Annotated in this window: 80 protein-coding genes, 1 tRNA gene, 2 pseudogenes, 1 CRISPR repeat array and 2 riboswitches (2 of these 86 cut by a window edge); of the genes and pseudogenes, 48 read left to right on the forward strand and 35 right to left on the reverse strand. The window is 40.7% G+C overall.

Features of this window, described 5'->3' with window-relative positions; genetic code table 11:
- The 8 genes from IQ274_RS08605 to IQ274_RS08640 form a co-directional block, all read left to right on the forward strand.
- Positions 1 to 767, forward strand: partial view of a serine/threonine protein kinase gene (locus IQ274_RS08605; RefSeq protein ID WP_228058106.1) — the 3' portion only. 856 nt of this gene lie to the left of the window's left edge; only the last 767 of its 1,623 coding nucleotides appear in the window; the start codon falls outside the window, past its left edge; the stop codon is at positions 765 to 767.
- 95 nt (positions 768 to 862) lie between these two features.
- The gene (locus IQ274_RS08610) at positions 863 to 2,389 is read left to right on the forward strand and encodes a protein kinase domain-containing protein (RefSeq protein WP_163932580.1); all 1,527 of its coding nucleotides are present in this window, start codon (positions 863 to 865) and stop codon (positions 2,387 to 2,389) included.
- A 111-nt stretch (positions 2,390 to 2,500) separates the two neighbouring features.
- A tRNA-Asp gene (locus IQ274_RS08615) sits at positions 2,501 to 2,574 on the forward strand.
- A gap of 133 nt (positions 2,575 to 2,707) precedes the next feature.
- Positions 2,708 to 4,153, forward strand: coding sequence for a glutamate--tRNA ligase (gltX, locus tag IQ274_RS08620; RefSeq protein WP_194141993.1), 1,446 nt, complete (start codon positions 2,708 to 2,710; stop codon positions 4,151 to 4,153).
- Positions 4,154 to 4,376: 223 nt separating this feature from the next.
- The gene (locus IQ274_RS08625) at positions 4,377 to 4,871 is read left to right on the forward strand and encodes a hypothetical protein (protein ID WP_163932584.1); all 495 of its coding nucleotides are present in this window, start codon (positions 4,377 to 4,379) and stop codon (positions 4,869 to 4,871) included.
- 344 nt (positions 4,872 to 5,215) lie between these two features.
- Positions 5,216 to 7,102, forward strand: a complete 1,887-nt coding sequence (gene ftsH2, locus IQ274_RS08630) for an ATP-dependent zinc metalloprotease FtsH2 (RefSeq protein WP_163937849.1) — start codon at positions 5,216 to 5,218, stop codon at positions 7,100 to 7,102.
- Between the two features lie 132 nt (positions 7,103 to 7,234).
- Complete coding sequence (locus tag IQ274_RS08635) at positions 7,235 to 8,065, forward strand: hypothetical protein (protein ID WP_194141994.1); 831 nt, start codon at positions 7,235 to 7,237, stop codon at positions 8,063 to 8,065.
- Between the two features lie 63 nt (positions 8,066 to 8,128).
- Entirely contained in the window at positions 8,129 to 8,674 is a 546-nt protein-coding gene (locus tag IQ274_RS08640) for a hypothetical protein (RefSeq protein ID WP_194141995.1), read from the forward strand.
- Between the two features lie 171 nt (positions 8,675 to 8,845).
- Here the strand turns inward: IQ274_RS08640 and IQ274_RS08645 are convergent, their stop codons facing one another.
- Positions 8,846 to 10,156, reverse strand: a complete 1,311-nt coding sequence (locus IQ274_RS08645; protein ID WP_163937838.1) for an aminopeptidase P N-terminal domain-containing protein — start codon at positions 10,154 to 10,156, stop codon at positions 8,846 to 8,848.
- 1,189 nt (positions 10,157 to 11,345) lie between these two features.
- Between IQ274_RS08645 and IQ274_RS08650 the strand changes: the two genes are divergently transcribed.
- On the forward strand, positions 11,346 to 12,569 hold the full coding sequence (locus tag IQ274_RS08650) for an FG-GAP repeat domain-containing protein (RefSeq protein WP_163937835.1): 1,224 nt from the start codon (positions 11,346 to 11,348) through the stop codon (positions 12,567 to 12,569).
- Positions 12,570 to 12,706: 137 nt separating this feature from the next.
- Here the strand turns inward: IQ274_RS08650 and IQ274_RS08655 are convergent, their stop codons facing one another.
- The 12 genes from IQ274_RS08655 to IQ274_RS36395 all read right to left on the reverse strand — a co-directional run bounded on the left by IQ274_RS08655 (position 12,707) and on the right by IQ274_RS36395 (position 26,830).
- A complete protein-coding gene (locus IQ274_RS08655) occupies positions 12,707 to 13,474 on the reverse strand; it encodes an MBL fold metallo-hydrolase (protein WP_194141996.1) in 768 nt (255 codons plus the stop codon).
- Between the two features lie 3 nt (positions 13,475 to 13,477).
- Positions 13,478 to 14,077 (reverse strand): anthranilate synthase component II, encoded by a 600-nt coding sequence (locus IQ274_RS08660; protein ID WP_114084118.1) that lies wholly within the window; start codon positions 14,075 to 14,077, stop codon positions 13,478 to 13,480.
- Between the two features lie 236 nt (positions 14,078 to 14,313).
- Positions 14,314 to 14,769, reverse strand: coding sequence for a diacylglycerol kinase family protein (locus tag IQ274_RS08665; RefSeq protein ID WP_163929678.1), 456 nt, complete (start codon positions 14,767 to 14,769; stop codon positions 14,314 to 14,316).
- 151 nt (positions 14,770 to 14,920) lie between these two features.
- Positions 14,921 to 15,448: an rRNA maturation RNase YbeY gene (gene ybeY / locus IQ274_RS08670; protein ID WP_163929684.1), complete on the reverse strand. Its 528-nt coding sequence runs from the start codon at positions 15,446 to 15,448 to the stop codon at positions 14,921 to 14,923.
- A 164-nt stretch (positions 15,449 to 15,612) separates the two neighbouring features.
- The gene (locus tag IQ274_RS08675) at positions 15,613 to 15,768 is read right to left on the reverse strand and encodes a DUF3285 domain-containing protein (RefSeq protein ID WP_012408076.1); all 156 of its coding nucleotides are present in this window, start codon (positions 15,766 to 15,768) and stop codon (positions 15,613 to 15,615) included.
- Positions 15,769 to 15,944: 176 nt separating this feature from the next.
- Positions 15,945 to 17,067, reverse strand: a protein-coding gene (gene prfB, locus IQ274_RS08680; protein ID WP_163929677.1) for a peptide chain release factor 2 whose coding sequence is annotated in 2 segments (ribosomal slippage) — positions 15,945 to 16,994 and positions 16,996 to 17,067 — 1,122 coding nt in all. Because the reading frame shifts where the segments join, the coding sequence is not laid out codon by codon here.
- A gap of 127 nt (positions 17,068 to 17,194) precedes the next feature.
- Positions 17,195 to 18,326, reverse strand: a protein-coding gene (locus IQ274_RS08685) for a PCRF domain-containing protein (RefSeq protein WP_194141997.1) whose coding sequence is annotated in 2 segments (ribosomal slippage) — positions 17,195 to 18,250 and positions 18,252 to 18,326 — 1,131 coding nt in all. Because the reading frame shifts where the segments join, the coding sequence is not laid out codon by codon here.
- 131 nt (positions 18,327 to 18,457) lie between these two features.
- Positions 18,458 to 19,186, reverse strand: a complete 729-nt coding sequence (locus IQ274_RS08690) for a Bax inhibitor-1 family protein (protein ID WP_163929675.1) — start codon at positions 19,184 to 19,186, stop codon at positions 18,458 to 18,460.
- A gap of 108 nt (positions 19,187 to 19,294) precedes the next feature.
- Positions 19,295 to 22,051 carry a pPIWI_RE module domain-containing protein gene (locus tag IQ274_RS08695; RefSeq protein ID WP_194141998.1) on the reverse strand — a complete coding sequence of 919 codons (2,757 nt, stop codon included), beginning with the start codon at positions 22,049 to 22,051 and terminating at the stop codon, positions 19,295 to 19,297.
- Positions 22,044 to 25,520 (reverse strand): hypothetical protein, encoded by a 3,477-nt coding sequence (locus IQ274_RS08700; protein ID WP_194141999.1) that lies wholly within the window; start codon positions 25,518 to 25,520, stop codon positions 22,044 to 22,046. The genes IQ274_RS08695 and IQ274_RS08700 overlap by 8 nt, the downstream gene beginning before the upstream one ends.
- Positions 25,520 to 26,107, reverse strand: coding sequence for a hypothetical protein (locus IQ274_RS36390; RefSeq protein ID WP_228058108.1), 588 nt, complete (start codon positions 26,105 to 26,107; stop codon positions 25,520 to 25,522). The genes IQ274_RS08700 and IQ274_RS36390 overlap by 1 nt, the downstream gene beginning before the upstream one ends.
- Before the next feature lie 165 nt (positions 26,108 to 26,272).
- Entirely contained in the window at positions 26,273 to 26,830 is a 558-nt protein-coding gene (locus IQ274_RS36395) for a hypothetical protein (protein ID WP_228058109.1), read from the reverse strand.
- A gap of 609 nt (positions 26,831 to 27,439) precedes the next feature.
- On the opposite strand from IQ274_RS36395, the gene IQ274_RS08710 reads away from it, so the two are divergent.
- Positions 27,440 to 28,225: an RNA polymerase sigma factor SigF gene (locus IQ274_RS08710; RefSeq protein ID WP_163929671.1), complete on the forward strand. Its 786-nt coding sequence runs from the start codon at positions 27,440 to 27,442 to the stop codon at positions 28,223 to 28,225.
- Between the two features lie 36 nt (positions 28,226 to 28,261).
- On the opposite strand, the gene bchD is transcribed toward IQ274_RS08710, so the two are convergent.
- A complete protein-coding gene (bchD, locus tag IQ274_RS08715; protein ID WP_194142000.1) occupies positions 28,262 to 30,292 on the reverse strand; it encodes a magnesium chelatase ATPase subunit D in 2,031 nt (676 codons plus the stop codon).
- 91 nt (positions 30,293 to 30,383) lie between these two features.
- On the opposite strand from bchD, the gene IQ274_RS08720 reads away from it, so the two are divergent.
- The 3 genes from IQ274_RS08720 (at position 30,384) to rnc (ending at position 33,103) form a co-directional block, all read left to right on the forward strand.
- The gene (locus IQ274_RS08720; protein WP_194142001.1) at positions 30,384 to 30,971 is read left to right on the forward strand and encodes a Uma2 family endonuclease; all 588 of its coding nucleotides are present in this window, start codon (positions 30,384 to 30,386) and stop codon (positions 30,969 to 30,971) included.
- A gap of 506 nt (positions 30,972 to 31,477) precedes the next feature.
- Complete coding sequence (locus tag IQ274_RS08725) at positions 31,478 to 32,278, forward strand: NYN domain-containing protein (RefSeq protein WP_194142002.1); 801 nt, start codon at positions 31,478 to 31,480, stop codon at positions 32,276 to 32,278.
- A 138-nt stretch (positions 32,279 to 32,416) separates the two neighbouring features.
- Positions 32,417 to 33,103 carry a ribonuclease III gene (gene rnc, locus IQ274_RS08730; RefSeq protein WP_194142003.1) on the forward strand — a complete coding sequence of 229 codons (687 nt, stop codon included), beginning with the start codon at positions 32,417 to 32,419 and terminating at the stop codon, positions 33,101 to 33,103.
- Between the two features lie 58 nt (positions 33,104 to 33,161).
- On the opposite strand, the gene IQ274_RS08735 is transcribed toward rnc, so the two are convergent.
- Positions 33,162 to 34,352 carry a sensor histidine kinase gene (locus IQ274_RS08735; RefSeq protein WP_194142004.1) on the reverse strand — a complete coding sequence of 397 codons (1,191 nt, stop codon included), beginning with the start codon at positions 34,350 to 34,352 and terminating at the stop codon, positions 33,162 to 33,164.
- Between the two features lie 415 nt (positions 34,353 to 34,767).
- Positions 34,768 to 35,004: riboswitch (cyclic di-AMP (ydaO/yuaA leader) on the forward strand.
- A 97-nt stretch (positions 35,005 to 35,101) separates the two neighbouring features.
- Between IQ274_RS08735 and ntrB the strand changes: the two genes are divergently transcribed.
- The 5 genes from ntrB to IQ274_RS08760 all read left to right on the forward strand — a co-directional run bounded on the left by ntrB (position 35,102) and on the right by IQ274_RS08760 (position 40,852).
- A complete protein-coding gene (gene ntrB / locus IQ274_RS08740; RefSeq protein WP_194142005.1) occupies positions 35,102 to 35,953 on the forward strand; it encodes a nitrate ABC transporter permease in 852 nt (283 codons plus the stop codon).
- Between the two features lie 86 nt (positions 35,954 to 36,039).
- Positions 36,040 to 37,482, forward strand: coding sequence for an ABC transporter substrate-binding protein (locus tag IQ274_RS08745; protein WP_194142006.1), 1,443 nt, complete (start codon positions 36,040 to 36,042; stop codon positions 37,480 to 37,482).
- A 107-nt stretch (positions 37,483 to 37,589) separates the two neighbouring features.
- A complete protein-coding gene (locus IQ274_RS08750; RefSeq protein ID WP_163929682.1) occupies positions 37,590 to 38,426 on the forward strand; it encodes an ABC transporter ATP-binding protein in 837 nt (278 codons plus the stop codon).
- 17 nt (positions 38,427 to 38,443) lie between these two features.
- Positions 38,444 to 38,576, forward strand: a riboswitch (cyclic di-AMP (ydaO/yuaA leader).
- Positions 38,577 to 38,784: 208 nt separating this feature from the next.
- Entirely contained in the window at positions 38,785 to 39,402 is a 618-nt protein-coding gene (locus IQ274_RS08755; RefSeq protein WP_163929681.1) for a universal stress protein, read from the forward strand.
- 112 nt (positions 39,403 to 39,514) lie between these two features.
- Positions 39,515 to 40,852 (forward strand): SLC13 family permease, encoded by a 1,338-nt coding sequence (locus tag IQ274_RS08760; RefSeq protein WP_194142007.1) that lies wholly within the window; start codon positions 39,515 to 39,517, stop codon positions 40,850 to 40,852.
- A gap of 88 nt (positions 40,853 to 40,940) precedes the next feature.
- On the opposite strand, the gene IQ274_RS08765 is transcribed toward IQ274_RS08760, so the two are convergent.
- Both IQ274_RS08765 and IQ274_RS08770 read right to left on the reverse strand, forming a co-directional pair.
- Entirely contained in the window at positions 40,941 to 41,144 is a 204-nt protein-coding gene (locus IQ274_RS08765) for a high light inducible protein (RefSeq protein WP_163929662.1), read from the reverse strand.
- Positions 41,145 to 41,185: 41 nt separating this feature from the next.
- A complete protein-coding gene (locus IQ274_RS08770; RefSeq protein WP_012408059.1) occupies positions 41,186 to 41,398 on the reverse strand; it encodes a high light inducible protein in 213 nt (70 codons plus the stop codon).
- Between the two features lie 628 nt (positions 41,399 to 42,026).
- Between IQ274_RS08770 and IQ274_RS08775 the strand changes: the two genes are divergently transcribed.
- On the forward strand, positions 42,027 to 45,146 hold the full coding sequence (locus tag IQ274_RS08775; protein ID WP_194142008.1) for an MFS transporter: 3,120 nt from the start codon (positions 42,027 to 42,029) through the stop codon (positions 45,144 to 45,146).
- Positions 45,147 to 45,539: 393 nt separating this feature from the next.
- Here the strand turns inward: IQ274_RS08775 and IQ274_RS08780 are convergent, their stop codons facing one another.
- From IQ274_RS08780 to aroA, 4 genes are all read right to left on the reverse strand, one after another.
- On the reverse strand, positions 45,540 to 46,373 hold the full coding sequence (locus IQ274_RS08780; RefSeq protein ID WP_194142076.1) for a dienelactone hydrolase family protein: 834 nt from the start codon (positions 46,371 to 46,373) through the stop codon (positions 45,540 to 45,542).
- Between the two features lie 490 nt (positions 46,374 to 46,863).
- A CRISPR array of direct repeats spans positions 46,864 to 49,121; the repeat unit is 37 nt; unit sequence ATTGCAATTTATCAAAATCCCTATTAGGGATTGAAAC.
- Positions 49,122 to 49,285: 164 nt separating this feature from the next.
- Positions 49,286 to 50,875, reverse strand: coding sequence for an alkaline phosphatase D family protein (locus tag IQ274_RS08785; protein WP_194142009.1), 1,590 nt, complete (start codon positions 50,873 to 50,875; stop codon positions 49,286 to 49,288).
- Positions 50,876 to 51,101: 226 nt separating this feature from the next.
- Entirely contained in the window at positions 51,102 to 51,653 is a 552-nt protein-coding gene (locus IQ274_RS08790) for a PEP-CTERM sorting domain-containing protein (RefSeq protein WP_194142010.1), read from the reverse strand.
- A gap of 482 nt (positions 51,654 to 52,135) precedes the next feature.
- Positions 52,136 to 53,416 (reverse strand): 3-phosphoshikimate 1-carboxyvinyltransferase, encoded by a 1,281-nt coding sequence (gene aroA / locus IQ274_RS08795; protein WP_163929658.1) that lies wholly within the window; start codon positions 53,414 to 53,416, stop codon positions 52,136 to 52,138.
- A 237-nt stretch (positions 53,417 to 53,653) separates the two neighbouring features.
- On the opposite strand from aroA, the gene IQ274_RS08800 reads away from it, so the two are divergent.
- The 4 genes from IQ274_RS08800 (at position 53,654) to IQ274_RS08815 (ending at position 58,299) form a co-directional block, all read left to right on the forward strand.
- Entirely contained in the window at positions 53,654 to 54,502 is an 849-nt protein-coding gene (locus IQ274_RS08800; RefSeq protein ID WP_228058110.1) for a DUF928 domain-containing protein, read from the forward strand.
- A gap of 5 nt (positions 54,503 to 54,507) precedes the next feature.
- The gene (locus IQ274_RS08805) at positions 54,508 to 56,736 is read left to right on the forward strand and encodes a CHASE2 domain-containing protein (protein WP_194142011.1); all 2,229 of its coding nucleotides are present in this window, start codon (positions 54,508 to 54,510) and stop codon (positions 56,734 to 56,736) included.
- A 271-nt stretch (positions 56,737 to 57,007) separates the two neighbouring features.
- Positions 57,008 to 57,313: a hypothetical protein gene (locus IQ274_RS08810; protein WP_163938308.1), complete on the forward strand. Its 306-nt coding sequence runs from the start codon at positions 57,008 to 57,010 to the stop codon at positions 57,311 to 57,313.
- 629 nt (positions 57,314 to 57,942) lie between these two features.
- On the forward strand, positions 57,943 to 58,299 hold the full coding sequence (locus IQ274_RS08815) for a hypothetical protein (protein WP_012408048.1): 357 nt from the start codon (positions 57,943 to 57,945) through the stop codon (positions 58,297 to 58,299).
- A gap of 98 nt (positions 58,300 to 58,397) precedes the next feature.
- Here IQ274_RS08815 and IQ274_RS08820 read toward each other — a convergent pair whose 3' ends face one another.
- From IQ274_RS08820 to IQ274_RS08835, 4 genes are all read right to left on the reverse strand, one after another.
- Positions 58,398 to 58,745 (reverse strand): cupin domain-containing protein, encoded by a 348-nt coding sequence (locus IQ274_RS08820; RefSeq protein WP_194142012.1) that lies wholly within the window; start codon positions 58,743 to 58,745, stop codon positions 58,398 to 58,400.
- Positions 58,742 to 61,636 (reverse strand): glycerol-3-phosphate acyltransferase, encoded by a 2,895-nt coding sequence (locus IQ274_RS08825; RefSeq protein ID WP_194142013.1) that lies wholly within the window; start codon positions 61,634 to 61,636, stop codon positions 58,742 to 58,744. The genes IQ274_RS08820 and IQ274_RS08825 overlap by 4 nt, the downstream gene beginning before the upstream one ends.
- Before the next feature lie 176 nt (positions 61,637 to 61,812).
- Positions 61,813 to 61,953, reverse strand: a complete 141-nt coding sequence (locus IQ274_RS08830) for a hypothetical protein (RefSeq protein ID WP_041565237.1) — start codon at positions 61,951 to 61,953, stop codon at positions 61,813 to 61,815.
- A 163-nt stretch (positions 61,954 to 62,116) separates the two neighbouring features.
- Positions 62,117 to 62,323: a hypothetical protein gene (locus tag IQ274_RS08835; RefSeq protein ID WP_194142014.1), complete on the reverse strand. Its 207-nt coding sequence runs from the start codon at positions 62,321 to 62,323 to the stop codon at positions 62,117 to 62,119.
- Between IQ274_RS08835 and gatA the strand changes: the two genes are divergently transcribed.
- Complete coding sequence (gene gatA / locus IQ274_RS08840) at positions 62,322 to 63,782, forward strand: Asp-tRNA(Asn)/Glu-tRNA(Gln) amidotransferase subunit GatA (RefSeq protein ID WP_163937686.1); 1,461 nt, start codon at positions 62,322 to 62,324, stop codon at positions 63,780 to 63,782. The two genes, IQ274_RS08835 and gatA, sit on opposite strands and share 2 nt — an antisense overlap.
- A 193-nt stretch (positions 63,783 to 63,975) precedes the next feature.
- Here gatA and IQ274_RS08845 read toward each other — a convergent pair whose 3' ends face one another.
- A complete protein-coding gene (locus IQ274_RS08845) occupies positions 63,976 to 64,455 on the reverse strand; it encodes a helix-turn-helix domain-containing protein (protein ID WP_163937689.1) in 480 nt (159 codons plus the stop codon).
- 376 nt (positions 64,456 to 64,831) lie between these two features.
- Entirely contained in the window at positions 64,832 to 65,566 is a 735-nt protein-coding gene (locus tag IQ274_RS08850; protein WP_163937692.1) for an SDR family oxidoreductase, read from the reverse strand.
- Between the two features lie 162 nt (positions 65,567 to 65,728).
- Here IQ274_RS08850 and IQ274_RS08855 point away from each other — a divergent pair, with 162 nt between their 5' ends.
- Both IQ274_RS08855 and IQ274_RS08860 read left to right on the forward strand, forming a co-directional pair.
- Complete coding sequence (locus tag IQ274_RS08855; RefSeq protein WP_163937712.1) at positions 65,729 to 66,664, forward strand: AraC family transcriptional regulator N-terminal domain-containing protein; 936 nt, start codon at positions 65,729 to 65,731, stop codon at positions 66,662 to 66,664.
- 208 nt (positions 66,665 to 66,872) lie between these two features.
- Positions 66,873 to 67,499, forward strand: a complete 627-nt coding sequence (locus IQ274_RS08860) for a PadR family transcriptional regulator (protein WP_194142015.1) — start codon at positions 66,873 to 66,875, stop codon at positions 67,497 to 67,499.
- Positions 67,500 to 67,551: 52 nt separating this feature from the next.
- On the opposite strand, the gene IQ274_RS08865 is transcribed toward IQ274_RS08860, so the two are convergent.
- Entirely contained in the window at positions 67,552 to 68,238 is a 687-nt protein-coding gene (locus tag IQ274_RS08865; RefSeq protein WP_194142016.1) for an HAD family hydrolase, read from the reverse strand.
- A gap of 195 nt (positions 68,239 to 68,433) precedes the next feature.
- On the opposite strand from IQ274_RS08865, the gene IQ274_RS08870 reads away from it, so the two are divergent.
- Positions 68,434 to 69,207: a glucosamine-6-phosphate deaminase gene (locus IQ274_RS08870; protein ID WP_194142017.1), complete on the forward strand. Its 774-nt coding sequence runs from the start codon at positions 68,434 to 68,436 to the stop codon at positions 69,205 to 69,207.
- A 161-nt stretch (positions 69,208 to 69,368) separates the two neighbouring features.
- Positions 69,369 to 71,432 (forward strand): potassium channel family protein, encoded by a 2,064-nt coding sequence (locus tag IQ274_RS08875; protein WP_194142018.1) that lies wholly within the window; start codon positions 69,369 to 69,371, stop codon positions 71,430 to 71,432.
- A 111-nt stretch (positions 71,433 to 71,543) separates the two neighbouring features.
- Here IQ274_RS08875 and IQ274_RS37970 read toward each other — a convergent pair whose 3' ends face one another.
- The 5 genes from IQ274_RS37970 to IQ274_RS08900 all read right to left on the reverse strand — a co-directional run bounded on the left by IQ274_RS37970 (position 71,544) and on the right by IQ274_RS08900 (position 77,333).
- A complete protein-coding gene (locus tag IQ274_RS37970; protein WP_416209832.1) occupies positions 71,544 to 72,335 on the reverse strand; it encodes a WGxxGxxG-CTERM domain-containing protein in 792 nt (263 codons plus the stop codon).
- A gap of 1,009 nt (positions 72,336 to 73,344) precedes the next feature.
- Entirely contained in the window at positions 73,345 to 74,049 is a 705-nt protein-coding gene (locus IQ274_RS08885; protein ID WP_175586708.1) for a DevA family ABC transporter ATP-binding protein, read from the reverse strand.
- A 134-nt stretch (positions 74,050 to 74,183) separates the two neighbouring features.
- On the reverse strand, positions 74,184 to 75,356 hold the full coding sequence (gene devC, locus IQ274_RS08890) for an ABC transporter permease DevC (RefSeq protein ID WP_163929789.1): 1,173 nt from the start codon (positions 75,354 to 75,356) through the stop codon (positions 74,184 to 74,186).
- Positions 75,357 to 75,506: 150 nt separating this feature from the next.
- Positions 75,507 to 76,712, reverse strand: coding sequence for an ABC exporter membrane fusion protein (locus tag IQ274_RS08895; protein ID WP_163929788.1), 1,206 nt, complete (start codon positions 76,710 to 76,712; stop codon positions 75,507 to 75,509).
- 297 nt (positions 76,713 to 77,009) lie between these two features.
- Positions 77,010 to 77,333, reverse strand: coding sequence for a hypothetical protein (locus IQ274_RS08900; protein WP_114080674.1), 324 nt, complete (start codon positions 77,331 to 77,333; stop codon positions 77,010 to 77,012).
- Positions 77,334 to 78,179: 846 nt separating this feature from the next.
- Here IQ274_RS08900 and IQ274_RS08905 point away from each other — a divergent pair.
- From IQ274_RS08905 to IQ274_RS08975, 17 genes and pseudogenes are all read left to right on the forward strand, one after another.
- Entirely contained in the window at positions 78,180 to 78,446 is a 267-nt protein-coding gene (locus tag IQ274_RS08905) for a hypothetical protein (RefSeq protein WP_163929791.1), read from the forward strand.
- Between the two features lie 704 nt (positions 78,447 to 79,150).
- On the forward strand, positions 79,151 to 86,350 hold the full coding sequence (locus tag IQ274_RS08910) for a type I polyketide synthase (protein ID WP_194142020.1): 7,200 nt from the start codon (positions 79,151 to 79,153) through the stop codon (positions 86,348 to 86,350).
- Positions 86,351 to 86,512: 162 nt separating this feature from the next.
- The gene (locus tag IQ274_RS08915; RefSeq protein WP_194142021.1) at positions 86,513 to 89,815 is read left to right on the forward strand and encodes a PfaB family protein; all 3,303 of its coding nucleotides are present in this window, start codon (positions 86,513 to 86,515) and stop codon (positions 89,813 to 89,815) included.
- A 188-nt stretch (positions 89,816 to 90,003) separates the two neighbouring features.
- A complete protein-coding gene (locus IQ274_RS08920) occupies positions 90,004 to 91,665 on the forward strand; it encodes a PfaD family polyunsaturated fatty acid/polyketide biosynthesis protein (protein ID WP_194142022.1) in 1,662 nt (553 codons plus the stop codon).
- A gap of 14 nt (positions 91,666 to 91,679) precedes the next feature.
- Entirely contained in the window at positions 91,680 to 92,978 is a 1,299-nt protein-coding gene (locus IQ274_RS08925; protein ID WP_194142023.1) for a hypothetical protein, read from the forward strand.
- Positions 92,979 to 93,027: 49 nt separating this feature from the next.
- Positions 93,028 to 93,315, forward strand: a complete 288-nt coding sequence (locus IQ274_RS08930; protein WP_163929783.1) for a 2Fe-2S iron-sulfur cluster-binding protein — start codon at positions 93,028 to 93,030, stop codon at positions 93,313 to 93,315.
- A gap of 209 nt (positions 93,316 to 93,524) precedes the next feature.
- The gene (locus tag IQ274_RS08935; RefSeq protein WP_114080668.1) at positions 93,525 to 93,830 is read left to right on the forward strand and encodes a phosphopantetheine-binding protein; all 306 of its coding nucleotides are present in this window, start codon (positions 93,525 to 93,527) and stop codon (positions 93,828 to 93,830) included.
- 183 nt (positions 93,831 to 94,013) lie between these two features.
- Positions 94,014 to 95,348, forward strand: coding sequence for a phthiocerol/phthiodiolone dimycocerosyl transferase family protein (locus IQ274_RS08940; RefSeq protein WP_194142024.1), 1,335 nt, complete (start codon positions 94,014 to 94,016; stop codon positions 95,346 to 95,348).
- 68 nt (positions 95,349 to 95,416) lie between these two features.
- Positions 95,417 to 97,294, forward strand: coding sequence for a hypothetical protein (locus tag IQ274_RS08945; RefSeq protein ID WP_194142025.1), 1,878 nt, complete (start codon positions 95,417 to 95,419; stop codon positions 97,292 to 97,294).
- 466 nt (positions 97,295 to 97,760) lie between these two features.
- Positions 97,761 to 98,084: an NAD-dependent epimerase/dehydratase family protein gene (locus IQ274_RS08950; RefSeq protein ID WP_228058112.1), complete on the forward strand. Its 324-nt coding sequence runs from the start codon at positions 97,761 to 97,763 to the stop codon at positions 98,082 to 98,084.
- Between the two features lie 101 nt (positions 98,085 to 98,185).
- Positions 98,186 to 99,469, forward strand: a complete 1,284-nt coding sequence (locus tag IQ274_RS08955) for a glycosyltransferase (RefSeq protein ID WP_194142027.1) — start codon at positions 98,186 to 98,188, stop codon at positions 99,467 to 99,469.
- A gap of 888 nt (positions 99,470 to 100,357) precedes the next feature.
- Positions 100,358 to 100,750, forward strand: a pseudogene (locus tag IQ274_RS37975) (PAS domain-containing protein); the annotation flags it as partial.
- A gap of 135 nt (positions 100,751 to 100,885) precedes the next feature.
- Positions 100,886 to 101,230: pseudogene (locus tag IQ274_RS37980) on the forward strand (PAS domain S-box protein); the annotation flags it as partial.
- Positions 101,231 to 101,272: 42 nt separating this feature from the next.
- A complete protein-coding gene (locus tag IQ274_RS37985) occupies positions 101,273 to 101,899 on the forward strand; it encodes a sensor histidine kinase (protein ID WP_416209833.1) in 627 nt (208 codons plus the stop codon).
- A gap of 11 nt (positions 101,900 to 101,910) precedes the next feature.
- The gene (locus tag IQ274_RS08965) at positions 101,911 to 103,428 is read left to right on the forward strand and encodes a response regulator (protein ID WP_194142029.1); all 1,518 of its coding nucleotides are present in this window, start codon (positions 101,911 to 101,913) and stop codon (positions 103,426 to 103,428) included.
- A 150-nt stretch (positions 103,429 to 103,578) separates the two neighbouring features.
- Positions 103,579 to 104,742, forward strand: coding sequence for a bifunctional glutamate N-acetyltransferase/amino-acid acetyltransferase ArgJ (gene argJ / locus IQ274_RS08970; RefSeq protein ID WP_163929776.1), 1,164 nt, complete (start codon positions 103,579 to 103,581; stop codon positions 104,740 to 104,742).
- A 618-nt stretch (positions 104,743 to 105,360) separates the two neighbouring features.
- Complete coding sequence (locus tag IQ274_RS08975; protein WP_163929775.1) at positions 105,361 to 106,563, forward strand: AAA family ATPase; 1,203 nt, start codon at positions 105,361 to 105,363, stop codon at positions 106,561 to 106,563.
- A gap of 132 nt (positions 106,564 to 106,695) precedes the next feature.
- Here IQ274_RS08975 and IQ274_RS08980 read toward each other — a convergent pair whose 3' ends face one another.
- Positions 106,696 to 107,547 carry a response regulator gene (locus IQ274_RS08980; protein ID WP_194142030.1) on the reverse strand — a complete coding sequence of 284 codons (852 nt, stop codon included), beginning with the start codon at positions 107,545 to 107,547 and terminating at the stop codon, positions 106,696 to 106,698.
- A gap of 197 nt (positions 107,548 to 107,744) precedes the next feature.
- Positions 107,745 to 109,724: a scytonemin biosynthesis sensor histidine kinase gene (locus IQ274_RS08985; RefSeq protein ID WP_194142031.1), complete on the reverse strand. Its 1,980-nt coding sequence runs from the start codon at positions 109,722 to 109,724 to the stop codon at positions 107,745 to 107,747.
- A 1,906-nt stretch (positions 109,725 to 111,630) separates the two neighbouring features.
- Between IQ274_RS08985 and scyA the strand changes: the two genes are divergently transcribed.
- The 3 genes from scyA to scyC form a co-directional block, all read left to right on the forward strand.
- Positions 111,631 to 113,505: a scytonemin biosynthesis protein ScyA gene (scyA, locus tag IQ274_RS08990; RefSeq protein WP_194142032.1), complete on the forward strand. Its 1,875-nt coding sequence runs from the start codon at positions 111,631 to 111,633 to the stop codon at positions 113,503 to 113,505.
- Between the two features lie 381 nt (positions 113,506 to 113,886).
- Positions 113,887 to 114,948, forward strand: a complete 1,062-nt coding sequence (scyB, locus tag IQ274_RS08995) for a tryptophan dehydrogenase ScyB (RefSeq protein WP_194142033.1) — start codon at positions 113,887 to 113,889, stop codon at positions 114,946 to 114,948.
- Positions 114,949 to 114,973: 25 nt separating this feature from the next.
- On the forward strand, positions 114,974 to 115,343 hold the start of the coding sequence (gene scyC, locus IQ274_RS09000) for a scytonemin biosynthesis cyclase/decarboxylase ScyC (RefSeq protein ID WP_194142034.1). The gene runs 602 nt beyond the window's last position; only the first 370 of its 972 coding nucleotides appear in the window; it begins with the start codon at positions 114,974 to 114,976; its stop codon lies beyond the right edge, outside the window.

The following is a 115,343-nucleotide window of genomic DNA, read 5'->3' on the forward strand; positions in this document are numbered from 1 at the left end:
TAGCAAAAGAAGTAAGCGATCGCCCGCAAAATATCAACCAAATATTAGAAGGTTTAGAAAAGGTTAATAGTCAGATTAATGATGTTATTGCTAACAATAGTAGTGACATTCTTAAAGCCTCACTTCCAGTTCAATTAGTACCAGCAACATTCTTGTCAGAACAAGAATGTTTGCAGAAAAATTGGCCTAAGAACAAACCAATTGCGCCAATTGGTTTTCCCCATTTATTACAAACTCCTCAAAGACCTATACCAACTTTTTGGGCAATGTTGCCCAAACAAGAGATTGCAAAATTTTTGAATAAAGTACACAGCACTGAATTTATTAGTAAAATTAATGTATATCCGATGTTGTTGTGGGTAACAGTCTTATACGATGCCCAGCCTTCTATGACTAAGTGGCTACCTTATTTTCTAGATTTGAAAGATAATAAAGGGCAGAATATAGCACGTAGTTTAGCAGAGGTAGGCTACTATCATCTACTATTCTTTCCCCTAGAAGAGCCAAACCGTTGCTCTCATGTAACAACCTTAAGTCTTACAGTTAATCAGCGTCAGCAACTTGTAGATTGGTTAGACATGAGTCAACAGTCAAATGAATTAATTTTGTCTAATCAAGCTAAAAATCTTCTAAAAACAGAGTACGAAAAACTAAAATTAGACATTTTACAAAAGTTAGCCGCAGATCAGAAAGCTGAAAAAGAAGGGTTAAAAAATTGGATGGATAAATTCTTGGAGATTTTTTTTAAACTTTTATCGCGTTCTTAAAAGTGCGTGATTAAAATACTTGCCACCATTACCTAGTTATATTGTTATGTGTGTATTACTAACTTTAAATAGATTCAGCAGCAGAGGTGAATAAAGTGAATCAAAGCCCATTTACATCTCCAAGTAGTACGGGCTTACTTGCCAATCGTTATCAACTGAAGCAATTAATTGGTAGCGGTGGTATGGGTGAAGTTTTCTTAGCAAATGATATTTTGTTAGGAGGTATACCAGTTGCTATCAAGTTTTTAACTCAGACTGTTGTCGATAGCAAGATGCAACAAGACTTTGCTCGTGAAGCTTTAATGAGCGCAGCTTTGAGTCAAAAGAGCTTACACATAGTGCGGGCGTATGATTATGGTGTCAATGAGAAAGGAAAACCATACTACGTGATGGAATATCTATGTGGTAAGAGTTTAAAGGACTTAATTCCACTACCATTGTCGATGTTTTTGACTCTTTCCCGCCAAATTTGTTTGGGCTTACAGTGTGCCCATCAAGGTATTAATATTGACGGCAAAATTTGTCCGTTGGTTCATAGAGATATTAAGCCTGCCAATATATTAGTTATTCCTGATCCGATATTAGGTCAGTTAGTTAAAATCCTCGATTTTGGGATTGCTAGATTTTTAAATTATGCATCAACAGCTAGTACAAGCAGGGGATTTAATGGCACTTTACCCTACTGTTCTCCAGAACAGCTAGATGGAGAAAAATTAGACAGTCGCTCTGACATTTATAGCCTGGGTGTGATGATGTTTGAAATGCTCACAGGCAAAAAACCTTGGGAACCAGAAACTGATTATTTTGGTGCTTGGTATAAAGCACATCACTTTGAACAACCAAAAACGATCGCAGATGTTAAACCAACTCTGAAAATACCTCAGAAGCTAAATAATTTAATCATGTCTTGTCTTGCAAAAAAATCTTGCGATCGCCCACAAAATATCGCTCAAATTTTGCAAGTATTAAATAGCTTAGAACAATCTAATTCTACCAATTTACCAACAAATTTATCCTCTAATCCCATCCTTAGCCGTCCCCTAGATTCTGGATTACCAATTGCAGTAGAACAAAGCTGCCGGCAACTTTTGTGGCCTCAAAATAAACCAACTCAAGAAATTGTTTTTCCCCAGCTTATAGATACTGCACAAGAATCTATGACCGCACTATGGTTGATGTTGCCTAAACAAGAAATCAAAAACTATGGTCTTTCTACCCGTTACAACCAGTTTATCTTCATGACATCCCCTCACCCAATGCTGTTGTGGGTAACTGTACTCTACAATCGGCAATTGGCTCCTAAGTGGCTACCATGCTACTTAGATATGCAAAATCCCCAAAATCTTAAGATGGTAGGTTTTCTGGCTGAAAATGAACACTATCCTTTGATTTTCTTTACTCTGGAAGCACCACATTCCTGCGCCAATGTCCTCAGCAGCCGCATCGAGCCAACTCAGCGACAAATGTTGAGAACCTGGGTGCAACAAACTCATAGCCTACCACCAGCTTCTGTGCCCCAAGTCAGCAAACAGCTATTAAAACAGCAATATAAACAAATGCAATCCCGGATATTGCACCATCTGGAATCCAAGCCCCAGGTTGTATTATCAAGGTCTATTTAACGGTAAATTCGCGCCTTGGAGAGACGGGACAAAAATAATTTCTAATTTTCCATTCCAAAATGCTTGACAAGCAGAAAAAAAATAGTGATAATAGCAAAGTTGACCAAACAAGGGACTGTAGTTCAATTGGTTAGAGCACCGCCCTGTCACGGCGGAAGTTGCGGGTTCGAGCCCCGTCAGTCCCGTTCTAAATTTATAAGTAGTGAATCACCGAACTTCGGTGATTTTTGATTTGGAATTCCCCAAAAGGATTGACCCAGAATTGGGGGTTTGAATATAAGCTACATTTATCATGCTTTGCGAAAGAGAGAATTAACTGTGACTGTCAGAGTCCGTATTGCGCCGAGTCCAACCGGAAATTTACATATTGGTACAGCTAGAACGGCTGTATTTAACTGGTTATTTGCCCGTCACCACGGCGGGAAATTTATCCTGCGAATAGAAGATACAGACCTAGAGCGATCGCGTCCCGAATACACCGACAATATTCTTGAAGGATTGCGCTGGCTAGGACTGAACTGGGATGAAGGGCCATTTTTCCAATCTCAACGCCTCGATCTTTATAAAGAAGCAGTACAAAAACTGCTAGATCAAGGATTAGCCTATCGCTGCTACACCACCAGCGAAGAATTAGAAGCGCTAAGAGAAGCTCAAAAAGCTAGAGGCGAAGCCCCTCGCTATGACAACCGTCACCGCAACCTCACACCAGAACAACGTGCCGCTTATGAAGCAGAAGGTCGTTCTTCTGTGATTCGCTTCAAAATCGAAGATGGGCGGGAAATTGTCTGGAATGACCTAGTAAGGGGAAAAATGTCTTGGCGAGGTAGCGATTTAGGTGGTGATATGGTCATCGCCCGCGCCTCAGAAGAGGGTAGCGGTCAACCACTATACAATTTTGTCGTTGTAGTGGATGACATCGATATGCAAATTACTCATGTCATTCGCGGAGAAGACCACATCGCCAACACCGCCAAGCAAATTCTGTTGTATGAAGCAATGGGTGCAAAAATTCCAGAGTTCTCCCACACGCCATTAATTTTGAACATGGAAGGGCGCAAGCTTTCTAAGCGAGATGGTGTTACTTCCATTTCTGAGTTTCAGAAAATGGGCTTTACTGCTGAAGGCTTGGTGAATTACATGACATTGCTGGGTTGGTCGCCACCAGACTCGACGCAAGAAATATTTACCTTAGAAACAGCAGCTAAAGAGTTTGGTTTTGAGCGTGTAAATAAAGCAGGTGCAAAGTTTGACTGGGACAAGCTAGATTGGTTGAACAGTCAGTATATCCACAATACACCAGTAGATAAACTCACAGATTTACTCATACCCTTTTGGGAAGCGGCTGGCTATAAATTTGATGGTGGAAGAGATCGCGCCTGGTTAGAACAGCTTGTAACTTTAATTAGCCAAAGTTTAACTCGTTTAGTAGATGCAGTACCTCAAGGGCAACTGTTTTTTAGCGATACAGTTGAATTTAGCGAAGAAGGCAGTACACAACTAAAGCAAGAAGGTTCTACTGCTGTCCTTGAGGCGATTGTCACAGCTTTAGAAAATCAGCCGCAACTCTCGGAAGCCGCCGCTCAGGACATTATCAAACAAGTGGTGAAAGAGCAAAAAGTCAAAAAAGGCTTAGTAATGCGATCGCTCCGAGCAGCCTTAACTGGAGATGTTCATGGCCCCGACCTCATTCAATCTTGGTTACTGCTAAATCAGATTGGTTTAGACAAGTCGCGTTTGAGTCGGGCTATAACAGAAGCTAAGTAGCGATTACTTCCAGATTTTAGAAATATTTTAGATTTTAGGGGCGCACAAACGTGTGCCCCTATCCATAAGGTAGAGCAACTATAAGAACAACAAATCATTGACTAATTACTAATGAATTATCCCCAATTTCAAATCTAAAATAGGTAGTCAATTCTCCCCACATTGGGAACTTGGTATGTAAAATTCATGTCTTCAAAACCACTTAGAAGCGAACGTAATTACAATGCCGACAAAAGCGCTCAATAGAGGGATGAGATTATCGTTGATGATAGTTACGCTCTTCATCACATCGACAGTTAACGCTGTGACTGATGCTCAGGAAGCACCAACGATATTTGGAGATGTAACTATTAGTCCCCAGTTTTCGCCAGACCCCCTGACAGTTCGCGGGATGAGTGGTGGTTCAATATCTGGGAGTAAAGTAGGTGGCAGAAGTGAAACAGCCACTGGCCCTTGTACCGGATTTGTTGATGAAACACCAGACCACACATTAGCGTTAACAAGTAAATTCGACTACCTAAAGTTGCAAGTCCAAAGTCCTGAAGACACCACCATAATTATCAAGGGACCAGGTGGTACTTGGTGTAATGACGATTTTGATGGCAAAAATGCCGGCATTGTTGGTGAATGGCTGGCTGGAAGTTACCAAGTTTGGGTTGGTTCCTACGAAAAAGGTAAGTATCTTCCTTACACTCTCAAAATTACAGAAGTTAAGTAGAAAATTGGGAATTGGGAATTGGTTTTTCCCATGCCCCCTGCCCCCTGCCCCTTCAGTCAGGGGTTGAAACGACATGAGAAGCGTTGTGGAGAAATTCTCCGTGGCTTTGCATCCCGTTGCGCTCCCTTTTCTCGTGCGATTTTGTATTAAAATTAAGTTAACTTTGATTAAGATTCTTGTTGGCATCGCCATAATGCTCTAATTGCCTTATGACAGTGCATATAAGAGATCAAATTAAACAAAATGGATTTATAAACATCCGTTTAACAGCTTAAAGTGACAGAGTGATGAACACTTGGTTACTAGAGCTGATGAATTGTATAGGCATCTAGAGGCAAATTAAGATGAAATTCTCTTGGAAAGTCGTAGTACTCTGGACATTGCCGGCTTTGGTAATTGGCTTTTTCTTCTGGCAAGGGGCCTTTGCAGGCGCTCCTACTGATATGAGTAAGAATGCAGCCAATACCCGCATGACTTATGGTCGCTTTCTAGAATACTTGGACGGCGATCGCGTCAGCAGTGTTGATCTCTACGAAGGCGGTAGGACAGCTATTATCGAAGCCCGCGATCCAGACATCGAAAATCGCGTCCAAAGGTGGCGGGTAGATTTGCCTGTTAACGCTCCTGAGTTAATTAGCAAGCTCAAAGAAAAAGATATTAGTTTTGATGCTCACCCTATGCGGAATGATGGCGCAATCTGGGGATTGTTGGGCAATCTCGTGTTTCCAGTTTTATTGATTACTGGGTTGTTCTTTTTGTTCCGGCGTTCTAGCAACCTTCCCGGCGGGCCAGGTCAAGCGATGAACTTCGGCAAATCTAAGGCGCGTTTCCAAATGGAGGCGAAAACCGGGGTTAAATTTGATGACGTAGCGGGTATTGAAGAAGCTAAGGAAGAACTACAAGAAGTCGTCACCTTCTTGAAACAGCCAGAAAGATTTACGGCTGTAGGCGCACGGATTCCCAAGGGAGTGCTATTAGTTGGGCCTCCTGGAACTGGTAAAACTTTATTAGCAAAAGCGATCGCAGGCGAAGCAGGCGTACCTTTCTTCAGCATTTCCGGTTCGGAATTTGTAGAAATGTTCGTTGGTGTGGGTGCATCCCGCGTCCGCGATTTGTTCAAGAAAGCCAAAGACAACGCCCCTTGTATTATCTTCATCGATGAAATTGACGCAGTAGGACGGCAACGGGGCGCTGGTATCGGTGGCGGTAACGACGAGAGAGAGCAAACCCTCAACCAGTTGCTCACTGAAATGGACGGGTTTGAAGGTAACACAGGCATCATTATTATTGCTGCTACCAACCGTCCCGACGTACTAGACTCAGCTTTGTTACGTCCTGGTCGCTTTGATCGCCAAGTAACAGTTGATGCACCCGATATCAAAGGGCGTTTGGAAATCTTGCAAGTCCATTCACGCAACAAGAAACTAGACCCTAGCGTATCTTTAGATGCGATCGCTCGCCGCACTCCTGGATTCACTGGTGCTGATTTAGCTAACTTACTCAACGAAGCGGCAATTTTGACTGCTAGAAGACGCAAAGAAGCGATCACCCTCCGCGAAATTGATGACGCGGTGGATCGGGTAGTTGCGGGGATGGAAGGTACTCCTTTGGTAGATAGCAAGAGCAAGCGCTTGATTGCATACCATGAAATTGGACACGCCTTAGTTGGAACTTTGTTAAAAGACCACGATCCAGTGCAGAAAGTTACCTTAATCCCACGGGGACAAGCACAGGGTTTAACTTGGTTTACTCCCAACGAAGAACAAGGGTTAATTTCTCGTTCTCAGTTGAAAGCTCGGATTACTGGTGCTTTGGGCGGTCGCGCTGCTGAAGAGGTAATTTTTGGGGCTGCCGAAGTTACCACTGGCGCTGGTGGAGACTTGCAACAGTTATCGGGAATGGCACGGCAAATGGTGACTCGGTTCGGGATGTCCGACTTAGGGCCACTATCCTTGGAAAGCCAGCAGGGTGAAGTGTTCTTGGGTCGTGACTGGACAACTCGATCTGAGTATTCCGAATCCATCGCTTCCCGCATTGATGGACAAGTCCGAGCGATCGTGGAAGAATGCTATGACAATGCCAAGAAAATTGTCCGCGATCATCGCACTGTCACCGATCGCTTAGTCGATTTGCTCATCGAAAAAGAAACCATTGACGGCGAAGAATTCCGCCAAATTGTGGCTGAGTACGCTGAAGTCCCTGAGAAGCAGCAGTACGTACCGCAACTGTAACAAGTTTTCTAAAATCACTGAAATGGGTATGGTCAAAAGGCTATACCCATTTTTATTTTAGGTATTTGTAGTACTAAGCTATTTTATGTAGTGTCAGGGAATACTAAGCATAGTTAAAAACTATATATTGCTATGCAATACCTAATCTACCCGCTCGCAATTTACGTTCTACTGACTGTTATTCGCTATCTCATTCTCTTTTTACTACTTAGCAAATCTCAGATTCAATATCCCAAGTACCAGATTACAAAGGCTGATACAGTTCCTATCTATTTAAAAGATTTATTTCAAACTCCTATTAAAGAACTAGAGCAATTCGGCTTTCTTCCATGCAGCTATTTGCAATATCAACCAATCAGCAAAGTCTATCAGCAAACAAATTGGGAACTTCTTTTATATAACAAAGCACTCAAAAGCTATGTCACAGTAGTTATTCGTCGTTTAGCCGAACCTGTCAATTTATTCGATATAGAGTTTTATACCTTTTTTAAGGATAAAACTTTATTGCTGACTGTCAACGGCAAACAGCATGGACTTATAGGTGAGTTTCCTAACACTATTGTTCAGGATGTTTATACTGGCAAAGTATCAGTACAATGGCAGACTCATCAAGATCGTCTCAAACAATTAACTACCAGCAAAACAGCTTGTGGTTTATCACCAGAGTCTTTTGCACAAGCACTACAGATACAGATGAGTGGCTATGTTAGTAACTTAGCCAAGACGGGGAAAATATCACCAATCAAGGGAACAGAGTTATTTCAGATACATTGGCTAACAATCCTGCGATCGCTTAACCCTTTGATATTAAGTAGATCGAGGCAGAAGGCAGAAGGAAAGAGAGCTGTGGGCGGTTCTATACATCAGGAATATTGGATACTTGTGGAAGATTTACCTGAGTTCAATCGTAATATTGTTGGTTTGATTGAAGTAATATCACAATTTCGCCAGTCAAAAACTTGAAAATCTGAAATTGGTAGCATAGATACAGTATGCAAAAATCTACTACTTTTATTCCCACAATTTATGAATAATAAAGTTAAATTCTTAACTCTTGCTTCCTTAACGTTGGCAGTTTCTTCTCTAACTGTCGGCACAGTTGTAGCACAGGCGAAACTGACAAATCAGGCAAAACTGTTTATCAATGGAATCGGTGCAGTACGAGTTGGGATGACTGTTTCCCAAGCAACAAAGGCTGCTGGTACTAAGTTAGTGGGCGATCCACCCAATAACAATTGCTACTATGTTAAGCCACAAAATGAACCCAACAATCTTTCGTTCATGGTGACAGGAGGTCGCATTTCTAGAGTAGATGTGCGGCAGAATACCCAGATTACTACCCTCAAAGGTGCAAAAATTGGCGATACCGAAGCACAAATCAAGTCTCTTTACCCAGGACAAATTAAAATCACACCTCATAAATACGTCCAAGGCGGACACTACTTGACATTTGTCCCGAAAGACCGTGCTGATCGGAACTATCGCGTTATTTTCGAGACTGATGGTAAGCTTGTTACTCAGTTTCGCTCAGGTAAACTACCAGAAGTTGAATTTGTTGAGGGCTGTTCTTGATTTAAGAACTTTCTGCTATTGCTCCTAGTGCCAAAAGTGATGATCGCACAGATTAAGCCTCATTTTTATATAAGTGCATAAATTACCCCGGCTTACTTTGTTGAAGCCGGGTTTTCTAACGTTTTCCAAATTGGGAGAGAGACTTGGAAATTAGCTCCCCTTCTCCCTTTTTTATCGTTCCAGTTCATCCACTCCTTTGGGAACTCCCGCAGTTAACACCTCATGTCCATCAGGTGTAACTAACACATCATCCTCAATCCGAATACCAATGCCAATCCATCGAGGATCAGTCTGTGGCTGGTCTTCTGCTAGTTTGGTATCAGGCACAATATATAATCCCGGTTCCACTGTCAAAATTTGGCCTGGTTGTAAAATCTGCGGTTTGTCTTCACCGTGCTGGTAAACTCCTACATCATGAACATCCAAACCTAACCAATGACTGGTGCGGTGCATATAATATGGCTTATATTTCTCTTCTTCAATTAACTTATCAATTTCACCTTTGAGAATGCCAAGTTCAACTAAACCTTCGGTGATAACGCGCACTGCTGTATCGTGAACTAATTTGAAGGGATTACCTGGTTTCACTTGAGCGATCGCTTGTTTTTGCGCCTCCAATACAATCTCATACAGCGTTTTTTGTTCAGGCGTAAATTTACCCCCTACAGGAAATGTCCGCGTAATATCCGAGTTGTAATAACCGTAAGCACAACCCGCATCAATTAGCAGTAATTCTCCATCCTGCATTTGACGATTATTTTCAATGTAATGCAGTACGCAAGCATTCACACCGGAAGCCACAATCGAAGGATACGCTGGCCCCATGCCACCCCGGACTCGAAAAATGCGCTCCATCTCCGCCTGAATTTCGTACTCATAACGTCCGGGTGCGGTGATTTCTTGGGCGTAATTGTGTGCTTCAGTGGCGATCGCAACCGCTTGACGCATTAACCCCAACTCAGCTTCACTTTTAATAAGTCTCATGCTGTTGAGAACAGGGCCAGTATCTTCAATAGCGATCGGCCCAGTACCGCGTTTAGGATAAGTCCGCAGTAAACTTTGATAATGTCTTAGGATTTGGTCATTAAAAGTGCGATCGCGTCCTAAGTGATAGTAAAGGCGGCTGGCTTTTTCCAAATACTGCGGCAACTTTTCATCTAACTCGCTAATGGGGTACGCTTCATCAGCACCATAGATTTCCTTGGCTGCATCTACCCCACAAAGATAACCAGTCCATACTTCCTTTTCGCGATCCTTCGGTTGGACAAACAGCACAAACCGATGTTCTGAATGATGTGGCGCTAACACTGCTACTGCCTGTGGTTCGTTAAAACCAGTTAGGTAGAAGAAATCACTGTCTTGGCGATAAACATACTCGACATCGTTGTGCATCACTGCCATTGGCGCACTGCGAAAAATGGCTGTGCCATCACCAATTTTTGCCATTAACTGCTCGCGACGCTGCCGATATTCTGCTTGCATAGCTGATGTTTTTATGAATAAATTGTATTATTTTACACTTTTAGCAACTGGGTAGATGCACAATTCAGGCCTCTTAATAGTTGCTAATCTAAGTTATTCTAACCAATATTTGTTTCCACTCCAGCCATAAATCGTTGGAGAATAATTAATTATCTTGAAATACTCAAATTTCTTAATTTTGAAATAACTCGGAAATATTGTTGTTATTGAATGATTTAGTATTTTGATAAAAAAATAAATTATTTTTATCGCCTTATTCCATATCAATTTTGGTAATTAATAAATTCCACAACACGCTGTCAATAATATGTCTGCTCAACCCCTAGCAATAAAAGCGATCGCTTCCGTGGCCAATAAAGATGAATTCGTAGTATTTACATATACTAATTTTTCGAAACTGGCTTACAATTACCTGTTCGTACAGTTGAAGAAAGTAAGCAGACATCTAGAGCTATTCCACAAATAAAAAATAGTAGTGATTCCGCAAACAATTGAGAAATTCATCATAAAACAATGACTTATTACACAAATTATTAGAACTAATGTAGTAATTATTTCTATTTTAGCATATTTGTAACTTTGCAATAAATACGAAGATTACTTTATAAAGCTAATTTTGAAAGTTTGTATTAAACATTTGAGTACTTAAAAAATAAGGACTAAATTCCTTTCTGCGAACTTACTTACCAATGAATCGAAGCTTGAAAGGCTACTATAGCAAGCCGCTTTGATTTTTGTTCGCGCAGCTTGGCGTAGCAGCCATACTGGGCAGGCAAGAGGCAATATTCAAGAAGGCCTTTTGAGTTGTACGGAGTTATTTTAGGCAATCAAATATTAGTCCTATGGTGTAGTGTGAATAATTTTTGTCTGGCTAATTAGCCGTTCAAGATATAAGTAGAATTTTGATAAAAATTTTTAATGTCAAAGAAAACAGATAAAGCAATAAAGCTTTGTCTGTAAATCATCATATACATAATGAGCAAAAAGAATTTTAGAATTGTTTACATAGGACTTGAAAATTTTGTAATTATCATTTAAAACAAACAAAGATTTATCTTCAAATAATGATGTTAATAAATAAAAAATAGTTATAAAGAAATATGGAAAACCTAGAAAATGTTATTTCGTTACAGAAAGCGGCTTCAAAAAAAAGTTAAAAAAATATGACAACCAATCATAAAAACACACCATGTTTGGAACTCAAAATACTTCAAAAACTTTGAATGCACAATGGACACAAACTTCCGAAAAAATACAAGCATTATCATCTCCTCTTGATAGCGTAACTCCTCTAAATTCTGATTCGTTTTTGGGGAGTAAGAGTTCCTACCAACCACAACAATCTGCGGTGGTGTCAGCAAATCCTAATCCTAATCCTTACTTAACCAGTGCGGCGATTGTTCCTGACTTCAACGGTGATGGCAAAACAGATAAAGTTTGGGTCGATTCTACAACTGGTGAGATTATTATTCGGTTGATGGATGGCACAAAAGTTGTCGAACAGGGATCTTTGGGTCAATTTGACCTATCCGCCTATGATTACAAAATTGCTGATTTCAATGCTGATGGTAAAACCGACTTCTTATTACGCAATAAGACAACCGGTGAGAACAGCATTGTGCTGATGGATGGAACTAGAGTTGGTTCTGCGGCTGCTCTATCTAGCGTTGATGCAGCCTGGAGTCCTCAGATTGGGGATTTCAACGGCGATCGCAAAACTGATATCTTCTGGCATAATGCTACAACCGGTGAGAACGCTATTTGGGAGATGGATGGCACTACAGTTCTCACTGCAACTGTTCTAGACACTACAGACACAGCTCTAACTCCTACCATTGTTGATTTCGATGGCAATGGCAAGAGCGATATTTTCTGGCGCAATGGGACAACTGGCGATAACAGCGCTTGGTTTATGGATGGTGCCCAAAAGACTGAATTTGCGCTGCAATCTCAAGACGCAGCCTGGACTGCTAGCCTTGGTGATTTCAACGGCGATTTAAGCACTGACATTCTGTGGAGAAACGCTCAAACAGGTGAGAACAAGGTTTGGACGATGAGAGGCATCTTAGTCACAGAAGGCGCTTTGGGAACACTTGACTCATCCTGGACTTCCAAAATTGGTGATTTCAATGGTGATGGTAAGACCGATATCTTCTGGCACAATGGAACCACAGGTGCGAACACTGCTTGGTTGATGGATGGTACAACAGTTGCGACTGAAGCTTTCTTACCAACTAATAACGCGGCCTTGACACCATCCCTTGGTGACTTCAACGGCGACGGTAAGACCGATATCTACTGGCGCGATCAGACCGCAGGTTCAGACAACATTTGGACTATAGATGGAACAACAGCAGTTGACAATCCCATCAGCGATGCAGATAAGCTTGGCCCACAGTGGTATACATTCTAAAAGCTAGGAGTTAGGAGTGAGGAGTTAGGAGTTAGGAGTTAGGAATTATCAAATGCTTCCCCTGCCTCTCCTGCCTCCCCCTACCTCCCCTGCTCCCCCTGCTTTCCCTGCTCCCTTATCCCCTCATTTCCTGCTCCTCAAAACTTGTAAGTCAAAACCTGAATTTCACTCTTTTCTGGCAATTTACCAGGGCTAATGGAAATACTATCTCCATTGCTACGCCGCACTGTCGTACCTTGCATTAAGGTCAAAAAATCATCAAGTGGTGAAATATCGCACTTAGCAGCATCAGCCGCCTGTGTCCGGTAATGGGTCGGAATCACCAGCTTGGGATTTAATACTTGAATAGCCTGCTTTGCTTCTTGAGCATTGTAGGCTTTTGCACTGCCTCCCACTGGAATGAATAGTACATCGGGTCGTCCCATCAAGATTTTTTGCTCGATGGAAATAGGTGCGGCGGCTCCCCCTAAGTGTAAGATATTAATCCCGCCTTGCTTCCAACTCCAAGCAGTATTTGAGCCAAATTGCTTACCACCTTTGCGATCGTGGTCTATAGCAATTCCTTGGAACTTTATACCTTTAAACTCATAAACTCCTGGTTCGTAGATGAGTTTTGCATTTCCCGGTAGTACATCCACCGCACCTTCATCCAGTAATTGACTGCTAATCAGTACCAAATCTGCTGCAACTTTTGGTAGTCGATATTTAGCAGTACAGCCAACCGTCCGAAATGGATTGACGAGAATTTTCGCACCACCACCAGTAAAAAGAAAGCAAGTATGACCCAACCACTGAACTGATAAACCGCTAGATTGTGCGTCAGCTTGAGATTTAGAACCCAAGGTAGTAACTAAAGCTGTGGCCAACCCCGCCCCAGCATAGCCCATCAACTGTCGTCGTTTCATTAATTATGCTCTTGACTGTAACTGTTCGAGAAAGTTTCGTAATAACTGTTTTCCTGAAGATGTCAGGACACTCTCTGGGTGAAACTGGACACCCTGAATGTGAGGATAGTTCCGGTGTCGCACTCCCATGATGGTGTTATCTTCAACCCAAGCGGTGATTTCTAACACATCTGGGCAAGTCTCACGTTCGATTACCAAACTATGATACCTAGTGGCGATGAGAGGATTTTCTAATCCCCGAAAAACCCCCACCCCAGTGTGAGATACCTGAGAAGTTTTGCCATGCATCAACTCTGGAGCAGGAATTATTTTACCACCGAATACTTGACCGATGCTTTGATGTCCTAAACAGACACCTAAAATTGGCAAATCTTGTCCTAGCTGTTCAATCAATTCTAAGGATATACCCGCATCTTCCGGGCGGCCAGGCCCAGGAGAAATAACTACGGCTTCCGGCTTTAATGCCCGAATCTCATCTATGGATATCTTGTCGTTACGAAAAACTTTAATATCATTTGCTACTGAGAATTCTGCTGCCAATTCTCCCAGATATTGCACTAAGTTATATGTAAAACTGTCGTAATTGTCGATAACTATAATCAAAGCTCATCACTCCTGGTTTTTAGCTCTCATCAGATTACTGATACTATATTGTTCGCTAGATATAAAAATAACGCTAACGTAGACACATAGATATGAAGCGGCTACTTTATAACAAGCCACTTCTTAGATTTTTAATTTCTTATAATGTCTTCTCCACAGTGAATTGGGTAGAGTGCGATCCTCTTACCAAGTCACTTGGCGATGCCTGGGTTGGGCTACGCCTACGCAAATCATATTTACAAAGCGGATATAATTAACCTTACCAGAGGAGGGAGCAATAGCGTACCAGCTACCAGCACTGCTACCAAAGCAGAGACAAGAACTGCACCAGCTGCACAATCTTTAGCGATTTTTGCCAATTCATGATATGTCTGCTTAACGGTTAAGTCCACAAGAGACTCGATCGCTGTATTTAGTAACTCTAATGCCAAAACTAAACCACTAGTTATACCAATTACCGCTATTTCCACAGCTTGCAGGTGCAAAAAAACGCTTAAACCAATCGCTAAAGCACAAACACTTACGTGGATGCGAAAATTACGTTGAGTTTGAAAACTATAGCTGATTCCAGCCCAGGCATATTTAAAACTAACAAATAAATTAGAAGCTACTTTCCAGGAAAATTCCCGTTCGTTAGACACCACTGTTTGTAACGAGGTAGGCGTTGGTGATGAAGAAATTTTTGGGGACATAGACTTAAAAATACAAAAATAGAGTTGCTACAGTGGGAATATTCGCCGATCTTAATGGCAGAATTAACTTTGAGGCAATCTTTAAGCAAATTTGCACAGAAGTATTATAAAAGTATTACCCAAAATTAACATTAAGAACACATAACTACTGCTATTCTATGTCAATAGCAATACCTATCGCATTCAGCAATCTTACTTGCTGTTTTAACATTCGTCCCAAACTTTCTTCATCAGGATGATCCCAGCCCAACAGGTGTAATAAACCGTGAGATGCTAACCAAGCTAGTTCAGTTGGTAAGCTATGTTCCTGCTGTTTAGCTTGACGCTGTGCTGTATCTACAGACACGATAATGTCACCTAAGTATAATGGTACAGATGCAAGCATTTCTTTGCTTTGCGGAAAATCCACTTCTAAAGCAGCAAAAGCTAAAACGTCTGTAGGCTTATCTTGTTGACGATACTGAGCATTCAGTTCTTGAATTTGCGAGTCATCTGTCAAACGCAGCCCAATTTCATAACTTGGCGCTGGCGGAATTTGAGGTTGAAGTATTTCCAACCAGTTATTAAACCAATTTTCCCAAGTTTCAGGAGGAATTCGAGTATCAGTGTCAGTAATTTTTACAGATGTTGTCAGAGACAAATCGTAAAAAGAATCCTCCACATATAGTTCAACGCTCAGGGGCACATAGTCTCCTTGTCTGAGGTTTAGGGTTGACTGTCCTTTGTCCTTTGTCCTTTGTCCTTTGTCCTTTGTCCTTTTAAATATAATTAATGACTAATGACTAATGACTAATGACTAATGACTAATGACTAATGACTAATGACTAATGACTAATGACTAGCTTAGTGAGTTAAGTAAGCAAGACCGACAAGGAGAGCTAAAAGCCCTACAGCAGTCAACGCAAAATGCTTCAGGGAAGTTGCACCCTTCCGCACCATGTTTCGCATGGCGAGTTTTACGTAGCTAGGTTGAGGTTCTGTTGAAGGAGAGTTGCTCATAGTTATTTGTCTACAGACTCTTTTATAACTGTAACAGTTGGTCTGGGATAGAATGGCGATCGCTTGCATATTACTCAGAAATTTCTCTGAAAACGCGCCAATCTAAAATCCTCAAAAATCAAAAGTGCTAAGTAATGTTAAGAATTCATTACTTAGCACTTGCAAATAATCCCAAATTATGAGTCAGGGTTTTCTACTAATTTGTTTTCTTGGCGCAAATAAGCTTGGATGAATGGATCAAGTTCGCCATTCATCACATCGCCAATCGCCGTTGTTTCTGTACTTGTACGTAAGTCTTTCACCATTTGGTAAGGGTGGAAGACATAGTTACGGATTTGGTTTCCCCAGGAGGCTTCCACCATATCGCCACGAATTTCGGCAATTTCTTGGGCGCGTTGCTCCTTGGCGATGACCAAAAGCTTTGCTTTGAGGCGATTTAGGGCTTTCTCTTTATTTTGCAGTTGCGATCGCTCTTCTGTACAGCGCACAGCAAGTCCTGTAGGAAGGTGAACAATCCGAACCGCAGTTTCTACTTTGTTGACATTCTGCCCACCTTTACCACCAGACCGAGTTGTGGTGATTTCCAAATCTTTATCTGGAATATCTAATTGCACAGAGTTATCAATCTGCGGCATCACTTCCACCCCTGCAAAACTGGTTTGTCGCTTGCCGTTGGCATTAAAAGGTGAAATCCGCACTAAGCGATGTGTACCCATCTCTGAACGCAAGTAACCATAAGCATAGCGACCAGTAATTTCTAGGGTTGCCGATTTAATTCCGGCTTCATCACCCTCCGACTCTTCAGCTAAAGTTACCTTATAGCCGTGAGCTTCGCCCCAACGGGTGTACATCCGCATCAGCATAAATGCCCAGTCTTGAGCGTCTGTGCCACCAGCGCCAGCACTAATTGTCAGTACAGCACCTTCGGCATCATAGGGGCCGGAAAGTAACTGTTGTAACTCCCACTGATCCAGGTCACGATTCAGTTTAGTGATGGTAGATTCTGCTTCTTGGAGTAGTGCCTCATCGGTTTCTAACTCCAACAATTCAACAACTGCCTTAGTATCTTCTAGATTGGCGTGCCAGCGATCATATTGCTGGAGGTGGGCTTTCAGGTCATTGAGTTCTTGTAGCGTTTGTTGGGCTTGGGTTTGCTCATTCCAAAATTCTGGTTGAGCGGATATTTTTTCGAGGTCTTGAATTTTGGCTGTCAGTGCAGGTACGTCAAAGATAGTCCTGGGTTTTACCCAGGCGGCCAGACAACGTTTCGATTTCGCGTTTCAGTTCTAGGACATCCATAATGCTTGCTGTAATGATAGATAGAGCGCTTTGGATTGGAAAATCGCTCTTTATTCTACTTGTATCTATTAATTTTAGCTGTAGTTGGGCAATTTCTCGCCGCACCACTTGTATTAAGCTACAAAAATTACTTGAAATTATCAAGCTCTTCTTTGCCCACTGAAGTAGTGTAATTTAGCTGTTGCAGATAGGCTTTGATAAAAAAATCAATCTTACCGTCTAATACCTCTGTTGCAGCAGTTGTTTCTACATTGGTACGTAAATCTTTCACCTTAGTGTAAGGATGCAAGATATATTCACGGATGAGTTTATTGGATAGATGTTTTATCTGTCGGGGTTGAATTTTGTCAATCTGGACATCTTGGGCTAGTGCAATCGCAAACAGTTTACTCTTGAGAATAGCTAAGGCTTTCTCTTTGTTTTGCATCAGACTGCGCTGTTGGTTACAAAATACACTAATTCCTGTAGGAATGTGAACCATCTTTACCCACGTTTCTGTCCGGTTGACATTCCCCTGATAGCGAGGCCAAGTAATTTCCAAATCCTTCTCTGGAATCTCAAAATCAACAGACTCATCTAAAATCGGGCTGACTTCTACACTGGCTAGGCAAGTATGCAGTTTGCTGTTGCTGCTAAAGGGAGAAACTCTTATTACGCGATGGGTTCCTTGTTCTGATTTAAGGAGACCATAGGCGTAGCGACCTATAATTTCTAAGGTTACAGATTTAATGCCAGCCTCATCTCCATAAGATTCTTCGACTATATCCACTAAATAATTGTGACTAACTACCCAACTGTGGTACAGCCGCAATAAGGTATATGCCCAATATTCAGCATCTACACCACCAACCCCAGCAGTAATAGTTAAAAATGCACCTTTTTGGTCATGGGGGTCAGACAATAATTGTTGTATTTCTGCTGTTTCGAGTTCTTGTTGGAGTTGGGTAAGGTTGCTTTGCACCTCTTGCCACAATTGCTCATCGGCTGATAATTCCAGCAATTCCAACGCAGCCTTGATATCTTCTAGAATCGAACACCAGCGCTGATATTCCTGATGCTTGTAGAATATGGAGTATTCAATTTCTTGAAGTACTTCATAAGCACGGGTTGGATGATTCCAAAAATCCGGTTGAGCAATTACTTGATCTAAATATTGAATTCTTGCAGTCAAATATTGGAGGTCAAAGACAGTCCTCAGCCTTACCCAAGATATTAGACAACTTTTCTACTTCAATTTTGATATTTAAGAGTTCAAGCATAGTTTTGCTCACTTGAGGCTAAACTTATCTACATATTCTACTATTAAAACGAAAAAAAAACCGTGGTTGCTAAAAATTTAACCACGGTTTTAACTTTATAGAACTTGACTTTTGTTAGTGCCTACAGACAATTAATCGCGGCCATTGATGGCAATTAGCAACCGCAAGATAAAGACGAACAAGTTGATGTAAGTTAAATACATCGACAAAGCAGCAGGCAAATATTGGTCATCGCTGTAAGTGCGGGGCAAGATGTAGAAATCGACAACAGAAACCCCAACAAACAGGAATACTCCTAAACCGGAGATGGCGATTTCTAACCAATTTGGCGTGTAAACACCAAACATAGCAAACCCGAATTGGGCAAGGCACACAACCACCAAGGCGATAACGCCAAGATTGATGGTTTTTGTCAAAGCCATGCCATCTTGTTCAGAAAGATTTGACCCAATTTGACGAGCAGCTATAAAGGTAACGCCACAACCAAGGGCTGCTAAACCAATACCTTGAATGCCAACACCTTGGGATCTCAAAGCGACAAATACCAAGCCACTGAGGGTATATCCAGACAAGAGGCTGTAGGTTGCCAACAGGGGTAGCGCAAGACCCTTGTTACCTTTTTGGGCAACATTTTGGGCAACAAAGAACAAAACTAGCTCCAAAATCACCGCACCGATGAAGGTGGGAAAGAAGATTTCGGGGTTAGCACGGATAACTCCCAAACCGCCGTAGGTTCCTAATGCCGTTAGCACCAATCCACCACCGACGTAGGGGAGGGCGTTGGCGATTACGTTTGGGCCAACGAGGGCGTGAGATTTAGCCTCACGGATAGCTTCACGAAAATTACTGGTATTGCTCATAAAACTGTTTTTTAGGAAAACGTTGTGCTTATTCCTATTGTTACCAATCTTTGCGGTTAACAGCCAACGATTTAAAATTGTTGCAAAATCTGAAAGGTAGTTTCGTTGTTAAAAATTGGAATCGTCAGTCTCTGAGGATTCCACTGGATCTTTAGTACTGACAGCATACTCTTTAGCCTTGATTGCAAAGGGAAAAGGCAAAGGCAAGGAAACGTCATTTGCAAAATAAGGCCAGCGACTTCTGAGAGAGTGGACAAAGTGAGCTAGCTTGTCGCCCTTGATTTCTGGGTGATAAATCAAGGCTATTTCTAAGATTCTGGCTCTTCCAGGTTGCCTGCTGCCATTGTCAAGGCGAGACTGATTTTTTTGTAATATTGTTGTGCCTCGTTCAGTATACAACGCCTTCCTAACGCTCAGGTAGAGCGATCGCTCCCCATCATCACACACACTGCGCCATCGGTAAACTCCACTAGTTCGGCTCCCAGGAGAATCTTTAACAATAGCAACTGGTACTTCACCAGTATCTGCAATTCGTAAGCGCACAACCCACAGACGATTGATTTCTTGTTGTGAAAGGTACTGTTTTAATGCTTGCAGTGGGTCATTATTCAGTAAGTTTTGGTTTTGTAGCCAGTTCAGCATTTTGCGGGCATTTAGTGCCTCTGCCATGAACAGTATACGCGGGGGTTTATTATCAGTAATTGGAGTATTTAAACATTCTTGCAAACATTCAGCAACGAACTTATTGATTAGCCTTTGTTCTTTGGTTTGCTCTTGGCGCTTTTGTTCATCATCAAGCTCTTCATTACTTTCATCATAAGAGTTAGAATCCCAGTCTTCATTAAGAAGATGCGCGAGTCCAACAGGATATGATATCCAGCCTTGTTCTTTAAATAAATCAGGAGTTGTTAATTCTACTTTAGCTGTTATTGGATTAACTCTGATCATCAAAACAACAGTTTTGGGAATGTTTTCGGCATTGGTTTTGCGAGTACGGCGTAGGACATAAAAGCACGTTAACCAAACATCAGGATCAATGCCATCTTTTTTGGGATTAATTAAAGGAGTATCGGGTAAAATCCCAAATTGTCTTAGTAAGTCTGATACTGCTCGTTTCACTGGTTCCAAACCAGATTTTTTCAGCTTTTCTGCATCATTTTCGGTGGTTATTCGGTGAATGTGTTGATTGAGATAGCCTGCCTTCATTGCTCCAATTCGCCACGCCAACTTGGGATCAGCCTCGGATATACGAGGTTTGCGTCTAATTTCGATTAATGCCCCACTTAGTTCTTTAGTTTGGGGTATAAATTCTGTAATCTTGTTAATGCGCTCTACTAATAAATCAGGGCGTTGCTGTTGATAATTTTTTCTTACTTCGGAGAAATGTTTAATTTCCAGGTCTTGTGTGAGGTCGCAAACATGTTGAGTCTTGATATATAAAGAACCGTAGAAACCTTGATAGATGTTTTCTACCTTTGTGGGTGATAAATACAGTAACTGGCAAATTTCAGCAATTAGTGCATCACGACATTGTGGAGTCTCCCACAAAATAAGTATAGTGCGAAGAGGATTTTCAGCTTCACGAAATACTGCTGGCGCTGCTAATTTTGGTCGCAGCATTGGTGTATGTGAATGATTAGGATCGTTAGATTTTTTGGCTTTTTTAGGCTTGGTAGATTGGTTATCTTCATTAGCACGAGGGCGAAAAATTTTCTGTTTGGGTTTCTCTAAAGGCCAGAAAATAAAAACGTTACCTGTCACCCTTTCAGCCTCACCCACTCTCTGAACAGGAAGATGCGCTTCAATAGCTTGATCTAAACTAGCTAAATCTTGTGGACTGACACCAGGAAAACAGGGCGGTTCCCCTAATTTAGAAGTGTATGCGATCGCAGCTTGGATACCACTAGGAATTGTGTTGACACCTGACCAGTTATGATTTGGGTTAGAAACGAAATTATTTGCGTCAGGAAGTTGAGAGTCATTGAGAGAAAGAAGATTGCTGATGGCTTGAGGCCACTTTACTTCCTTTCCATAACGGTTCATCGTCAGTGGAATAAAGCAAAAGGGTTGGCGTTGTCCATCTAACCACCGACGGTTATCACCAATATGAGCTTTCACACCCGGATAAGGTACTTTCAGAGGTTTAGTCAGCCAACGTCGAATTGATAAATGATGATAAACAATAGGTTTTTCGCGCCAAGGAATTGTTTGTAAAACAAACTCAATAACAAATGAGATGTATGCTGTTTCTGTGGTTTCCTTTCCTTTTGTTACCGTAACTTCGCAGGGAGGCCATGACATCAACTCAGCACCTTGGAGGCTGACGACTCGATAAAATGTCAGTTGATACTGCTCATCAACACCAAAGGAAACTCTTGGGTTTTTGAGAAACTCCTTGGCAAGGTAATCTGGAATTGCTTGGTAAAGGTTGCTTGTTTCGACTTTGTTTTGAGGATGGAGTAACTCATAGGTTTGTGAATCTTCCCATTGCCAATCATCATTATTTAAATTTGCAAGCTGTGACTCAACATTCTCCAAAGAACTAAATTCTTCTATCAACCAATCTTTGATCAAGTTACCCAAGTCAGAAATGTCTATGGTTTCCGTTGCTAACAACCAAGGTACATTGTCTTTTTGCCAGCCATTACGCAAAGTCTTGATAATTTTGGGAAAACTACCAACTACCAGGGGATCGAGAGAATAAACTGGCACAGCCCGATAACTTTTACCTTGGAGTCTGGCACGCTGTTGAGCAAGGTTGTTGGTGACTTGTCGCCATGTAGTAGGGACATAGATTGCATAAAGTTCGCATGTGGGATTCGTTGCAGTAAGTTCCCAAGCACCAGGAAGAATAATTTTAGTCATAGTTTAAGTTTCTTTCTCTCATTTGTTTCAACGCATTCAAAAAAGCTCCATAGAGCGATCGCGCCAGCACATCCTCACCTTCTACATAGGGTTCCAGCACCTTGATGATGGCAACCAAAAGTGAAGTACTTTCGCTGTCTTGTTCGTCAATGGCTGAATTTGGGGCAAATTTCACATCTATAAAATGGACTATTGCTGGTACACCACCACGCACCAAACGCCCGATGATTTGCCAGATACTCACTAACTGAGTCCAGCAAAGTACCGATCGCTCTCCTTGTGTTAGTTGCTTAAAAGCCCATGCCGTATAGTTCAAGTTGACCATCTCGGCAACAGCATTCTGGTAGAAAATATCTGCAACCTGAGTTAGGGTTAGGTTCCCCGATATTGATTGAGCTTCTTCATAAAGAGTGGAGTCTTTTTCGTGCTTCAGTGCCCAAGCATTGAGTTGCTGAACAGTAGATTGCCAGTTATCAGGGATTGGCATAGGTCTATTGAGGAATAACACTGCACCAAATGCAGCTTTGCCTTCAGCATTCAAGATGTTATGACCCCGCTCTAGAGCCATCAAAGGAGCAACTACAATCTGGGTGCGTAAATGTTGTAAATTCCTGATTTCGCTTCGCAAAATACCATGAAGATGAGTAGGAGCATTGTCACGGCGGAGGGTAGCAATACCGTCATCGTTGATGTTTACGTCAAAGCGGTAGCGCGATTGTAAGATAGACGTGACCCATTCGGATTCATCGTAGCTACCCACGACAATCAAGATGCGATCGCGATCGCTCCACCATTCAGGTTGCTGTTGTTTTCGCTGTTCTAAATCCTGAAATACCCCATCTAGAAAACTCTCCCCACCTCTTACCGAGTAGCACATAGCCTCGACCATTTCTTTAGCAGCAAGTTTGCGTTTTGCAGGTGGTAATCCTGATAAAGCAATATAGTTGGCTTGCGGATTCTGTTTAGGACTAAAGAAAAATTGACTTTCAGCTATACCTGCCTCACCAGTTCTAGATTGCAACAATACAGTGGGTTTTATGTTGATGTGATAAGCTGGCGAACCTGGAGCGTAGCTAGTACCTGATATCAAAACAGTATGTGGGCCCTGCCAATCATCAACTGCAAACAGTTTTGGGAAATTTAACAGTAACGCACGACCTACACCTACATAGCGGAAATAGTCCAGCTTGCCAGCTTTTTTAGCGCTACGTTCTTGCTTATACAAAAAACCTAGAATATTTCCTACTGGCGATTCTGGTAAAACTGGGAGGAAGTCATCCGGTGGACGATGTAAAAGGTCTTGGCTTGAGTCGTGCAAGTTAATTACCCGACCAAGGTCGCTCAGATTATCAACTATAAAACCCAGGCGGTTGTCGAGTATGGTGACTAAAATTGTAAACTGGAGATTTCGGGTTAGTTCCTCAAATTGAGTCTCATCTGGTAGAGAAAGATTATGGATTTCTATCCATCTTTTGCACCAAGGAGCAATTTCAGCTAAGGCTTGACGGTCATCTTCCGCAGTTAATATTGTCAACGCCAAACCTGAAAGTTCACCACCACGACGCGGATTGAACGGATGTTGTAAAAATCCATCTAGTTGATCCATCATTTGTTTGCGGCGGCGACGTTGCTCTGTGGGAGCCAAGTCTGCTTCAATGATGCGTTTACGCCGTTCTTCCATGATTTGTTGGCGAGTTAGTTTCGGTTTCGCTGAGACAGGAATCTCAGGTGGATCAACTAGATCACGGATAATCCGAGCAAATAGAGAACGACCTGTAAAAGGAAGTGGCCCCAACCACGCAACCAATTTAGGGTGCGTGAGGAGTAAGTGATAGATGCGGTTAGTAGCATTTTGGGTATGGTAATGTGCGCTTGTCCAAGCAACAAAGCGATCGCCTGCCATATCACTGCGATCGGAATTGTAAATCGTGGACTGGTTAAGTCCGAGTTTATTTAAAAATGAGTTTCCAGAACCATCGACTAAGACTTCATCAGGGGCAAACTCTTCGTCAAACTGAATTTGTACGCGATCGGCTTCGTCAACGAATAGATATTTACATTCTCGATAAACAGCCTCAGCAAACGTCAAGTCTTGTTCAAATCCTTGGCGGGGTACACGAGTATGAATGAAACTAGCAGGGGTGAAAATCCAGACTGAAGCTGTAGCAATATCGTGTTCTAAATGGTGACGTGGACATTTGTAATAAAAGGGACAAGTGTATTTTTCATCACTTTCTTGCCAGTCTTCATCATCAGAATCATCATTATCAGCTACAAGTACTTTTTGATAAAGCTTGTGACAAGGTTCATTGCCAAATTCCCATTTATCTTCTGATTGCACTAGAGCTAAAAGTGGACAGACTTGGCTAAACCAACGCCATGCAGGGTGCATGCCTCCCTTAGTAATTTCCTTACCCTCACTTTTGAGAATAGGTTCGTAGACTTTTGCAAGTTGCTCTTGGCGTTTGCTACCCAACACTGGTGCAGCAGGAATTCCTAATTTGTGGCAGAACAAGGAAGCGAGGCGCACTGCTGTAGCAACATCATTCACCATCAAACCACAGCGATCGCCCTGTTTAGCGAAGAAGTAAATCAGAATTTCCAACAGGGTAGACTTGCCCACATTCAAAAGCCCAACAATGTGCATCAGCCCCTCAAAACTCAGCTGATTACCTTGATGGAAATTATCTGATTCAGCATCGTATAGCTGGAAGAGGATATTTTCCAAGCGGTTACGATAATTTTCTTGTTGCCCAAACTGGGACAATTTATCGTCCATTTCTTGGGCAGCTAGTATTAATTCTTCACGGGTAACGCTACACTGTGGATTCTGCTTAGTCCGTGTGCGACGAAGGGTTACTACAGATGAAGGTGCTATATTAGCAACTTCCTTGGGAATATCAATAGGAACCTCAACTGGAGAGTTACCCTTTTGGGAAATCTTGGCATACCACCGTCCCTCATCTGCTAATTTGACTTTTCGTTGTCTATGCTGTGGAGTTTTTAATAAGGTTGGAAGATATATCTTCTCTAAACGAGTTGGATAGGTACTGGATGGAATAGGTTGAGGAACATTCCTTGCCTCCTCAAGGCTGTAGATTCTAATAATTTCAGGTAAGTTGATGTACTCCTGAAGAACTCGCAGCCATTGTCTGCCTTTACGCTTAATCAAATAGAAACGAGCATTTTGTATAAGTTGCCAGTTGCGATCGCTTTGTAGTTGTTCAACTGGAAAGTGATATCCTTTGAGCAAAGCTTCCACAGAAGTGGCAGGTTCTTCTGGTGCTACTTCCTTAAGTAGGGTTAATCCCAATTCCACATCAGCAATGAGTTGGGCCAGACGCTTAAATTCTCGCTGTTGTACCTTAGTATCTGCGTTAACTAAACTAGATACTATATGCTGTTGTAATTCATGCGAGTTGCGGAGTTTTTTACACAGCTCCTTGCGCCAGCTAATGGTGTCACGCATTATTTTTTCTTCCCCAAAATTACTTGAGCCTGAGTGATGATTTCGCTAAATAAGCGCAAACGCACCCCTTCAAGTTCAGGTTCTAGTTGTTCGCGCACTACCTTTATCCGCAAATAGTCTTCGCGTTCATCTGGAAAAACTACAAAGGTTTCCGTTGCATCACGCCGATACTGCACCTTTTGCAAACGTTCTTCATCCACGGATGCCCAATCTTTAAAATCAATTGCCCAGCGAACTTTGCGCGGGAACTCTACGAGTAAGTCAAATTCATCGACAAAAGGCCAGAGAGTAACGCACAAACCCAATTTTGTAAGTTCTTCTTGAAGTTGAATTTCCCAAATTCCTGGAAGCGTACCGTACAAATGCACGCCAGGAGTAACAGCTTTCCAGTCTGCTGCTTTTTCCTTAGAGATAGGTGGCAATGGTTGAAAGTTGCTGGTTGCACAAAGTCTTTCACACCAAGGGTTACGGCAGGTATAAGTACCATCAGGGCGTTGGCGTTGCACATACTTGCAGCGCGGACACAGATGATAGACGCTGCCCTCCGCCAACTTATCCATATCAACATAGATTTCTAACCGTGACAATAACTCCCGCAGTGGTCTGAGTTCTGGTAAACGTAGCCGTTGGCGATATTCTGAGTAATGAAGAGTGGGTTTAGTAATAATCAGTTGTCGAAAAGCGCGATAAACATCTTCTAACTGATTTCCCCGACAGTATTCCAGTACATCTTTCAGTACTGATTCTTGTACCTACGCCACCACATCATTACCCGAAACTTGCCATTCTGTAGCAAAATCGGAAACTACTCCGTCTTCTATAACGCTGACATCTGGTGAAAGATATTTAATCTCTTGGGCTGGTTTCCAGGAAGCAATTGATGTTTCCGCCCAATCAAAAAATTGAGGTAGGTTCTCTGGGGCTTGTTCTCCCCGTAGTAAGGAAGTTAAGTACATACGGGACATTCCAATGCGAAGGGCTTCTGGTACTTGACTTCGCTTTTCTAGCTCCAGTTTTTCCCACTGCACCACACCAGTAGCCAGATACCGCAGAGTATCCGTCACAGATAGCTGTAAGGAGGCTTTTTCTGGTTCAGATGTGACGAGGAGGCGAAGACTGCGGGCGCTGTGGTCATCCCATTCCACGTCTATACCGCGCATAGTTTGCAACCACTTCTGAACTGTTGCTTTCTGACGTGGTTGCATTCCGAGTTCTTGACACAACTCTTCTAGAGTTGGTCCTTGTTTATGGATGCTGAACCATTGCTGAAGTGTATCCAGAATTTTTTGTCGGTGTTTGGTGATTTTCATTGTTCACCCTCCTGTTTAGCAGAAGTGTGACACCCACCAAACTGGCATGTCAATCACCTGTTTCCATGTTTCCACTAAGTTTCCAAAGTTTCTATCTCACCAACTATTGAATAGAAATGTACCTCAAAACCTAACTAAGTACAAATCTCCATAAAAATGAGTCGGAATTCTGTTTTTTGTAGCTTAGGTTTTGTTCTTCCACCCAACTTTCAATTTGGATTTTCGACCTTTATTAATGACGGTGCGTACTAAAAGATAAAATTGCCCAGTCTCTTTTGCAATTAATTCAGTACCGATTCACGTTGCTCTCAGTATGACAGATGGCTATTAGGTCAGTTATGCATTGTTCAGGAGAAATAGCTAGTTTTTGTTGCAAAAGCTAAAGATTCTGTGCCATTCAAGAGTTATATAAAAAACAAAAATAACCTGCAACAGAAAGGTTATGAAAATCATGCGTACAAATACTGAATTATGGAGTTAGACCCCTCATAAGTTCAGTGAAACGACGATGGCTTATTCTTCCCTGACTAAGCAGAATAATAACAGCTTAGAAGAAAATATACGCAACTCCATTATCTCAGGAATAGGAGTTACAACAAAGGAATGTATATGGCAACAAGTGAGTCCTCTTTACGAACTGATGGTATAGAATTATTACACTTGTACCACCAGAATCCTTCTATTAAACTTCGTAATAGACTTGTACAGTTACATACTGGCTTAGTACGGAAGATGGCTCATAAATTCAGCCATCAATGTAATGAACCTTATGAAGATTTAGAACAAATTGGGTATTTTGGTTTGATTAGGGCTATTGAGCGTTTCGATCCCAGCCAAGGATATGCTTTTAGTTCCTTTGCTGTGCCTTACATTCGCGGTGAGATGCTGCACTTTTTGCGCGATCGCAGTACTCTATTAAAGATTCCCCGCCGTTGGCAAGAATTATACAATGAAGGGCAAAAGATTCGCAAGGACTTAGCGATGTCTTTAGGTCGCCAGCCTAAAGATGCTGAAATTGCCAGTGAACTTCGGGTATCTGTACAAGAATGGCAAGAAACCAAGTTAGCCGCTCAAAATCGGATGCCTTTAAGTTTAGATGCAACCGCAGTTAACTATGTTGATTGCCAAATAACCTTGGGTGAAGCACTTCCTTGTCCTCGTTCTCATGTTCTTTTACAACAAGAAGAAGAACGCCAACAACTGCAAGGTGCAATCAATATGTTGGAAGAAAAGCCCCGTATGGCAGTCGAAATGGTATTTTTGAAGGAACTTTCTCGCAAGGATGCCGCTAAAAATATTGGCACTAGTCCAATGACAGTAACGCGCTATTTGCAAAAGGGAATCCAGGATTTGATTTGCTATTTACAACCACAGGTAATGCCCACTGGTTCGTAGTCGTACTGAGTCAAAAATCCAATGACTAATGACTAATTATCTAGATTTTAAATCAGCGATCGCACCTTTGGTCATAGCAGCAATAGCTTGATCTGTCGCTTTTGGCAAATGATAATATTTACCGCCTGCTGTTTGCGATAATTCTTTAGCAAAGCCAGTAGACACAAATTTACTTTCTGTATCAATTACTAATAGTTGCATCCCCAAAGCACGAATTCTAGCAGCAATTTCTAATAATTCTCCTTTGATATCTGGCTTTTCTCCTGGTTCAAGCTGTTCACCTAAAGAACGCGCTAAGGGAATATTACCCCGCCCATCGGTGATTGCTACAAGGACAACTTGCCCAATATCTCCACTCATCTGGGCATTTAAGCCGACGCGTACAGCTTGAGTTAAACCATGCGCTAAAGGCGAACCCCCACCACAGGGCAACCTTTCCAAACGGTTACGCGCCAAAGCAATAGAACGCGTTGGAGGCAATAATACCTCTGCTTGTTCTCCCCGGAAAGGAATTAATGCTATTTGATCGCGGTTTTGATAAGCTTCTGTTAACAGTTGCATGACTGCACCTTTAGCCGATTGCATTCGATTCAGGGCCATTGAGCCAGAAGCATCTACCACAAACACTACCAACGCCCCGGCTTTACGTACCAGGCGTTTCGAGCGAATATCAGGTTGTTCGACAATAACTTTTCTATCTGGTTGTCTTTCTCTGCGTGCTTTTTGATAAGGAGCCGCAGCTCTCAGTGTTGCATCTACTGCAATGCGTCGCGCTTTTCCCTTGGGTAACATTGGCTTAATGTAGCGTCCCCTGTCATCGGAAAAGATGACACTGCGACTACCAGATTTACCTTGCCGCTTTGCTGTTTGAGTAAAGTAAAGCACGCTGTCATCAAGAATTACCCCTTCTGGATCAAAGATAAACTCTTCTGGGATGCTGGGCGGTTCTTGCTCTTGATTTTCTTCCTGTTCTTCTTGTTCTTCTTGTTCCTCTTCTGATTCGTCTTGGGGTTCTTCTTGATTTTGTTGTGGTGGTGGAGGCGGAGGTGGTGCTTGATCTGGTGGTGGTGTCTGCACAACTGTGGCGCGTGGTACAATTACCAGTTCTACGGCACGGCGCAAATCTTCGGCATTAACTGTTGTTCGTCCCTCTAAAGCCGCAGCCGCTTTGGCAACCCGCGTGGCGAATAACTCGGCGCGATGTCCCTGAACTCCTCCGCGAATGGACTCATCCACTAAGTAGGCAATTTGTTCATGGGTGATGATGACTTCTTTTAACCATTCCCGTGCCAAGATGATTTGGGTTTTGAGGGAGTCTAAGTCTTCGTTGTACTGTTTGAGGAAGTCTTGGGGAGATTTAGAATAAGCGATCGCTTGTTCAACTGCTGCTACTCTTTGATCTAAGCCGAGTACACCGTCGGCAGAAAGTGCGATCGCAATTCTATCTAATAAATGCTCCCGTAATCCACCTTCTTCTGGATTATAGGTGGCAATAAATAGGGATTTGCACGGATGCTGAAAACTAATTCCTTCCCGTTCAATCTGGTTGCGTCCCTCAGATAATACTGTTAAAAGCTGATTTGATATTTGGTCATCTAATAAATTAATTTCATCTACGTACAGTACACCCCGGTTTGCTGTAGCGAGTAAACCAGGCTGAAAAATGGTATCTCCTTGTTTTACAGACTTTTCAACATCAACTGAGCCAAGGAGTCGGTCTTCTGTAATACCTAGAGGAATTTGCAAAAAAGGCGCAGGAATAATTTCGACGGGTACATCTTGAATGTCTTTGTCTGCGTACTCCGCCAAAAGTTGATCGTCCCATTCTTCTGGGTGGTTGGGGTCACAATTGCTGATTGAACCTTTGACAACTTCAATCGGTGGTAGTAGAGCGTGGATAGCACGAGCCATTACAGATTTTGCCGTACCACGACGACCTGCGATCGCTACTCCTCCCAAACCAGGATCAACGGCTGCTAACAGCAAGGCTAATTTAATTGCTTCTTGACCGACTACAGCTGTCAAGGGAAAGGCAGTGATGGTGGGGTTGATAGTAGGCGCAGTCATTGTTTGCTTTCATAGCGAGTCTCGGCCTTTAGCATACCAATTTCTGGCACATTTAGAATAAGTATTATGGCAATGAGAGAAAGGTAAGGTTATGAGTATTGCTCAGGCTAAACGCTTCACACTGGATGAATACCACAGGCTTGGAGAATGGGGCTTTTTCCATGAAGATGACCATATTGAATTAATCAACGGGGAAATTATTGAAATGGCATCCAAAGGTAAAGCCCATGAAACTTGTTTAAGGAATTTATGGAAACAACTTCCAAAGATTGTAGGAGATAGGGCAACTCTACAATCTCAAGCCCCAATTACTTTACCACCTAACAGTGAACCTGAACCAGATTTTGCGATTGTTCAAAACCGAGATGATAATTATCTCTCTGCTCACCCTAAACCGACTGATGTGTTATTGGTGATGGAGGTTTCAGATTCTTCTTTAGCTTATGACCAAGATGTGAAAATACCTCTCTATGCTAAAGCGGGTATTACTGATTATTGGATATTCAATTTATTCGATAATTATTTGGAAGCTTACAGTGAACCATATCAGGATAATCAAGGTAAACATGGTTATTCAAATAAGCGAATCTTCCTGTCCACTCAGGTGATAAATTTTCCTTGTTTTCCTGATTTATCTCTCGATTTGAGTAGAGTGTTTCCGCCAAAGCTGAATTTTTAATCTTTGTTATATGATTCAGTCATAAGGCTAAGGAGTAAGTTTTATGGCTTATAGTGATTTTAAACTTCTTGACACACAGATTAAGCTCATGTTAGATATATAACAACGGCAGCAAAACAAATGCACTCTAAAACAAAATTCGACAAGTGCAAATTATTGATTGTTGTCTAAGAACGTAGAATCCCTAGCTTACCGCTAAGTATCGCGTTATTCCTTCGGCTGAACATTCAGCCTGATGTCAGGTCAATTGATTGATTAGACTATCAGCAAGGAAAACAATATATTTGCGTGAATGTTCGGCGGAATGAATAACCTGATACCTAGCAGTAAGCCAGGGATTTTACCTTCTTAGACTAGAAATCAATTAAATTTGTAAATAGAGAGCCTAGCAAGGAAAAGGGAAATACTTTTTTAGTATAAATCTCTTTCATCAAGCTAGGCTGCTACTAGATGTGTAATTCCTTGAAGCTGTCCGGTTTCCTTAAACCAACTCTGGACATACTCAAATGACAAGCTATCATCTAACCTCCAAAAAACAAGCAAGCCAGAAAAAAGATTATACTGGAATTTTTTGCGATATTCAGAACGTTCCCTCAATCATAAAATTCGCTAGTTTGGTACTGCAATTTGCAGAATCTAACGGGACTGTATCTTGCAAAAATATTTATTACAATTCACAGCGTCAAGACCAAGTAGCTTCCTCAAATAAACTAAAAGAGCTTGGTTTTAGATGTGTGAATGTTCCTGACACCTCAAAAAATAGTGCAGATAAACGACTTAAAGATGACTGTTATGAGGCAGTTGCTTTTAATTCTTCTCTAAAGAATATTATCTTATTCTCAGGAGACAAGGATTTTGCTGTATTAATTTCCATTCTCAAAGCTATGGGTAAAAAAGTCATCGTCTTTGCTCAACGAGGTAGTGAGAGTCCAAAGTTGATTAAACTGGTTGGTAATGATAACTTCTATTTTGTAGATGAATTACCTGAGCTAGTTGACAATAGCAAGAAGACTCAACCTCAAAACACGGCTATTGTGTCTCAGATTAATTACAATGAGGCTATAGAGTATTTAATTGAAGCTATTAAAACTGCCTCAATCCAAGATAAGCCTACAGTATTTGGTTGCATTGATAGATTGATGCGTCAACGTTGTGGTAAGTATCAAGGATATTTATCTATTTTTACAGATGATGGCAAGAAATTTAAAAGTTTTAGCCAGTTTATTGATGTTGCTGTCAAGGATGGGAAAGTCAGAAAGCAAAATCAGGAGTTATTTTTAACTGAGTTAAATATACTGGCTGCATAAAATAGCTTTGAAAAACCCAGTCAAATAAAAAACTGGGTTTTCCCAAAACACCGCAATTTGCGGTGTTTTCATGTCTGAACAAAAAAACAATTGTCAAGTTTCCCAACAGTCAATTTCTGCAACAAGACACAAGATAAAATGCACAAACTTTTAATATTTCATAATGAAAAACTTCTGCGACAAGCACTTACCCACCGTTCTTACGTTCATGAAAACCCTGGAGAAGGCGAACACAACGAACGGCTAGAATTTCTCGGTGATGCTTTGCTGAATTTCTTAAGTGGTGAGTATCTATATAGTTGTCACCCAGAAATGGGAGAAGATGAATTAACACGGCGGCGTTCGGCGTTGGTAGATGAGAAACAATTAGCAAAGTTCGCCGAGGAGGTAGGTTTAGACTTTAGGATGCGGTTAGGAAAAGGCGCAATTCGAGACGGAGGCTACCAAAATCCTAATTTACTTAGTAGCACCTTTGAAGCAGTTCTTGGTGCTTACTATTTGGATAATGATTCCAATATTGAAGCAGTTCGCGCAATTATAGAACCACTATTTGATTCTGTAGATCCCAAGCACATAGTTGTGTCTCGTTCTAATGTAGACTCAAAAAATCGCTTTCAAGAATGGGTGCAACGCAACGTTACTCCAAATCCTCCCAAATATTTCACAGAACAAATAGGTGGCCCTTCTCATGCACCAGAATTCATAGCCAAGGTATTGGTAGATGAAAAAATTTATGGCGAAGGTAAGGGACGCAATAAGAAAGAAGCAGAGAAAGCTGCTGCTGAGGATGCGCTAACTAAGTTGAAAAAACAAGGGTTATTGTAAAAATGTTTTTTGATTTCACGCAGAGGTGTAGACAAAAATTTTACGTCTTGGCGCGAAATCAACTCTCTATTTGTAAGGGCAAAATTACAGTGAAAGTAGAACCAACTCCCACCTCAGAAACTAAGTTAATTTGACCTTGTAGTAATTTTACTAACCGCGAAACGATCGCTAACCCTAATCCTGTACTATCAGGGAGATAGGGACGATCGCTAAAACTGACCCGAAAGTAGGGTTCAAATATCTGGGCTTGATTTTCTGGTGCAATGCCAATTCCAGTGTCAGAAACTGCGATCGCACATCTCTCGTTATCCAACACCTGACACATTATAATAATAGTCCCCGACTCTGTATAGCGAATCGCATTGCTAATAAGATTTGTAATAATTTGTTGGCATTGAAAAGGATCTGTGATTAGTTCTTTGGGAGCGCGATCGCAATCTACTACGACTTTTAAATTTTTTCCAGCAGCTAGAGGTTCCAACATTTCACAGATATTATTGATTAATTCAGGCACATCTGTGGGTGCTAGTTGAAGTTTTATCTGTCCTGCTTCATAGCGCGAAAGTTCTAATACATCGTTAATTAGGTGGAGTAATTGTCTACCGTTACGTAGTACCCTCTCAATATGTTCTAAATTGGTTGAGGTGTCTTTTATCTGTGTCTTGCGTCGTTGTTGGCGTAAAAACAGATCCGAGTAACCAATAATGGAAGTTAGAGGATGTTTCAATTCGTGGGCTAGTTGCGAAAGATACTCTTGATTGGCGCTCATTAAGCGCGTAAGTTCTTCATTATGGAGCGTTAGTGATAATTGCAACTGCTGTAATTCTCGCAAGCGTTCGTCAACATAACTCTTAAAACATCGAGCGATCGCTTCGTCTATGATAGCGTCAATCAAACGCATAGAACGAATTATATCTACAGGTGTTCCCTTTAATAAATCTGCGTGTATGGCATCAAATATTACCGTTCTCAGCAGATGATATTCTCTGGCAATTTCTGCTGGGTCAAAACCTTGTTCTGCTCGAATAGCTCCATGCTGAAAACTAGCAGTAACTATCGACTGAATATCATTATCCTGAGATTTTGAAAGCACTGTTACCATTGCTTGTAAAACATCAGGGATATGATCCTTTACTGCTGTATAAGATAGGTCATCAGCACTTTCAATCCGTCTATCCTTGCGAACTGCTGCAACCCATTTATCGATGATGGTGTCCGTTTTTTCAGCCAGTACTTGACTAAAATCCATTATGTTAAATTCAGCTAGGAGATAGATGAGCAAACTGCCATATCCAATTAGTTTAGCGAGTGCAGTGGTTTTTTACCAAGTTTATGAATTTAATTCACCTACCAAAAGAAATAGATTTTACATATTCGTTTATTTGCTGATTAACTCTCAGTATCTAAAACTTGTCTAGTATAATTTATTTTACGTTAATAAATATTAAGCAAGCGGATAACAATATTAATGCTTGACTCAATTATATTATTTAGCTTTGTTTGCAAGTAATTCACTTACAACAGAGTAAAAATATAAATTTTATTTATTCCCAAAAATCAAGGAGATGCGCCGAATTGCAGTATTAAAATCAACAATATTTATCATCGAACAGATGGCTTTTACTGAGCATCAATGTTATATTATGCATAATTTAGTATCCATTAGAGTAAGTCAGCCTAATTCAGCGTGTCACAGTGCATAACGCTGGAGCGGAGGAACCAAATTGTGGGGCGTATCTCATAGAAAGTGAAGAGTTAAAAGTGAGAAGTGAAAAGTTAACTCAGCACGGGCTGAACGCCCCGCGACCGCTAACAGCACTCGATACTCAGCACTCTAAAAAGAAGGGCATCTCTCAGCCCTAGCCCGTCAGCTAACTTCGTAGGCATTGGGAGGAGACTGAAGAGACGGCATTTTTATAATGTTCCGATCTCATCGGTGTCCAAGGCTGGTACTGCTCGGATTCTTTGTACCTGCACTTAAATCTGTTGAGGTCGTAAATGATATTTCAACTAAATCTGGCTGCGATCGCAGCGATCGCAACACAAGCTGCCTGGAAAAAGACAAAACCTGTCGTCCTCAGAGATGTGTTTATTTTACCAGTATTGGGCTTCTTGGGAATAATTGTGCTGTGGTGGATTATTGCACTTGCCAACCATGAATTAATGCCTACTCCACCAGAAGCGCTCATTGCTAATCTAGACTACATCTTAAATCCCTTCTACCAAAGAGGCCCAGGTAACTTGGGAATTGGTTGGTTGTTGATCGCAAGTCTGCGCCGGGTATTACTGGGTTTTTTGTTAGGAGCGGTAGTAGCGATTCCTGTGGGGTTTTTAATTGGGATGTCTAGACCGGCAATGCTAGCGCTTAATCCGATCATTCAAATTTTTAAACCCGTATCACCCTTAGCTTGGCTTCCTATCGCCTTAGCAATTTTCAATTTAGCAGATCCTTCAGCCATTTTTGTCATTTTCATTACCTCCTTATGGCCGACAATTATTAATACCGCTTTAGGAGTTTCTAGCGTTCCCAAAGATTATTTAGATGTGGCACAAGTGCTAGAAATGCCCCGTTGGAGAAGGATTACCAAAATAATTTGGCCTGCAAGTTTACCGTATATTTTTACAGGTTTACGGATTAGTTTAGGTATAGCTTGGCTAGTAATCGTCGCCGTGGAAATGCTTACAGGTGGTATTGGTATCGGCTTTTTCGTCTGGGATGAATGGAGTCGTTTAAACCTAAGTTCAGTCTTTTTAGCTGTGTTCATCATTGGCTTAACTGGGTTAATTTTGGATTACGCCGTGGGCAAACTCGAAGAATTAGTAACCCATCGCCCGAAAACTTCCAACTAACAAAATTCGACTTCTATCAAAACAGCAAGATGTAACCAGACTCTGCGCTTCTGCGTGAGCAATTCATCACCAATGGAGCTATAAAAATGGGTGATATAAACTGGACTCGACGAGATTTTATTAAGGGAATAGGAGCAACCACAACCGGGATAGCGCTATCCTCCTGTGGAATTTCAGGAGATAGATCCGCCAAAGGGTTAACAGAAGAAGCCTTAGCTGTACAACCAGTAGTTAGATCGCAAGACCTAGAAAAATCCGATCTCACCATTGGTTACGTTCCCGTTAATGATTGTGCGCCATTTGCGATCGCCTGGAAAAAAGGCTTCTTCCGCAAATATGGTTTGAACGTCACACTCAACCGCGAGGCTAGCTGGGCCACCTCCCGCGACGGTTTAATTTTTGGTCGCCTAGATGCTTCACCCGTAGTATCTGGTGCTGTCACCAACGCCAGAATTGGTGCAGAAGGCGCACGTCACGCCCCCTTGTGTGCAGCAATGACCATTCACCGCCACGGTAACGCCATGACGATGAACAAAGCTATGTGGGATTTTGGGCTGCGCCCGTGGTATGAGTATCAAGAAAAATATGGCGATGGTGCTTTAGAAGCCTTTGGGCGCGATTTCCGAGGTTACTTTGACAAGCAACCGTCAGAAAACAGAGTTTGGGCAGTAGTATTAAGTTCCTCCATTTACGAATACTTTATCCGTTACTTATCCTCTGCCGCAGGTGTTGATCCCCTGAAAGAGTTCCGCGTCATCATCGTACCGCCACCCCAAATGGTGACAAACGTGCGGATTGGTGCAATGCAAGCTTACATGGTTGCAGAACCCTGGAATACAAGGGCAATAACAGGTAACGAAAACATCGGCTTTACCTTTGCACAAGGCAAAGAAGTCTGGTTAGGACACCCAGATAGACTTTTAGGAGTGATGGAATCTTTCATCGATAAATATCCCAAAACCTATCGTTCTCTAGTTAAGGCAATGATTGAAGCTTGCCAATATTGCAGCAAAGCAGAAAACCGCCAAGAAGTTGCTGAACTGCTTACAGAACGTTCCTTTACAGGTGCAAGACCCAAAAAGAAAGATGCCCCAATTGCGAAGTTTACCAGTCCCGGAATTCTCGGAAACTATAACTATGGCGGCTTTGATGGCAAAGACCGCACCATTAAAGCCGATGATACTACGATTTTCTTCGATATTCCTGACAACCTTCCGAAACAGCCAGGAGAACACTCAACATTCTTGTGGCGATCGAGAAGTATCTGGTTGATGACACAAGCAGCACGGTGGGGACAAATTAAGGAATTCCCCAAAAATGCTGAGAAACTAGCCGGACAAGGCTGGAGAACAGATTTATATCGGGAGATAGCATCTGAAATGGGCATCGAGTGTCCCAAGGATGATTACAAGGTCGAACCACCAGAGGTATTTATAGATAAGAAAGGCTTCGATCCCAGTGATCCTGTGGGCTATCTGAATAGTTTTGCTATCAGGGCTAACGCTCCCACTAACTTTTTCATGTCTTAAATCCCAACTTTAAATCTTGATTCTGGCAATTTTAGATTTTAGATTTTCGGTACAAGTCGCAGTTAATCCAAAATTGATTGACTAAATTATTTCGGGAGCCTTTGATGATGGAATATACCTCATTACCTATTAATACCCAGACAGGAGTTCTGCCCCGCACTGGATTTTTAGAAATTGAAAATTTAGTCAAGTCTTATCCGACACCTGATAAAGATAACTTTGTCGTTTTAGATGGAGTTAATCTAACGATTGGTGAAGATGAATATATTTCTGTAATTGGTCACTCTGGTTGTGGGAAATCAACTCTATTAAAGATAGTAGCTGGTTTAGAAAAAGCCACTTCCGGATCAGTTCGGCTTGATGGCAAAGAAATTCGTCAGCCGGGAGCCGAAAGGATGATGGTATTTCAGAACTATTCATTGTTGCCTTGGTTAACCGTGCGAGAGAATATCCGTTTAGCTGTGGATGAAGTGCTAAAAAATGCTAATCGGGCTGAAAAAATTAGCATTGTAAATGAACACTTGGCAATGGTAAACTTGACGGCGGCAGCTGACAAATATCCTGATGAAATCTCTGGAGGGATGAAACAACGAGTAGGTATTGCCAGAGCCTTAGCAATTCGTCCCAAAATGTTGCTGATGGATGAACCTTTTGGGGCACTAGATGCACTAACTCGTGGCAAATTGCAACGGCAGGTATTGGATATTTGGGAAAACCATCGGCAAGCAGTGATGATGATTACCCACGATGTAGACGAAGCAATTTATATGTCCGATCGCATCGTCTTGATGACCAATGGCCCATCTGCTAGTATAGGAGAGATTTTAGAAGTTCCTTTTGAGCGTCCACGCGATCGCGCTGCCATGCGAAACTCAAAAGAATATTTTGAACTCCGTAACCACGCCCTGAATTTCCTCGATCGATATTTTGCCCAAGACGAGTAAATTAGATTATCATTTTTTTTAGTGGGTAGCCTAATTCAAATTCATCAAAGCTGGATTTGGAACGGAGGAACCAATGTTTGGGGCTAATCTTACGAGAGACACCTTCCAGTCTTAGCCCGTCAGCTAACTCCGTAGGCAATGGAAGGAACCCCCAAGATTTTGGCTGTAATACAGTTATTATTGGGGTTTCCTAGACTGATTTTCAGATTTGCAATTTTGGTTATCGTTACTCAATTTAAAATCCAAAATTGTTCGACTGAGGGTAGCCGAAGTCCAAAAATCTAAAATTTGTCCCCCTGCTTCTTTCTCATTACTAATTCATTTCATTGGGAGAAGTAAAGCTGTGCAAATCAAGCCAATGTTAGCACGTCTGCAAAGTGCCACAGGTCGAGATGACTTAATTGAACAAATGGTACTGCTGCCAGAACCAAAAAAACCTTTTTCTAAAAAACCTCAAGAATCAAAAGCAGTTAACTTAATTGTTGCATACAACGCATCTCCTAACAGTCATACAGCACTAGATATTGCTTTCTGGATTGCCCATCAAACCCGTCTAGCTACTAATGCAGAAGTTACAGTTCAGGCTGTTTATGTATTAGAAGACAATCAAAGCAGTCAATATCCAAATATCTTGAGCTTTCCACAACAGCCTTCATTAGAATGTCAAATTAGTGAAGTATCAAAGTCTGTGACACAGGTGTTAACTCAACCCAAATTGCAAACAGTGGTAACTCCCTTGCAACAAGCAGATATAATTCTCTGGCAAGCCCGAAGTCTGGCTGAAGAATGGCAAGGTTCCTTCAAATCTCATTTGCGGTTTGGCAGCATTTCCACAGAACTTCACAAAGTTGTTGAATCAGAAGCCGCCAATATTCTATTTCTCGGTTGCCAATCTGTTAATCATCCGATGATTGAAGCATTAGGTTATAATTTCCCCTGCGCCGTTTTGGGTATTCCCAGTTGTATTGATGAATAGTCGCTGTTTAAAATTTCAGTAATTTTTATCCAATTGTAATCATAGATAAGTCACCTAAAACTAGGTGGCTTTTTTCACTAATATGCAACAAATAAAACTTCAGGAGTAAGATGTGGACAACTGGCAAGCAATCCTTAGTGTAATTACATTTATAAGTGTCATTATTTTAGTGATGACCGAATGGGTACATCTCACCATCGCGGCATTATTGGGAGCATTATTATTAGTTTTTACCAACGTCATGACTTTAGAAGAAGCTGTTGGTTATATCGGCAACAGTCATGGAACACTAGGTTTATTCTTTGGAGTTATGGTGCTAGTACGAGCTTTTGAGCCTACCAAGATATTTGATTATTTAGCAACTCAAATAGTACTCTTAGCTAAGGGACAAGGCAAGCGTCTATTACTCGGTATTGTGGCTATTGTGACACCCATCTGTGCAGTTTTACCAAATGCCACAACAGTAATGTTGTTAGCGCCTTTAATTCCACCAATGGCAAAGGAAGTGGGGATAAATTTTGTTCCCTTGTTAATTTTAATGGTATTTGTTGCTAATAGTGCCGGACTCCTAACTTTAGTTGGAGATCCAGCTACCTTTATTGTTGGTGATGCTGTAAATATCAGCTTTACAGATTATTTATGGGAATTGAGTTTAGGAGGGGTAATTGCCGTTGCTATAGTAATTGCAACACTACCATTTTTATTTCGTAAAATTTGGAATACTCAGTTAGATAATTTAGAAGAACTGCCACATCCACAAATTAATCATCCACGAGCTTTAAGCTTTGGTGCAGTTATAGTATTTTTCGTCCTGCTATTTTTTGTCGTTGGAGAAACTCTACCAGTTCCAGTTTCGCCTGCTGCCGCAGCTTTGTTAGGAGCAGCTTTAGCTTTATTGTTATCTCACCATAGCAAAATCGATTCAGTTAACAATATTTTGCGGGATGTAGACTGGAGTACATTAATATTTTTTATGAGTATTTTTGTGCTAATTGGAGGGTTAGAAAAAACAGGTGTAATTAATGGTTTATCAGGAATATTGGCAGCAATTTTAAGAAAAAATATTATCCTAGGTTCCCTAGTTTTATTATTTTTTGTAGGTATATTATCCAGCGTAGTCCCAAATATTCCTTTAGTGGTGGGGATGGTTCCCTTACTCAAACAATACATTGTGACTGTGGGATTAGCACCCGCAGAAGTTCTAGCCCAAGATTTTCAAGGGCAGTTTCCCCCAGAAGTATTACCGCTTTTTTATGCCATGATGTTTGGTGCAACTTTGGGAGGTAATGGCACATTAGTAGGGGCATCATCTAATATCGTCGCTGCCGGTATTTCTGAGCAGCATGGACGACGCATCTCGTTTAAAACTTTCCTGCACTACGGCATTCCAGTGATGCTGTTGCAACTGGTAGCTTCGGCTTTGTATGTGTTGTTTCGCTTTTTACTTTAGATAAAGGTAGGGGCAATTTATGAATTGCCCCTATCTGAAAACTAGGGTTTAGATTATTATTTGCGGAAGTCTTATATAGCTGTAGCTACTAATAGCCAATTATGTGCAATACATCGCGTAAGACACTATAGCCAGCTAAATCCCAAAGCAAATAGGCGAGAAAACCAATTGCTGCCAAACGACCGTTCCAGATTTCGGCTTGAGGAGTCCAGCCAAACAAAAAAGCATTGCGGTCTACACCATTGTAGGCTTTAGCAACAGGTGCTAAATCAGTAGAAGATCGAGGTTCCATTTTTTTCTCCAATATCCAGTAAGTTTTCAAAGGTTCAATATTTAGTAGCCAACTAAGTGCAGTACGTCGCGTAAAACGCTATAGCCAGCTAAATCCCAAAGTAAATAGGCGAGAAAACCAATTGCTGCCAAACGACCATTCCAAATTTCGGCTTGAGGAGTCCAGCCAAACAGAAAAGCGTTGCGGTCTACACCGTTGTATTCTGGTGCAACAGGTGGTAAATCAGTAGAAGACCGAGTTTCTTGAGTTGCCATTTGTTTCTCCAAAATTTATTAGCTTTTGAGATGTTTAATTTCTAGCAGTCAATCAGATGTAAAACATCGCGCTAGACACTATAACCGACTGAATTCTAAAGCAAATTATTCTTTATGCAAGTATTGGCAAATCCCTGGAATAATGAGTTGCCATCTTGTTGTCGTCAACAATTCATTTGTTAACTTTAATGTAGCTATTTATAACTAAATTGCTTTCTGCCTGTAGGCACAAACTACAGGCACTTCTTGGGGACGATAATCAACAACATATTAGTGCAGACAAATCCACCCTGAGAGGGTGATAAAAAGATAATTATAAATAAATGTAAAGTTCTAGTAATCAAACTATAGCTTGGGCAAAATCAATCATTTTGATTAAGCAGTTAAAATTAAGAGCGTGGCAGCCAAGAATTAACCAAATTTTTAACTACTTTTATCGTTAGATAATAAAATTTATATCTTTTGCTGTATATAGTTTTCAGCCTTTGGAGAGATGCTTTCAACAGCTAAATTCTACGATTCTGAACTAAACAGTTAGGTATTGCCATAGGTACAGACAAAAATACTAAGAGTTGCTTCTCAAGAAAATCTTAATTCCCCAAATTTAAACTTAGTAGAAGGAAATACAATGTTCCAAAGTACGGAAATCATGCTGGGACTCTACAAACCACTATTGTGGTTAGCACAGGTTCCAGTAGATCCCTCAAACGTCACGCCAGCACAGGCATCGGTTCTGACTTCCGGGCCGCGCTTTTTTGTGGCCTTAATCTCCGGCGTGATCCTAGCCTTTGCTTTCCAATTAGTTCTAACTAATCTCTCCCTTGCAGCCGGGATTTCCTATCTGGGGCACTCATCTGACTCGGATTCAGATTCTGGGGAAGTCGGAAGTTTGGGCGGCAGCATTCGCAAAATCGGCACAGCAGTAGGGATTTGGACGTTATTCACTGTAACGATCGCTTTATTAATTGCCTGTTTCCTGGCAGTGAAATTAAGCCTTGTAATCTTAGATCCAGGATTGGGAGCAATTCTCGGTTTGGTGATTTGGGGTGCTTACTTTTTACTCCTGGTTTGGGTGAGTTCCACTACTGTGGGTTCCTTAATTGGCTCAGTCGTCAATACGGCAACTTCTGGTTTTCAGGCGATTATGGGTACAGCTACAGCCGCACTAGGCGCGAAAGCTGTCAATAATCAAGTTGTCGCAACAGCTGAAGCCGCCGCCGCCGCCGTTCGCCGAGAACTAGGAAGCGGCATCGACCCTGGAAGTATTCGGGAAAACATAGAAGATTATTTAGATAAGCTGCGTCCACCAGAGTTGGATGTGTCGAAAATTCGGAGTGATTTTGAAAATTTACTCAACGATCCCCAATTAAAAGCGATCGCCGGGACTCCAGATATTCGCAACATCGACCGCCAAAAGTTTATCGAGTTAGTCAGCAGCCGTACCGACCTTTCCAAAAAAGACGTTACCCGCATTGCTGATACTTTATATAAGGTTTGGCAACAGGTAGTAAGTCAGCATTCACCCACTGAAGACCGGATGGGTGAGTTAATGGATTATCTGAAATCACTTCCAGCAGGACAAAGTAAGACAGATGAACTTAACGCCAAGCTGGATCGATTAGTTGCAGAAACACGTGGTTCCAAGGAAGCTGACCAAAAGGCATCTACTGTTGGGCCAATTCAAAGTACAATCCAGCAAGGACTATCCGCCTTAACCGGCATTGTGTTAGGACGGGCAGATTTATCTGATTTGGATGTGGAAAAAATCTTAGGTAGCCTTACCACAGCCAAAGATAAAGTCACCCAACAAGCAGATAAGTTAGGTTTGCCAACACCATCACAACCCTATAGCCCAATTCGATCTGATATCGAAAATTATCTGTACAACACTTATGCTTGGCAACTAAGCCCAGAAAGAATTGCCCAAGAATTTCGTGATGTCATTTACGACCCAGCAGCTGACCCTGGAATAGTCCGCAGAGAACTAGAAAGATTATCACGTAACGATTTCGTCAAAATTCTCCAACAACGGGGACTACTTACCCAAGCCCAAATTCAGCGCATTGCAAATCAGCTAGAAGTTGTCCGCAAAGATGTGCTGGTGACAGTTACAGGTATCGAAGAAAGAGAAATAGTCCAAGACTTGCAACGCGCAGTAGAAAGTTATCTGCTCGTTACCCCGAAAACAGATTTGACACCTGAAGGCATTGAACAGAATTTTAAACCACTGTTGCAAGACCCAGATGCAGATTATGAAACCCTGACATTACGACTGGCGCACATTGAACGTCAAGAAATCCGGGAGATATTGCTAGAACGGAATGATATCCAGCTATATGAAGTAGACAGCATTCTGGATGAATTGGAAAAACAACGCGATCGCGTCTTGATAGAATCCAAAGGATTAGCTGAACAGGCACAATATCAAGCAGAAACCCTGTGGCTGAATGTAGAATCATATCTGCGTAACACCGGGAAATCAGAACTGAATCCTGATGCCATCCGTGCGGAGTTTAAAAAGCTATTAGAAGATCCCCAAGCTGGAATTAGTTCAATTCGGGCACGGTTGTCTCGCTTTGACCGCGATACCTTAGTGCAATTATTGAGTCAGCGCCAAGATTTGAGTGAAGATCAAGTTAATCAAATCATCAATGCGGCTGAGGAGTCGTGGCATAATATTCGCCACACACCCCAAGCTGTAGTGGATAAAGCCAAAGAGCAATACGACTCTGTTACGACCACGATCGCAGACTATCTACGGAATACTGGTAAACAAGAACTCAATCCTGAAGGTATTCAGCGAGATTTGAGCAAATTGTTTGAAAATCCCAAAGAGGGAGCCAGCGCATTACGCCGTCGATTGTCGCAGTTAGACCGAGATACACTGGTGAAGTTGCTCAGTCAACGTCAAGACTTGAGTGAACAACAAGTCAATGAAATCATTGATTCCACCCAAACTTCGATTCGTAACTTTGTACGTGCGCCTCGTCGTTTAGCTACCCGCACACAGCAAAGAGCAGAAACATTCAAAGCTTATCTAGAAGAGTATTTGCGCCAAACTGGTAAAGAAGAACTCAATCCTGAAGGTATCAAACGCGACTTGCAACTACTATTGCACGATCCACGAGTCGGGGTAGAAAGTTTTAGCGATCGCCTTTCCCATTTTGACCGTTCTACCATCATCGCCCTGCTGAAAATTCGGGAAGATATGTCTGATGAAGAAGCAGCGCGGATTGCCGATAACATTGTCTCCGTCAGGGATCAATTTGTAGAACAAGTGCGGAATATCCAACGAGGCATTCAAGATGCAATTGATGGGGTTTTTGCCCGCATCCGCAACTATCTTAACTCCCTGGATCGCCCGGAACTAAATTACGATAGTATCAAGCGCGATGTCCGCACATTTTTTGACGATCCTCAAGCGGGATTTGATGCCCTGCGCGATCGCCTATCTTCTTTTGATCGTGAGACTTTAGTAGCAATTATGAGTTCTCGTGAGGACATCTCTGAGGAAGATGCCAACCGGATCATCGACCAAATTGAACGGGCCCGCAACACAGTATTGCAACGTGCAGAACGCATACAGCAAGAAGCCCAACGCCGCCTAGAACAGGTGAAGCATCAAGCACAGCGACAAGCTGAAGAAACCCGCAAAGCCGCAGCTACAGCAGCGTGGTGGCTGTTTGCCACAGCATCCGTCTCCGCCGTTTTCTCTGCATTAGGAGGAGCGCTGGCTGCAAGGCCCTAGTTTAACAAGTTGTCTCCGCTCACATTTAAGCCTCTCATTATCGGGAGGCTTTTCTATTTGTCATTTGTCATTTGTCATTTGTCCTTCAATATAGTTCAGTTAAGGCTAAAACTCTTTGCCAAAGTCAATTTTTTTTAACGTAGACGCGGAGCAGTGAGCCAGTCCGGTGGACGGGTTCCCCGGCATAAAGGAACTGGCGAACCCGTAGGGCTTGCCGCAGACTACCGCAAAGAGAACAAAGAAATGCTTAAAAACCAATGACCAATGACTAATAGACATCTCCGAAAAAGAATGTAGAGACGTAGCACTGCTAAGTCTCTACAAGGTTTATGGGTAACGCATATTTAATTTCTGGAGATGACTAATGACCAATGACAAATGACAAATGACAGCTTAAGAAACGCCATACTTCTTAAACCATGCCAAAAGACGTTTCCAACCGTCCTTAGCATCTTTCTCGCGGTAGGAGGGGCGATAATCGGCAAAAAAAGCGTGGGGTGCATCGGGGTAGACGATGATTTCAGATTTGCTGCTGCTAGACTTTAAGCGATCGCGCATCTGTTCTACTGTATCAAGGGGAATACCCGTATCTTTGCCACCGTAGAGTCCGAGAATGGGGACTGTCAACGCCGATGCAATATCAACTGGATACTTGGGCTGAAGTTCGGTAGCATCGCCCACAAGTCGCCCATACCATGCTACACCTGCCTTCACCTTGGGATTGTGTGCCGCATACAACCAGGTAATGCGGCCGCCCCAACAGAAACCTGTAATCGCCAATTTATTGGCATTGCCTTTAGCTGATTTCACAGCCCATTTTACCGTCGCATCGAGATCGGATAACACTTGAGAATCTGGTACTTTGGCAACAATTGGGCGAATTTCGTCTATACTGCTTAACTTAGTGACATCGCCTTGACGGATGAATAATTCCGGTGCGATCGCCAAATATCCCAACTGAGCAAAACGACGAGTAACATCTTGAATATGCTCGTGTACACCAAAGATTTCTTGAATTACCAAGACAATTGGGAAATTTTCACCAGTGGCGGGTGCTGCTCTGTAGGCAGGAATTTCACCATCTTTGACGGGAATCTTCACTGCACCAGCTACCAACCCCTTAGCATCGGTAGCGGTGACTTGAGCAGAAATGGGTTGCACTGCCAAGGCAAAACCCGTCGCCAAGGTGCTTGTTGCGATAAATTTGCGGCGTGTTATTTCTTTCATCATCTCTACCTTAAATTGGCGGAAACTTTATTGTTGGTTATCAGTACAGTAGTACGACAACAAATATTACAATTTATGAATCAGTTTACCGTAATATTTTAGATTCGTTTGCTGTCCAAATGTTTCTTCTATGTGGCTTTGGTCAGAGAAAAGCCGCCTGTACTGGCAAAGAATAAGCCACGGGACTAAACAATTTTCGGTACTGAGTCACCTTCTGACTGGGTTCCTTTATCTCAAATGCGCGGAAGGGTAGGTGTACAAATTCTATAATCCCCAAAAAGTGCTTCTATTCCAGATACAGTAAGGCTTTCAACCCATTACTCGCCTAATCATAATCCGCGCAATCTCTGAAATACTTACCAAAAGACGATTTCAGCCTTTAAATTTTTCTGGCACTCTTTCCAAACAAATTCTGTAATGCTATGATTGCCCTTGAATCGCGCAACTGTACCTTGAAAATTAAATACAGCTTGGGTTTCAGGCTCCCGCTATTGCAATTTATCAAAATCCCTATTAGGGATTGAAACGCCAATCCTGTAGCAGGAGGCGCGGCGATTACGCTCATTGCAATTTATCAAAATCCCTATTAGGGATTGAAACGGTATATGGACATCCAGAGAAGCTACCTGGCTCACATTGCAATTTATCAAAATCCCTATTAGGGATTGAAACACAGACTTCAGTCTCATCACCGACCGCAGTAACTATTGCAATTTATCAAAATCCCTATTAGGGATTGAAACCACTAAATTTTCTCGATGCGAGAAACGAATGTGTAATTGCAATTTATCAAAATCCCTATTAGGGATTGAAACAGCCTCAATAATCCACGACCACGTACCCGGCACATAATTGCAATTTATCAAAATCCCTATTAGGGATTGAAACTTTATAGGATAGACCAGCGCCCAGTGGCGCGGCAGGATTGCAATTTATCAAAATCCCTATTAGGGATTGAAACTGAGCTGAAACAGGATTAACAGCAGAAACAGAAGATTGCAATTTATCAAAATCCCTATTAGGGATTGAAACTCTTTCTGATAGAATTAGATGGCAAAAATACTTAATTGCAATTTATCAAAATCCCTATTAGGGATTGAAACATGATGGGCAAGTTCATATAATTGGAGGTAAATATATTGCAATTTATCAAAATCCCTATTAGGGATTGAAACCAGTCTTTGCCTGACGAGCTTTTAGCTTTCACACTTATTGCAATTTATCAAAATCCCTATTAGGGATTGAAACTGGTTCATGCAGAAACTACTGTAACCACTGACATTGCAATTTATCAAAATCCCTATTAGGGATTGAAACATACCTATATGATATTGCTTGCCATTGTTTGATGAATTGCAATTTATCAAAATCCCTATTAGGGATTGAAACAAGTGAATTGATAGCCAAAGGTGAGAACGGATACCATTGCAATTTATCAAAATCCCTATTAGGGATTGAAACCTACTATCCGTTTCTGTGAGCCAGACAAAATTGGAAATTGCAATTTATCAAAATCCCTATTAGGGATTGAAACTTTACCATACAGGTAATCAATGTTTTCATAACATTGCAATTTATCAAAATCCCTATTAGGGATTGAAACGAAATTCAGCCACGTGAGAAAGTTTTAATTAATTATTGCAATTTATCAAAATCCCTATTAGGGATTGAAACATTTTTGTGACCAATGTGTTTTTATAGCTTTAAATATTGCAATTTATCAAAATCCCTATTAGGGATTGAAACACAAAAGTTTCTGAAAAACCACCCAGTTTTAAAAATTGCAATTTATCAAAATCCCTATTAGGGATTGAAACATCTCCAGCAAGAATGAGCGCTCTTAAAACTAGAATTGCAATTTATCAAAATCCCTATTAGGGATTGAAACCTATGATGATTATTGTAACACAAATCATCAAAATTGCAATTTATCAAAATCCCTATTAGGGATTGAAACTTTAAAGCGCTCATTCTAGCAGGTGATGACTGCCATCATTGCAATTTATCAAAATCCCTATTAGGGATTGAAACATTATCAACACGATACCAAATTTGACCATCGTAACATTGCAATTTATCAAAATCCCTATTAGGGATTGAAACTTGTACATAACCTATAGACAGTACTTGACACTATTATATTGCAATTTATCAAAATCCCTATTAGGGATTGAAACGAATATATCCGAAGCATCAAATACGCTACCTGGGATTGCAATTTATCAAAATCCCTATTAGGGATTGAAACCCCAAAACTCAAGTCGCAAACATGAAGATAATCTGATTGCAATTTATCAAAATCCCTATTAGGGATTGAAACTTTCTGCTTTAGCTCTCGCAAAGCTTCGCAAAAAGATTGCAATTTATCAAAATCCCTATTAGGGATTGAAACCCTATAATATCGAATGGAAATTTATTTGATGCAATTGCAATTTATCAAAATCCCTATTAGGGATTGAAACCAAAACTTTGCTTCTGAAAAAGAAGTGGATGAAATTGCAATTTATCAAAATCCCTATTAGGGATTGAAACCAAGAGAATACTGGTCAGTGGTTCCCTTTTGAAGATTGCAATTTATCAAAATCCCTATTAGGGATTGAAACCATGAATGGCACGGGAACACGGAAATCAAGAGAGTATTGCAATTTATCAAAATCCCTATTAGGGATTGAAACTGACTAACCACCTCACCCGGAGTAGTCAACACTCGGATTGCAATTTATCAAAATCCCTATTAGGGATTGAAACGCGGTTACGAGTCCAACTGATAAATTCTTTGGTGGATTGAGTGGGCACTAGAAAGCATCGACTTGCAAAAGTCAATTTTCTAAAAATAAAAACACGGATGAATACTGATAATTTATCTGTATCCATCTGTGATTATCTGGTGTCAATACCTGGGAATTAAACCATTAAACTTGTTGTATTTCTGGACGACCATCTTCAACCACAAATGAAGCCCGCTTACTAATCGTGCCAAATGGGGTTGTGACATTTGACATCACCAAATAGTCTGTCTGCCAGTTTGTGGGAGTCAGAGAACAGCGAACATAACCCCGTTGATTATTAAAAAACTTAATGTGTGGGTTATCTGGTAAGTAAGCTTCAACTGCGGGGCTGGTGTCTGATCCATCTCCACCGGAGCTAATTGAAGAACAGACGAATTCACTGCCAACTGTGGCGGATTGTGGATTATCAAAGTTAGCTTTGAGATTCATCGCCCAGTGGGAATGTACATCACCTGCCAAGGATACTGGATTAGAGGGCTGGCGCTGTCCGAGGAAAGCCATGAGGCGATCGCGCGAAGCCACATAACCATCCCATTTATCCATGCTGTAAGTTCCGCCTTCTCCTGGTTTCATGTCTCGTTGAGCAATCGGAACCTGCTGTGCCAAAACATTCCACTTTGACTGTGAGCTATTTAAACCATCGAATAACCAAGTCTCCTGTGCCTTACCGGTAATGGTTGCATTGGGATCTAAATTCTCTGGGCAACGTTCTTTAGTGCCATCACCACAGGGCTGATCGGTGCGATATTGGCGGGTATCTAAGACATGGAAGGTTGCTAAATTACCAAAGGAAAGCCGACGGTAAAGTTGCATATCGGGGCCAACGGGACGCGAAAAGGGGCGCAGTGGCATGTGTTCGTAGTAAGCCTGATAAGCAATAGCCCGCCGTTGAAGGAAAATAGCCCGATCCTGATCTGGTTCAGTATCAATTTCTGAAATATTGTTGGCGTAGTTGTTTTCTACTTCGTGGTCATCCCAGGTAACAATCCAAGGAAATGCTGCATGGGCTGCTTGGAGATTGGTATCAGTTTTATAAAGGGCGTGACGGTTGCGATAATCTTCTAAGGTGAGAATTTCTGAACTATTGTGCTTTCTGGGAGTAGTGGTTGAGATTCCCCCTTCATAGATGTAATCACCAACATGCACTACTAAATCGAGGTCGTCCTGTGCTAGATATTTGTAGGCGGTATAGAATCCTTGCTGATAGTTTTGGCAGGAGACTAGACCAAAGTTAAATTTACTCAAATAGCTATTTGCTAAAGGCGCTGTACGAGTGCGACCAATAGGGCTAGAGTCTTGACCGACAAGGAACCGATACCAGTACCAAGTATCAGATTGCAGTCCTTCTACCACAACTCGCACTGAGTGAGCTAGTTGTGGGGTTGCAAGTACCGTACCTCTAGAGACAATGCGCCTCATATCAGGATCAGTTGCTACTTCCCAGCGAATTGGCACATTCACAGGTGGCATTCCACCTCCCTCTAAGGGTTCAGGAGCCAGACGAGTCCAAATCACTACGCTGGTAGGATAGGGTTCACCCGACGCTACACCCAAGGTAAAAGGATAATTAGAAAATCTACCTGTAGCGATCGCTGTTTGATGAGAAAATTGATTAGCGATCGCTAAACCAGACAATGCTCCTGCCCCGATAATTAAGTTGCGTCGTTTCATTCGACTATGCAAGAACTGCTCAAAATTCCGGTAATCTACCATTCTCTACTCCTGAGTAACAGGTAAGTTAAAGCACAGCAACAGCTAACACAAAGAAGGCAGGGTAATCGTAGGCAAACTTAGTAATTAATTCCCTTACCAAAATCAGGTTTTAATTCCCATTTTTCCCATTATTATCAATGTGTTAGATGTTATGTCGCTACAGAAAAGCCTACTAATAAGAGATTAATTTTTGGCAAAGAAAGTATTAATATCAACTTAATGAAAGTTAGATTTTAACCTTTTTCATCAATGTTACTTTTCTCTTCATCATCAAGCCAAAGCTACAAGCAAAGAGAGCGCCAACTAAAGGTGTAGGTTCAGGTACTTGTGTATAGGAAACTTTACCTGATATGGGTTCAGCATCTGGAGAAGTTCTAGAGAAAATTGTAAAATCCTCACCGATGATTTCGTAACTGATAGAACTGGCAGGATTAGATTTATCGTTGAACAGATAATCTAATGCAAAAGATGTTTGTCCTGTTAAAGATGTGGTTTGAAATACAACAGGGAAGTCTGGATAGTTGTTGTCATCTTGTTCTGTGTAGACGGTAGAATCACCGTCAAACTGAAAAGAGAGTGACTGAATTGTAGCTTCGGGAGTATAGTCATTACTCAAATTCGAGTCATCAAAGCTAAAAAAGCCATTTCCCTTAGTTACAGGACTATCAACTGTGAAAGCGTAATTAATAATTGCAGCAGATACAGATTTTACATCTACAACAGCAAAACCTAAAGTTAGGCTAGCAGCAGCAATGGCTAATTTTGGAACTATTTTCATCTCCATTTTCCTCACAATAAACTGATATCACTGATTAGAATAGTGATAGAAATCAATGATTCTTCCCTTTTTAATAAAGAGAAATAAGTCTCCAAATAATTGGATGCACCTTATATTAAAATTGCAAGTTTAAGCAGACTTTAATTAGAGGTAAAATAAGATAGAATTTAAGTTTGCAATATATAGGGCTATAAAAAAATATCCCAAAACTGACGCAAAAATACTCTCTATTTCTTCTTCCTCTGTGTTCTCTGCGTCTCTGTGGTTCGTTTTGGATAATTTATTTCTTGGAAGTCCCTAAGTCCTATAAAGATTATTGAATTCAGCAAAAACCTTTTCAAATAAATATCTTCGTTCGTATTCAGGACTAAAATCCTAGCTTTGGGGACATCAGTCCCCACTACAGACTACTTATTATGAGTCATAACCCACAACTAAAATCAAACACGAAATGAAGACAGTCGCTATAGAATACTACTCAATTATTCTTCTAACATTTTGAAGAATCGAGTAAAGTAATCTGGAAAGGTTTTTGCTGTACAGCCAGGATCTTTAATTACAATTCCTGGAACCTTCAAACCAGTGACAGCAAAAGCCATCGCCATTCGATGATCGTGATAGGTTTCAATCTCCGCAGGGGTAATGGGGCCAGGCTCAATTTTTAGTCTATCTGGAAATTCTTCAACCTGAACCCCTAGCCGACGCAACTCTGTGACAACAGCTTTAATTCGGTCAGTTTCCTTATATCGAATATGTTCCACGTTACGAATGGTAATCGGTGAACTGGCAAAAGGCGCGATCGCACCTAATGTTTGCACTAAATCCGAGATATCATTCATATCAATATCTATGCCTTGCAATTGCTTCGGCCCTGTCACTTCGGTGTAATCATCCGAAGCTTTAACTTCGCAACCCATCTGTTCTAAAACATCTAGCCAGAGAATATCACCCTGACACGATTGTTTGGTCAAATGTTTGACGCGCACCCGTCCCCCTGTGACGGCGGCGGCGGCAAAAAAGTAAGAAGCATTTGACGCATCTGGTTCTACTGTGTAATGTCGAGCTTGGTAACGTTGACCTGCTTTGATCTGAAATTGATTATCGCCGATTTGATTCACCTCCACGCCAAAATCTGCCATCAGACGACAGGTCATTTTGATGTAAGACTGAGAAACGAGTGTACCCTCAACCTCAAAAACCGTATCTTGTTGAGCATAAGGCGCAATCATTAGCAATGCCGAAAGTTGCTGACTTGTTTGGTTAGCTTTTAAACGAAAATTTCCGCCAGCGAATCCCTGGCTATAGAGGGTGTAGGGCATAAACCCAGAGTTTCCCTCAAAGTTAACGGTTGCTCCACCCGTTTGCAGCACCGTCAGCATATCACCCATCGGTCGTTCTCGCATTCGGGGAACGCCATCTAGACGATATTCACCGTTACCCAGTGCCACCAGCGCCGAGATAAACCGTGCTGTAGTACCTGATAAACCCACAAATAAATCTGCCTGTTTAGCTGGGATATCACCTCCTTTTCCTGCAACCTGAATCTGAGCCAGATTAGGATTCAGAGTTATGGGAATACTCAATTCCTCTAAACATTTGGCAAAATACTCGCTGTCTTCACTAAATAAGGCATTTTCTAAAATGGAGTCACCTTGTGCTAAAGCAGCCACGAGCAACGCCCGATTGGTAAGACTTTTAGAACCGGGAATTTCTACCGTGGCATCCACTGGCCGATTTAGAGCAGGAATTGCAATGGTATCCACGTTAAACCTCTACGTAGGCGGTTAGCTACAACTTTATATATTCCCATATTGTGACCAAAAGGGGGAGGGGCGGGAAGAGGTAGGGGAGCAGGGGGCAGGGGGAGATGAGGAAGAATAACCAATGCCCAATGCCCTATGTCCAATGCCCAATAGTTTGTAGTGGAGTGAAAAATTTGATCTTGCTTTTGGGAATACTTAATTTATTCACTTGAATATTAGAACTTAGGCATTATCAATATGAAACGGATTAAACCATTCCTATATTTTCTAACCTTTTCCTTACCATTGGGTTTACTTTCTGCTTTGACAGCACAGGTACACGCTCAGTCGTACCATCCCAACAAAACTTGGCAAATTAGTCAGGCATTTAAGCCACCACAGCGAGGCAAACCTCCTGCAAGTGCTGGTGGTTCTACCCGTGGCGGCTCTTGCCTAATAGGGAAAAAATTAATAACTCCCTTAATGCCTCCAGATAAATTAGGGCTGACATTTGCTCAACATCCAACATTTTTCTGGTATGTACCTCCATTTCAAGTTAAAACAGCTAAGTTTGTGCTGCTAGCTGAAGACCAAAATGTATTTTATGAAACGTCTTTTAAGCTTCCTGCTAAACCTGGAATTATTAGCTTCAAACTTCCTGAGAGTTCCCCCGGACTTGCTGTAGGTAAAACTTATCATTGGTATCTAACAATTGTTTGTAATACTCAAGACTCCAGCGACAATCCGACTGTAGAAGGTTGGGTGGAACGCACTCAACCAGGCTCATCGTTGTCGGAGGCGTTAGCAAAGACAAATGTGTACAAGTTACCCACCATCTATGCAGAAGCTGGGATTTGGCATGAAGCGCTGACTAGTTTGGTGCAGCTACGCCGGACTGAGCCGAATAATTTTAAAGCGAGGCTGGATTGGAGACAATTTTTCAAGTCTGTAGGTTTGAGTGCGATCGCTTCAGAACCATTGCTCGATTGTTGCACATCTAAGAAAGAAGGGCATGGGGCTAAAGCAGAATTCCCAACTCCCAACTCTTCTACAGACGCGATTAATCAAGTCTCTACTCCTAACTCAGCACTCAGCACTCAGCACTAAATCTTATGTGGGCAAAGCTGAAATCGCAAATCTGGCAATGGCGTGGTGTTTTACTTGCTGTCCCTAATATTACAGCCTTGGTGATTGCACTACGGTTGACTGGATTACTGCAATTGTTGGAGTTGGCAGCACTAGATCAATTTTTTCTCCTCCGTCCACAAGAATCGCCTGATACCCGCATCGTCATAGTTGAAATTAATGAGGCAGATATCCGTAAGCAGGGCCAGTGGCCTATGTCTGATGGAAAACTTGCCAGTTTGTTAGAGAAAATCAAACAGCAACAACCGAGAGCGATTGGTTTAGATATTTATCGTGATTTACCCGTCAATCCTGGTCATGAAGCTTTACTTAAGGTGTTTAGATCTACTCCAAATTTGATTGGAGTCCAAAAAGTCTCTGATACTGTTGATAGTTCGGCAGTTGATTCGTCTCCAGAACTAAAGCGACTCGATCAAATTGGGTCAAATGATTTACCCATAGATGGGGATGGCAAAATTCGGCGATCGCTATTATACGTAAATTTAAATAATGATCAGATTCTGGAAAGCTTTGGGTTAAAGCTGGCATTGTTGTACTTGAAACCTGAAGGCATTACCGCCAAGCCATCAGCAACTAACTCTAATTATTTGCAGTTAAATCGTGGCGTTTTCCCGATTTTTGAAGCTAATGATGGGGGTTATGTCCGAGCAGATGCGGGAAGTTACCAAGTGCTGCTGAACTATCGAGGACGGATACAGCAGTTTACTAAAGTTTCTCTGGGCGAAGTACAAGATAAGCCCATTCCACCAGACTTAATGCGGGACAAGGTGGTGTTAATTGGTGCTACTGCTGAGAGTTTGAAGGATCTATTCTATACGCCTTACAGCAGTAATGTCTTGACTGATCCAGAACGAATGGCGGGTATAACAATTCATGCTAATTTGATTAGTCAAATTTTAAGTGCGGCAATGGATGGTCGTCCGTTGATTAAGTGTTTACCTGAGCCGCTAGAATGGCTATCAATTTTAATTTGGTCAATTATTGGTGCTAGCTTGTGTTGGCTACAACGCCACAGTAGCAACCAGAAAACCCTTATGGCTGTTAGTGTTTTGCTAGCAGGTGGCGGTTTAATTGGTGGTAGTTTTCTAGCGTTTTTGGCTGGTTGGTGGATTCCCGTTATCCCTTCAATGCTGGCATTCGCTGGTTCTGCGATCGCACTTACTCAGTATATTGCTCAAAGCGCTACCGAGATGCGAAAAACCCTCGGTCGCTATCTAACTGATGAAATCGTCTCCAATATCCTAGAAACTCCTTCTGGGTTAAAGCTAGGGGGAGAACGGAGAAAAGTTACGGTTCTTGTGTCTGATTTAAGAGGATTTTCGGCTATTTCCGAACAATTACCGCCTGAAGAAGTAGTAAAGATTTTGAATCTTTATTTGGGAACAATGACAGATGTGATTAATCAGTATAAAGGCACGATTAATGAGTTTATGGGTGATGGCATTTTTGTGATATTCGGTGCGCCAATTAGCCGCATAGATGATTCTCAAAGAGCGATCGCTTGTGCTATTGCTATGCAATTGGCAATGCAGCAAGTAAACGAACAAAATCGGCAAATGAATTTTCCCATTCTCGAAATGGGAATTGGGATGAATACAGGGGAAGCCGTTGCAGGAAATGTAGGTTCTCAAAAACGCGCTCAATATACAGTTATTGGCAGTCATGTTAATTTGGCTGCTCGAATTGAATCTTATACAGTGGGAGGACAGATTTTAATTTCTGAAAATACCTGTAAAGATGCCAATATTGACCTCCAAATTGCTGGGCAACTAAAAATAGAACCCAAGGGAATAAAACACCCTGTGACAATTTGTGAAATTCGTGGCATTGGCGGTAAATATAATTTATTCTTGCCTGATGATGATGATAAAATAATCATTCTCAATCAAGAAGTGCCTGTAGAATACACCATTTTGCAGGGAAAACATGCAGTGGGAACAGTATTTTTGGGAGCATTAATTAGCCTCTCAGAAAAAAAGGCGCAATTGCGATCGTTAGATTCTTTAGAAATATTGAGTAATCTCAAACTCAAGCTATTGATTGAAGCAGAAATGGCTACAGAAGAAGAACATATCTATGCCAAGGTAATCCAACAGTCTAATGTTGACAAGCATCTTTTTCTGCTTCGGTTTACAGCCGTTCCACCAAAAGCGATGGCAATGCTCAATGCACTCCGTCAGCCTGAGTCATGTTAGGGCATCAATATTTAAATGGTAACGAAGGGAGGTGTATATAAATCAGGTTAACTGAAAAAGTAGGTAGTTCAGATTTTTTTAAAACAGTAGCAATTGTTGCTGATGCAACCAAGCGATCGCGGTAAGATTTTGGACTTAAGCCCGATCCAACTCCAATAACTCCTTAATAATTCGTAATTTTTAATTTATGCTATAGAGCAACCAAGTTGAGTTATGGAGATAAAAATATGATTTTTTCTAAAACTGAAATTCAATTACATCCAAAGGACAAATGACGAACGTAAACAACTTTCAAAGACTTGTAGAACTTGCAAACGAATATGGGATTATTTGCCAGCCAACACCAGAAGAATGCTTAATTGCATCCTTGCCTGGAGACGATGATTTTTTATTAGCTTTTACTTGGTCTGGAGCAGTTGAAGGAGAGCCGCCAGAGCATGAATTAATAGCAATTAGTGTACAAGATATAGTTAAAGAAGTGACTGTTGCAGCTTGGCAGATTCCTATTTATTTATTTGGAAACGTTTTAAGACAGGCTCAAATGCTTGTTGCTGCTCACAAAGATTTTTTTAGCTAGCAGATAAGCCTCAATACTTTTCGGTTAAGGGGAAAGGGTTTGAATTTACCTTTACCCTTTAATTGTTGGGTTTATCCCAAAAGTATTGAGATAAGCCCCTATAGATTAAGGCATTTAAACTGGTATTTCTCCTTCAAACTAAAAAGTTTTGAAGGGGAAATTTTCGGGTTTTCAGGTAGGGGCAATTCATGAATTGCCCCTACCTGAGAAACTTGTTAAATGTACTAGAATTGCTGTAGTTAAGAAAAGCCTTTTCAATATATAGATATAAGAGGTTGTTTGAAAAGTAGTTGGCTGTGATTTTAGGCACTTATTGATCCCCCCTAACCCCCTTAAAAAGAGGGGAAATGGAATCAAAGTCCCCCTTTATAAGGGGGATTTAGGGGGATCTAAAAGGATTTGATACATCACTAAGAACTTTTCAAACATCCTCTAAAGTTTTTCGTTAATTAACAGAAGACGGACATCGGAAAAAGCACATGGTTCACTGGCAACGAATTCACCCCAGATGATATCCAGATGAACTTCCCCAGTGCTGATATCTTAGTGATATTCCTGATAGACTTTACTTGCACTGTAAGATTTAATCGGATAACCTGAGCGATCGCAATTGTTTTCTAAGAAAATCAATGAACAAATTCCTACTGAGTTTGCTTTCTTCTCCTGTGCTGATTAGCTCCATTCTCTCTATGGGAGTAATGCTGAATCAAGCACAAGCTATAGAGCCAGAACCAGCAACCCAAAGCACAGACCGTCTATCTTGTATCCGTAATAAACATAAAGTGGGTTTAGTATGTGCAAGGGCTTCTGTATTGGCTCAAATTCCTAACTATCAGCGTGAAATAGAGTTTTCTCAAGAAGATGCTCCCATGCTGGAGTTCAATGACGAAGAAAGCAATGTGGCAATCAACTTATTTGGCTGCGATTGTCCTGCTTGTATAAATTCTTTACGTCAGATGCGCGGCGCTACACCTTTGGTATATTAGGATTCTACAAATTTATCTTTGTTTTAAGCAACATCCACAAGCTTTAGTGAGGGCGCAACATTGTTGAACCCTCACTAAAGCTTTTGATATTCCAATAATTACGCTGATTTTTCCACACGCAAACCAAAGTAGGTCAAAACAAGCTCAGTTGAGCCACTATTGACAACTTCATGTACTTCTCCCACTTCTATCGCTACGCAATTCCCTGGAAGCAGGGGGTATTCTGTACCATCAATATGAATTACTCCTGAACCAGCTTCCACAAAGAATACTTCGCACATATCTTGATGCGCGTGTGCTGGTGCGGTTTGTCCAGGAGCAAAACGCGCTTGAGAAAAGTTAGTTAGGTTAGGTAAATCGCCGAAGCGTAACATCACCTTTTTCTTGATTTCGGGATTGTGAGAGACAGACTCTTCTGGCAAGTCTTTCAGAGAATTGGTAATCATTCAGGTCTTAAATCGTTAGATAATTCCACAATACCCCTAGACCCATCAATCCTTACCCGTTGACCATCTTGCAAAAGCCATGTAGCACCCCGAACATCCATGACAGCAGGAATACCGTATTCACGAGCCACGATCGCACCGTGAGAAAGCCGTCCACCAACTTCGGCAATTAATCCTCCAGCCCTTAATAATAAAGGAGCCCAGCCGGAATCTGTGTAAGGTACTACCAGAATCGTATCTCGATCAATCTCCGGCACGTCTTGTAAATTTCGCAACACCTTTACCCTGCCTTCAGCTTGCCCGTGACTGGCTCCAATCCCTTGTAAAATTTGGTCAGAGTAGAGCGCAGAAGGAGCTAAGGGGTGGGGAGGTGTATTGCCGTAAACTAAAAGTGGAATTTGAATAAACTCGCTATCTTGAACAAATTGCGATCGCCTCGATTCCACTAACTTATCTAACTCTTCAATCAGCCTAGAATCGTCACCCTCGACTAAACGCCGCACTTCATCAAAGTTGAGAAAAAAGATATCTCCTGTTTTCTGGAGTAAGCCGGATTTTAACCAAATCTTCTCTAAAGCGACAAAACTCCAACGCAATTCAGCTAACAACCGTGAATAAACTTCGGTAACTCGCCCTTTAATATCTACACGCCGTTGGACAAAAGAACGTTTGCGTTTACCAGCAAAGATGCTATTAATCGCGTCTTTAGCGCCTGCTTGTGGTTCGTTCCCCTGCATTAACTGCACAAACATCTGCTTAATCATCTGGGGATTCTCCCGCCAAGTGGGAACGGAGATATCAGTTCCCACTTCACTTAAATAGCCGTAATCCTGAAGTAATTCGTCAAATTCTCGCAGGATTTTTTCTCCCTCTGGGGTTTGCTTTAACTGCTCAAATACCTGCTGTGGTTCAAACTCAAGCAATACTTGCTTGGCATCTGTGGCTATTGCACTGAGCGAGCGCAATGCCGCCACCTCTGGAGTCACGCTATTATCAATTTGGCCATCCTTCACCCGAAAAATCGCCTGTCGGAGGGCGGCACTTAAGGGGGCTAAAATGCTGTAATATGTCCCGTGGCGCAGCAACTCTAAAATAAAGTCAATTCTGATTAGCAACTTGGCTGGTTCCAAATTATCTACATTTTCCTGCGCCAACTGCGACAACCCAGGAATAAACCGTTGGTGATAATCCTGTTTGAAGTCTTTTTCTAAATTTAATTCCCGCTTCAGCAACCTCCCTAGTCCTGGCAAATTCTCCCAGGTTGACTGCAAGGAAGGTTTACTTAATTTAGCTCCTCTGGTTAAAAATTCCAGACTTTCCGGCGGCAATCCCATCCGCAGAAAGATATTTCCTAAGAGGGATGCGTTAAAATAGGCTCTGGAGTAATGCAGAGTTGCTGTTTCATTAAAATCTAACCCCAAAGCGCGATCGCCCAAAACTAGAGTAAAAAATTCTCCCCAAACTCCACAAGTTAAGGGACGATTAATTGACCATGTTAAGGGGTGAATTACTCCAGGGATCACTTCAGCAGCGATTTTGCGTGTCCAAATTGGTAGTAAAGTGGTGATTGGTCGAGATTGCAACACCCACAGCGTTTGACCGTCGTAACTCCATTCAATATCTTGAGGAGTGCCATGATAACGTTTTTCGAGTCGGTAAGCTAAATATGCGACTTGCTTAATTAATGCTTGGGGAACTCGTCCTTCACCCTCTAATTGCACAGAGGAAGATTTTTCTGTTTCAACGACAAAAGCGCGATATTGTTCTGGTGTGACTTTTCCCGAAACGATTTGCGTTGGGCTGCCTGGCAGGGCTTCAATGATGATTGCATCACCTTGCTGAGTAATGGGATCGCGGCTGAAAGCAACGCCAGAATATACACTTTGGACTTGTTGTTGAATCAACACAGCCATTGCTGTATCACTTGAGCCGCGATCGCGCCGATACTGTACAGCAGATGGATGATTGTAAGAAGCTTGAACTTGAGCGATCGCTTGCTGTAATGCCTCTGGGCTAGTAACATTTAAAACTGTTTCATATTGTCCAGCTGCGGAAGAATTTTCTGAGTCTTCGCCAATAGCGGAGGAACGCACCACCAAGGGGGATAATTCTGATGGCTGGAGAAATTCTGTCAACACTTTCGGATCGTCTATTGGCGCTAGTACCCATCCCTTCGGCACTGGATAGCCCCAGCGCTTAATTTGGGATAATGTAGCCGCCTTTTCTCCGACAATAGCAGCATCCAACTCTTCATCTAAAGAAACCATCGCGCGATTGCCCCGTAAAAATTCCAACATCGCTTGCGATTCTGTTTGTGCCTCTTGAACTGGTAGGTTCATATCATCTGGAATTTTTGCATAAATCCAGGCCATTAAACCAGCTAAAGCCACAGCAGCAAGCATTCTGGGAATATCGCTGAGATGCAAAATTGCTACAAACAGTGGAAAGAGAAGCAAAACCCCATATTTGACTGCCTGTTTTGATGGCAGAATTGTAAAGCTAATACCTGCAAAGAAAGAGACAAACATTGCCACCAGGGGATCGTGTACGACAAATCCCCAGACGACATTTGTTGTACCTGCTCCTCTGCCTATCCAATATCTACCAATTACCAGAGCGATCAGGGCAATCAATTCCCAAAAAGATCCCTCTGGGAAGAAAAGACGGGTGAAGAAAACTGCCGCAATTCCTTTAAAAGCTTCTGACAAGACTGCCAGAATTCCGACAAACTTACCACCGTGATAAAAGGCAGCTGATACACTAATGTTTCGTGTACCAACTTGTGATAATTGCTTACCCGTAAGCGCGTAAGCTATCCATGTAATCAGGGGTAATCCGCCCAAGAGGGGGCAGATAATTAAAATAACTAAAACACCCCAAGGTTCAAACATTCTGGATTTTGGATTTTAGATTTAAATTTTCCATCTAAAACCTCAAATCTAAAATCTAAAGTTTTTCTGAAATTTTTGATGGTAATTAGGGCGCTTTTATTTATTAGTCATGGAATGGACACTTGGCTACGACGGAAACCGTTTAAGACAAGTGCCCTTCTAGACTACTAATGGTTTTAGTTTAGCGCATAGGCAGCTTGCAGCGCCCAGATGATGAGAGCAGCGATCGATCCCAGAAGCAACACGGTAGAGATAGTGACTACTTTTGGGGAATCTGCACCCTCAAACTTCATAATTCCTCGATTTAAGTCGGACATAGCTTTGTAATCCTCTCTTATTGGAGCATGAAACATTTGTCCGTTTTGATTGTAGTCCCTCTATTTACGGATGATGTTAAATTCCTAATTTTATTTTGTTTAAGCCTCGCAATTTTTCCAACCCCACAATTACTTATTTCTTTAGAGGTATCAGTCTTATTTATTAACGGTGGAGAGTAGCGAATAGGGGAGCAGAGGGAAATGAGGGAGAAGAATGAATAACCAATGCCCCATTTCCCATTCCCCATTCCCCATTCCCCATTCCCCATTCCCCATTCCCCATTCCCCATTCCCCATTCCCCATTCCCAATACCCATATCGGCCAATATGTACTAAAATCAATGACTTGAGTCACAAAGAGAGCAATCATGGCATCCATCCGCGAGTTGCACCAACAACTAGTTAAAAAAGAACGTTCTGCCGTTGAAATTACCCAAGAAGCTTTAGAGCGCATTGAAGCGTTAGAGCCGAAATTACATAGCTTTTTATGTGTTACCGCAGAACGGGCATTAGAGCAGGCAGGTGCTGTGGATGCCAAAATTGCTGCCGGGGAAGAAATCGGGCTACTAGCAGGCATTCCTGTTGGGATTAAGGACAATTTATGTACTAAGGGAATTCCTACCACTTGCGCCTCCCGAATTCTAGAGAATTTTGTGCCACCTTATGAATCAACCGTGACGCAAAAACTGGCAGATGCTGGTGCGGTAATGGTAGGCAAAACCAACTTAGATGAGTTTGCAATGGGTAGTTCCACAGAAAACTCTGCCTACCAAGTCACGGCTAATCCTTGGGATTTGTCACGAGTTCCAGGTGGTTCTTCGGGGGGTTCGGCGGCGGCGGTGTCATCCCAAGAGTGTGTAGTTGCTCTTGGTTCTGATACTGGTGGTTCAATTCGTCAACCTGCATCTTTCTGCGGTGTGGTGGGGATGAAACCAACTTATGGTTTGGTTTCTCGTTATGGTTTAGTGGCTTACGCTTCGTCTTTGGATCAAATTGGGCCATTTGCAAACACAGTAGAAGATGCGGCAATATTATTAAGTGCGATCGCAGGTCACGATCCCAAAGACTCTACCAGCCTCAAAGTTGCCATTCCCAACTACGCCGCCAGCTTCAAACCAGACTTCAAACCCAGAGGTCAGCTAAGAATTGGGATCGTTAAAGAAACTTTTGGTGAAGGTTTAGATTCTGTAGTGGAACAAGCTGTTACCAAAGCAGTAGATGTATTACAAAGTTTGGGAGCAGAGATTCATATAATTTCCTGTCCCCGCTTTCGCTATGGCTTACCCACCTACTACATCATCGCCCCGTCCGAAGCGTCAGCAAACTTGGCTCGTTACGATGGCGTTAAATATGGCTACCGCGCTCCTGATGCCGATAATCTACTATCGATGTATACTCGTACCCGTGCCACTGGTTTTGGTACAGAAGTCAAACGCCGGATTATGATCGGCACTTATGCCCTTTCTGCTGGCTATTACGATGCTTATTACCTGAAAGCGCAAAAAGTCCGCACCCTAATTAAAGAAGACTTTGAAAAGGCTTTTCGCTTGGTTGATGTGTTAGTTTGTCCCACATCTCCCACTACAGCATTTAAAGCAGGGGAAAAAACTACTGATCCCTTGAGTATGTATTTAACTGACTTGATGACTATTCCTGTGAATCTTGCTGGTTTACCTAGTTTAAGTTTGCCATGCGGTTTTGATGACCAGGGTTTACCAATAGGATTGCAGCTAATTGGCAATGTACTGCGAGAAGACCAATTGTTTCAGGTAGCTTACGCTTATGAACAAGCTACTACTTGGCATCTGCGTAAACCACAAATATCTTGAATTTGTCATTTGTCATTGGTCATTTGTCATTGGTGATTAATTCTCATCCTTCACTCGCCACTTCCTCTAAGTAAGTTAGCAGAAATAAACCAATTATGTTACGAAATGTAAATAGGCTTAAAGTCTTTACTAATGACCAATGACAAAGGACAAATGACAGCCTTGCCAGCTAGCTTTAATTGCGCCAATGTACTTACTTTTCTGTCAATTTGTTAGTTTTGCTGACTATTGACTGTTGATTATTTACTTCTGGAGTCAGAGATTCAGATGTGATTTGTGGTGGATTAAGTATATGTAAAAGACCAGCAGATGCAGCTACTAATAACAGAATGTAGGTAACGACAAGAGGTATGTATGTATTTGGTTTGTTGTCAGAATTTTTATGATCGTTCTTGGGGTCTTGGCGGACTACTGGATTGCTTATAAGAGTATGTGATAAAGCATTTCCATCCAGTCCTAAAGCATCTCCATAGCGACGGATGAAGCCTTGAAGAAAAATAGGCTCAGGTAATTCTTCAAATCGTTCTTCTTCTAAAGCGTGCAAAACACCTGCTCTAATAAGTGTTTGAGCGGCAATTTCTTCTATGCGTATGGCTTTTTCTTGCCTTACTTGTCGTAAATGTGTGGTTATTTCCTTTAGCTGCTCTACTTGAGCTTGGTTTAAGAGTGTCACTGTCTTCTCCTCTATGGGCTAATTCTACTATTCATATAGTGAGAAGACTTAAAATGGCATACGTATTTTTACTAGATATTTGATTTTCGTGAATTTTTTAAGAAGAGTTGAAATCTAGACTTAAAAATGCTATGGCTGCCGATAATAGTGTGTTATTTGTTATAATTTATACTTTGCATTAAATAAAACAGGACATAAAAGTTAAGAAGCTGCAATTTATAATACAAGTATTTTATAATTGCTACTCTGGGCTGGGATAATTGCCGCGATCGCTCCAAGAGAAGGAGCAGGGAGAAAATTCCTCTCCTCTGCACCCTTCCCCCTGCCCCTCTGCCTATTTTCAATGCCCAATTCCTCTTCACATACGTTCCCAGAGTTAGAATGAGCTTGCCGTTGGGCGGACAATCACTTCATTGATATCAACATCATCCGGTTGGGATACGGCATATAATACGGCTCTAGCGATCGCATCAGGAGTGAGCGCAGTTTTGCGGAGTTCTTTCAAGAAGCCTGTTGCTGATTCGTCTGTGATATCAGAGCCGAGTTCAGTTTCAACCACGCCAGGGGATATTATTGTGACGCGAATATTTCTCGATTCTTGTCGTAATCCATCGGATATGGCCCAAACAGCAAATTTTGTCGCGGAATAAACCGCGCTGGTAGGCCCCACCATGTGCGCGGCGATGGAGGCGGTATTGATAAACTGTCCACCGCCTTGCGCTTCCATGATTGGTAAACCAGCAGCAATACCATTCAATACGCCGTGGATATTCACATTAATCATGTTGTCCCATTCCTCGACTTTCAAGGCATTCATTGGCGACAGGGGCATCACGCCTGCATTGTTGAAGATGACATCGACACGACCAAACTTATCTTTGGCGAAGTGAATGAACGCTTTCATATCCTCACGATTCGCAACATCCACCGCTTTGAATTCCGCTATATAACCCTGGTTACGGATCTCCTCGATAATCTTTTCTAGCTTTTGGGTGCGCCGTGCCCCTAAAACAACTTTTGCACCATTTTTAGCGAGTAACTTAGCGGTGGCTTCACCAATACCGCTACTGGCTCCAGTGATCGCAATGACTTTATTTTCTACGTTTAACATGGTTATTTTTCCCTCTGTTGAGGTTTATTTAAATTTTGGATGTGTTCATCGTATGAGTAAGTGCAAAGGTTTGAAATACACAGACCTCGCGCTTTATTGCCTAATTCTCCAAATCGATGTTCTAAAATGCCTACAAGAGGATGATTAAATTAATCGAAGAATATAGTGACGAGCAAAATCATCAACCAAGTCATAAACCAAAGTGCGATCGCTCATCAATGTCAAGAATTGGCAGCACTAGTCACTCGTCACACCGATGGCAAAGGGGACGGTTTTCATAAAACAGCTATTGAGCAGCTGGAATTTCAGCGAGAATCTTCTGCTTCCACCTCACTACAGGGTGTCTGCGAACCTATCTTTGCCATCTTAGTTCAGGGCAAAAAAGAAGCGTTGCTGGGTGAGGAAACCTATCGTTATGGCGCGGCTCAATATCTGGTAGTCTCGGTTGATTTGCCCTTGAGCGCGTTTATCGTTGAGGCAACCCCAGAGCAACCCTATTTAGGATTCAAGCTGAATCTAGATCCACGCCAACTCTGCGATATTATTACTGCTCAAACCAGTGTGATTGAGGAGAAAAAGAACTCTGTCAGAGGCTTATTTGTCAGCAACGTCGATGCACCGTTGCTCGATTGCGCTATGAGACTGACACGGCTTTTGGATACACCACAAGATATCCCAATTCTTGCACCGATGATTATCCGCGAAATCTATTATCGCCTTTTAATGGGTGAACAGGGCGAAGCTGTTCGCCAAATTGCGACATCTGGCAGCAATATGCAGCGCATCGCCGAGGTGATAAAACTCATCAAGGCTGATTTTACAAAGCCGATGCGGGTTGAGGAGCTAGCTGGGCAAGCAAGTATGTCTCCTTCATCTTTCCATCACCATTTCAAGAAAGTGACATCGATGAGTCCGCTTCAATATCAAAAGCAATTAAGACTGTTGGAAGCACGTCGCCTGATGCTTGCCGAAAACTCCGATGCGGCGAATGCTGCCTATCAGGTGGGTTATGAAAGCCCCTCACAGTTCAGCCGCGAATATTCCCGGATGTTCGGTGCGCCGCCGATCAGGGATATTGAACGTTTACGCACAGCCTAAGAGACTCGATAAATCGCCGTCTCTACAAGTGTTTTGGTGTATTGATAGCAACGCTAAGAGCGTCACGAGCGCCTTGATTCTGAATTCTTCTTCAGCTTTGCGTTGGCACAATTGCTTACTTCATAAATCTTCATCAAAATCTATTCCGATATATCGCGATATGTTTTTATATATCGTATATTAGAGAAAGTTGATTTGAGATTGATTTATGTTTAGACACTTTCGTTCACGCTTTGGTACACCTGCATGGGCAGGAGTTAACGAAGACGATTTCTTGCTTGTCAAGTCTTGGTTTGGGCATGGTAGGCATCATGGTAGAGATCATGACAAACACTTTGGTAATGAAATGTTTGGTCGTGGTTGGGGAGATGAACATCGGACTCGTCGGGGTGACATCAAGTTCATCCTGCTGGAATTGTTATCCGAGCATCCTAGTCATGGTTACGACCTGATTAAAGAGATGGAAACTCGTTATGGTGGTTTCCGTCGCCTCAGTCCTGGCTCAGTGTATCCAACACTCCAATTGCTGGAGGAAGGGGGTTATCTCAAGAGCGCCCAGGAAGGTGGCAAGCGGATTTACACGATTACCGATGAAGGTAGAAAATTATTGGCAGAACGTGCCCAACAAGAAACTTCTGATACTCCTTGGGATACCGTCAAAAGTTTCGTGAAAGGTAAGCCCCAAGAGTTTATTGAGTTGCGGAATGCTGCAACAGAATTAGCTGCTGTTGTGGTGCAGGTTGCTCGTAGTGGCAATGTGGAGCGAATAAATCGGGTGCGTGAGCTTCTAGAGCAAGTTAAACGGGAAATTTACGCGATTTTGGCTCAAAAATAAGTAGAGACACAAAAATTTGCATCTCTACCCTCAATATTCTCAGATTTTGCGTTTACAGGTTAGAAGCGATCGCACTTAAATCTGGCTCAATCAGTGAGTTAAGCAATGTCCACAACTGCAAATCAGTAAAATCTGGAATTGCCATAAATGCGCCGACTTCTTGTAAAACTTGCGGATCGTGGGTAGAAGCGATGCCAATAGTGCGGATATCTGCGCTCACCGCTGCCCGAATACCAGAGGGAGAGTCTTCTAATGCGATCGCTTCCTCTGCTGAAATCGCCAAGTTATTCAGGGCGACTTGGTAGGGTGCAGGGTCGGGTTTACCTGCTACACAATCCTCCGCTACAACAACTGTATGGAAAGCTTCTTTTATTCCCAATACTTCTAGCATAAATTCTGCATTTAATCTAGGTGCATTAGTTACTAATGCCCGCTTTAATTGATGTGTCTTTGTCCATGCTAGTAGTTCAGAAAATCCATCCAATGGTTTAAGATTCGGGGCGAGTTTGCGGAAAAGCGCCTCTTTTTCGTCTGCAAATTTCTGCCCTTCTATGGTTGATAATTGTGGCAAAATATCCTTAACAATTTCTGGATTTAGTCGCCCACTAATTCGCGATTTATAAAATGTTTCGTCAATTTCTATGCCATAATTTAGCAGCATTTCCTGCCAAGCTCGGTAGTGTATGGGGTCAGTATTGACAATAGTGCCGTCGAGGTCAAAGAGAATTGCAGCCAGCATGATTTTTTGGTAAAATGTAAATAATTGTTAACTTAATTTAAATAGTTTACATTGTTTTTTTGCCCTTATACAGCGCAAAAAGCGATAAATTAATCTGCTAAATCCTAAAATCTATACTGGATAAGCCATGTCAAGGTAGACAGGTAGAGCTTCTCAAGAAAGTGCCGTATAATTGATAACCTTCTGTGTAAGCAAATGCTAGCCGCTACAAACTTTTTTCGCGTTGATGATTTACTGGTGCAGATTTATAACTCTGAAGTCGAAATGGCCGAAGACGTTGCCGAAATCGCCCAAAAGCATTTACAGCAAGTTCTTAAACAACAGGATACAGCTGCTGTATTGTTAGCCACAGGTAACTCCCAACTCAAATTTCTCGATGTTTTGATTGCATTGGGTGGTGTAGATTGGTCACGGATTATTCTGTTCCATCTAGATGAATATTTGGGAATTACGGCTGACCATTCTGCGAGTTTCCGGCGCTATATGCGAGAACGTGTAGAAAACCGGGTTGTTCCTAAAGTATTTCACTATATAGAAGGTGATACACTGCAACCAGTAAACGAGTGCGATCGCTACACCAAACTATTGCAAGCACAACCAATAGACCTATGCTGTCTTGGTGTTGGCGAAAATGGACATTTGGCTTTTAACGATCCAGCAGTAGCAAATTTTCAAGATCCTTACAGTGTGAAACTAGTAAAACTGGATACAGTGAACCGTCAGCAACAAGTTAGTACAGGTCAATTTCCAAATCTAGAAACTGTCCCACAATATGCTTTTACTGTCACCATCTCAGCAATTTGTTCAGCTAAAAAAATTATCTGTCTGGCTCCAGAAAAACGTAAAGCCAATGTGGTAAAAGAAATGTTGCAAGGAGCTATAACTACAGATTGTCCGGCTTCTATTCTTCGTCAACAATCCCAAGCTACGTTATTTTTAGATGTCAATTCAGCTAGTTTACTTTCTTAAACTTCTCTCAATGCTCACAGGATATTGTTGAGAAAAAATCCTTTACATGGTCAGAAAACCTCTTTATTTTTGCGAGTGAAGGGATACATTACCCGAACGGTAAGATATAATCCTAGCAAACACGTACTGTTAGCAGTATTAAATGCTGCCATCAACAGAAAGTGCATCCCCCTCCTAGCACCAATCCCAAAAAACCCCAAGACCTTTTCTTAGTATGCGGACTCCAAAGTTTAGGGCAACATTGTGTTGCAGTCTTAAAGGAGTACGACGTTAAAGTCAACGCCATTGACGATGTACAACTCGAACATTGGGAAGTCCCAGAAGTACCAAGCTTACTAGAAAAATTAATCATCGGAGACTGCCGCCAGCCAAGTGTTTTAGAGCAGGCAGGTATAAAGCAATGTCGTTCAATACTTTTAGTCACAAGAAATGAGCGGATAAATATAGAAGCAGCGTTTGCAGCACGGCGACTTAATCCGCACGTTCGCCTGATTGTTCGTTCTGACAAACAAAATTTCAACAAACTTTTGTCCGAAAACTTAGGCAATTTTGTTGCCTTTGAGCCTACCCATCTCTCTGCTCATGCCTTTGCTTTAGCATCTCTCGGATCTGAAGCGATCGGTTACTTTACTTTAGAAGGGCAACTATTGCAAGTAATCAAGCACCAAGTACAAGCGAAAGATAGCTGGTGCAATGGCAAGCCAGTACATAGACTCAATCTCACAACTCGCCGCATTTTGAGTCACACAACCGTTTCATCTGATCCCCTCAAAGAATTGTTTGGATGGAACCCAGAAGCAGAAGTGCAGGTAGGAGACACACTCGTTTACATTGATGTTGCATACGAATTGGCTTTCTCTGAGCAATATACAAATAAATCTTATCGCCAAAGTTGGCAGTGGCAAGAGTTTCTTCAAGGCATAACAGCGAAGAATCTTAAGCAAAAAATATTACAATTTTGGCAATCTTACTACCAAAGCCAAAATCAAATTCGGCGAATTGCAACAATTTATGGGATTACCGTACTTATTCTGTGGTTCGTTGGAATAATTCTTTACCGCTTGTATTATCCTGACATCTCCCTGCAAGAAGCTTTCTATGCAACAGCAGTGTTGCTTTTGGGAGGATACGGAGATTTATTTGGTGGTGTTGAGTTTAAATCGCAATCTGAACCTTCAGATCATATCCCTTGGTGGTTGCGATTCTTTAGCCTGGGGCTTACATTGACAGGTCAAGCTTTCGTGGGAGTATTATATGCACTGGTAACTGATGCTCTTGTCACTTCCAGATTCCAGTTTTTCAATTCTCGTCCTCCCATACCACAACGCAACCATGTAGTAATTATTGGCTTAAATCGCTTGGGACAGAAAGTTGCTGCTCTTTTGCAAGAACTCAATCAGCCGTTAGTAGGAATTCATATTACCACTCTCGATCCAGGCACTTTACCAGATATGCCCCTGATTATTGGCAATGCTACCGAAGCACTGGCTAATGTGAATCTCTCCTGTGCTAAAAGCATCGTTTTAGTGGGGGACGATAATATGGAAAATCTAGAAATTGGTTTGATGGCTCATGGAATGAACCCCGCCACAAGCTTGATTATCCGCTCTCAAGATCGCCATTTTAGTGATAATATCGCCCCTCTGTTTCCCTATGCCCAAGTTCTATGTGGCGCGGCTTTATCTGCGGAAGTCTTTGCTTGTGCTGCCTTTGGGGAAAATGTTTTGAGCTTGTTTCACTTGAGTGAGCAAATAGTCATGGTGACGGAATACAAGATTGAAGAAGGTGATACCCTGAATGGGTTGCTTCTATCTGAAATAGCATCTGGCTATAGTGTTGTGCCGATTCTCTACCATAAATATCGGCGAGACAATTATTCCTTGATGCCCTGGTATGATGTTAAGCTCTATGCTGGCGATCGCTTAATTGTTTTAGCTACAAGCAGTAGTTTGCAGCGAATCGAATGGGGTGAAATGCTGCCTCGCCTTTGGCAGGTGGAGATCGAGAAAGCTCTGACTACAAATTCTCTTATCTATGGCGCTGAAGAAATAGTTTTGATTACAGGATGTAGTTTAGGTACTGCTAGGCAATGGATGAATAATTTGCCTGGAATATTGCCAATACCACTTTATAAACATCAAGCTCAACGTCTGGTGCGGGCGCTAACAAAAATACAAGTTTTGGCAAATGTAATCTTCATTGGGCAAGGCAGTAGTTCGACTTGAGTAAACTAGGATGTAATAAAAAGGGCGCAATATCAATATATTGTGCCCCTACTGACCTAACCTGAACTTGACAAAAATAACGGCTGTACGCTTCCTACAGTGTGGTGAATATTATCTAGAACGAGTACCCGTTACTTCATTAGGATCGCTATAAGCCCGGACTTTATCACGATTACGAGCCAGACCTGCTAAACCGGCTAGACCAAGTAAACCTAGCCAACCCCAATCGAAACCGCGATCGCTAGTTCTTTCGGAAGTTGTAACACCTGCATTCCTGTTAGTACCTGTAGTGTCAGTACCTGTTGTTCCAGTACCTGTTGTTCCAGTACCTGTTGTTCCAGTACCTGTTGTTCCAGTACCTGTTGTTCCAGTACCTGTTGTTCCAGTACCTGTTGTTCCAGTGCCTGTGGTATCAGTACTTGAGCCAGTACCTGTTGTTCCAGCGCCTGTGGTATCAGTACTTGAGCCAGAACCTGTTGTTCCAGAACCTGTTGTTCCAGAACCTAAGCCAGTGCCTGTTGTTCCAGAACCTGAGCCAGTACCTGTTGTTCCAGAACCTGAGCCAGTACCTGAGCCAGTGCCTGTTGTTCCAGTACCTGAGCCAGTGCCTGTTGTTCCAGAACCTGAGCCAGTGCCTGTTGTTCCAGTACCTAAACCAGAACCTGAGCCAGTACCTGTTGTTCCAGTACCTGAGCCAGTACCTGTTGTTCCAGAACCTGAACCAGTGCCTGTTGTTCCAGTACCTGTAGTTCCAGTACCTGAACTACTGCCACTACTAGAACCTCCACTACCTGAGCCTCCGCTTTGGGCAAAAACAGAAGGAGGTAAGGATACAGAAGCGAAACTGATGGCAAAGGCAGCAGCTAGAACAGTTTTAGATAAATCAAAAGGCTTCATGGTCATAGTTCCGTTTATGTTTTAGATTTCTGTGGTTGATTGATGTTCAAAACTGATATTTTCTACTTAATCCAGTGCTAAGTTAGGTAACTTTTGACAAGCAAGATAGATTCAGAATTTTTTCACTTAGTTTGTGTTGGAAAAATTGAAAGCATTTGAAGCTCCCATAACACATAAATATTCGTCAGATTCAAACTAATTCATAATCAGTAATTACTTATTTATGATTAAGAAGCTACGGGCAAAGTCGCTTGCTCACAAAAAAGCAAGGAATAAAAATTAATCTTACTGATGTAAAAATATTTATATTCACTTGCGTTCTACTTTTTAATTACTTATTATGAATTCGTTTTTTCATTCCTAATTAACATAACAGCTAGTTTTTTGTCGCACTTCTACCATAGGACTAAACCTACTTCTATCGCAGGCATTACTTTTACATTAATTAAATTTAGTCTGTGAACATGAAAATAACGAAACATTTTGCAGCTTACAATCCGATAAGCAGGACTCAAGATAATCACAATCTTCACACTGGATATATTGCCCTGGATTAGCACATCCACAGGCAGGGTTCACAAAACATTCAGAAGGATCTTGAGGTGTTCGAGATTTTTTGAATAGAAGGTATAAAGCTGCTTCTTTTAGACAAAAAATCAAATCTTTAAGCATAAACTTCCGTACCAATCCTAATAAGTACAACGATTTTTGGATTTGTCGATGAATTTATCTTTTTATTTTTTTTAGTTATTCTCAGATAAATATTATAAAGTTAAACAGCTAAATGCTCACAAAAAATAAGAGTATATTTAAAAATACTCTACAATATTATTTCACCTGATAACTTATAACTTCATACTCTAGATGTGTCTTATTATAGACTTAAGGAATATTGTTTCACTATAATGACTGATACAAATTCTTTACCCTGTCATTCTCTGCTGGATAATTGTACCAAAATTAAACTAAATTAGTATTCCTAAAGACATATTCAGATTTTACAGGTATTTAGTTATCATCCATTTGGTAGATGACAAACCTCTTTGACCAAATAACCATCTTCCATCTGAATTATGCGATCGGCAATATCTAAAATTCTGTTGTCGTGAGTGACCATTAAGATAGCACAATTCTGTTCTTTAGCTAGTTTCTGCATTAGAGTGACAACATCTCGGCCCGTCTTACTGTCTAAAGCAGCTGTAGGCTCATCAGCTAAAACTAATTTTGGATGACTTACTAAAGCACGAGCAATTGCTACCCGTTGTTTCTGTCCTCCTGAGAGATCAGATGGGTAATAATTAACTCTATTTTCCAATTTAACGGCATTTAGTATAGCTTCTGATTTGCTGCGAGCTTCCGATTCAGAAATATTTTTATGTAATTCTAGCGACATTTGAACATTTTGTCTTGCTGTTAAGAAATCTAATAAGTTATGAGCTTGGAAAATATATCCAATGTGGCGGCGTACTTTAACTAATTGCTCGTTACTAGCTCCAGAAAGCTCTTGACCTAAAAATTTAAGGCTTCCCTCTTGGACAGACCGTAACCCACCAATTAAAGTTAATAAAGTTGTTTTTCCTGAACCTGATGGTCCAGTCATAATCACAATTTCTCCAAATTTAATATTAAAATTAATATCAAACAATATTTGACTTCGTACTTTTTTCTCGCCGAAGTAGTGATTCAGATCGTTAATATCCACAATAAACTTTGTTTTCATGATTTTCTCAGATATATATGACTCATATTTGATTTTTGCGAAGCTAGGTACAAATCAAAGAGCTTTATTGTCTATTAACTACCTATCGCATGTGCGCTGCAAGAACAGAAATTAAAGCGGACTACTATGTAAAATTAAAAAATATCTGCTGGATCTACATTTCGAAGTTTGTTTGTAGATAAAAATCCAGAAGTTAAGCACATTAATGTTGCTGAGATTAATACTATAATGGCTTTATCTGTACTCATTATAACTGGTAATTTGGTAGCATTTTTTGAGACATCATATAAGGCTATAGATATAGCCAAACCTGGAATATAACCTAGAGATGCTAAAATTAAAGCTTGTTGAAAAACTACACTTAATAAGTATTTGTTTTTGAATCCCATTGCTTTTAAGGTTGCATATTCAGTTAAATGACTAGAAATATTACTATAAAGAATTTGATAAACAACGATCACACCAACAACAAACCCCATTAATACCATCAGATTAAACACGAATCCAATGGGTGTTCTAAGAGACCAATAAGTTTTTTCCAAAGCAATAAAATCTTTGCGAGTAATTACTTTTACGTCTTTGGGTAACTTGGCTGATAAATCTGCAAAAACTTTTTGTTGGTCGGTATTAGGTTTGAGTTTAATTAATCCTATATCTATCTTTTGTGCCGGACGATCTTGAAATATTCTGAGAAAAGTTGAAGAACTAACGATTAAATTCCCATCAACACCAAAGGAAGGGCCAAGGCGAAACAAACCACCAATCTTAACTTTGTAACCAACTAATCCAGTGTAGCTGAATATTTCAACTTTTATAACTTTACCTTGTTCAAAATCTTTAGCGATCGCTCCAAATTCGGGACGAGAATCGCGGTCAAACAAAACGACATTAGGAATTCTAATTAAATCAAGTTTTTCTTCAATATTTGGAAATTTAAAAACTGATTTAACTGGGTCAAATCCCAGCACATACAATGGAAATTTTAAACCATTGTTGGGATTTTTGAATTTGGCAAATTGTACATATAAAGGGCTAACTGATTCTACACTATCGAAACCTAATACTTGATATAAATTAGAACGAAAAAAGCTCTGATTTGATGTTAAAGATTTATATTGGGCACTAATTAAAAATAAGTCTCCTTCTAGATTCTTATGCAACTGCGTAGCACTGTCATAAAGAGCAGCTTGGAAACCAATTTGCATAAACATGAGAACTGCAACAAAAGCAATCCCAGCTAAAGCTACAAGAAAGCGAATTTTTTGTCTGGCTAGTTGTAACCAAGCTAAGGGGATATTGAGAATCATTTAGTAAACCTCAAGGATGAAAATTAGACTAAATTAAGAAAGAATGCTTTGTTTAAATCAAGGATTTTCTGTTAAAGCGTAGCCAATTACAAATTAGTATTAGGTAGAGTAGGGATATTCAATGAGTTACCAAAGCTTTCTTGAGAAGTTCTAAATATCAATAATTACCTCTACCTGTAAATCAGTCAGACCAGCAACTCGCTGGTTATCTTGAAGATTATCAATACGAATTTTTACATCAACTATTTTGTTATCTGTGTCTGCTTGAGGGTTGTTATTAAAGATATTTTGTTTGCCAACTTGTAAACCAATATCTGTAACTTTTCCTCGTAATTTCCCTGGTAAAGCATCGCTAGTAATAATCACTGACTGACCGATACGGACTTTTTTAATATCAGTTTCATAGACTTCTGCTACCACATACATCTGTTGTGTGCGACCTAAATCAGCTATTCCTGTAGTGCCGATAATTTCTCCAGGCCAAGTATTAATTTTCATGATTTGCCCGGTTATGGGCGATCGCACAATACTTAAATCCCACTCTGCCTTAGCCTGGTTAACTGAGGCTAATGCACTTTCAACATCAGCTTGTGCTGCTGCTATATCGGTAGGACGAACCTCAGCAATACTCTTGAGTCTGGCTTTGGCCTCGATTAACTGCTTTTGAAGAGTTTCTATAGTGCGCTTGAGAGAAGCTTTAGCTTCATTGAGTTGCTGTTGAACTGTATCGACTCGCAAACGTTTAGTATCTGCGTCGGAGGCTGAAATCGCACCATCTTTATATAACTGCTGATATCGCTGATTTTCGCTTTCAGCATTCCGCCAATCAGCCTGTAAGCGAGCGATCGTTGCTTCTTGAGCAGAAGTTTCTCCGCGTAACTCAGCTTCTAAACGAGCAATGGTTGCTTTTTGTGCAGATATATCTCCAGCTTTTGCGCCAGCTTTTACCTGGTTAAGACTAGCTTGAGCAACTAAGACTTGTTGTTGGGCTTTTTCTAAAGCTGCAAGACGAGGAAAGTAACTGTCAAGCATTGCAACTACTTGCCCCTGTCGCACTCTGTCTCCTTTGTTTACCATAAGTTTTGTTACCCTAACACCCCCTTGGGACTCTGGAGCCGATAGACGAATAACCTCTCCTTGAGGTTCTAAACGTCCTAATGCTGCAATAGTAGCCCTTTTAGGAGAACTACGTGGGGTAGCTATAGGCTGTACTTTCGAGGACAACTGAAATCGTGAAAAGGTATAGAAAGAGGCTGCACCAGTAGCTATAGTCATAGTAGTTGCTAATATAACTGGCCACCAAACTACAGGTTTAATGAATGGTTTGATGAATGAATGTTTGTGTTTTTGTACCATAATTACCTATTCCAAATTAGCGATGTCTGAGAACAAGGTCTTTCCAAATTATTCAGAAATAGCAGAGATGAAATTAGACCTTATATCATGCCAAGATGAACACTCTAATTCAGCTTGAAGCGGGTAGAAGTGACTATTTTGAATTAGTGAATTAAGCCCCCCTCTCGTGAAGGGGGGTTAGGGAGATCTTCCAAAGCTAGATATTACTAACATCAATCATATCGATCCATAAATCTGTTAGTAAATTAACTTTGGATGAAGCAGTTTGGTACTTTATGTATCTAGCCAGAGGTAGCTTTATTTGTTAAGAACTGCCTCTTTTTTACTTTTAACGATCGCCAGATATTCGTTGCGAGTTCCATCTATGCGATAGTGGTCGCAAATTTGGCAGAGTTTCAAGATATCCAATCGACTAAATACTTTTTGATGTTCAATGCCGTTGTCATTTCTCCACCGCCAGAAAGTTGTCCGATCAATGCGGCGATTACTTTCAGGCCATCTTCGTCGAGATAAAAAATCTACCAGTTCATCTTCATAAAATGAGTAGCCTTTTGGTAGCTTCAGGAGTTCTTCTCTTAACTCAATTAGCGGGATGAGTGGATCTAGCTCAGATAGTCTCATGCCAGCAAACCCTTATATTTTCGTGACAGTCTAATTATGCAGAAGGCTTCATACAATACGGTTCATTGCATTAAATCACATTGTCATACTGCGCGTTTATGAATGTATAGAGTGACCAGCAATCAGGTGAATTTATATTTTCATTCTCCCTATTTATGTATCTCTCCACCTTCTTAAACAAACAGTATTGAATTACATTATTTAATCACTTACGATAAACTGATTGATACTCAATTGCAACCTATATGCAACAGTTGTGAAGCGAAATAGCTAGCAATGTAATCGATACAATTAATAAAAACTAATTGCGTTATTTGACCACTTTTTAACACTGTTATGTCCTTGCTATTACTCAGCATATCAAAATAACTCTTTGCTTTATGGTGGGTCTGTTGTTCGCTAGTATTTTTCATTCTTTAGATATAGTTGCTAGTGGTTATTGTTACATTGCAGACAGAATTACTTCTTTGGGAATAAAAATCCTTTAAAAATATCTTATTGATTAATACACAATCTTTAAAAGAAATAAATCAACTTTTGGATAGATGTAAAAACTATAGTATTAACTCACAGGCACTTAGCTTGTTTAAGTAGCTATGATCTCTATTTTTCAATAAGTAAATAAATTAATGGCAGCCTAATGTTGTTGATATTCTAATACTTTTTTCAGTATTTTTTCGAATAAGAGGTGAGTACTAAATTGAAGATATATGCAATTTGTATGCAATTCGAGTAATGTATTTTTGTTATGTGACATACTAATTGAAAAGAAAGAGTTCTAATAGTTATGTGAGTGACAGCGATCGCCCCCCAAAGACCCTAGATAAAATGAAACTACAGCGATTCATGCTCTCATTGCCAAGCTTTGATAACCAGCGACTGATTTTTCATGCAGCTCGCCAGACTCTTCGCAAAGCTGAGATGGCCCGCGTTGCCGTGCGTGAATGGCTCAATCAACATGATTGTGAGCTAGAAGAGTGGAAAACAAAAAAAGCTTCTGAGCTGGGAATTAGTATTAGTAGGCTTGAGCAAAAGATATTAGCTGCTGCTCAAAACCAGGCGATAAGTAATAAGACAGATGACAATTTTAATTCCGAGAATGATTCTGTATAAGTTTATATGTAGGTTCTGCTCTATTTACCCAATTGAAATCAGAAAATGCACTTTTCTAAGCTGATTTTGAGGGTTCGCACTAATCATTAAAGTGCTTAGAAAGCCTAACTACAAACTTATTTACCCAGCAAATGTAATGAGATGAACCACAGAGACGCAGAGAAGCCAGTGCGTTGGGCGGGTTCCCCGACTTGTAGCAACTGGCGCGACACAGAGTCAGAGACAAAAAAAGAGTTCGAGCTGACAGACTACTAGTACCGTTATTGAAATGGACTAATAAATTATGCCCAATAACATTTTACCTCTCAAGAGCGATACCGTTGTATATAAGTTGTATATCAATTGTAATGGAGAATTAAACAGCCTAATATTAACTACAATTGATAAGTTAAGATGTTAGCTGGATGAAAACATCCAATTTATATCTGATTAACAACTTATGTTGTAATGTTGAAGCCATTTCCAATTTAGAGCAATTCTTTAGCCGAAAATAAATCTGAATTCTACATTTAGACTTCAGGATATCCTCACTAAAATCTCTTGAAGTCTTGTTTATGGCTTCTGAACCTCAAGTAAAGGCATATCGCTTACCATCAATAGCCCCTAGCCTTACCTAAAAAATAATCGCGTCTTTCTCTAATTGTAGAGATGGTAATTTTATTATCATCTTTACATCTCAAAAATCTAATAGTGAAGAAAAAGTCATGACTGCTTCTAGAATTGAAGCTGTTTTAGCACAGTTGCAAGAAGAAGTTAGCAATTGTGAACAGGCTCTACTCAAGCTCATACAGGTGAAAAAAGTTATGGTTGAGAATGCACCGCTAACCAGCGAAATAAATAGACCTCAGCAAAAAACAGATATTGCAATTATTGGGATGGCTTCTATCTTTCCCCAATCAAAAAATTTACAGGAATATTGGGAAAAAATAATTCATAAAGTTGATTGTATTACTGATGTTCCCCCTTCGCGTTGGAGTGTAGAGGATTATTATGATCCTAACCCCAGAACACCTGATAAAACATATTGTAAGAGAGGCGGATTTATCCCGGATGTCAATTTCAATCCGATGGAATTTGGACTGCCACCTAACAGTCTAGAAGTTACAGATATATCGCAATTGCTAGGTTTGATTGTTGCGAAAGCAGCGATGGAAGATGCAGGTTACGGCGAATCTCGACAGTTTAGTTGCGATATCTACGATCGCCTTCGCCAACGTACTGGTGTAATCTTAGGTGTGGCACTAGGTAGGCAGTTGGCGGTTCCTCTGACTGCGAGAATGCAGTACCCAATCTGGGAAAAAGTTCTCAAAGGCAGTGGCTTATCTGATGAAGATGCCCAAAAAATCATTGAGAAAATCAAAAGTGCTTATGTGCAGTGGGATGAGAACGCTTTCCCCGGTATGCTCGCAAACGTAGTTACAGGAAGAATTGCTAACCGCCTAGATTTGGGCGGGACTAATTGTGTAGTCGATGCCGCCTGTGCGAGTTCATTGGGTGCCCTCAAAATGGCAATTAGTGAGCTAACTGAGCATCGAGCCGATATGATGATCACTGGCGGAGTTGACACCGACAACTCAATTATGGCCTACATGTGCTTCAGCAAAACTCCTGCTGTTTCCCAAGGTGAGAATGTTAAACCTTTCGATGCAGAGTCTGATGGGATGATGCTGGGTGAAGGTGTGGGAATGTTAGTCCTGAAGCGTCTTGAGGATGCCCAACGAGATAATGACCGGATCTATGCAGTCATCAAAGGCATTGGTACTTCTAGCGATGGGCGCTATAAAAGCATCTATGCACCGCGTCCAGAAGGTCAAGTCAGAGCTTTACATCGTGCTTACGAAGATGCCGGATTTTCGCCTGCGAGTGTTGGTTTGATTGAAGCACACGGCACTGGTACTATGGCTGGAGATCCCGCCGAATTCTCATCTATAAAAGAGGTTTTTGGCGAAAGCAATCCCAAAAAACAACATATTGCGCTTGGAACTGTCAAATCACAGATTGGACATACAAAAGCTGCTGCGGGTGCGGCGAGTCTGATCAAAACGGCTTTGGCTTTACACCACAAAGTATTGCCAGCCACGATTAATGTCACTAAACCGCATCCTAAATTAGATATTGATAGTTCTCCATTTTACTTAAATACGGAAACAAGACCTTGGATTAGCGGCGATGACCAACCAAGACGTGCAGGGGTAAGTTCTTTTGGCTTTGGTGGCACAAATTATCACGTCGTTTTGGAAGAATATACAAGTCAACATCAGCAACCCTATCGTTTACACAAACCTTCTCAGCCGGTGTTGCTATTTGCGTCAACGCCTGAAGAATTGTTGTCACGCTGTCAAGAAATTAAACAGCAATTGCAATCTGATACGGGAGAACAGCTTTATACAGAATTGATTGCGGCTTCTCAATCTTTAGAAATTCCGGTTACAAATGCCAGACTTGGGTTTGTTACTGATTCTCTGACTCAAGCTTGCGATTTGTTGCAAACAAGTATTGACTTGCTCAAAAACAAGCTGCAAGCAGAATCATGGGAGTATCCCCAAGGAATTTACTACCGCAAAACTGGCATAGCAACAGAGGGAAAGGTGGTTGCCCTATTTTCTGGGCAAGGGTCGCAATATTTAGAGATGGGTCGGGAACTCGTAATTAACTTCCCTGAGTTGGGGCAGACTTATGCTCAAATTGATAGCCTTTTACGCCAAGACAGTTTGCAACCCCTTTCGGAGGTTGTTTTCCCGAACCCTGTGTTTGATCTAGATCAAAAGACTGCCCAGATGAAGGTGTTGCAGCAAACAGAATATGCACAACCAGCTATTGGAGCTTTTAGCGCTGGTTTGTACAAGATATTGCAACAAGCTGGGTTTAAGCCAGATTTCGTGGCTGGACATAGTTTTGGAGAACTGACTGCTTTGTGGGCTGCGGGAGTTTTGAGTGAGAAAGATTACCTGTTCTTGGTCAAAGCTAGAGGTCAAGCGATGGCTGCACCAAAAGATCCTCTATTGGATGCGGGAGCGATGTTGGCGGTGAAAGGGGATGTAAATCAGGTTACAGAACTAATTCAGAATTTCCCGCAAGTCACCGTTGCTAACTTGAATTCTCCAAATCAGATGGTGTTAGCAGGGACGAAAGGTGAAATTGCTAATGTACAGGAGGCTCTGAAAACTCAAGGGTTCTCTAGCATTTTGTTGGGAGTTTCCGCAGCTTTTCACACTCCATTAGTAGCTTATGCACAGCAACCCTTTGCTAAAGCAATTGAGAAAGTTACTTTTAATGAGCCACAAATCCCGGTTTATACCAATGTTACCGGGAAGCGTTACCCAAATGAGCCGCAAGTCATTCAAACAGTCCTCAAAGAACATCTGAAAAATCAGGTGCTGTTTAAGCAAGAAATTGAAAATATTTATGCTGAAGGCGGTTACTGCTTCATTGAATTTGGGCCGCGAAGTGTTCTCACCAACTTGGTAAAAGATATTCTGTGCGATCGCCCTCATTTAGCTGTAGCTTTAAATGCTAGTCATCTCAAAGATAGCGATCGCACTTTGCGGCAAGCTGTTCTACAGTTGCGCGTTGCTGGATTACCTTTGCAAAACTTAGACCCCTATCAACTGGAGTATAAAATCCCAGAAGCTTCTCCAAATCAGCTCTTGAATGTCCGTTTAAATAGCACCAACTTTGTATCGGATAAAACCAAGCAGTCCTTTGAAAAAGCTATGCAAAATGGGCATGAAGTGAAACCCACCGTTGCGAATGGTAATAAACCCAACTTTTCTCAATCCACAGAGAAGGTATCAGTTAACAGTCAATCCACTGTTGGCAATGGCAATAAACCTAACCCCTCTCATTCCGTAGAGAAGGTAGCTGTTAACGGTCAATCTACCTTTGGAAATGGCAATAAACCTCACTCAGTAACAGCTAACCCCTCTCATTCAGCAGAGAAAGTAACAGTCAACGGTGGAGTGAAATCTGTGCAGAACGGGCAATCAGATCAACTCGATATCAAGTCTTTGCAACCTAGTTCAGAACTTCCTCTAAGTTATTTAAGAGCTATAGATAACTTAGAATACTCCCTGATTGATTTCAGTCGCAATCAACATGAAATCTTGCAGGTTCATGAACAATCTTTAAACAATCAGACAGAATATACTAAAACCTTCTTCCAACTCATGGAGCAACAACATGCGTTATGGGGAAATAGTAAATTCAGCGAACCACATACAGAAACACAGCAACTGGTAGTCTCCAGTTCAGAGCGCAGCATCATGCGGTTTCACGAGCATCAAACTGATAGTCTCCGTATCCATGAGCAATATCTCAACTATCAGCAAGAATACACTAACAACTTTTTCCAATTGCTTCAGCGAAATTATCAACCGTCGCCCAGCAATACTAATCAACAGAGTCTGATACCGCCAGTCAATTATCAACCAAGTCCAGTAGCTCCACCAGTCGAAGAGGATAACCCTGTTCGGGAGACTGCACCGGTTGCTTTGCCGAGTAACGGATTTGCCACTAAATCTGAGCCAGTTTCAACTAATGGTAACGGCACAAATGGTAATGGTAATGGTAATGGCGCACATCATCAAGCAACAGCATTTCTGGATATTACTCCATTAAAGGAGAATACTGCACCTGTAGAGATTGCACCCCCACCCCCGCCAGTAATCATCGATCAAGCCGCTCTGAGCCAAACTCTGATTAACGTCGTTAGTGATAAAACAGGCTACCCAACGGAGATGTTAGAGCTAACGATGGATATAGAGGCAGATTTGGGGATTGATTCGATCAAACGTGTAGAAATTCTCGGAGCGTTGTTAGAACTATATCCCGATTTGCCCAAGCCGAATCCCGAAGAAGTAGGACAACTACGCACGCTGGCTCAAATAGCTGAATATATGGGGAAAATTGCATCTGAGATTTCTGGTGCGATACCTGCGGTGGGCTTTGTCAACGCCCCAAATGAGTCAGGGAGCAGGGAGCAGGGAGCAGAGGGAGATGGGGAAGATAAGGGAGATGAGGGAGATGAGGGAAATGGAGGAGTAACAGCAATACCTTCCTCATCCCCGCCATCCCCCTCATCTCCAGAGCTTACTAACATTGTGTTCAATGTCGTTAGTGAGAAGACAGGCTATTCGACGACAATGTTAGATTTGTCGATGGATATTGAGACAGATTTGGGAATTGATGCTGTCAAACTTGTGGAAATTATCGAAGCGTTGCTAGAACTATACCCGGATTTACCCAAGCTGACTTCAGAAGCATTGGCTCAATTACGTACCCTTGGACAAATTGTTGCACATATAGAAAAGGGACTAGGGACTGGGGAAGAAGTCGGGGAGTCGGGAGTAGGGAGCAGGGGAGAAGAGTTTTCCCCAAATTCCAATCCCCAATCCTCAATTTTTCGTAGTCCTGTCAGACTCAAATATCTTCCCGAACCTGATGTTTTAGATTTCACATTACCCGATAACCATATCGCCTTGCTTACCGATGATGGTTCTCTGACTACGGCGAAACTAGCTGAGACTCTGTTCAAACGCGGCTGGAAAACCGTTGTCTTAACTTTTCCTCCAACCGTCATTGCTAAACAATCTCCGTTACCTGAAGGCATTAGCCGTGTGGTGCTTACAGATTTGAGTGAGGAGCATTTGCAAGAACAGTTAGGAGCGATCGCTACTAACTATGGACAAATAGCTACATTTATCCATCTGAATCCTTCCACTCACGACGATATAAGCAACCATGTCCGTTATCTAGAATCAGAAAAAGCCATCCTTCGCCATGTCTTTCTCATCGCCAAATATCTCAAAGAACCACTCAATCAAGCAGCACTTCAAGGACGTAGTAGTTTTGTAACTGTGGCTCGTCTGGATGGTGAATTCGGACTAGGACAAAAAACTAACTTTGGTGCAATTGGCGCTGGACTATTTGGACTCACCAAAAGTTTGAACCAGGAATGGGAATCTGTATTTTGTCGAGCGATCGACCTCAGTCCTGATTTAGATGCCGAAACATCAGCACAGCATATCCTCGCCGAACTTCACGACCCAAATCTATTAGTCGTGGAAGTGGGATATAACTCACAAGAGCGAGTAACCTTAATTTGTGAACAGGAAGAACAAAAAAATAGAGAGCAGGAAATCGGTGGAATCCCCTTTGCACCCAGCACCTTTTCCTCCAACGTTTTCCCCATCCCTAATGCCGAATCCCAAGTATTTCTCGTAAGTGGCGGTGCGAAAGGGATAACGGCTCAGTGTGTGATTAAACTAGCGCAGCGTTATCAATGCAAATTTATCTTGGTGGGTCGTTCCACCGCCGATCCAGAACCCGTATGGACTGAAGGTTACTTAAGCGAAGCAGATTTGAAAAAGCGGATTATGGAGGATTTCTTCGCCAAAGGCGAAAAACCCACACCTGCAATGGTGCAGAAAAAGTTTAACGCTATTTCATCTAGTCGCGAAATTGCTACAACCTTACAAGCTATCAACCAGGCGGGTGGAAAGGCTGAATATTTAAATGTTGATGTGACTGATGCGATCGCACTTCAGGAGCAAGTTGCTAATGCTGTCAAGCGTTTTGGCCCGGTAACAGGAATTATTCACGGGGCTGGAAATCTAGCTGATAAGCGGATTGAGAAAAAATCAGTCCAAGATTTTGAAACAGTTTACACAGCCAAAGTTAAAGGTCTAGAAAACCTGTTGCGCTGTGTAACACCTAGCCAACTGAATTATTTAGTCCTGTTTTCTTCTGTAGTAGGTTTCTACGGAAATGTAGGACAGTCAGATTATGCGATCGCTAATGAAATTCTCAACAAATCAGCCCACCTTGTCAAACGCAACCATCCCCATTCTCATGTAGTAGCGATTAATTGGGGCCCTTGGGATAGTGGTATGGTTTCTCCTGAATTAAAGCAAGCTTTTGCTGAACGGAATATCGAGACTATTCCTGTTGATATTGGTACAGAAATGTTAGTTGATGAATTAGCTAGCACCAATCAAGAAACTGTGCAAGTTGTAATTGGTAGCCCTTTAGTTTATATCCCAGAAAAGTTGCCAAGCGAGTTGAGAACTTTTCGGATTCAGAGGCAACTAACATTAGCAGCTAATCCATTTTTACAAGATCATGTAATTGCTGGTTATCCAGTTCTCCCCGCGACTTGTGGACTCTTATGGATTGCTAACGCTTGCGAACAAATCTATCCTGGTTATAAAGCCTTCAGTTGTACAAATTATAAAGTTTTGAAGGGACTAATATTTGATGAAAATTTAGCAACTGAATACACTTTAGAATTGCAAGAAGTTGCTAAACATGATATTAATGAGATAGATTTTGATGCCAAAATCTGGAGTAAAACTCCAGAAGGTAAAATCCGTTATCATTTTAGTAGTCAGATGAAATTGAAGCGGGAAATTCTTATTCCCCCAACACACGAATTTATGAACTTAAGCCAGGATCATAAAATCACCGCGACGACTTCATCACTTTATCAAAATGGAGCAGCTAGCTTATTTCACGGATTTACCTTTCAAGGTGTAAAATCTGTTTTAAATGCCACTCTGGACAAGATCACCATAGAATGCTACTTGCCAGAGCCTGGAGAAAGACAACAAGGACAATTCCCAGTTCAAACATTCAATCCCTACATTGCAGATGTGCAGATTCATGCATTTTGGATTTGGGCACAGCATTTTTATCAGGTAGCTTGTCTGCCTTCAGAAATCAAAACTTTTGAACAGTTTGCTGCCGTTCCATTTGATGAAACATTTTACGTTTCTTGTGAAATAAAATCAAAGACAGAATCGAGTTTACTTGTTGATGTCATCGCCCATAATCAGCAAGGGAAAATATATACCCGAATGCTTGGTGCTAAGGGAACTATTTTACCCAAGCAACTAGATGAAATTTAACTAGGCAACTGAAAAATGTCATAAGAATTCAGCACTAAGGAGTCAGAAGTCAGACTTAGAAAGAATCTAATATGATTGATTCATCAAATTTTATCCTGGTTCTTTAACTATTCTGACTCCTGAATTCTTACAAAATATATACATCAGCTTGAGGAGGTGGTGATGGAAGAATTTGCACAAAATAAAATTCATAAAATAGCGATTGTAGGGATGGATTGCTATTTGGGTGGCGGCTGCAAGGGATTAGATACCTTTGAACGCAGTATTTATGAAGGAACTCAGCATTTTATTTCCAGACCTCCTCAGCGATGGCAAGCAATAGAAGCACAACAACAGTTGTTGAAAAACTACAGTCTTCCCGATGGTGTAGCACCATTAGGCGCATACATTAAAGATTTTGAAATTGATACTTTCAGTTTAGAAATACCGCCAGAAGAAGTAGACAATTTTAACCCTCAAGAACTGTTGATGCTTCAGGTTGCCGATAATGCTCTAAAAGATGCGGCACTTCGTAAAAGTACGAGAATAGCAATAATAATTGCTAGTACTAAAGACCTAACCCTACATCAACAAAAAGAGCAACTTGAAGATAATGAATATACCAACTACATCGAAAACAGCCTAGCTAATTATATTTCCAAACTGTGGAATTTTGCTGGACCGACATTCACATTAATTGCCGAACAAAATTCTGTTTTTAAAGCCTTGGAGCTTGCCCAAAAGCTACTCACAATCAGAGAAGTAGACGCTGTTTTAGTCGGTGCGATTGACCTTGCTGGGGATGGCGCTAGTGTTTTACAACGAAATGAAATAACAAAAGTTAACACAGGTGTGAATACTCTCAGTTACGACCAGAAAGCCAATGGCTGGATAGTTGGTGAGGGTGCGGCGGCTGTAGTATTGAAGCTCCACGAAACAGCAAAACGAGAGAACAATCGCATATATGCAACGATTGATGCTCTTAGTCTTGTGGAAAATTCAAAATCTAAAATTCACTCTCTCACGGTTCCAAATTCTGAAATGATAGCCCAGGCTTGTCAACAGGCTTTTCATCTTGCAGATATCAAACCAAGAGATATTAACTATTTGGAAGTTGTTGGTAGTGGAATTCCCCAGCAAGATGAGTCAGAAATTCAAGGGTTGCTCACAGCTTATCGCACATTTGAGCCAAATTTAACTTGTGCGATCGGGAGTATTAAAGCAAATATAGGTCATACCTATGCTGCATCGGGGATAGTTAGCCTGATTAAAACAGCACTTTGCCTGTATCATCGTTACATTCCCGCAGTTCCCCAGTGGTCTGGTCCTAAAATGCCAGAGATTTGGCGAGATAGTCCCTTTTATGTCGCTTGTGAATCAAAACCCTGGTTTTTAGAAAAAGGAGCTACTAGAAGAATAGCTGCGATTAACGGGATGGAGATAGATGGAAGTTATGCACATTTAATTTTGTCAGAGGAAGTATATCAGCAACATCACAACAGCAGGTATTTAGAGCAAATGCCTTACTATGTGTTTGCGATCGCATCTGACGAGCAATCAACTCTATTAGAAGAAATCCGCAATCTTCAACAAACCATTAAAGATTGTTCTTCCCTAGCTGCTGCTGCTAGTATGACTTTTACAACTTTTCAACAGCATCAACAGGCAACTTATGCAGTAGCAATTCTCGGACACAATCAAGATGAATTGCAGCGCGAAATTCAGCACTCCCTCAAAGGTATTCCCGATGCCTTCAAGACAGGTAAAGACTGGCAAACTCCTCTAGGCAGCTATTTTACAGCAAAACCACTTGGGCAAAAAGGTAAAATCGCTTTCGTTTATCCAGCAGCCTTTAGTGCTTATCTCGGAATAGGTCGGAATCTATTTCGTTTATTTCCTCAACTTTACGATCAGCTGCTCATCAAAAGTGGTTACAACCGTCTCGCGAATATAGAAAAACTTGTCTACCCTCGAAGTTTAGAAAAATTTTCAAATAGGCAACTGGAAGCACTTGAAAAGGAATTGATTAAAGATTCAGTAGCAATACTCGAATTAGAAATGCTCTTTGCCACACTTTTGACGGCAACTCTGAGCAATTATTTTCAGATCAAGCCCCAATGTGCTTTTGGTTATAGCTTGGGCGAGATTAGCATGATGTTGGCTCAAGGTGTCTGGACTGAGTTTCTAGATAATAGTAAGAGCTTTAACTCATCTCCTCTGTTTAAGACAAGGCTATCTGGTTCCAAAAATGCTGTGCGCGAGTATTGGGGATTACCTCAAGGAGAGGATGATAAAAGCGGAGATTTTTGGCGCAACTATATTCTTATATGTCCAGTATCTCGTGTTCAGGAAGCCATCCAAGATGAAGATCGCGTCTATTTACTTTTAATTAATACTCCAGAAGAAGTCGTGATTGCTGGTGAGATAGAAGCTTGTAAGCGGGTAATTGCCAATCTAAATTGTGATGCTTTTCTTGCTCCCTTCACCCATGTCATCCATTGCGAGGCAATGCGCTCTGAATACCATGAACTTGTGAGATTAAATACATTCCCTAGCCAAAATAAATCAGAAACTATTTTTTATTCCACAGCCGAGTATAAACCAATTGACCTCGACAGTCATTCAATAGCTCGCAATATTGCTCAAAACATCTGTCAACAGCTTAATTTTCCTCGGCTAATTAACCGTGTCTATGAAGATGGCTTCAAAATATTTCTCGAAGTAGGTGCTGGTAGTAACTGTTCCAGATGGATTGATAAAACCCTCAAGGCAAAAGAACAGATCACAGTATCTCTTAATAAAAGAGGTGTAGACGATCATGCTTCTATTATCAAAGCCTTAGCAAAACTCCTTAGCCATAGAGTTGAACTAAATTTATCACCATTATATTCTCAAGAAGCAAAAGTTTCCAATGAAAGTCAGTCTAACGTGAGAACTATAACCTTGCAAAATAGCAAGATTAGTTACACATCTTTGAATAAAAAAAATCACGAAATCCTTCAAGATATCTCTTTTAGATATCCCATCAAAACTGTTAATCAGCAGCAATATCAACTATCAGAATTAAAGGAATTTGCACAAATGAATTCTTCTTTGCTCCCCAATCCTAGCAAAAGTCTTGAAAACACCTCTAGAAATCTAGAAACTCTCCAAGAGCAAGTTAACTTTCAAAATGGCAGCGAACCTACTCAGTTATTGCTACAAGAACGCAATGAAACTGTAGAAAAATTACAAATTAACGAAAATTGGGTAACAGAACAGGAAAAGAATCAATTCGCTCTGACCCCTAGTTTGAAAACTTCCAGCGTTGTTGACGAACCCCATTTGCTCAATTCACACAGTCCTTACTTTCAAAAACTGAGTGAAAATGCTTCCAGGATGACCAAAGCTCATGCTGTCTTTTTACAAGCGCGACAGGAGTCACTAAAGCAAATTAGTACCATTATTCAGTTGCAAATAGCTTGTTATCAAAAGTTGTTTGAATGATAATCATCTAAAGCAGCAAAGTACCCAGATTATTTGAATAAATAATTGGTGCAAAATCAAGCTTAGTAAGACAAGGGGCTTAAGCCCCTTGCTCTAGAGCAAGCTCACAGGTAATCAGTATAAAATCTGCTGTAAATTCTTCAAACATTATCTGGTAAACAATTTTCTGTAACTGGAGGTTAAAAAAGATGATTGGTGCAGATAATATACTAAATAACAATGGTAACTACCTAAAAATTTCAGACTATATATTCCACCAAAATCAAGTTTGGCAAGGTATTTTAGATTTTGTATCTTTTAACGAAAAAGGCATAAAATCTAAGCTTCTAAATTTAGAAAAACCTTGTTATATTATTAGAGTTGAAGGAAAAGTTGGCGCAACTAACGAAGGTTATCCATATCCTTGCAACCAAGAAAAAACTGGACAGGCAGAAATATTAGTATCTACTCCACCTCTGTCAACTCGACAATTAGGCGATCCAAATTTTATAAACTTTCATGGTGTAAAATACGCTTATGCCACAGGCGCAATGGCTCAAGGGATTGCTTCTGAAGAACTGGTAATTGCCCTTGGCAAAGAAAGAATCTTAAGTTCATTTGGTGCTGGTGGCTTATCTCCTGATCGCGTCGAAGCAGCCATTAAGCGTATTCAGCAAGCTTTACCCGAAGGGCCTTACGCATTTAACTTACTCCACAGTCCCAGTGAACCTGCTATTGAACGCGGTGTTGTTGATTTGTATCTTAAATATCAGGTGAGAACAATAGAAGCTTCCGCCTTCCTCGATTTGACTGACAACATTGTTTACTACCGCGCTGCTGGACTTGGTTTGAATGTAGACAATAAAATCGAAATCAAAAATAAAATTATTGCCAAAGTTTCTCGGAGAGAAGTTGCAATTAAATTTCTGCAACCTGCTCCAACAAAAATTTTGAAGCAATTAGTTGAGCAAGGCCTTATCAGTGAATTACAAGCAACCCTAGCTGAAAAAATTCCTGTAGCTGACGATATTACTGCCGAGGCAGATTCTGGTGGTCACACAGATAATCGTCCTCTGGTTTGTCTCTTACCTTCCATCTTAGAATTGAGAGATGAAATTCAAAGAAAATTTTCTTATGAAAAACCTGTCCGAGTTGGAGTAGCAGGAGGAATTGCTACGCCACAATCAGCATTAGCTGCCTTTATGATGGGGGCTGCTTATGTTGTAACAGGCTCGATTAACCAGTCTTGCATTGAAGCCGGAACTTCTCAACATACTAAACAATTATTGGCTCAAGCCGAGATGGCTGATGTGATGATGGCTCCGGCAGCAGATATGTTTGAAATGGGGGTAAAACTCCAAGTGCTCAAAAGAGGAACTCTCTTTCCTTTACGAGCCCAAAAAATGTTTGAACTATATAAAAACTATGACTCAATTGAAGATATTTCCTTGGTGGAAAGAGATAAATTAGAAAAACAAGTTTTGAAAAAGAGCTTGGATGCAGTGTGGCAAGAGACAGTTACTTATTTATCTCAACGCAATCCTGATAAATTGGCCAAGGCTGTTAATAATCCCAAACTGAAGATGGCTTTAATTTTTCGCTGGTATCTGGGATTATCATCCCGTTGGTCTAACTTTGGGGAAAAAGGCAGAGAAATGGATTATCAAATCTGGTGTGGCCCTGCTATGGGCAGTTTCAATGACTGGGTTAGAGGTTCTTACTTATCTGAATCAAATAATCGTCAGGTTGTTGATGTTGCTAACCATATTATGACCGGAGCGGCGTTTTTATACCGGATACAAAGTTTGAAAGTTCAGGGCTTACAAATGCCCGCTTATTACAGTGAATATCGTCCAGTCACTTTTAATTAAAGGAGGAAAATCACATGAATACTGTTAAAATTGATAACCGAATTCCCAAAATTCAAAATAAGCTTTTCGAGCAGGCACATACTCATTCTTTAGAATTAAAGCCTGTTGCTATCGCCATGAGCAAGCAGGGAATTAAAGGAGAAAAACTCTACTCTCATCCGGGAATGCTTCCCTTACCGGTACCGATTTGTGAGTATTTACTTTCCTTTAATGCTCGTCAAATGTCGATTTTATCTGCGACATTTTTTGCTAACTTCTACAAGTATGTTGCCAATAGCGAATATCAGTCTCTCATGTCCAATATGAGTATTGCTGAAAAAGTTTTTGCTTCCTACTCGGACGAATTTATGATTCTTCACCAGGAAACTAATGAAGAAATGGATCATATTTGGTCTTTTAGAACCGTATATAGTATGGTCTGCCGAGAAATAGGAATTCAAAGCTCCTTTGATGAGCCTGGTTTTTTCTATGGTTCTGTTGGTGCAATACCTCAATCAGATTTTGACAGTTTCGATACCCGTTTTACTTTTGATGAAGATTTAAATGAAACTCTGCTGAATCTTCAAAAGGGGAAAAGCTTTCTTAAAAATATTGTAGAACAGACACAGCAACGAGGCCAAAATTTTACATACCGAAATTTAAGGTTCATGATTGGGGATGCCATGAGGATGCTACCGGCCGAAAAAGTTCAAGAAAGTGGCTTGGGTAGCTTAACTCTGCTGTATCGGTACATGGCTAACGTGGAGTTAAAAAAAAGCGAAGCCTATTTATTTGATTCCCCTGAAAAATTTGATTATGAACCATTAGCTTTTGAATTGAATCAAGGCCACTTAACAGATGAAGCACGTCATTACACAACATCTTTTGATTTAGGAGTAGAACTGTATAGGGTAGCTCCTCCAGAGGCTCAAGATTTCGTTCGATATTTCATACAGCTAATTGTGGAAGACTATATTAGTGCTAGTTACACTACTTATTTGGAGAAGTTAGACCTCACTGTGCAAGGAATCATGCTAACTGATATTAGAGTTGGGCTGAACTCACTAAGTATGTCTCTGCACCACCCTGAATTAGCTGATAAGCAAGTAGATATAAATCAATTAGTTAATTCTTGGAGACAGGTAAGTTCAAAGTGGCGCAATATAATTGGTTACATGGAACAAAAGAGTTGGCAATACAAATCTCAGCAGCTAGAGCGTCTGATAAAGGCACTGGGATTGGAGTTAAATACAAGTAAGCTAGGTAATCGCTATGAGCGTTACAAGGATGCTTTGGCAATTAAGGAAATTCAAAAAGTTGTTGAAGTAGCCTAAGGGTTGCTAAATCTGCTAACCCTCTTTCTTGACACTAGTGAGTTTAGAAATGATAGTATCTATTCATTTTGAAAATGATCAAAAAACACTTCAAGTCGAAGCAAACCAACGCTTAACTAAGATTTGTGATGAACATCCTAGTTCAATTTTATTTGGTTGTCGTTGTGTTGCTTGCGGAACCTGTCTTATAGAAGTTATGAGTGGGATAGAAAATCTAACTCCTGTGATGGATGAGGAGCAGATTTTACTTGATGTGTTGGCTCCAGATAATCCCAATGTTCGCCTAGCCTGTCAATGCGTAGTGCAGGGTGATATTCGCATTCGGGTGGCTGATTAATTGATAAATGTCACGTAGCTCGATATGCGCTTAGGAGATATGCAGCAGTAGCAAAAGTAAAACTTTTTTCTAATATCTCCTACCTTAAACTTTTCAAAATTTTAGCCAGTACAGCAATCCTATCTAAGCTGTGAACAAAAATTATAGCCTGTTCATATCCTATTTAGGAATGCCATATATCTTATTCCTTTCACTTCAGAGGTGTGTAAATGAGTCAGTCTACTCCTGAGGCAACTAAAAAGCAGTCTTATACCGCAGAAGAAATTCAAGCTTGGCTAGTATCTCATATTGCAGAGCAGCTAGGAGTCGAACCCAAGGATATAGATGTCAGTCAGCCTTTAGACAGCTACGGTTTAGAGTCAGCGCAGGCAATGTTTCTTGTTAGCAAAGCCGAGAAGCTGTTTGGTTTTGAGCTATCTCCAATTTTATTGTGGCATTACCCCACTATTGAAACGCTATCCCAGCGTTTAGCCGAAGAATCTAAAGCTTCGCAATCAGAGATTTTTGAGATTTGAACAACAAAGCTGTTATTGAATAGTTCGCAACACAAGATTTTGATAGTTTGAAACTATGAATATATCCAGGTTTTTAGCACAGCTTAACCAAAAGGTTGTTCAGGTTATCGAACAATAATTACAACCTAAATTGAGAACTAAGCTTGCAAATAATCTAGTAGTTAGAGGGAACCAAAAGTAAATATGATTTACAACAGAAAGCTGGGGCACCTTGAGCAAGCTATGGAAATCTTAAATAGCCGTGCTAAAACCTGGAACATAGTAACTATTAGCCGCATCAAGGGCTATATCTGCGAAGAAACTCTGACACAGGCTTTAGACGTAATCCAATGTCGTCACCCTCGTCTAAATTCAAAAATTGTTGGAGAGAAAAATAGTCTTATTTTTCAAAGTCAAGAAACAGCAAATATTGCTTTCCGCGTTGTCAAAAAGTTAGACAATGAGCAGTGGCAAGAAGTGGTTGATGAAGAGATGAACAACGGAATTGATAGTAGCAAAGGTTTGCTGCGAGTTGTTCTTATTCATCTTTTGGGCGATCAGCATATAAGTTACCTAATTACAACAATACACCATGCGATCGCAGATGGTTTATCATCCATCCAACTTCACTCAGAAATCTTGACTTGTTGTCAAAAAATTGTATCCGGCGAACCAATTAATCCATTTATTAGCTTAACTCCACTTCCACCCATCGAAGAATTAATGCCCGAATGGACTAAGGGATTTAGAGGTAGGATAAATAGCATTATCTTTTTATTGCAGCTTGGGTTGCAAAAAATCTGGAATCGACCAAAAACATTAGGTTTTGAAAAGTACGTATCTATTGCAAAGCGTAGTTGCAATATTATCCACAGACAACTTGACGAAGACTTAACCCAAAAATTTGTAAATCATTGTCGGCAAGAAAATACAACAGTACATAGTGCTTTGTGTGCTGTACTGATGTTTACAATAAGGAGAAAAATAATTAAAGAGAATAGCAAAAATACACGAGTAAACTGCCTATCATATTTTGATTTGAGGAGACATCTCGAACCAGCAATTAGTGATGATCAGATGGCTGTATTAGCCTCCTCTATTATGGGATTTCATACTATAGGGAAAAACACGTCTTTTTGGGAATTAGCCCGTGAGGTGAAACAAAAACTTGAAGTTAGTAAAAAATCCGGCGATCTTTTTAAAATGATTTTGATTGCCAAGCATCTCATAGATTTTTGTTTTATCTATCCCAAGCAAGTAGCTGCCACAGTGTCTGTTTCTAATGTTGGCAAAGTAAATATACCTAAATATTACGGTGAATTTGAACTAGAAGAAATCAGTTTCGCTGGTTCCCATGCTTTGTATGCAGGTGTTTTTGTTCTCCACGCCTCAACTTTTCAAGGAAAAATGCTGTTGAATTTTGTTTTTTCTCAACCTTCAATTAGCCAAAGCACCATGAAACTTCTTGTGAACAATGTTATGTCTTATATTCATGAGATTTGCAATTTGGATTTAGACTCTTCTTTAACGTACAAATAGGCATATTTATTGCTCATTTGATATTCTGAAATATCAATACTTTTAAACAATTAGGATATTCTGAAACTATGAACGCATCAGAGATTATAGCAAACCTTACTCAACAGGGTGTTCATTTGTGGGTTGATAACGACAAATTAAAGATTCGCTCACCCAAGGGCATAATCACATTAGAAATGCAAGCAGAAATAGTTGCTTGCAAAGCGGAGATTGTGGCATTTTTACACGAGATGGATGTCGCTACTAATTTAGATTCTGTCCCTTTAAGTCAAGGACTAAATTTACAGACTATTGGTCGTCTAATTGGGGGATTTTCAGAGCAATCAGCTGTAGAGTATAAGCCGCCAATTATCGATCCTAAAGTTATGGCTCAAAAGCTGATAGTTACATTTAAACCTTTGCCTAATAGCTACAAAAATCAAGAGATTCGGAAATTTCGCCAAGAATTGGAAGTTAAGTTGAGAGATTATGGGGTCAAAGTTTTATCTTGGGAGGAAGCGATCGCAGAATTTAACTATGACTTGACAATTCCAATAATTAATAAAAATAAAAAATTCAAGTTTAAGGGAGTTAAATCAGAAGTTAATGCAATTATTGATGTAGAAATACCTCCTTCTATTCTAAGAAAACTTGGTATTTTTACAGCAGAGCTTCTCTATCAATTTTATTCTAAATTTGTTTTAAATGGTCGAAAAATACCTGTTATAAAAATGGCTCGTTTGAGCAGTTGGGCTGAGGATCATGCCGCTAAGTACGTTGACAATCCTAGTAAAACCCAAGTAATTGTACTTACTAAAATAGACCATGATTTCATCAACCCTCTGATTCCGTATAAACAAAAAATCAATATTGGCTTAAACACTTTAATCAGAACGTTTTCAGAAATTGTTATTGGAGTATCATCTGATAAAATTTCTATATTAAATATGAATCTTTCAGACTCTATTTTCTCCAAAGATGAGATAGAACGGTTTGTTTTGAAATCACTAATTCCTAAAGTTTTTGTGCCAATCGCTCCACTTTTACTGAGTCGATTTGAGCTAGGACAGTATAATCCTCAAGAATCTATCTATGCTGCAAAATTAGTGAAATTGGGTCAGGAATTAGCATCAACAGGTTTATTTCCTCCCGGTTTTAAATTGAATGAAGTGATTAAAAGGAAATCCCATAGAGATATTGTCAGCGTCATTATAAATGGTAGAACAGGTGTCTCTTATGGCTTTGTTGCTTATGCTGAACCTCCACAATATTTTGGAGATGTGGAAGTAACTAAAAACCAGTGGGAAAGTCTACTACCTGTTAAGGGATTTAGTAGTAACGAACTTCGTCAAAATGAAAATGGTAGACGCTATGTCAAAATCAAAATATTAGAAAAATATGTATTTAGACAAATCCCCGATATTTGGCTTGTAAGTTCTCGTTCTGGGTCAAATAAAACAGACTTGAATATCGCTGACGATATTATCAGAATTGGTTTGAAAGAAAAGCTATATTTGCAACTTCCTAAAGTGATTCGTTCGGAATTAGCAGATATGAAACCTTCTTATGATATTTATGTCATGCTTGCGATTAGTCTTTCTGCGGCTTTGTATACACCAGAGTTAATTAAAAATGGTGCGCCAATTGTTCATTTTCACGGCTACCCAGCATTTGATTGGTTTAAACCAAATGAATACTGTGTTGGGGTAAATAATCCTTCAGTACCTTGTGGAACCTATGAATCTGGTGTATTCAACTTTCTGGGTATTTCTAGCTTAGTCGAACAACAAGCTAGAAATATATCTTTAGTTAGTTTAGTAGAACCAGATCATGGCACAAATTTTATAGCTCATGATTTGGATTATTTAGTCGAAAGATTGAAAACTGGGTGTGCAGAAGGGCAAATTGAATTAGGTGGAAAACATTTTGCTTCTCTGAGATCGAAGGTAGAAGAATGTAGAGTCTAAATTTGTGAAAGAGGCTTTTAATTCTCACTGTTTAACCAAGAATTGGAAAGCATGATTCTCTTTGCTGCGGAACTCGTACATGTAGCAAGCTTTAGCAGTAGGGTATGAGACAGCAAAGCTAAAGCATCTAATCAATAATAAGCTTAGGTCATTCACATAAAAATGCTAGAGCGTTATTTCTAGCATTTTTATACGGATGACTTTTTAATATTTACAAAAAATTACTCAAGTATTGATCGAGTTGCGTATGAGTTGCATTTGAGTTGCAATTGAGTATCTTGCTGTCATAATATACTTATAAATCACAAGCTAATGAGATTTTTAGGTAGTATTCAAATGACTTTTACTATATATGTAATAAGTGGAGAAAACACCTGAACTTGTTCCAACAGTAAAGTTGTAGATTAAATCTGTAAACATCGAAAACCAAACTATTATCATTATAGAAATTAATAGATTTATCAGCTTGCGTTTTGCTGAGTTAGCTATAGCAAAGGGAATGAAAGTCCGTGGACTACAAAATTTCTCAGATAAAGCTAAAAAAGCGCAAAAACTCGGTGTTGAGGTGATTGTTAGTAGTGTCACTAATCCAGCTACTGCCCAAATGGCTTGTCAGGTAGTAGATGTAGTTACACATACGGCTGAACTAGCTAAAGAAGGTGGGTCAATTGACCATTTTCATGAGGTAAATATTAGGGGCACTGTCAATATAGCTAAAGCTGCTAAGAATGCTGGTATCAAAACCTTTGTGCATCTTTCGATGGGATGCAGCGCATACAGGAATAGCTGAGAAAAAGAGACATCCAAAAGATAATTGAATCACCGTAGTTGATTTAGAAAATTTTCATACCAAGTGTTAAAGCATCATACATAAATATCAAGTATTAGACCATGAATAAACAACCTCTTCGTATTGCGATTTTTACAGCATTATATGCTCCGTTTATGTCGGGGGTTTCTATGGGAGTACACCAGCGTGTTCGCTGGTTGCTACAGCAGGGACATGAAGTCTTTCTGATCCATCCTGGTGTCAATTATCTGTATCCCAAAGAAGTTCGCGATCGCCCCATGTTAAGGCTGGAGGAAGTTCAGTCTTTCTCCAACTTTTATTCTTATGCTTACCCAAGCAAACCAATGATATTCTACAATTCTCTTCCCGAACCATTGCACTATCGATATTGGAGTGATACCAAGCTGTTATTAAATTTTCAGCCTGACATTGTGGTGGTTGAAGAAGCGCCAGGAATGATCGGTTACTATTCACTTTTTTTGCAAGGTTATGGTCGCCTTATTGGCATCGAATACACAAAGCGAACAGGCACACCAATAATATCTATATTCCATACCGATATAGTTGCTTATATTCGATATTACATAGGAGAGTGGGCTTTTAGATTTATTCGTCCGATCATTCCCATTTTAATTAAGCAATTGAGTGAGGCTTATGATGTTAATTACTTTTCTTCCCAAGAACAACTCACTAAGTACAAATTGCTGGCAGCCAAACGTCTAGAATATCTTCCCTATCAAGGAATTGATTGCGAAAAATTTCATCCCCGAAACATTTGTTATGACCCTATTCCTGACGATCAACGACCCACTCTGTTGTTTGTCGGACGCATTAGTGCAGAAAAGAACGTCAAGCAACTCCTAGATGCATTTGTGCTCATTGCTGCCAAAATTCCTGATGTCCATTTAGTGATTGTTGGTAGTGGTCCCCAGGATAAAGAGATCCGTCGGCGTGCCAAAAAGTTTGAATCTGGTATTACGGTTTGGGGTGAGTCTCACGGTACAGAACTTTTGGGCTGGTTTGCGCGAGCAGATGTATTTGTCAATGCCTCCGTCACCGAAAACTTTTGCACCACAACTAACGAAGCGCTGGCTTCTGGAACCCCTGTAGTTGCAGTCCTTGCGCCTTCAACTTCAGAGCAGATATCCTCTGGTCGCAACGGCTTCCTAGTTGAACCTAACAACCCAAAAGATTTCGCTATGAAGGTGATTGCGATTCTAGAGAATCCGGCTCTAAAAGAAGAAATGTCTCGACAGGCTCGCCTCTACATACAAAAATTTGATTGGTCGGCGTGTATGGAAAAATTTGAAGAAAAACTTTATCAGCATGTTGGAGCATCGAAAAAACTGGAGGTAAAAGGTGCTGCACAGGTAGTTAATAGGTAGGCAAATAACGAAAGTCTGTGAGTTGTACATATCTGCTTAATTACTCTTTAAGAAAACTCTTCGCGTCAGAACGAATGCTGTGGGTTGTTAATTAATTATGAACCTGATCCGTCTTCTATTGCGTACTTCTTCTTTTCAGCTCTGTATTGAAGTCCTTCTACCTAATTTTAGTGAAGAACTGCCCCCTATTCAATGGTTTATAGATATTGCTCATGGTAGATTTAATGGCTTTCAGCATAAACCTGGAGAAGGTACATTTGGTAGAACTGATGTGTCACATAGAACGAGAATTTTAACGTTTATTTTCTAAAAAAATATTTTAAATAAAGGTTCGTGACAAAATTAGTATGTTGTAAATATCTTATATTATTCTCTGACCAAAGTAATAGAAGAAGGATATATTTAGTTCGGTGAATCACCATTATTTAGCTAAAATCTTAGGAGTGTCATCAATTTCGATAGCACCCCTAAATTATGATAGAACTTTTACATAATGTTTTCTCTACTAGCAAGTTTATTCCCCACGGACATTGCTACCTCTGGAAACCAGGGTTGGTGTGGTTGCATCTGGTTTCAGATGTACTAACTGGACTTGCTTATTATTCAATCCCAGTTATGCTAGTTTACTTTGTCCGTAAACGGCGAGATGTGCCTTTCGGCTGGATATTTCTGATGTTTGGCACATTCATTGTTGCTTGTGGCACAACCCATTTGATGGATGTGTGGACGCTTTGGTATCCTACCTATTGGCTATCAGGGTTACTCAAAGCTATTACCGCTTTTGTCTCTGTATTGACGGCTATAGAGCTTGTGCCATTAATACCCAAGGCACTGGCCCTACCAAGTCCTGCTCAACTAGAGAAGGAAATTGCTGAACGCATACTAACTGAGGAGGTGTTGAGGGAAAGTAAACAACGCTGGCAATTAGCTTTGCGCGGCAATAATGATGGAATTTGGGACTGGAATGTTAAAACCAATGAAATATTCTTCTCGGCCCGTTGGAAGAAAATGCTTGGTTATGAAGACCACGAAATTTCTAACCATTTAGATGAAAGGATGAAACGAGTACATCCAGATGATCTGGATTGGGTAACACAAGCAGTCCAAGATCACTTTTCTCAGAAAACACCGTTTTACACTACTGAGCATCGAGTTTTATGTAAAGACGGCACTTACAAATGGATTTTGGATCGAGGTCAAGCACTGTGGGATGAAGATGGTAATGTAGTGCGGATGGCTGGGTCACATACCGATATTACTGAGCGTAAGCAAGCAGAGGAGGCAGTAAGTAGTCTACTTAATCAACTAGAAAATATGGTGGAGGAACGAACAGCACAGTTAACAAGAATTAATCAATCACTACAGACAGAAATTACTGAGCGTCAGCGAATAGAAGAAGCATTACGAGAAAGTGAAGAACGATTCCGTGCTACATTTCATCAAGCTGCTGTTGGCATCGCCCATGTAGCAATAGATGGAAGGTGGTTGTTAGTTAATCAGAGGCTTTGCAATATTCTTGGTTACACACCCGAAGAACTACAGTTGCTAACTTTTCAAGATATTACTCACCCAGATGATATTAATGCCGACCTAAAATATTTTTACCAGATTTTAGCAAATGATATTCAAACTTACTCAATAGAAAAGCGCTATTTTTGTAAGGATAGCTCCATAGTTTGGGTTAATCTCACCGTCTCTTTAATGCGCGAACCTAGTGGGGAGCCAAGATATTTTATTTATGTAGTAGAAGATATTAGCGAACGGCAAGCTGCCCTACGCGATCGCAAGCAGTGGGAGGAGCAAATGCAAGCATCACTCTTAGAAAAAGAGGTGTTATTAAAAGAAATTTATCATCGGGTCAAAAATAATTTACAGGTTATTTCCAGTCTGCTAAGTTTGCAATCTGCTTATATTAAAGACAAACACGATTTGGTAATATTCCAACAAAGCCAACAACGGATTGCATCAATGGCTCTAGTTCACGAAAAATTGTATGAGTCTCAGGACTTGGCAAAGGTTAATTTTGGTGAATATATTCGAGATTTAGTAGTAAGTTTATTTACTGCATACGAAGTCAATGAAGATGCGATTGCTCTGGTACTAAATATAGACAAACACGTTTTTCTCGGATTGGATACGGCAATTCCTTGTAGCTTAATTATCCATGAGCTTGTATCTAATTCCTTGAAATATGCATTTCCCGTAGGTAGGAATGGTACGATTTATATAGAAATTAACCAAAATCAAGAGCGGCAAGTTACACTTGTAGTCAGTGATGACGGAATTGGTTTACCACCAAACTTTAATTTCCAAAAACTAGCTTCTTTAGGCTGGCAATTAGTGGATGCTTTAACCAATCAACTTTCCGGAAATATCAATATCCAAGGTGATATGGGTGTGAAGTGTCAGGTGACATTTACATTAATATAACAAACTAAAATATGACATCTGCAAAAATATTAGTTGTGGAAGATGAAGCTATTGTTGCGAAAGATTTACAATATCGACTTATAAAATTTGGTTATACAGTTCCTGTAATTGCTTCTTCAGGACAAGAAGCAATTAACAAAGCCGTAGAAATATCCCCAGATTTAGTGTTAATGGATATTAAATTAAAAGGTTCGATGGATGGGATAGAAGCTGCACAAGAAATTCATAAGCATTTGGATATTCCAGTAATTTACTTAACGGCTTATGCAGATGATAAAACATTAGCAAGAGCCAAGATAACTGAACCATTTGGCTATCTACTCAAACCTTTTAAAGAAAGAGAACTACAAACAAATATTGAAATAACTCTCACTAAACACGGTTTAGAAAGGCAATTAAAAGTAAGTAAAAAATGGTTGGATGCACTTTTAAAAAGTATAGGCGATGGTGTGATTGCTAGCGATTTGCAAGAATTGGTAACTTTCATGAATCCGGTTGCTGAAAATCTGACTGGATGGAAACAGGAAGAAGCTTATGGCAGAAGTTCATCAGAAGTATTCAATATTGCTAATGCAGATACTCATAACTCTATTGAAAGTCCGATCGTAAAAGTCCTTCAAGATGGCATTATCGTCAGCCTCCCAGCAGAAACTATTCTGATGACTAGAGAGGGTGGAGAAATACCAATTGATGACAGCGCTGCACCAATTAAAGATGATAAAGATAATATAATAGGTGCTGTGTTAGTGTTTCGAGATATTACTGAGCGCAAACGAGCGATTGAGGCGCGTCAAAGGCAAATTGAGCAAGAGAAACTTGTGTTGCAATGGGAAGAGATAAATCAACTCAAAAATGACTTTCTAAATTTAGTTTCTCACGAACTGCGATCGCCTCTGAGTAATATGAAGCTAATGATTCAAATGATACAATTGTCTACTGATACAGATGAAGCTCAACGTTATCTAGAACTGATGGAAGGCGAGTGCGATCGCGAGTTAGGATTAATTAACGATCTACTTGACTTACAACGGCTAGAAAGCTCATCTTATCCAGTTATCACACCAGATGCGTTGCTCTTACAGCAGTTCTTAACTTGGATAATTGAGCCATTTCAAATCCGTGTTCAACAACATCAGCAAACTCTAAAGTTAAATCTGCCTTCAAATCTCCCGCCCTTGCTCTCAGATGGCATAAGCTTAGAACGAATCTTAATAGAATTGCTTAATAATGCCTGTAAATACACACCTGCGGGTGGTGAAATTATCCTAAGTGTAAGTCACAATTCCTTGGAAACGCCTGCAAAAACTATTATTACTACCAGTAATTCCGCAGAAATTTCAGAAATAGAGTTACCACGAATCTTTGAAAAATTTTATCGCATCCCCAATGCAGATATCTGGAATCAAGGTGGTTCTGGATTAGGTTTAGCTATAGTAAAAAAATTAGTCGAACAATTGCAAGGAAACATTCAAGTAGAAAGCGGTAACGGATGGACAACATTTACCCTTACATTAACTGATTTATTATAGGTCTTTGGCTTCTCTTAAAATTTTCTAATTTTTATCTTACACATCAATTATTAGAGCTGTATAGATAGATGTACTTCTCTAATAACTGATGTTGTAAATATTTTTGTAAATGGTATGAGATAATTAAAGCAAATTATTAAATCTAGAAAAATGGCATTAACTATATCTTCCACACCCCAAGGGTTTAGTGCATTTATTACTAATTTAGGAATACGAGATACAACTGATGATTTTGTATTTATTAAATCAGAAGTTCCTTGTGTTGCTGATGGAGTCTTCACTCAAAGTCTTTTTGCCGGGCCAAGTGTTACTATTAGCCGCGACAACTTAAAAGATTCACAAGTACAAGGAATTGTCGTTATATCTAAAAATGCAAATGTCGCTAATGGTGCTGTTGGCATTGCTGATGCCCAAGAAGTTTTAGAATTAGTTGCAACGGAAACTGGAATTGCTGCACATAATATGGTGATAGCTTCTACAGGCGTAATTGGCAGGCGTTATCCAATTGAAAAAATTCGAGCAGGTTTATTAGGATTGGGGAAAAAATTGACTCCTGCTGATTTTAATGCCGCAGCCCGTGGTATTATGACCACCGATACAGTATCAAAACTAGCTACACGGCAAATAGGAAATGCCAAGCTGGTAGGAATTGCCAAAGGTGTTGGCATGATTGAGCCTAATATGGCTACTCTCTTAACTTTCTTCTTTACTGATGCAGCAATTTCTGCAAATAGCCTTCGTTCTATTTTTCGCTCTACTATAGATAAAACCTTTAACTGCTTGAGTGTAGACACTGACACTTCTACTAGTGACTCCGCCGTGATTTTAGCTAATGGAATAGCCGGTGAAGTTTCAGAAGTAGATTTTGCCAGTGCATTGCAAGAAGTTGCACAAGAATTGGTGCTGAAAATTGCCAGAGATGCAGAAGGTGCCACCAAAATTATTGAGGTGACTGTAGATTCAGCTATTAACTATGTACAAGCGAAAAAAGTAGCTAAAGCAATTGTCAATTCACCATTAGTAAAAACCGCCGTCTATGGGGCAGATCCGAATTGGGGACGAGTTGCGATGGCTATAGGTAAATGTGAAAATGAACAGCAGATCAATCCAGAACGAGTTGTTATTAGTTTTGATGACGTGAAAGTTTATCCTAGTAGTTTAACTAATGAAAATCTGGAACAATTGCGGCAAATTATGTCCAAAGACAAAGTAGATATTCATGTTAGCCTCAATATTGGCGAAGCTTCTGCAACTGTATGGGGTTGCGATCTTTCAGAGGGTTATATAGAAATTAATGGCAAATACTCAACTTGATTAACAAGAAGAGACGCGAAATTGCACTGGGCTTCAAACCGCTACGCTAATGTCTTGTTGCGTTAACGCGTCTCTACATATAGGAATTCGATTTGATTTTTGTTCGCGTGGGCAGGAAAGAGGTAAGAGGCAATAGGAAAGAAGGCTTTTTGAGTTGTACGGAGTTTTTTCAAAAATCAAATATGAGTCCTATAGCTTTGATAGATACTACACAAATTTGCAATAGCTGGGGTTGAAGCCTCAGCAACACAGCATAGCTGCCTTCTTCATCGGTAATATTCTGAACCTCACCTTGCTATCAGGGAGAGAAACTTTGGCATCAGCCAAAAGTGGGATTATGTGCTTTCGGACATGATATCAGTCAGAAGTGTAGAGATGAATAAATGGCGGAGGGACATTAAGAGGTAATTGCTTTGTCAAAAAAGTTGACGCAGGTAGTTGTTGTGTAATATAGTGTGTTACACAAGTAATGAGTTAGATTAAAAAAACTTCCTAGCCAGTACATCACGGTGAAAATAAAATTACCATTTGTATACAAGTAGTTGATATTACAAGAAAAATTTTAAAATCTCATATTTAACACAAATAGCTCTATTAACGCTGCATAACTAAACAAATATGGATTTTGACTATTTTAGAAGCAATGAAGGCACTCCTACAAATAATACCCGCCAAAGCTTGCTTGCTAGTGGGTGGCGACCCTTTAACCGAGAGTTAGATTGGGGTTTTTTATGGCAACTGTTGTGTAGTGACTCCCGCGAATTAACTCAAAAAAGTTTGAATTTAGCGAGTAATGTTGCTGATATTTTGGGGCGAAATAATTATGCTTGGTGGGCTAATTTATTAAATATTGTATCTGATAATACCCGCTACGAAGTTGAAAAATTTTGGAATTACATTACACCAGATCCTCAATCACCAGATCATCGCTACAAAGATGTTTTGAGTACGGAAACGCCTATCGTCCAATTTGTCAGTCGTAGTAGCATTCCCATTGATTATGTTCTTAACCGACTGCAAGAAATTACTGTACTGCGAGTTTTGGGTGTGTTGGGTAATCCTGACATTATTACTCAGTATTATTCAGAAAGAGATTTTTATTTTCCTATAGATAGATTTGTTAGCTGGGAACGCTTAGATGTGATTAATACTGTTTATGCTTACTGGGCAAAGCATGACGTTTGGTTGCAAATTGATCCCTACGATCGCGGGCGGCGACAATATAGTTTAATGGCGAGAAATCTTGCCCCACTAATTAACAAGGCGACTTACGACTTAGCAGTTATGCTAAGTGGATATCAAAGTCGTGTAGGTAAAGTTCACAGCCAATTTCCCATTCGCACATTTCCGGCAGATATCCAACAGTTTACTGATGCTGTACAGCAAGCGATTCTGAATCAAAACCAGTTAGCGGTTGTTGTACATGGGAAACCAGGTACTGGTAAAACAGTCTGGACACAAGCTGTAGCAAAAGAAATTCTTGTACCTTTAGGGTATGTAATTTTTATTTTAGATCATGATGCGATCGCTAATTTTGTCCCCCCAACTTACATAGAACGTATTTGTATCGTGATTAACGAAGCTGATAATCTAGCGCAAAACCGCGCTTCTGAGGTAGCGCAATACAATAACAAAACCGAACACATTCTCAGTTTGCTGGATGGTACTTTGTATCAAAGTGTCATTGATGAGTCTGGTATCCAGATGCAGCAACGATTAGTTGTCTTGATGACTTGTAACACTACTGAAAGATTAGATCCGGCCATGTTACGTAAGGGCAGGGTGGATTTAATATATGAGTTTACGCAACTATTTGTATGAGGGAGGCAGGAGGCAGAAGGCAGGAGGAATACTACTTTTCTTGTTAAACTACACTACTCCCGACTCCCGTTCGGCAGAAGCCTACAACCCATATCAGTTGTAATCTAAATGAAAATTGCTGTAAATCGACTTTCACCAAAGTTTCACCTGTTTTTGGGATACAAGCTGATGCTGCTTGCGCCAAGCTTGGGGAGGTAAACCGTGATGTTGGCGAAACTGACGAGAAAAATGAGACACATCTTGATAACCTAATGCTTTGGCAATCTTCTCGATAGTCTGATTATCATTTTGGAGTAAAAAACGAGCGCCTGCCATTCGGCGTTTGACAATCCAGCAGTTTACAGTCTCTCCCGTTTGCCTTGCGACTCGGTTAGTTAAGTAAGCAGGTGAGTAACCAACAGCAACAGCCACATCACACAAAGTAATTCCTTGATGATAATGGGCTTCGATAAAGTCGAAAACTTCTTTTAATTGAGGAATGCTGGGAAATATTGACTTAGAAGGAATTGTGGGTTCTTCAGGTGCGATCGCATTTGGAGTATTATCTATAAATACTGATTTTGGAGCTTTCTCAAATTTCATAGCGCACCAGTATTGCAGAGTAGCTTGCTTTTGTAGTCGGATAGCGATCGCTCTGAGCAATTCGTCTAGTGTCGAGGGTTTGGTAAGATAGTCATCTGCTCCCAATTCCATAGCTTTGCGAACATCTGCTTTGTTACTACTCCCAGTCAGAAAAATAAAAGGAATAATTGCAGTAACAGGATCTTGGCGTAGCGTATTTAAAACGCTATAACCATCCATATCGGGCATCGTGATATCGCAAATCACTAAGTCGGGTATACACTCTTGTGCTTGTTGGATACCAGCAAGACCGTTGTTAGCACTGATTGTATCAAAACCTTTAGCCTTAAGACCTTTTAAATAAAGATCGCGGGTAACATGATCATCTTCAATGACGAGAATTTTATTTGATGATTCGTACATAATTTTTTATTACCATAACTTTTAACAGAAGCTGGTTAATATTAAACCGTGGCGGAATTTTGCCTAGTTTAGTTGGATTTACGCCGTGCTGTACTCAACTTTTTTGGGAGTATGGAAATAGGCATAAGCTTAATGACTTCGTTCCGAGAGTTGTGATTGTTAAGTTGTTAATTAATAACTAATCTTGATTTCAACATTCATAACTCGGAACTACTAAACTCTGACTTGATTAATGCCAACGTCACAGTAAACGTAGTGCCCACACCAAGTTGACTTTCCACAGATACTTGACCATGATGTAAGTCTACTAGGGTTTTAAGAATTGACAGTCCTAGTCCAGTGCCAGGTATGTGATCGATATTAGTTCCACGGTAAAATGGTTCAAATATTCGTTGTTGATCTAGCGCTGAAATACCAATACCTCTATCTTCGACCTGGAAAATTAATTGCTCATTTTCGCAAAAAAGTCTCAAATCAACTGTCATACCAGAGGGAGAATATTTTATTGCATTATCGAGCAAATTTTTTAAAATCGGCTCTAACAGTTTTTTGTCTATGCGGGCTGTTAGAGAATTTTCTTGAGTGACAAAATTAATCGGAATTTTACTAATGCTCATCTGCATTTCTGCAACTAAGTCATTACAGAAATCAACTAACTCAAGTGGCTTTGGCTCATAGTTTATTTTTGCTGCTTCTGCCTTAGAGAAGAATAAAATATCATCCAACATCTGACCAAGTTGTTCTGTAGCTTTTTGAATGTGATCCAGCAGTGGTTGGATTTTCTTCTGTGTACGTTTGTCTACTTCTTCCTTTAATAAACTATTAGAAAATGAAACAATATTCAACGGTGTACGGAATTGATGGCAAACCATAGAAAGAAAACGCGCTCTAAGTTCGCTAAGTTGTTTTGCTTGTTCTAAAGCTTGGTTAAGACCTAATTCTGCATATTTGTAATCGGTAATATCAATGCCTGCAATCATTTCTACTGGTTTTCCACCAAAATCTAGTACTCCATCTAGCATTACAACCGCACAAGCTAGCCATCGCTCCGTACCGCTTTTTGTCAGAATATTCATCTCCTGGTATTCAAAGTTAGTTGCTTCACTGTGCTTACGTACCTGTCTGCGTCTTTTGCTTTTAATCAGTCGACGAATATCAAAACCCGTTAACAGTTCTTCTTTTGTGTAACCAGTCAGTTGCTCTACTGCTGGATTTATGTAGCAAAGCCGCGTACCTTGAATTAGAAAAGTGCTGGTATCTGTTGTCTCGGCTAAAGTCCGAAATCTAACTGCGTTTAGCCGCAATGCTTCTTCAGTCTGTTTCGATTCAGTAATGTCCCAAATACTCCAGACTCTACCAATAATTTTGCCATCTAACAAGTGAGGCTTAGAGTAGTGTGCAAAAACTCTCCCATCTTTCAATTCCAAAATATCGTAGCTCTCAAAATCAGATTGGCTAGACACTTCCCAAATTAGTCGATTAAAGGCTTGTGGATCTTTTAGTTGATTCTCAAAAAAGGCTTTGCATCGAGGACATTTCTTAGATAATATTAGGGACTCCGGGATCTGCCACATATCCGCAAATTTCTGATTTAAGCTCAGAATATCTCCCTCAGAATTAACTGCAACAATACCAATGGCAGTAGATTCGAGAGTAGAACGAAGCAAAGAAAGAGATGCTTCTAGTTCTATTTCTTTTGATTTGAGTTGAGAAAATTCTTGCTGCAAATTGTCTTTGGCATCCCTTAATTCATCAGTCCACTTTTGCACGCTCAATTCTACTATTTCATCACTTATTTCCCGAGCAAAAGCACAGCCAAATTCTATATCTTGTTGTTTTATATAGCTAATGGATATTTCTACCAGAAAGATCCGTCCTCCTTTTGTGCGGTAGCGAGATTTAAAGGTAAGAGAACCTTCTGAGTAAATATTTGACCAGTTGTGTAGAGAAAAATCTACGTCTATATCTTGCAACCTCATGGAAAGTAATTCCTCACGGGAATACTCAGTCATCTGGCAAGTGGCATCGTTGACGTAGAGAAATTGGGCGTTTTCTCCTAAACAAAAGGCAGCATCTACAGCTTGATTTATTAGAAAGTGAGCAAACTTCATTTCTATTTCTGGCTGTAGTGGCCATTGAGTGTTTGATTTAGCTAATCTATAATCGCCAGAATTCATATCCCTACTTGCTCCTGGTAATTAATCAGCACCATAGCCATTAATGAGTAGATAGTCATAACTAACTAAAAACTCTGGTGCAGTGTTAGGCAGTTAAAAAATAAAATTAGTTAGTAAATTAAAAATATTACTAACTTAAGTTAACAAAACTTATCATACCAATAAAAAGGTAATAATTTAACCAATTTCTCCTAAAAAATTAAATATTTAATTTGAAATTTATTATTGACTTAAACAAATTTTGATGAATGCAAGAAATAGACAAATCAAATCTAGATTAGTCAATACATCCTACTAACTAAGAGTTTAAAATTGTCAATCTATAATTAGAAAATATATTTTAAATTTATAGTAATACTACTTTTCGTAATTCGCAATTCCCGTTAACTAAGGATTTTAAACTTTTAAAATGCGTGGCTTATTTTAGCTAAACTGTACTAATACAGGACTACGGAAATTTGTGTACCTTTAACAAGTAAAGAGATGTAGCCTGCACCATAGCTAAGGAATGGTTTACCAACCCAAAGTTACTGGGTTTCGACTGGTAAACGGTTAAATGAGAAAAATTTTTGTTCCTTCCCCTTCCCGAGGGAAAGGAGTTTGACCAAATACTACTGTAGAGTCGTTTGATTATCAACATAAATGAATTTACCGGGCTTGGCTAGGCTTGAATTAAAAGATTTTAACTCATTAGTTCATTTTCTTAATTTATCTTAACTTACTCTATCAGGGATTTAACTATAGAAGAATATGCTTAGTCATCCGTCGCAAGAAATACATTTACAAAACACAAACACGTAGAAGTTTGCGTATAATTTTATATTTAATTTTTAATAAAAAAAAACGTCATCCGTCAAAAGAAATACAAATGAACTAAAAAACACGTATAAATTTGCGTATAAGGTTGTGTTTGTTTTATCAAAAAGTAACATTTTACGGAAAATCTATGTAACTATTGATAAATCGCCAGAGGCTAGAAAGGGAGTTTTAAAGGGGTTTAGGCTTAAATTCCTAATCTCTTTTCTCAAGGAATACATACTCAACGCTTAGTCATCTCTCACAGGATATATAAAAAGTGAAGTAACTATGTCTTTATCGTTACAAATTATTGACTCGATGAGTTTTTGATGGCAATATAAAGACCGCTAAACCGTTGTAGCTCGGCTTATGCTACAAAGCAAATTCAAGAGTTAATACGAAAGACAGGCAGTTGCCAATTTGCAAGCACCTGGGCAAAAAAGTAAAAGAATTGTCATCTTTATCAAAAGATTTTCTATTGTAAATTTGGTCATGAAGCTCAGTAGCGATGCCTAGGGCGGGATACGCCACGCAGAATATCAATTTTTCAGAATCACTAAGTTGAAAATACCGCAATAATTATAGAAGCGAAAGAATTGCCAATTTTACCAAAAGATTTATCATTGCAGATATGCTTTTATTGTAGTAGTCAGCAGAAATTAATAACCTCTCCAGGCATTTTAATGAATAGATTGGTGTGATTAAAGACAACTATGTAAAGCTTTGTAAAAATTCTGAGAGATGCTTGAGTTAAGGTTAATTTCTTTTTTACATAGCTTTTTATCATTTAGTTTTATTCCTGCCAACCCACTTAAGTACTGTAGCTGCGAAAAATTTGACACCTTCATCAAAAGATTTTTGATTGCATATCATTTATCATCCCCTCTATTGTGTTTCTTAGAAGCACAGCCTTACTTGCTGTATGCTTTGCAAAAATTTTTTGGTAGTGCGCTCACAACCATCAATCAGTAGCAATCAACCGTTTCTACTATCGATCAAACTCGGTCATAGCTGTGATAAACAACAGAGTTGTTCGTATTAAATATTGCTAGCGCTGTGATTGTAAACTAAAAAGCCTTTGTGTAACTTTATGTAATTAAGTGAAACCATGAGTCAAAACTATACTGGTTCCAACTCTCCTCTCATCACTACTGAGCCATACAAAGAATTTCCAGCAAATAGATATGTAGAATCTTCTCGTCAGCTTGATGAATCGGAGAATAACGGGGGAACTCAGCCTTTTTTAAATGATGAAACACCAGCAACGCTTTCAGTTGCCGATGCGATCGCTCAGATGTTGGTAAATTTGGGAGTAAGCTACGCTTTTGGTGTCGCTGGTGGAGCGATGGCCAGCCTTTGGGGTGCGCTATCAAATAGCAGTATCGAGGTGTTAAACTTCCGTCATGAAGCAGGAGCAGCCTTTGCAGCCACCGAAGCATACTTTGCCAATAATCGCCCCACTGTAGTTTTTACCACAGCCGGGCCGGGGATCACTAACGCGCTGACCGGATTATTTGCAGCTCGTGGTGAAGGTGCAAAGGTGATTTTGTTGTCGGCTTGCACCTCTGCACCACAGCGTGGACGTTGGGCAATTCAAGAAACCAGCACTTATACATTGCCCAGTGGGGGAATTTTTACTTCAGGAGCGCTATTTAACTATGCAATCACTATTGAATCTGCGGCTCAACTACCGCAGATTTTCCGCAAACTTGCTTTAGCTATGGCGCAACCAGGCGGATTTGTCGCTCATCTGAGTATTCCCACCGCAGTGCAGACAAGTTTAGTTGAGGATATAGCTTTACCCCAACTAGATGTTACTCCGTTTCCGATGACTGCTTCCAAAGAAGCGATCGCTAAATCGGTAGAGTTATTATCATCTGGCCCCTTTGCTATCTGGGTTGGTTTTGGTGCGCGTGAAGCAGCAGAGGAAATCCTTGAACTCGCTGAAAAAACGGGAGCAGCCGTTATGTGTTCCCCCCGTGGTAAAGGTATCTTTCCTGAAGATCATCCCCAGTTTGTCGGTGTCACTGGTTTAGGCGGTCATGCTTCCGTCTTAACTTATATGGAACAGCAACCTCCACTACGCACACTCGTATTAGGAACCCGCCTTGGTGAACCGACTTCCTTCTGGAGTTCGGCGCTAGTTCCAAAAGAAGGTTTCATCCATGTAGATATTGACCCAGAAGTGCCAGGTGTAGCCTATCCACACATTGAAACTTTCGCAGTTCGCTCTGATATCAAAGCTTTTGTGGAAGAGTTATTGGAGCAATTACCAGATGCTCCTCGTTCCACAACTTTGTCGCTACCTCATCCAGAACGCAAAGCAATTGAACCTGCACCAGACGTAGATTATCCAGTGCGGCCAGAAGTATTGATGGCAGCAATTCAAAAGATAATTGTTGAAGGTAGCGATGCAGTAGTAATGGCGGAGTGTGGTAACTCCTTTACTTGGTCAACCCATCTACTCCAATTTACCGAGACCAATCGTTATCGAGTCAGCACCGGAGTCGGCGCAATGGGTCACGCCGTTACAGGAGTGTTGGGTGCAGCACTAGCAAACAATAGCAAAGCTGTAGGGATTGTCGGCGATGGAGCAATGCTGATGAATAACGAAATCAGCACAGCCGTGAAATACAAAATTCCAGCGATTTGGATTGTCCTCAACGATGCGCGTTACAACATGTGCCATCAAGGGATGAAAATCTTGGGATTAAAAGGCGCAGATGCCACACTTCCACCGACAAACTTCGCCATGATTGCTCGTGGGATGGGAGCAGAAGCGATCGTGGTTGTTAGAGAGTCGGATATTGAAGCGGCATTAGAACAAGCGATCGCATCATCTGTTCCCTTTCTTATTGATGTAGTCATTGACGCTGACCGACCAGCACCTTCTGGTGGACGGAATAAGAGTTTAGCAGCACAAGGAATTAAATCAAGTCCAGCTAAAAATGGAGCCAAGCAAGTTTCATTCCCAATGGTTTGATTTTGCTGGCAACGCTCGATTTTTTTCTAACGAACCGCAAAGCACGCATTCGCGTAGCGTCTCGTAGAGAAGGACGCAAAGGAAAAGACTAAGTAATTTCATGGTGGAAGAGAACAAAACACGGCAGCATCACAATCTTTCAAAAATTCACGACACTGATGCAAAAACCCTTTACAACTCTCTTACCTTCGCGCTCTTTGCGCCCTTTGTGGTTCGTTATCTTATTCCAGCAACTACATTCACCAAAACTGGAACTTCAAATATTTACTTTCTAACTTCACTCAATCTTAATATTCCAGCCTGCTTTTGTGTCTATATCTTTACATTTTGTAATGCTAATTACTTTCTCTAACCAATACCAAACAATATCGAGGGGTCAAGATGCTGCTATTTGAAACTGTTAGAGAAATGGGTCACGAACAAGTTCTTTTTTGTCATGGTAAAAATCCCGAAATTAAGGCAATTATTGCCATCCATGACACGACCCTGGGCCCAGCAATGGGAGCTACAAGACTCATGCCTTATGTCAACGAAGAAGCTGCTTTAAAAGATGCACTTCGTCTCAGTCGGGGGATGACTTATAAAGCTGCTTGTGCAAATATTCCGGCTGGTGGTGGCAAAGCAGTTATTATTGCTAATCCTGAAAATAAAACAGATGATTTGTTGAGAGCTTACGGACGTTTTGTTAACAGCCTCAATGGGCGTTTTATTACTGGACAAGATGTCAATATTACCCCTGATGATGTCCGAACAATCAGCCAAGAAACTAACCATGTTGTTGGAGTCTCAGAAAAATCTGGTGGGCCTGCTCCCATTACATCATTAGGAGTTTTTCTAGGAATTAAAGCTGCTGTAAAGTCTCGTTGGCAGAGCGAAAGACTTGATGGCATGAAAGTTGCAGTTCAAGGCTTAGGTAATGTCGGCAAAAATCTCTGTCGCCACTTACACGAGCATGATGTTAAGCTTTTTGTGAGCGACATAGATCCAGCCAAAACGGAAGAAGCAAAACGGCTTTTTGGTGCAACTGTTGTAGAACTAACCGAAATTTATAGTCTTGATGTAGATATTTTTTCCCCTTGCGCTCTTGGAGGAATTCTTAACAGTCATACAATTCCTTTTCTACAAGCTCAGATTATTGCTGGTGCAGCTAATAATCAATTAGAAAATGAGCAATTACATGGTCAAATGCTCACAAATAAAGGGATTCTGTACAGCCCAGATTATGTAATTAATGCTGGAGGTCTAATCAACGTTTACAACGAAATGATTGGTTATGACGAAGAAAAAGCTTTCAAACAAGTGCATAACATTTATGACACGCTATTAGCAATTTTTGATATTGCCAAAGTTCAGGGAGTTACTACCAATGATGCTGCTAAACGATTAGCAGAAGACCGCATCAAGAATAGTAAGCCCAGCAAGTCTAAAGCGATCGCAGCTTAATTATTATTATCTTAAGGAGTGAGAAGTGGAAAAAAATACTTTTGCAACATCAGCTTACATTGCTACTTCACCGGAGAGTGCATTTGAATATCTTTGTAGTTTAAAAAATCTGGATGAATGGACGCTTTATAGCCGGATGAAAGAGCAAATTGATGAAGATACCTGGCTCGGAACTGCATCGGGTTATCACAAAAATCTCTATTATCACGTTAAAAAGCTCCAAAATCCGCTTTTCTACGGCATTGAATGGCACTGTGGATTAGAGTACCAAAAATATTTTCAAGTTTATCCTGTTTTGCTGTTTCCCACTGACTACATTGAGCCGGGAACAGATGAAAAAGGTGTATATTTTCACTGGTTGAGCTTTGTCGATCCCAAACGGCAGACTCAGATGA

It is taken from the genome of Nostoc sp. LEGE 12447 (genome assembly GCF_015206985.1).
Taxonomy (GTDB): Bacteria; Cyanobacteriota; Cyanobacteriia; order Cyanobacteriales; family Nostocaceae; genus Nostoc.

What these genes read in the sequence shown, in the direction of transcription:
- IQ274_RS08625 (WP_163932584.1), top strand. Translation starts at nt 4,377, where the DNA reads ATGCCGACAAAAGCGCTCAATAGAGGGATGAGATTATCGTTGATGATA.
- ftsH2 (WP_163937849.1), top strand. Translation starts at nt 5,216, where the DNA reads ATGAAATTCTCTTGGAAAGTCGTAGTACTCTGGACATTGCCGGCTTTG.
- IQ274_RS08635 (WP_194141994.1), top strand. Translation starts at nt 7,235, where the DNA reads ATGCAATACCTAATCTACCCGCTCGCAATTTACGTTCTACTGACTGTT.
- IQ274_RS08640 (WP_194141995.1), top strand. Translation starts at nt 8,129, where the DNA reads ATGAATAATAAAGTTAAATTCTTAACTCTTGCTTCCTTAACGTTGGCA.
- IQ274_RS08645 (WP_163937838.1), bottom strand. Translation starts at nt 10,156, where the DNA reads ATGCAAGCAGAATATCGGCAGCGTCGCGAGCAGTTAATGGCAAAAATT.
- IQ274_RS08650 (WP_163937835.1), top strand. Translation starts at nt 11,346, where the DNA reads ATGTTTGGAACTCAAAATACTTCAAAAACTTTGAATGCACAATGGACA.
- IQ274_RS08655 (WP_194141996.1), bottom strand. Translation starts at nt 13,474, where the DNA reads ATGAAACGACGACAGTTGATGGGCTATGCTGGGGCGGGGTTGGCCACA.
- IQ274_RS08665 (WP_163929678.1), bottom strand. Translation starts at nt 14,769, where the DNA reads ATGTCCCCAAAAATTTCTTCATCACCAACGCCTACCTCGTTACAAACA.
- IQ274_RS08675 (WP_012408076.1), bottom strand. Translation starts at nt 15,768, where the DNA reads ATGAGCAACTCTCCTTCAACAGAACCTCAACCTAGCTACGTAAAACTC.
- IQ274_RS08690 (WP_163929675.1), bottom strand. Translation starts at nt 19,186, where the DNA reads ATGAGCAATACCAGTAATTTTCGTGAAGCTATCCGTGAGGCTAAATCT.
- IQ274_RS08695 (WP_194141998.1), bottom strand. Translation starts at nt 22,051, where the DNA reads ATGACTAAAATTATTCTTCCTGGTGCTTGGGAACTTACTGCAACGAAT.
- IQ274_RS08700 (WP_194141999.1), bottom strand. Translation starts at nt 25,520, where the DNA reads ATGCGTGACACCATTAGCTGGCGCAAGGAGCTGTGTAAAAAACTCCGC.
- IQ274_RS36395 (WP_228058109.1), bottom strand. Translation starts at nt 26,830, where the DNA reads ATGAAAATCACCAAACACCGACAAAAAATTCTGGATACACTTCAGCAA.
- IQ274_RS08710 (WP_163929671.1), top strand. Translation starts at nt 27,440, where the DNA reads ATGGCAACAAGTGAGTCCTCTTTACGAACTGATGGTATAGAATTATTA.
- bchD (WP_194142000.1), bottom strand. Translation starts at nt 30,292, where the DNA reads ATGACTGCGCCTACTATCAACCCCACCATCACTGCCTTTCCCTTGACA.
- IQ274_RS08720 (WP_194142001.1), top strand. Translation starts at nt 30,384, where the DNA reads ATGAGTATTGCTCAGGCTAAACGCTTCACACTGGATGAATACCACAGG.
- IQ274_RS08725 (WP_194142002.1), top strand. Translation starts at nt 31,478, where the DNA reads ATGACAAGCTATCATCTAACCTCCAAAAAACAAGCAAGCCAGAAAAAA.
- rnc (WP_194142003.1), top strand. Translation starts at nt 32,417, where the DNA reads ATGCACAAACTTTTAATATTTCATAATGAAAAACTTCTGCGACAAGCA.
- IQ274_RS08735 (WP_194142004.1), bottom strand. Translation starts at nt 34,352, where the DNA reads ATGGATTTTAGTCAAGTACTGGCTGAAAAAACGGACACCATCATCGAT.
- ntrB (WP_194142005.1), top strand. Translation starts at nt 35,102, where the DNA reads ATGATATTTCAACTAAATCTGGCTGCGATCGCAGCGATCGCAACACAA.
- IQ274_RS08745 (WP_194142006.1), top strand. Translation starts at nt 36,040, where the DNA reads ATGGGTGATATAAACTGGACTCGACGAGATTTTATTAAGGGAATAGGA.
- IQ274_RS08750 (WP_163929682.1), top strand. Translation starts at nt 37,590, where the DNA reads ATGGAATATACCTCATTACCTATTAATACCCAGACAGGAGTTCTGCCC.
- IQ274_RS08755 (WP_163929681.1), top strand. Translation starts at nt 38,785, where the DNA reads ATGTTAGCACGTCTGCAAAGTGCCACAGGTCGAGATGACTTAATTGAA.
- IQ274_RS08765 (WP_163929662.1), bottom strand. Translation starts at nt 41,144, where the DNA reads ATGGAACCTCGATCTTCTACTGATTTAGCACCTGTTGCTAAAGCCTAC.
- IQ274_RS08770 (WP_012408059.1), bottom strand. Translation starts at nt 41,398, where the DNA reads ATGGCAACTCAAGAAACTCGGTCTTCTACTGATTTACCACCTGTTGCA.
- IQ274_RS08775 (WP_194142008.1), top strand. Translation starts at nt 42,027, where the DNA reads ATGTTCCAAAGTACGGAAATCATGCTGGGACTCTACAAACCACTATTG.
- IQ274_RS08780 (WP_194142076.1), bottom strand. Translation starts at nt 46,373, where the DNA reads ATGAAAGAAATAACACGCCGCAAATTTATCGCAACAAGCACCTTGGCG.
- IQ274_RS08785 (WP_194142009.1), bottom strand. Translation starts at nt 50,875, where the DNA reads ATGGTAGATTACCGGAATTTTGAGCAGTTCTTGCATAGTCGAATGAAA.
- IQ274_RS08790 (WP_194142010.1), bottom strand. Translation starts at nt 51,653, where the DNA reads ATGAAAATAGTTCCAAAATTAGCCATTGCTGCTGCTAGCCTAACTTTA.
- IQ274_RS08800 (WP_228058110.1), top strand. Translation starts at nt 53,654, where the DNA reads ATGAAACGGATTAAACCATTCCTATATTTTCTAACCTTTTCCTTACCA.
- IQ274_RS08805 (WP_194142011.1), top strand. Translation starts at nt 54,508, where the DNA reads ATGTGGGCAAAGCTGAAATCGCAAATCTGGCAATGGCGTGGTGTTTTA.
- IQ274_RS08810 (WP_163938308.1), top strand. Translation starts at nt 57,008, where the DNA reads ATGACGAACGTAAACAACTTTCAAAGACTTGTAGAACTTGCAAACGAA.
- IQ274_RS08815 (WP_012408048.1), top strand. Translation starts at nt 57,943, where the DNA reads ATGAACAAATTCCTACTGAGTTTGCTTTCTTCTCCTGTGCTGATTAGC.
- IQ274_RS08820 (WP_194142012.1), bottom strand. Translation starts at nt 58,745, where the DNA reads ATGATTACCAATTCTCTGAAAGACTTGCCAGAAGAGTCTGTCTCTCAC.
- IQ274_RS08825 (WP_194142013.1), bottom strand. Translation starts at nt 61,636, where the DNA reads ATGTTTGAACCTTGGGGTGTTTTAGTTATTTTAATTATCTGCCCCCTC.
- IQ274_RS08830 (WP_041565237.1), bottom strand. Translation starts at nt 61,953, where the DNA reads ATGTCCGACTTAAATCGAGGAATTATGAAGTTTGAGGGTGCAGATTCC.
- gatA (WP_163937686.1), top strand. Translation starts at nt 62,322, where the DNA reads ATGGCATCCATCCGCGAGTTGCACCAACAACTAGTTAAAAAAGAACGT.
- IQ274_RS08835 (WP_194142014.1), bottom strand. Translation starts at nt 62,323, where the DNA reads ATGATTGCTCTCTTTGTGACTCAAGTCATTGATTTTAGTACATATTGG.
- IQ274_RS08850 (WP_163937692.1), bottom strand. Translation starts at nt 65,566, where the DNA reads ATGTTAAACGTAGAAAATAAAGTCATTGCGATCACTGGAGCCAGTAGC.
- IQ274_RS08860 (WP_194142015.1), top strand. Translation starts at nt 66,873, where the DNA reads ATGTTTAGACACTTTCGTTCACGCTTTGGTACACCTGCATGGGCAGGA.
- IQ274_RS08865 (WP_194142016.1), bottom strand. Translation starts at nt 68,238, where the DNA reads ATGCTGGCTGCAATTCTCTTTGACCTCGACGGCACTATTGTCAATACT.
- IQ274_RS08870 (WP_194142017.1), top strand. Translation starts at nt 68,434, where the DNA reads ATGCTAGCCGCTACAAACTTTTTTCGCGTTGATGATTTACTGGTGCAG.
- IQ274_RS37970 (WP_416209832.1), bottom strand. Translation starts at nt 72,335, where the DNA reads ATGACCATGAAGCCTTTTGATTTATCTAAAACTGTTCTAGCTGCTGCC.
- IQ274_RS08885 (WP_175586708.1), bottom strand. Translation starts at nt 74,049, where the DNA reads ATGAAAACAAAGTTTATTGTGGATATTAACGATCTGAATCACTACTTC.
- devC (WP_163929789.1), bottom strand. Translation starts at nt 75,356, where the DNA reads ATGATTCTCAATATCCCCTTAGCTTGGTTACAACTAGCCAGACAAAAA.
- IQ274_RS08895 (WP_163929788.1), bottom strand. Translation starts at nt 76,712, where the DNA reads ATGGTACAAAAACACAAACATTCATTCATCAAACCATTCATTAAACCT.
- IQ274_RS08900 (WP_114080674.1), bottom strand. Translation starts at nt 77,333, where the DNA reads ATGAGACTATCTGAGCTAGATCCACTCATCCCGCTAATTGAGTTAAGA.
- IQ274_RS08905 (WP_163929791.1), top strand. Translation starts at nt 78,180, where the DNA reads ATGCTCTCATTGCCAAGCTTTGATAACCAGCGACTGATTTTTCATGCA.
- IQ274_RS08910 (WP_194142020.1), top strand. Translation starts at nt 79,151, where the DNA reads ATGACTGCTTCTAGAATTGAAGCTGTTTTAGCACAGTTGCAAGAAGAA.
- IQ274_RS08915 (WP_194142021.1), top strand. Translation starts at nt 86,513, where the DNA reads ATGGAAGAATTTGCACAAAATAAAATTCATAAAATAGCGATTGTAGGG.
- IQ274_RS08920 (WP_194142022.1), top strand. Translation starts at nt 90,004, where the DNA reads ATGATTGGTGCAGATAATATACTAAATAACAATGGTAACTACCTAAAA.
- IQ274_RS08925 (WP_194142023.1), top strand. Translation starts at nt 91,680, where the DNA reads ATGAATACTGTTAAAATTGATAACCGAATTCCCAAAATTCAAAATAAG.
- IQ274_RS08930 (WP_163929783.1), top strand. Translation starts at nt 93,028, where the DNA reads ATGATAGTATCTATTCATTTTGAAAATGATCAAAAAACACTTCAAGTC.
- IQ274_RS08935 (WP_114080668.1), top strand. Translation starts at nt 93,525, where the DNA reads ATGAGTCAGTCTACTCCTGAGGCAACTAAAAAGCAGTCTTATACCGCA.
- IQ274_RS08940 (WP_194142024.1), top strand. Translation starts at nt 94,014, where the DNA reads ATGATTTACAACAGAAAGCTGGGGCACCTTGAGCAAGCTATGGAAATC.
- IQ274_RS08945 (WP_194142025.1), top strand. Translation starts at nt 95,417, where the DNA reads ATGAACGCATCAGAGATTATAGCAAACCTTACTCAACAGGGTGTTCAT.
- IQ274_RS08955 (WP_194142027.1), top strand. Translation starts at nt 98,186, where the DNA reads ATGAATAAACAACCTCTTCGTATTGCGATTTTTACAGCATTATATGCT.
- IQ274_RS37985 (WP_416209833.1), top strand. Translation starts at nt 101,273, where the DNA reads ATGCAAGCATCACTCTTAGAAAAAGAGGTGTTATTAAAAGAAATTTAT.
- IQ274_RS08965 (WP_194142029.1), top strand. Translation starts at nt 101,911, where the DNA reads ATGACATCTGCAAAAATATTAGTTGTGGAAGATGAAGCTATTGTTGCG.
- argJ (WP_163929776.1), top strand. Translation starts at nt 103,579, where the DNA reads ATGGCATTAACTATATCTTCCACACCCCAAGGGTTTAGTGCATTTATT.
- IQ274_RS08975 (WP_163929775.1), top strand. Translation starts at nt 105,361, where the DNA reads ATGGATTTTGACTATTTTAGAAGCAATGAAGGCACTCCTACAAATAAT.
- IQ274_RS08980 (WP_194142030.1), bottom strand. Translation starts at nt 107,547, where the DNA reads ATGTACGAATCATCAAATAAAATTCTCGTCATTGAAGATGATCATGTT.
- IQ274_RS08985 (WP_194142031.1), bottom strand. Translation starts at nt 109,724, where the DNA reads ATGAATTCTGGCGATTATAGATTAGCTAAATCAAACACTCAATGGCCA.
- scyA (WP_194142032.1), top strand. Translation starts at nt 111,631, where the DNA reads ATGAGTCAAAACTATACTGGTTCCAACTCTCCTCTCATCACTACTGAG.
- scyB (WP_194142033.1), top strand. Translation starts at nt 113,887, where the DNA reads ATGCTGCTATTTGAAACTGTTAGAGAAATGGGTCACGAACAAGTTCTT.